This is a genomic window from Brevundimonas diminuta, assembly GCF_022654015.1.
Taxonomy (GTDB): Bacteria; Pseudomonadota; Alphaproteobacteria; order Caulobacterales; family Caulobacteraceae; genus Brevundimonas; species Brevundimonas diminuta_C.
In genome coordinates this window covers 2,744,817-2,859,499 of record NZ_CP073063.1, presented here as the reverse complement: position 1 = coordinate 2,859,499, position 114,683 = coordinate 2,744,817, and the positions used below count along the sequence as shown (strand labels likewise).

The window sequence follows — 114,683 nt, the reverse complement described above, 5'->3', positions numbered from 1 at the left end:
GTCGGATCGACCAGAGTGAAGCGACCGGGCGAACGCGGCGCATCGCCCATGTTCAGCTGACGATAGTTCGCTTGCACCGGCAGGCGATCGAGATGGCGCTGCAGGGCTCGCGCGATTTCACGACCGCTGCGCGACGTCTGGAAATCCACGATCGCATAGGCTTGATCGATGCTTTGCCGATCCGCCCGCACGGACTGAGCCGCAGCGCCGGACGCCTGACCCAGCATAATCAGCGCCACAAACGCCACAGACCGTCGAGAGATCGCCATAGGCCATGACGTTCACGACCGACTGATCTGTCAAGGAGTGCCTCGATATGGGTTTCGGGACCACTTGAAACCGGATCGAGCGCTGAGCGAATTTGCACAGACTTTCTGCGACCAAAAATCCGCTGATCACTGGACAATGCTTCAACCGGTTTTGGATCTGGGTCGGCTGTAGTGCGGCCCGGCGCCAAGAGAGGGAACCCCTCGAAGGCTGCCTCAGTCTGACATGCATTGGCTGAGTTTAGGCGGCTAAGCGAATGCGATCCCCTACGCGCTAATCCACCTCGTCGCCGACAGGCTGGTGGGTGAAGCCCTTTGCCCCGCTCAAAGACTTGGCGTCACGGCTGATTTCGACGTCGCTTTCGGCATAGGCGATCAGCAGGCGCGACAGGTCTTCCAGCGCGCTTTCGTGAATGCGTTCATAGCCGTGGCTGGCGTCGATGCCGAAGGTGACCAGGGCGGTCCGGATGTCGGCGCCGGCTTCCAGAGCCGAAGCCGAGTCCGAGCGATAGTATCGGAAGACGTCCTTCTGGTGCGGGATGTCGTGGTCGCGGGCCAGTTGAACCAATTTGCGTGACAGGTGCCAGTCGAAGGGGCCTGTCTGGTCGGCCATGGCGATGGTGACGCCGAACTCCGACGAGTTCTGGCCGGGTGCGGTCGTGCCGTTGTCGACCGTCACCATGGCGGCGACATCCGGGATCAGCACGGACGAGGCGCCCAGCCCGACCTCCTCGGCGATCGTGAACAGCCACCAGGTATCGACCGTCGGCGTGCGATCTTCGCGGATCATGCATTCCAGCGCGGCCAAAAGGGTGGCGACGCCCGCCTTGTCGTCCAGATGGCGCGAGACGACGAAGCCGGTATCGATGAACTCGGGCTGCGGATCGATGGCGACGATGTCGCCTACATCCACGCCCAGGGCCAGGGTGTCTTCGCGGCCGTGGGTCACGGCGTCGATGCGCAGTTCGACCTGGGCCCAGTTCACCGGCTGGGTGTCGACCTCTTCGTTGAAAGTATGGCCCGACGCCTTCAACGGCAGGATGGTGCCGCGATAGGCGCCGGCCTCGGAGAAGATCGTCGCCCGCGCACCCTCGGCGAAACGCGACGACCAGTGACCGATCGCGACCAACTCCAGCCGGCCGTTCGCCTTCACCTGTTTGACCTGCGCGCCCAGGGTGTCGACGTGGGCGACGATGGCGCGCGCCGGTTTTGGCGTCCGGCCCGGCAAGCGTGCGCGAAGGGCGCCGCGGCGGGTCATCTCATAGTCGAGGCCCAGCCGCTCCAGTTCGCGGCACAAGAGCCAGACCGCCTCGTCCGTATAGCCGGTCGGGCTGGGCGTGTTCAGCAGGTCGGCCAAACGGGCCTTCAGGTAGTCGAGGTCTATCGCGGGGCGGGCCAAGGGGCCTCCTTCAGGCTTCGGGTCGCGAAAATGTCCGCGCAGCGGCCGGTGCGGACAGTGGAAAGAGCAGATCCACGAAACGCTCGGCAGTCGGTTGGGGTTCGTGGTTGGCCAGGCCGGGGCGCTCATTGGCTTCGATGAAGGCGTAGTCGGGTTCGCGCGACGACTTCACCATCAGGTCGATGCCGGTGACCGGAATGTCGATGGCGCGCGCGGCGGCGACGGCGGCGCGGATCAGGGCGGGATGCACCTCATCCGTCACATCATGGATGGTGCCGCCCAGGTGCAGGTTAGCAGCCTTGCGCACCAAAATCTCGGCCCCTTCCGCCGCCACGTCGTCGAGACGATAGCCGGCCTCGGCCAGGGTGCGTTCGGTCTCGGCGTCGATCGGGATGGTGGATTCCCCACCGGTGGCGGCGGCGCGACGACGGCTTTGGTGTTCGACGAGGGCGCGCAAGGTCGAGCGGCCGTCGCCGAAGACGCGCGGCGGACGACGCAGGGCGCAGGCGACGACCTTGTAGTCGATCACCACCAGCCGAAGGTCCTCGCCCTGAACCTGTTCCTCGACCAGAACCTCGGAACAGATGCGGCGCGCCCGGACCAAAGCCGTCTGGACCTCGCTCGTCGTCGTCAGGCCGACCGCGACGCCTTGCCCCTGTTCGCCGCGCGCCGGTTTGACGACCAGGGCGCCGAACTTGCTCAGCGCTGCATCGATGGCCGACGGGCTTTCGGGATCGATCCTCTCGGGAACGCGCACGCCGGCCGCCTCGACGATGCGTCGCGTCATCCGCTTGTCGTCGCAGATGCTGAGCGCGACGGCCGAGGTCAACTCCGACAGACTTTCGCGACACCGGACCGAGCGGCCGCCCCAGTTCAGGCGAAACAGCCCGCCCTCACCGTCGATGATCTCGGTATGGATGCCGCGCCGACGCGCCTCGTCGACGATGATCCGGGCATAGGGGTTCAGGTCGTGGTCGTCGGTCGGGCCGACGAACAGAGCCTCGTTGATCGGGTTCTTACGTTTGACCCCGAAGAAGGAGACGCGACGGAAACCCAGCTTTTCGTACAGGGCGATGGCCTGGTCGTTGTCGTGCATGACCGACAGGTCCATGTGCGCCAGACCTTGGGTCTTGAAGTGTTCGGCCAGACGCCGAACCAGGGCCTCGCCGACGCCCGGCTGGGTCGCCTGCGGATCGACCGCCAGGCACCATAGCGAAGAGCCGCATTCCGGATCTTGAAAGGCGCGGGCATGGTTGACGCCCGTCACGGTGCCGATCACAGCCCCCGTCACGGTGTCCTCGGCGACGAAATAGGTCAGGGTTCGGTCGTCCCGATGCGACCAGAAGAAGTCTGGCGGAACCGGCACCATCTTGCGCTTGGCGTAGATGTCGTTGACCGCCTGCGCATCCGTTTCCGACGTCAGCCGGCGCACGGTGAAGCCTCGGGGCTGGCGTCGGCTGGTGCGATAGGTCGCCAGTTCCAGCCGATAGGTGTGCGACGGATCCAGGAACAACTCCTGCGGCGCCGAGGCCAAAAGGACGTGCGGATTGCGAACATAGAAGGCGATGTCGCGCCGGTCCGGCCCCTCCGCGCGCAGGGCCTCGACCAACGGCTCGGCCGTCTCGAAGGTCTGGGCGAACAGCAGTCGGCCCCAGCCGCAGTCCAGCACGGCATCCAAGGTCGGTCCGTCTCCCGACTGCACCGGGGGCTTCAGGCCCTCGTGCCGCAGACGTTTGAGCCGATGCGCCTTTGATCGCTCGGAGCGGATATCAGACGCCATGCTGCTGCATCCACATTTCCAGGACGGCGACCTGCCAAAGCTCGGAGCCGCGAAGGGGTGTGATGTGCTCGGTCGGATTGGCGAACAGGGTGTCCAGATAGCCCCGGTCGAACAGGCCGCGGTCGCGCGCGGCCTGATTGGTCAGGGCCTCGCGCACCATCTCCAGATATGGACCCTGGATGTATTTCAGCGCGGGTACGGGGAAATACCCCTTCTTGCGATCGATGACCTCGGAGGGGATCACCAGACGCGCGGCCTCTTTCAGCACGCCCTTGCCGCCTTGCGCCAGCTTGTGCTCGGGCGGAATGCGACCCGCCAGTTCGACCAGTTCGTGATCCAGGAAGGGTACGCGCGCCTCCAGGCCCCAGGCCATGGTCATGTTGTCGACCCGCTTCACCGGGTCGTCGACCAGCATCACCTGGCTGTCCAGACGCAGGGCCTGGTCGACCGGAGTCGCTGCGCGGCCTTGCGCAAAATGAGCCTCGACAAGGGCGCGGCTGACGTCGGTGTCGGCCATATAGGCGCCGTTCAGCTGGGTCTTCAGCGTGGCATGGCTGCGGTCGAAGAAGGCCTTGGCGTAGGTTCCGACCGGATCGGTCGCGCCCAGCATCGGCGGATACCAGTGATAACCGGCGAACACCTCGTCGGCGCCCTGTCCCGACTGCACCACCTTGATGTGTTTGGAAACTTCCTGGCTCAGCAGGTAGAAGCCGACATTGTCGTAGGAGACCATCGGTTCCGACATGGCGCCGATGGCGCCCGGCAGGGCCTCCATCAGCCGCTGGTGCGGCACGAAGATCTGGTGATGCTTGGTCCCGTAATGTTTGGCGATCAGGTCGGAATAGACGAACTCGTCGCCCTTCTCGCCATTGGCCTCTTCGAAACCGACCGAGAAGGTCATCAGGTCCTTCTGACCCAGTTCGGCCAGCAGACCGACAATCAGGCTGGAATCCACCCCGCCTGACAACAGCACGCCCACCGGCACGTCGGCGACCATACGGCGCTTCACCGCTTTGCGCAGACCGTCGAGGACCCGGTCGCGCCAATCCTCGGCCGTCAGGGCCGCATCCTCGGGATGGCGGGTCATGTCGGGCTGCCAGTAGAGGCGGTCCTTGGCCCGCCCATCCGCCTCGATCACGCGGATGGTGGCCGGCGGGAACTTCTTGACACCTTTCAGGATGGTGTGCGGCGGCGGCACCACCGCATGGAAGGTCATGTAGTGGTGCAGGCCGACGGGATCGATGGTCTTATCCACGTCGCCCGCCGCCAGCAGGGCCGGCAGGGTCGAGGCGAAGCGCAGACGCTTGCCGTGTTCGGCCAGATACAGCGGCTTGATGCCGAAGCGGTCGCGGGCGATCACGGTGCGGCCGGTGTCGCGCTCATGCAGCACGAAGGCGAACATGCCCTTGAACCGCTCGACGCAGGCTTCGCCCCACGCCTTCCAGGCCTTGATGATGACCTCGGTGTCGCCGTGCGAGAAGAAGCGGAAACCCATCCCCTGCAGCTCTTCGCGCAGTTCGGGATAGTTGTAGATGCAGCCGTTGAACGCCAGGGTCACGCCCAGGTCGGCGTCCACCATCGGCTGCTGCGCCTTCTCCGACAGGTCGATAATCTTCAGGCGTCGGTGACCCAGCCCCACCGGGCCGCGCACAACAATGCCCGAGCCATCCGGTCCACGGGGCGAGAGCGCATCGGTCATACGATGAACGGCGTCGGCATCGGCCGGTCGTCCGTCGAAATTGATCTCGCCGCTAAGACCGCACATGGGTCCTCCTTGAATTGTGGAAGCAGCGGGTACAAATGGTTAGGACACGAAAGAGTTCAACCCGAATGGCCGATATTTCCCATGAGCCAGGCCCTGACGTGGCGGTTGACGCCACCGCATCCCTTGTCCGGTCGGTCCGACGCATCGCCCAGGCGATTGATGTTCGGTCTCGAGAAATCTCACGTCTGACCGGGCTGACGCTGCCGCAACTCCTCGTGCTGCAATCCATCCGCGCATTGGGTGAAGTCAGCACCAGCGCCATATCTCGGGACGTTTCCATGTCGGCGCCGACCGTCGTCGCCGTACTGGACAAGCTCGAAGCCAAGGGCATGGCCGCCCGCTATCGCTCCACCGTCGATCGCCGCGTCGTCCATGTGCGTTTGACCGACGCTGGGCGGCAGGCGTTGAATACGTCCCCGGGCCTGCTCGGCGACGGCTTTCTCGCCGCCTTGGCGGAACTTCCACACAGCGAACGACTGGCGATGGCTCAAGCTGTCGAACGCCTGGCCGTTTTGATGCAGCCGCGCGACACTTCGGCCTCTTCGAAGCCGCACCATGAGGCTGTCAGGTCCTCAGAAGCGGCTCGGGATATCTCCCTGGCGAACAGCCGGAAGCGGTAATCCTGACCTGTCTGGTCCAACACTATCTTCTAACCTCGAGCCAATCAAAGAGGCCAAAACAGCAAGATGAGCGATGGCCCCGTGACCAGAACGAGCGCGCTCAAAGGCGCGCCCAGCCTGGGATAATCAGAAAACTTATAGCCCCCAGGTCCCATGACCAGCGTGTTGCACTGATGACCGATGGGCGTCAGGAAGTCGCACGCGGCGCCGACCGCGACCGCCATCAGGAATGGATCCGGATTGTAGCCAAGCTGCTTGGCCAGCGTCGCTCCGATCGGGGCGACGATCAGAACGGTCGCCGCATTGTTCAGGAAGGGCGTAACCGCCATTGAGGCGAGCATGACGCCGGTGATCGCGACAACGCCCGGCAAGCCTGTGAACACGTGGCGAAGCAGTCCCGCGATCAGATCGGACCCACCCGTGGATTGGATCGCGTCTGAGACGGGAATGAGGGCTGCGATCAGAACCAGCAGAGGTCCATCGAGGGCGGCATAGGCCTCACGCATCTTCAAGCCGCCCAAGGCGACGATGACGACGGCGGCGCCGAAGAAGGCGACGGCGACTGGAACCAGGCCAAGGCCGACGAGCGTCATGGCGCACGCAAGAACAACAGCCGGCATGAACCGCCTGCGCACGCTTCCGAGTTGAACCTGACGCTCCGCCAGGGGCAGTAAATCCAGCGCTCTCAGCGCGACCGGCAGCGCCTGTTCGGCGCCTTGAAGCAGGATGATATCGCCGGGGGCCAGTTTCGCCGTCCGCAGATGCTGGGTCAGTTGAAAGCCGCTTCGCGACACGCCCAGCAGATTAATCCCGTGCTGGCCGTATAGATCCGAGCTTCGAACAGACTGCCCTTGCAGCGGGGAGTTTCGGCCGATCACCGCCTCTACGATCGCAATCTCCTCGGATGCGGTCGCCATGGGAACCGGGCGATCATCACGGATGAGATTCATCTGAGCCCGACTGACGAAGCCCTCCAGCGCCTGCTGCTCGCCCTCGATCAGCAGCGCGTCACCCGCCTTGACGACGACATTGCCTCTGGGATTCAGCCGCCGTTTCCCTGACCGGATCAACGCCATGATCTTGACCTCCCCGTCGCCGAGGGCGCCGAGAGCGGACACGGTCATAGATCCCGGAGCCCAGCCTTCAGGCGCCCTGACTTCCGTGGCATAGGCGTTGGCGGCCAGGGCCGCGCTCATGGACGTCGCGCCCTGTCGATCGCGGGGCAACAGGCGATAGCCGAACGCCAAAAACGCCAGGGCGATCAGGGTGAGCGCCAGGCCCACGGGTGCGTAGTCGAACATGGAGAAGGGTTTGCCGACGATGCTCTGACGCACTTCGGCGACGATGATGTTCGGGGCGGTCCCGACCAGGGTGACCATGCCGCCCGCCATGGCGCCGAAAGCCATCGGCATCAGGAGCCGTGAGGGAGACGACTTCGTCTGGCGCGCCACCTGAAGCGCGACCGGCATCATGATCGCCAGTGCACCGACATTCTTCGTCGCCATGGAAAGCAAGGTCACAGCGCCGGTCAGAACCGGGACCTGGGAGCGCTCAGTCGTTAACAGCGGCATCACACGCCGCATCGCGAGTTCAATGACCCCCGACCGGGCGAAGGCCGCCGAAACGATCAGCGCGCAGGCGATGATGACGGTGACATCGTTCTTGAAACCGTCAAACGCAGCCTCGGCGGGGATGATGCCGATCGCCAATCCTGCAACCAATGCGACGACCGCGACCAGGTCGTAACGAAATCGACCCCAGATGAAGGCGCCGATTGTCAGCCCGACAAGGCCAAAGGCCAGTCCCTGTTGAAACGTCACTCGCCTAGCGCCCTTGCATGATCAGCACGCAGCGTAGGCTGAATGCTAGAAGGCAGCCAGCCCTCTGGATCACTCAACGACAGAAGAGCATCTGCTGTCAGTGCTGATCCTATCCTGGCGGAAGGGCATGACGACCCAGCTACCAAGATGCACGATGACAATTCAGATCAAGCAGTAGATGAGGGCGAAAATGCAGACCTGAGCAGTGCTAAGGATCAGCTTCTCCGGCTCAGCCAATGATCCAGGCTGATCGGTCCGGCGCCGAACCTGATGATGTAGAGCAGCACCGTCGCCCAGAGCAGGTGGGTCGGCCAACCGAGGGGGTAGACGAAAACCTCGATCACTATGGTCATGCCAAGAAGCGCGAGCGCGGCGAAGCGGGCGCCGAGGCCGAGCACCAGCAGGACCGGGAACAAATGTTCCGAATAGGTCGCCAGATGGGCGGCGATATCGCCGGGGATCAGAGGCAGTCGGTATTCCTCGGCGAACAGAGCATAGGTGCTGTCTGTGATGGTCAGCAGGCCCTCCACCTTTGTCCGGCCGGAAAGAAAGAAGACCGCCGCGATCGATACACGCGCGATCAGGCTGAGCACCGGCAGGGGGATCGCAGCCTGGGCCAGGCGTGGGAGGGCCGCCAGGGAGGGGCGCGGCGACGATGCGGCGGTCAGTTCGGTCATTGTGGCGCTCCGGTTTCGATACGGGTGAAGGCGCCGCTCAGAAGCAGATCTCTGAACAGCTCGGACAGATTGGCTGCGGGATCGGCGGCGAGGGCGGCCAGAGCCGCTGCTCCGACGGTGCGGCCGTGCCGGCAGGCGTCGAGGAAGGCGAACTGAGGACGGGTCAACCGATGGGTCTGGACCTGCATTTCCGGACGCACGATCAACAGGCCCTCGGGGGACTGGTCCCACAGCATGTCGTCCGGAGGCGCAGCCACACGATTGGCCAGCCAGATCGAAGGCGCAGTCCAGTCGAACCAGAAGACTTGCGCAGACGGATGCAGGACCGGGCGGCCAGCGTTGAGAGCAGTGTGCGACAGGGCGGCGACCGTCCCAGGGAGCAGGGTCGGTGCGTCAGCGGCGCGGTGCGCGCGGCTCCGTGCGCGATCAAGACGGGCGACAGGCGGCAGAAACTGAAGTTCAAACGCGGGCGGAAACGTCGCCAGCCACTCCGGGAAGCCCTCGCCATAGGCATCGAGAACCGGGGATGAGGGAGGCGCGCTGTCGGCGTAGATCAAAGCGGCGTCGCGAAACCAGTCCGGACCGACCAACCGTTCGACAGTCGGATAGAGACCCGCCAGGGCGTCGGCCCGCCCCTTGGCCACCGTGTTTCGATAAACCGCCAATCCGGGCGCATTTGGATCCGCCAGCCACGGTGTGAGCACGGAGCCCTGCCCCTGCAAGGCCAGGGAGAAGCTCGCATGAAATGACAGCATCTGATCGTCAGGTGGCGCGCTGGACATGGCAGGCCTCCATTATGGCGACGGCTTGATCGCGTTGGCGCGTGCTGCTGTCGGACCTGGCCGCGCACCTGCGGCCCTTTTTCAAACGCCGTCTTTTCAACGGAGAAAGCGACGCGGAGGACCTCGTGCAAGAGACCCTAATCGCCATTCACGCCAAGCGCGCCACATGGGATCGCAACCAGTCGTTCACGGCCTGGGCCTTCACGATCGCCCGCCACAAGCTGATCGACCACCTGCGCCGCCAGGGCCGACGCCTCACCGAGCCGCTGGACGACGCAATCGTGCTGCTGGCCGAGCACACGGTCGAGGACGGGGTCATGCGACGCGATTTGACCCGCGCCTTGTCGATCCTCCCGGCGCGACAGCGCGCCCTGATCCATGATGTGAAAGTCATCGGACTGAGCGTGGCCGAGGCGGCCGAGCGTCACGGCTATTCCGTCGCCGCCGCCAAGGTCAGCATCCATCGCAGCTTCAAGGCTTTGACCGCGCGCTTCGCGGCTGGAGCAGCAGGGTCCAACGATGAAGACTGACGACCTGATCACCAGCCTGGCGCTGGACTTGCCGCCGACGTCCCGAAGCGACATTGACCGTCGTGTGCTGCTGTTCATGCTGCCGGCGGCGGGCGTCGCGCTTGCTGGTGTCGTTTGGTGGCTGGGATTGCGACCGGATCTGATGTCGGCCGTCGCCGGACCGACCTTCTGGGCCAAGGCGGCCTATACGGCCTCCCTGTGCGTCGCCGGCTTCTGGCTCCTGGATCGACTGGGGCGGCCGGGCGCTTCGCCGCGCCGTCCCGCAATCCTGCTAGCCGCCATTTTGGCCGTCGCTGCCGGATGGGCTGTCGTGGAGTTGCTGGGCGCTGCGCCTGACGCGCGGATGGACATGGTCATCGGGCGTTCCGCCAGGGTCTGTCCGACGAATATCCTGTCGCTCGGCGCTCTGGCGGCGCCGTTCATCTTCTTCGCCGCGAGACGATTCGCCCCTGTGAAGCCCGCTTTAGCCGGCGGCGCCGCCGGTCTTCTGACCGCAGGGCTGGCCGCGACCGTCTATGGCCTGCATTGCCCCGAGCACACAGCCGCCTTTGTAGCCGTCTGGTACACCTTGGGCATGGGCCTCGTCGCGGCCCTGGGTGCTGCTATCGGTCGTTTCACCTTCCGCTGGTGAGCGTGCATGCAACACTGCCGTTAAGCGGTCGTGAGCCGCTTCTAAGCGGTTCCGACAGACAGGGTGGTAGGCCCGGAGGGAGAGCCTCTAGGGACCCCTCTGGTGCCGGATTTCCTAGGCTTTAACGGCCTTCAAAAGTGTCGTGTGTCACAGTCTGGGTGTCACAGGCAAGAGGAGGATGCGGACATCCGCTGGGTCACACCGACGCGACGTGCTGGATCAGCGCGCTGAACCCGAACGCCCGAACATAGGGGTCAAGCGACGCCAAAGCGTGTCCTCCAGAAGGAGGACTGCTTCATTTGAAGCATCGCGGTCATAGGCAGCCACCAGGAGATCGATCTCGCACGCCGGAACCCAACTATTGAGTCGGAGCGCAAAGGTTCGGTCAGAGCCGTATCCTAGGTGTTCCTTGATGCGAGAACTCAGGGTCAACGAGCTACCTACATACAACACGCGAGAAGGCTCGACCTTGTTCAAGCGAGGAAAGGCTAGGGAGCCCGATGCGCGGTCTTTGGCCGCTGCAAAACGGTCTTGGAAATTGGCAAGGTGCGTCTGGTCGAGGTTAGCATCACAGACCTGAAGCACGTAGAGACAGCGCCCAGCCCCGCTCCCTCTCCGGATGTCTGAGAGCAGCGCCTGCGCCGCCTCTTCAGATGCTAGATGCTCTGGCGTGATCTTGAAGGTCGTCAGTGCTGGCGCGAGATCACGCACCGCCATGCTGGTGGCGTCCAGCCGCTCAAGCACTCGTTGGGTCAGATCGGTATATGGCACGCACGCTCCCTGTCAGGCGTAGTGGTCAAAGCCAGGTTTCACGACCAGACATGGCGCGGACAGCACGGCCAAGTCCGTCGACCAACCAGTGCGTAGCAGGCTCGCGCCGAGTAAGCTGAACGCCTCGGGCTCGTCGATGGCTGAGCGGTAGGGCCGGTCGCCTCCGAGGAGCGCTTTGGTCTCGCGGGCGGCGATGAAGGCGTCGTCGGCATGGTCGTCGCCCTTCGCCGCCGCTGTGACGAAGGCCTCAAAGAAAAGGATGTCGCCGGGACAAGTCGGCAGGGCGTTGACGTCGGTTGAGGCCGCCGCCTGGCTCAGCCCTCGGCGCAGGCCCGTCAGCGTGTAGGTGACCACCGCCAGCGCGGCCGTGGTGACTGCAGCTCCCGCTCCCGCGCTCCAGGGGCGAGATCCCTCGCCCTTCCGGCCGCTCAGGATCTTGAGGGCCTCGGCGGACGCCGGGATGAACAATGGGGCCTCAAAGCCTATGGCCAGTGGCCAATTCGTGCCCAGCGCTGTCATGGCGTCGATGAAGACGTCCAGGTCCTTGCCGAGGATGGGATCGGCGTTCGGGGTCAGGATCGCCCAGCCCAGCTTCCCGCCCTTCGGCGAGCCGACATCGATCACGCCAATGGCGATGTCGGTCCGACCGTAGCTCATGCAGCCGCCTTGCGTCGCCCTCGGGTCGCCTTGGGGGCGCTGGCGCGTTCGGCGCGGATGCGGTCAAGGAGGACGCTGGCGGGTTCATCGGCGGGGTCTTGGGGAACCAGTTCACCCCAGAAGGCCTTAGCGAGGACTGCTTGGTCGAGGCGGTTCAGAAGGCGACGAGCACTGGAAGCCTCGGCTGCCAGACGGTCAATCTCCGCGAAGGCCCGCTCTACCCGCAAAACAATCGCCGCCTGTTCTTCTAAGTCTGGAAGCCTCACTTTGGTAGACTTGATATCAACAGCACGTAGGTGAGGTTGTGCAGAGCCGCGAGCATTTGAACTGACCCAACCCAAGAAGGCGGGAGACCGTAGAGCCCACATCACATAGTGCGGCAAGACATTGCCCTTGGGGCGTACGATGATCATCGCCGAATTAATACGGACACGTTCAAAGGGAGCACGCTCATCGTATACGGCACAGTTTCCCAACGTCCCTCGGATCGTCAGGACTACGTCACCGCGTTGCAGCGTCCCACCAGACAGTAGTTCGTGCTTATCCTTGCTGATAAATTTTGCTCCAGTCCAATCGAAGCTTCCGTGATGGACGTTTCTGGTGCCGAGAAAAACACAATAGCCATTGTCGTGTTGCTCGTTTTCTCCAGGGTAGTTTTTTCCTCGGTCGCCATTCTCAAGAGACACGATGCTTCCGAGCTCGACGAGCTCGTTCGAACTCTCCGGAGTAAAGCAACTTGCCAGCACCGCCTGCTTGAATCGGGCGGCGAGGGCGGGGATGCGGTCGAGGTCGGCGCGGGCGCGGGCCGTGCGGGCGGTCAGGGCGTCGAGCTTCGCCACGATCCGTCGTTGCTCGGCGAGGGGCGGGACCCGGATCGAGATGTCCCTTAGCGCCCCTATGTTGAGGCTGTCCCGAGTTGTTCCGCCTGTTTCCTCACCCATAGCTTCTTGCATCTGGGGGGTCCGCAGTGCGGCCCAGAGCCAGCGAGACAAATCCAGCGAAGCTGGACGGATACGCGCGATGGTTCGCGAGATGTTAGCCGCAGGCATGTCGTCCGGAACTACCGCAACCCGCCCAACCGTGCCCTGTATCGAGAGCAGCACGTCTCCGCCGCTGATCCGGCTCCTAGAGAACTCTTCATCGAGTTGGTGCGAGATCAACATCAACTGCGACCGTTCGAGAACGTCGCCTCTTATGTCTGTGACCCGCACCATTGGCACGATGGCGTCATCGCGCTCGCCGGGCTTAAGGACGCCGTAGCAGATTGGCGCATGGGCGTCCGTAAGGTCGTTCACCGCGACCTCAGACCATCCCTCCGGAAGCTCGCTCACGCTTCCACCTCCGCCGGCACGGCCTCCTCGCCGGCCAACTCGGTGTCGACCGCCTCGACCTCCGCCAGGGCCGCCCGCAGGTGGCCCAGGATCGCCGCCGCGATGTCCTCGGGGTCGCTGAGGTCGTCCTCGGCGGCGTCGCTGTCGTCGCGCAGCCAGGCGATGTCGAGGTTATCGTTCCGGGCGGCGATGTCGGCGCGGCTGAAGTAGCGGAAGCGACCCTCGGGGCCTTCGTCCTGGCGCGGCGCGCCGCCGTTGGGGTCCTCGCCATAGGCCGCCTCGAAGGCCGCGAAGTCCTCGGGACGCAGGGGGCGGGTCTTGCCGAAGGCGGGCATGTTGGCGCGCAGGTCATAGACCCAGACGCCCGCCGTCGCGCCCCGGTCGGTCTGGCCGCGCTGCAGGAACAGGACGTTGGTCTTCACCCCCTGGGCGTAGAAGATGCCGGTCGGCAGCCGCAGGATGGTGTGGACGTTCGCCAGGTTCATCGCCCAGTCGCGCAGGCGCTTGCCGGTGTTGTCCTCGAACAGCACATTGTCGGGCAGCACCACCGCCGCGCGGCCGCCGGGCTTCAGGGCCCGGACGATGTGCTCGACGAAGGCCAGCTGCTTGTTCGAGGTTTCGGCCGTCACCGAGAAGTCGGCGCGACTGGGCCGTCCGCCGCCCTTCTTGGTGCCGAACGGCGGGTTGGTCAGGATCAGGTCCGCCTTGCCCAGGGCCTCGCCGTCGGGCGTCAGGCTGTCCCCCAGGGTGATAGGACCTTCGACGCCGTGCAGCATCAGGTTCATGAGGGCCAGGCGGTGGGTATCAGGCACCAGCTCGATGCCGACGAAGGCGTTGTTGCGCTGGAAGAAGGCTTCGGACGGCGTCAGGGCATAGAGGTCGTCCGTGTGGTCCTTAATGTAGCGGTCGGCGGCCACCAGGAAGCCGGCAGTGCCTGCTGCCGGGTCCTGGACCACCTCGCCGGCCTGCGGCTTCATGAGGCGCACGATGCAGTCGATCAGCGGCCGGGGCGTGAAATACTGGCCCGCACCGGACTTCTTCTCAGCTGCGTTCTTCTCCAGCAGGCCTTCATAGAGCTCGCCGAGGCCCTCCTCGCGCGCCGAGAACCAGTCCAGGGTGTCGATGGCGGTGGTCAGGGTCTTCAGGTTGGCCGGCTTTCGCAGCTTGGTCTGGGCGTCGGTGAAGATCGACTGCACGACCGGGGCGCCGGACTTGCCCAGATCCAGCAGGGCACGCTTGTAATGGTCGAGTTGGTCGACGCCCTCCCGTCCGGCGATGTCGCTCCAGCGGTAGCCGGCTAGGATGCGATCCTCGCGGTCAGTCTCTTCCATCATCTTGAGGAACAACAGAAAAGTCAGCTCGGTGACGTATTCTTGGTAGCTGACGCCGTCGTCGCGCAGGACGTGGCACAGGTTCCAGAGTTTTTGGACGATGTCCTGTGTCGTGACCCTGCCCTTGGTCAGCTCGCTGTTCGCCATAATGCCTCACTGAGGTCCGAAAGGACCGACTCCAACTTGCCGTCAAAGCGCTTGTTAATGACCCGGAAGCCCCCGTCAGCCTTGAAGGGTTCGTCATCCAGCGACTCGCGGTCGACTACGATGAGCCCGAAGATCTCAGCGAAGGCTTTGCCGCCGACCACCTTGGTGGTGCTGAACTCGCGCTCGGTCTGTTCTCCGAGCGCGCTGCGGTCGACCACAAAGCAGACGCTGCGGAAGCGCTTGGCCGCGATCAATCGGTAAAGCATGGCGATAGCGAGCTTGGTCTTGCCCGTGCCGGTGGCCATACCGACCAGCATATGCAGCCGGTTCTCGGCCAGTCCTTTCTCGACCGCCTCGATGGCCTGTCGCTGATAGGGCCGAAGTTCGAAGCCGAAGTTGAAGCCTTGGGTCTCCAACGCCGCTTCGGCCGCGTCCTGGTCGGCCTCAAGGCGCTCTAGGAGGCCACCTGGCGAGGGCCAGGCCATTAAGGCTGAAGCCGCGTTGGTCGGCCGGCGCAGGTCCCTCCGCCAGATCCCGGACGCCGTCTCCAACTGCTTTAGGTATGGGCGACCGTTAGTCGAGAAGGCGAACGGGGCCTTGAACTCGCCCCACGGGCCTTGGGCGTGCTGATGCGCGGTTCCCGGGGCGATGCTGGCGGCGTAGCGCTCGGCCTGGGGCAGCACGCTCATGACGTTACGGTTTCGCCGCTTGGCTTCGACGACGCCGACGAGGATCAGCCCCGCGAAGAGGGCGTAGTCGGCGGGACCGCGCGCCGTCGGCCACTCCGCGATGGCGAGATTTCGTCCCTTGGTGGGCCGAGTTCCCTTCCCGTAGCGAAGCTCCTGAGTGTCGGCCTCCCAGCCGGCCGCGCTGAGTTGCTGGTCGATGATGGCGCGGGTAGCCGCCTCATCGAGGTTGATGGCGCTGTCGGCCGCCTCTGCCGCCTTTTCGAACTTGGCGAGCTCGGCGGGCGCAGCCTTCTCGGCCTGTGTCTGGGTGGCCTTCAGAGCGGTCCTGACCTGGTCGGCGGCGGCTTCAGCTTCCTCAGCCAGTTTCCGCCAGACGTCGCGCTCCTCGGCTTCCTGGCGCAGACGGTCGGCCGTTTCGAGGTTTTCCTGAGCCAGTGCGTCGGCGCGTGCCTGAGCAGTCTCGGCAGCGCTCTTGTGGCCTTCGGCCTCGACCTTCAGCCGCTCCAGCTCGGCCCGCAGGCTGACCGTGGGGTCAGCCGGCGGAGGTGGCGGCACGAACGGGGTCAGGCTGAGCTTGGGTTCGCTGCAATAGGCTCGGACAAACCACGCACCGAGTTCACGGGCGACTTTCAGGCCTGCCAGAGCTGTGGCGAAATCGTCTTGGCCTTGGTGGACGGCGCTGTTGCCTAACTTCCGCAGGTAGTGGAACAGGTCCAGCGCCTGACGGGAGGCGTAGCCGGCACGGCCGAGCACTCCGAGGATGTCGGCGAAAGACTCGTCGGGCGACCTCAACGATCCCGTCCGCGCCGCGACCTCCTTCGCCAGCAACTCAGCGAACTGACGCAGCTTAATCAGGGAAGTGTTTGGGTCGGTCCGGAAATAATGCTCTGCCTGAGCTGCCAGCCGCACTAATTGCAGTCCGTGCGGTCTCAGGAACTCGAAGTTGGCGCTGACATGCTGCATCATTCCCCCGGAGACTGCAGACGGCTGACCCGTTGTAGCGACATAGCCAGCTCTTTAGCCAGCGCCACACTCTATTGGTGTGCGTGATCAAATCCCAAGGGGGCGACGATCTCGCTGAGATATCCGACCGAGCGCGCCAGGCGATCGATACGAGTCACCACAAACGTGTCGTTCTCCCGCACATACTCCAACGCCCTCCACGGGCGGCCACGGCTCCGAGTGGTGATCTACAAAAAAAGCAGGCTCGCCCGGGCGAAAATCCCGTCGCCCCCGGGACGTGGGTGTCCAGGACTCTGACTGTCCTAACTTATGCTCGTGAGCCGCTGTGTCCTGAGTAGCCCGTCTTGATTCGGTGGTCATCGGCGTCTGGGGGACGGGGTCACTTGCGTCCGCCCGGGGGTACGCCTATGTCCCCTCATGAACCGCCCCGTAGGGGTTCCGCTGGAGGGTCATTTTAGGCCACGTAGGTTCCCGAAAGGAGGCCGCTGTGGCTGACGAACTCGACGAGATTGATACTCCGGTTCTGCCGGAAGGAAAAGAGTCGGGCCCGGCTAACGGGACCATGGCCGACCGCTGGGGTAAGGAGGTTGTGAAGCTCGGCTTCACCTACGTCCCGTCCGTCCTGCTGCGTGGGCAGGAGCGTCTGGGCATCGACGCGATTGAGCTGGTCCTGCTGATTCACCTGCTCGATCACTGGTGGACGAACTCCAGCATGCCGTTCCCCTCCAAGCGGCGGCTGGCGGAGCGCCTGCAGGTCTCGGACAAGACCGTCCAGAGGGCGATGGCCCGGCTGGAGGCTTCCGGGCTGATCCGCCGTGTGGCGCGGCATTACGTGAGCGGCGGACAGGCCAGCAACTTCTATGATCTTTCGCCGCTGATCGAGCAGGTGAAGATCATCGCGAAGTCCATGGCGGAAGCCCGCGAGACCGCGAAGGCGGAAGTTCGCAAGGCCGAGCGGCCGGGGCACCGGTCCCGCAAGCGGGGCCAGCAACCTCCCGCCGGGGGTGCGCAGTGATGGACGGGTCAGCCGAAGGATTGATCGAGCAGGGGCCGCAGCCGCAGCCGCAGCCGCAGCAGGTAGCGGCCGAGCATCTGGCCCCGATGGTGTTCGAGATGGACGTTGAGGGACGCGCCATTCGGATCGGAGTGCGCTTCTCGAACCACTGCTTTACGGAGAAATGGGACGCGGTGGTCCATGCAGGTCAGCCGGTCATTCTCGACGGGGGCAACAGGGCTCGGGTTTTTTGCCCGGTGCGCTTCGAGCTGTCGCAGGGCCTCCCCGATCTAGTCCGTGGGCTGCCCAACGGACACGTCCATCAGACGCCTGAGGCGAACTACGTGAAGGTGACCGCCGCTGACGGGGCGGAGTATCGGATGTTCTTCAATATCAAGCGGGGTGGGCACCAAGGCGACGGCTGCGATGCAAGCCTGTTTGTGGAGAGCGCCTATCCCCCCGACGGCGAGGGTCTCGCCATCGAGAACATGACTAAGGTGCGCTTCCGGGTGCTGGTCTCCAAGACCCTGCGCGGACAGAAGGTGAAGAGGTTCTCGCGCTAACGAAGAAGGGGCACCCTTGCGGATGCCCCTTCAGAAAGTCTCGGTACCCACTTCGGCAGAAGCCTTATCTCGCATCACGCGTGGACCCTTGCGGGCGGGGGAACGCTGTTGGCACCGGAGTGCCTCAACCGATCTGTCGCTCCTAGGGAAGTACTGCCCCAGACCTCCTAAGAAAGTCTATCCCCATGGACGGAGATGACCGGGGGCCGGGGTCGCGCTTGCCCTTCAATATATAACGATCTTGGGAATACCCGGTTCCGGGTCAAGCGGAAGGGTTCATCCGGGCCAGCAGGTTCCTAACGGACGACGCATGCCACGTCCCGTCCCGAGGGGTTCGCACCCCGGCCGCGTTGAGGCCCGCCGCGAGCGAGGCGAGCGAGGTGCAACCCTCCTCCCGCAGCCGAGCGACGATGGGCGCGAGGTCCCGAGCGTGGGCGTCCGCGTTGGCCTTCACCGCTTCTAGCCCCGCCGCATTCCCCCGCGCCGCCCGCCGGAGCGCCTCGGCCCCCTGAGGGTTGCCCAGCCGTGCCACTGGGAGGCCGGTGCGGCGGGAGATGTGCGCCTCACCTGCCACGAGCTTCGCCTTCACGGTCCCGAGGGCCGCCTTCGTCCGCTGTGAGATGGCCTCCCGCTCCGCCTGAGCGATGACCGCGAGGACCCCCACAGTCAGGTCACAGGCGTCCGGCAGGTCCGCCGCCACGAAGCGCACCCCGCTATCCCTGAGGGTCAGCAGGAAGGCAGCGTTGCGGCTGAGGCGGTCGAGCTTGGCAATGACGAGGACGGCTCCGGTCACCTTGGCGTGGTGGAGGGCCTTAGTCAGTTCCGGTCGGTCGTTGCGCCCGCCGCTCTCCACCTCGGTGAAGTCCGCCAGCACTTGCAGGCCCCGTTGACGGGTAAGCTCCGCCACCGCCGCCTTCTGCGCCTCCAGCCCCAGACCGCTGCGCCCCTGCGCCGCCGTCGAGACTCGGAAGTACGCTACCGCCTTGGCCATATCAGCCCCCTTACAAATCCATCTAACGAGCGTTAGGCAGTTTTGTATGGCCGGTCAACGACGGCGGGTGAGGGACCGTCGTGGGAAACTATGTCCCAGACTTCAGGCCTGCTACGGACTGAGCTGCTTTCGCTTCACGCAAGTCCCGCGCCGCCCGCTCTATCTCTGATAGAGCCTTGGAGCGCTCGGTAGGATTGGAACAGATCCCCGCAGCAGAAAGCCGCAGCGAGCCGTTGACTATGGAGCTGAGCGCGACCTGACCTGCTCCTTCGTACATCTGATGCTTGGGTCGGTAATCGCCCAGGCCATCGCCGAGCGCCGCACTGATGTCGCCTGGCGATGGCCACCGGTTGTGTTTGGCGGCGTATCTCTCGAGAACCTCGCTACAGAGACGGATCTGCCCAACCACGGCGTGGGGAGTGCCGCTTCCCGCAATGACTCGCAGGAGGTTGGCTGCCAGTTCGCCCAGGGCTCCTTCGAAGTCGTGTAGGTCCACAACGTTCACGGTTTTCGGATCGCTCATGGGCACCTTCAAGCTGAATGATAAATGATGTTGGGAGGGGCTGCTCGGCTTTGCTGGCGGGCCAACTCAGTAAGGCTGGAAAGTCTCTTTGGTGTCCGATGCTCATCCCCTTCGGTGACCCCCGACGGGGGGAAATAGGAGCTTACGCGGGTACATTCTGCACTTCAGATTTCTGAGCCTGAAACCACCGAGGGGGGGCAATGAAGATCTGGCGACACTCATATGGGTTTCCTCCCCGTCGGATTGAGGAGGGTTTCTCGCAAGGCTGCCCAAGGTTATCCTTAGGCTATCCTCAGGGCTGGGCCTTTCAGGCCCCCTAGACCAAGGGAAAATCCCTGGTTGCGCTTATCTGAACTCAACTATGGGGCGTGACGTCCACTGTACTGTCGGAAAGCCGTAGGATGACCGCTGAGCGGTCCCGGGCACCTGACGAGCATTGGGTGCGACGGATGCGGCTGAGCGTCCTCGCGGCGTTTTTGGAGGTAATGGTGCTGGCGAGCGCCGACGTCGCTCTGCGGACCCTTGCGTCATCTCGAGGCGTCCATGATTTTCGGCAGGGCGAACGGCGCATACGAAATCTTGGCGAGTTCGCGGCTGAGGAGCGCCACGCGGCCCTTGTCTCCGTATCGCGTCGCGACCCCTTGCGTGGTCCAGCCGCCCAGCATGTCAGCGACCTCGCCGGGGATCGAGGCATCCCGGCAGGCGTCGCGGAAGCCATGCCTGAAGCTGTGGAACGGCGTGGCGGGATCTCTGACACCAACATCCTGCCGGAACTCTCCGAACCATTTGGACAGGTAGTGTGACGCCTTCCCGTCCGGCCCAGGTGGCAGCGATGGAAAGGCTACCACCGCATCCTCGGGGAGGGCGGCAACGTAGTCCATCAGCCCTGCGTCCAGAACGGTCCGGTGGATGGGAACGGTGCGCTCGCTCGCTGCCGTCTTAAGTCGGCGGCCTTCGATGCGGCGTCCCGTATCGTCGAACTCGGTGAAACGCATGCACTGGACACCGTCGATCATGACTATGTCCGCCTTTCGCAGAGCGGCTAATTCGCCCGCTCTCGCGCCACTGTAGAGGGCCAGGGCTGGTATCCAGAAGCGCCAAGGCTGGTCGCCGTGCGCGAGAGGGGCAAGGGCAGCGAACAGGCGTTGCAGTTCCTCAGTCGTAAATCCGCGCCGCTTGACGTTCGGGGTGGCCGACAGTGCCATGGCCTGCGCCGGGTTCCGGTCCACAAGTTCCTCTCCTACGGCCCAGTTGAACACGGCGGCGAGATTTTGGAGGTAGGTGTTGACGGTGGTCGGGGCGATGCGTTCGCCGCCGTCTTCGTCGGCTCGGTCGGCTGCCTCCGATAGAGTCAGGCCCGGATAGCGCCGCGTGGCGAACTTCGGAACCCGCTGGAGCAGGGCGCGGACCTTGCGGATATCAGCCCGCGTAATCGAGCGGATAGCCTTGTCAGCCCCCAGGACTTCCTCCAGCGCGGTGAAAATATGGGCGTACTTCCGGTCCGTGGATTCTTCGCCATGTCGCGCTACACGCTCGGCCCTGAAGGCAGCAATCAGTTGCGAGACATTTGGCCCGCTGACGGGCGTTGCGCGGGCTAGGGTCGGACGAGCCACTTCAACGACCTCGCCGCCCAGGCGACGCTTTAGGATACTGACGAGACGGACTCGAGCTTTGAGCATCTCCACGGCGAGCATGCGGCGGCTTGGGTCTCCCGGTGGATACCAAAGGCCCGCCTCGGCGAGGGATTTTTCCACTGCGGGATCGACCGCGCTGATGTTCATCTGTGCGAGGTCGCGACGATACGCAGCCTCGTCTTCAAAGAGCCAGGTCTCCGAGGCAGCATGACCCGCCTCGCCTAAACCGACGCGGATGTCCTCCTCATCGGCCAGGACTGCCTCCAACCAAGTCGCGGCCATTGCCTGAGCGGTGCTGACGTCAAGGGGAGTGGAGGCCTGCCCGGTCAGCTTTGCGCGTGCGGTTGCTATCAATCGATCCGTTTCGACGCCCCTCCTGCGGGCAGCCTGCTTGGCCTGCTCGAAGTCCTTGGTGTGAAGACTTTCGCGCCACGCGGAGCGCCCCAAGGTTTCCAGAACGTCATCGGGGACTCGGCGGCGGAACCAGTAGATCCCTCCCCGACGGTAGAGGTAGTTGCATCCGACCACGGCTTCCATTCCGGCTCGTGTGTCACAGTCGTGTGGCACAGTTCAAGGGCGCGAAAGCCAGTGAGAGCGGGAAATCCAGCGCCGCCGGGGATACCGGAGCAGAGTGGTAGGCCCGGAGGGACTCGAACCCCCAACCAGACCGTTATGAGCGGTCGGCTCTAACCATTGAGCTACAGGCCCCCAAGGCGCGTCTCGGCGGTGACGTTCGCCTAGCAGGCGCGAGCGCGGCTTGCCAAGCGGGGGCGGTCAAGAAGACGGCCTTTCGACGATTTCACGAAGATGAACGGAAACTGCCAGCGGGGTGCGGGCGTTGGTTCAGGCGAAAACGGCCAAGGTCGTTGCAACGGATCGGCGAACGCGCCGGTCCCGGATCGCTTACGGAGAACACCGCATGACACGCACCCTGGCCGCCGCCCCCCTGAAGACCCTGTCGTTGAAGACCGTCGCCCTGGGCGGCGCCGTCGCAGCCGCCGCCTTCCTGGCCGCCGCCACGCCGCGCGCCATGGCTCAGACGGCCGAACCTATGGGAGCCATGCACATGATGCAGCCCGCGCCTTCGCTGAACCTGTCGGCCTACGGTGAGGTCAAGGCCGCGCCGGACATGGCCACCATCACCTTCGGCGTCCAAACCGAGGCCGTCACGGCTCAGCAAGCCATGCGCGACAATGCTGCGCAAATGACGCGCGTCGTCGCCGCCCTGCGCCGCGCGGGCGTCGCCGAACGCGACATCCAGACCTCGGGTCTGAACCTGTCGGCGCAATACGATTACGTCCAGAACGAGCCGCCCAAGCTGCGCGGCTATCAGGCGGTCAACCGCGTGACGGTGGTCATCAATGACCTGAGCAAGGTCGGCACGACGGCCGACGCCGTGGTCGCCGCCGGCGTCAACCAGATCGACGGCATCAGCTTCGGCCTGAAGGATCCGACCGCCGCCGAAAACCAGGCGCGCCAGCTGGCCGTGCGCAACCTGCAGGCCAAGGCCCAGCTGTACGCCCAATCGCTGAACGTCCAACTGTCGGGCATCCGCAATCTGACCGAGGGCGGCGGCTATACGCCTCAGCCGCCGATGCCGATGTTCGCCGCCCGTGCCGTGTCGATGGATCGGGCAGAAAGCACCCCGGTTTCCGCCGGCGAACTGACGGTGCGGATCGATATTACGGGCGTCTACGATATCGCCCGCTGATCGCATCGGCCGGATAAAGAAAGGGCCCGCCGTCGCCGGCGGGCCTTTTTGCATTTCGAGAAGCGACGCGGCCTCAGCCGGCGGTCTTGATCGCGTTGGCGTCGTCCAGCAGGACGACGTTCGGGTTCCACTGGCGCGCTTCTTCCTGGGGAAACTGGCCATAGGTGACCACGATCACCTTGTCGTTCTTCTGCACCAGGCGGGCGGCGGCGCCGTTGACGCCGATGACCTTGGAGCCGCGCGGCGCCTCGATCGCATAGGTGGTGAAGCGCGCGCCGTTCGTGATGTTCAGCACATCGACCTGCTCGTGCGGATAGATGCCGGCGGCGTCCAGCAGGTCCATGTCGATGGCGATCGATCCCTCGTAATCGAGATCGGCTTGGGTCACCGTGGCGCGGTGCAGCTTGGACTTCATCAGGGTGACCAGCATCGTGCGGTCTCCAGCAAGAAAAACGCGGGGCGCAGGCCCTCGCTCACAGGCGGCTCATATAAGGATTTCCGGCCCCGGCATCAATCCGCACGCTGCGCCGCAGCAATCGGGTGCGGATGCGAACGCCAGGTCGACCGACGGATTGCACGCGTGTCATTTGACGACGGCCCGCGTCCCCCTATGCTGGCGACGCCATTTCCGGCCTGCGAGCGCGCGTTTTCCCTCCGATGAAGCAATTCTTTCTGACGGTCCTTGGTGTTTTCACCGGGCTGATCCTGTTCGTCGTCGTCATTCCCGTGGTGCTGCTGACGGTCGCCGTCGCCTCGTCGTCCAAGCCGACGACGCCGGCGACCACCGTGCTGGAGCTGGACCTGCGCGGCGGCGTCAGCGACCAGCCGTCGTCAAATCCGTTCGCGGCCTTCGGCAGTTCCGGCCTGGCCCTGACGGACGTGGTCGATGGCCTGCATCAGGCCCAGAGCGACAGCAGCGTCAAGGCTCTGCTGATCCGTCTGCCGGAAAGCGGCATGACGCCCGCCACCGCCGATGAACTGCGCCAGGCCATCCATCGCTTCCGCAACACAGGCAAGCCGGTCATCGCCCACAGCCAGGGCTTCGCCCCGTCGGGCGCGGTGATGTCCACCTATATGGTCGGGGCCTCGGCGTCGGAGCTGTGGATGCAGAACACCGCCGGCTTCCAGGCCACGGGCTTCTCGGCCGACAGCCTTTTCCTGGGTCGCGCCTTCCAAAAATACGGCGTCAAACCCGAGTTCGAACAACGCTACGAATACAAGAACGCTGTCAATGAATACACCCAGAGCGACTACACCGGCCCGCACCGCGAGGCGATGACGGCCTGGATGACGTCGATCTACGACACCGCCCTGGCTAACGCGGCCAAGGATCGCAAGACGACGGCCCCGGCGCTGAAGACGGTGATCGAGGCCGGCCCCTATTCGGCCGAGCAGGCACTCAGCAACCGGCTGATCGACAAGGTGGGTCAGGTCGAGGAAGCCGAGATCGCCATCAAGACCCGCGCCGGCAAGGGCGCCGAGATCGTCGAGTTCGGAAAATACGCCAGCCAGAAGGGCGAACGCACGGGTTCGGGCAAGAACGCCATCGCCATCGTGGGCGGGGAGGGGGCCATCGTCACCGGGCGCGGCGGCGGCGCCAGCTTCGGCGGCGGCTCGTCCATCCATTCCGACGACACGGCCGAGGCCATCTACGACGCGATCGACGACAAGAGCGTCAAGGCGATCGTCTTCCGCGTCTCTTCGCCGGGCGGTTCGCCCGAAGCGTCCGAACAGATCCTGGCCGCCGTGCGCGCGGCGCGGGCGGCGGGCAAGCCGGTGGTGGTGTCCATGGGCGCCTATGCGGCGTCGGGCGGTTACTGGATCAGTTCCGAGGCCGACTGGATCGTGGCGCAGCCCACGACCCTGACCGGCTCGATCGGCGTGTTCGGCGGCAAGTTCGTTCTGGCCGATGCGCTGGGCCGGTTCGGCGTCGATATGCGTGAGCTGACGGTGGGCGGGGAATACGCCGACGCCTTCTCGCCGACGCAAGAGTTCACCCCCCAGCAGCGCGCGGCCTTCGCCGGCTCGATGAACCGGATCTACGATGACTTCATCGCCCGCGTGGCGAGGGGCCGCAAACTGTCCCCGGACCGGGTGCGCGAAATCGCCAAGGGCCGCGTCTGGACCGGCGCCCAGGCCCTGCCGCTGGGCCTCGTCGACCAGCTGGGCGGCGTGACCGAGGCCATGAACAAGGCCCGCCAACTGGCCAAGATTCCCGACAATGAGCCCGTCCGCTTCAAGCATTTCCCCAAGCAGCAGTCGCCGTTCGAGGCCCTGTCGGAAATGTTCGGCGTCCAGACCGAGGCCACCAAGGCCCTGGTCATGCTGGGCGGCGTCATGGCCGATCCCCAGGCCCAGGCCGTGATGCGCCGGATCGACAGCGACCGGATGCGCAGCCAGGGCGCGGTGGTTCTGGCCGATCAGCCGATCTTCTGACGGAGTGCGGCGCACGCGACCGTGCGTCGCGGTCCATTGACCGCAAGCCCCGATGGACCGACATTGCGTGTCAGGCGTTCCCCGGATCGCCTGAAAGGATGATCCATGTTCCAGCCTGAACGTCTCGCCGCCATCGGCCATGCCGCCCGCCGCCGTCCCAACGGCCTGGTGGCGTCCGTCATGTGGGTCGCCGGCATGATCGCCGCCGTCTGCGCCATGGCGGTCGGCGCCGTCCTCGCGGTCTTCACCGCTGCAGCTGTTGCGGTCATCGCCCTGTTCGCCGGCGTTCTGGTCTTCCTGGTCGGTCTGGTCATGCGCACCCGCCGCAACATCGCGCCGCGTCGCCGCAACAGCGATCCCGACCTGATCGAGGCGCACAAGGTGGACGGCGCCTGGGTCGCCTATGGCTGGGAGCGCAACGGCCGCTGAGCCGACGCCGCCCATGACGTCCTACATCGACGCGCCTTCGCCCAACTTCGACGCGCGCCGTGCGCCGCCGGACATGCTGGTGCTGCACTACACCGGCATGCAGACCAGCGAGGCCGCCCTTGCCCGCCTGCGCGACCCCGAAGCGAAGGTCTCGGCCCATTATCTGGTCGAGGAAGACGGCCGCGTCTTCCAACTGGTGCCCGAGGAACGCCGCGCCTGGCACGCCGGCCGCGGCGTCTGGCAGGGCGAGGACGACTGCAACGCCGCCTCCATCGGCATCGAGATCGTCAATCCTGGCCATGAGTTCGGTTATCGCGCCTTCCCCGAAGCGCAAATCGCGGCCGTCATCGCCCTGATCTCCGACATTCGCAGTCGCTGGACCATCGCCGACAACCGCATCATCGCCCATTCCGACCTGGCGCCGGATCGCAAGGAAGATCCGGGCGAGCTCTTCCCCTGGAAGCGTCTGGCCGAGGCCGGGCACGGCCTGTGGTTCGAACCGGCGGCCGAACGGGTGCAAGCCTTGGGCGGCCTGTTGCAGAAGGGCGATCAGGGCATCGGCCCGATGGTGCTCAGCGCCGGCCTGCATCGGTTGGGCTACGGCCTGAAAGCCAGCGGCGATTACGACGCTGCCGTGGAAACCGCCGTGCGCGCCTTCCAGCGTCATTGGCGCCCGGCCCGCGTCGACGGCGTCGCCGACGGCGAAACCCGCGCCCGCCTGGTCGGCCTGCTCCAGCTGGCCAGCGCCGAGAGCATCACGGGCGTATTAAATTGACGTTTGCGCCGCTAACGCGCATCTAGCGCGCGCCAGACGGCTGGGCGGTCGCGGCGGACTTCGCGTCCGTCGAGGAAAGTCCGGGCTCCACGGTGAAAAGGCGGCGGATAACTTCCGCCCGGGGTGACCCGAGGGATAGCGCCACAGAAAGCAAACCTCCGGCCTTGCGAGGCCGGTAAGGGTGAAAGGGTGGGGTAAGAGCCCACCGCGGACCTGGCAACAGGGACGGCATGGCAAGCCCCGCCTGGAGCAAGACCAAATAGGGACATCGCGCGGGCTCGCTCGCGGGGCTCACCGCCTCAGATGTCCGGGTAGGTCGCGAGAACCGATCAGCAATGGTCGGTCCAGAGGAATGATCGTCGCCGTTCTCAAGAACGGAACAAAACCCGGCTTACAGGCCGTCTGGCAAAATTTTCTTGGGCCTATCGGCCTTCGGCCTACTTGAGGCCCGTAGGGTTGGGCGTTGGCGCCCTCCCTCAGCGCATCGCGTAATCCGAACTCGGATTATCCCCGCATTTCAGCGTTCTGGCGGCGATCCCGCGTGTTGGCGGGCGTTAACCTATTGTCTGGCAATGGAAGGTTAGAACAGCTCACAGCCTGTGAATACTTCGTTTGTTCCGTGTATGTTCCAGCTGTTCGAGCGTGCTTAAGTCGTCACACGTCAAAACATGGTTAAATCTTGGCTTCGATCCCATTGAGGCCCATTTCATCCCATGCTATCCCAGCTTCATGATTTGGGGCTGAGAGGCGGGCGCGGCGGGCGTTCGTCAGGGCATCTAGGGACGGGCCGAAGGGCTCGATTGGACAGGGCGTGTTTCTCTCGACCTATGAGAAGCAGCTGGACGGCAAGCGCCGTCTCCTCATCCCCAACGATTTCCGCACGACCGAAAACGGCGCTGCCGGCGGCGTCTTCATCTTCCCTTCGATCGAGGCCGACTGTCTGGAAGCGGGCGGCGACCGCCTGTTCGCCGTCTATGCCGAGATGATCGAGGCCCTGCCGTTCGGCTCCGAGGAGCGTTCGGCGCTGGAGTGGCAGGTGATGGGCGAGCAGGTGCGCCTGGCCTATGATTCCGGCGGTCGGATCACCTTGCCCGAGGCGCTGTGCGCCGAAGCCGGTCTGGGCGACACCGTCGTCATCGTCGGCCTGAACGACCGTTTCCAGATCTGGTCGCGCGAGAAATGGGCGGCCCGCCGCGCCGAACAGCGCACCCTGGCCAAGGCCGGCATGGCCCAGATCGGCGCCTTGAAGCTGGCGGCCCAGATGAAGCTGGCGGGAGGCGGATCGTGACGGACGCTCCCCCGACTTCTCCCCATGCCCCCGTCCTGCTGGCCGAGGTGATCGAGGCCCTGGCGCCCGCGCTCGGCGATGTCGTGATCGACGCCACCTTCGGCGCCGGCGGCTATACCCGCGCCATCCTGAAGGCCGGCGCCCAGGTCGTCGCTTTGGATCGCGACCCGACGGTCCAGCCGCACGCCGACGCCGTCGCCAGCGACTTTCCTGGCCAGTTCCAGCTGATCCGCACCCCCTTTTCGGGTCTGGCGCAGGCGTTCGCCGACAGCGGCAAGGCGAAGCTGGACGGCGCGGTCTTCGACATCGGCGTCTCGTCGATGCAGCTGGATCAGGCCGAGCGCGGCTTCTCCTTCATGCGCGACGGTCCGCTGGACATGCGCATGTCCGATGAGGGTGCGACTGCCGCCGACATCGTCAACACCTGGGACCACGGTCCCCTGGCGCACATCTTCAAACTTTATGGCGAAGAGCGCCAGTCGGGCCGCGTCGCCACCGCCATCCTGCGTCGCCGCGTCGAACAGCCGTTCACCCGCACCCTGGATCTGGCCGAGGTGGTCGAAAAGACCCTGGGCGGCCGTCGCGGCGCGCCCATCCACCCGGCGACCCGCGTGTTCCAGGCCCTGCGCATCGCGGTCAACGACGAACTGGGCGAGCTGGAACGCGGTCTGGAAGCGGCCGAGGCGACGCTGGCTCCCGGTGGACGCCTCGCCGTCGTCACCTTCCATTCGCTGGAAGACCGCATCGTCAAGGCCTTCCTGACCGAGCGCACGGGCAACAGCCCCGCCGGTTCGCGTCATGCGCCGATGGCCGTCGATCCGCGCAAGCCCAGCTTCACGCTTCAGTTCAAGGGTGCGCGCGAGGCGGGCGACGAAGAGCGTTCCACCAACCCGCGCGCCCGCTCGGCCAAGCTGCGCGCCGCCGTGCGCACCGACGCCCCGGCCTGGGGTCGGATCGACGGGAGAGCGGCGGCATGACCACGGCGCCCTTCTTCACCTATTCCCGCACCGCCCTTCAGCGTCTGTTCGACTGGAAGGTGCGCGGCGTGCGCTGGGTCGAGATCATCGGCGTGGCCCTGGTCGCGATCATGATCGTGTCGGTCTACGCCGCCAAGGCCGCCGCGGCGCGCGAAAGCAGCCGCATCGCCCAGATCGAACAGGACATCCGCGAGAATGGCCAGCGCGTCCGCCTGCTGCGCGCCGAGGTCGCCCGGCTGGAGCAGCCCGCGCGTCTGGAAAGCCTGTCGCGCCAGATCGGCATGGCCCCCGTCGCCGTCGCCCGTCAGGCCAAGGAAGGTCAGCTGACCGCCCTGAAACCCGTCCCCGCTCAACCCGCCGCATCTGCTCCCGCAGCCGCGCCGGCGCCCGCCGCCGTCGCCGATGACGCGCCCGTCCCCACGCCATCGCCGGAGCCGGCGCAATGAGCGTTCAGGATCATCGCTATCACCGCCCGGCGCCGGGCGCCGATTTCCAGGAACGGCTGCAAGGCCGCCTGTCGCCATTCTGGCGCTGGCTGACCGAACTGGTCTGGCGGCTGGAGCATGGCTTCGAGCGCGCCCGCGCCGACGCTCGCCCGGAAGAGGACACCCGCGTCCGCATCTTCCTGATCCTGATCGTCTTTTCCTGCGTCTTCGGCGGCCTGGCCATCGGCGCGTCGTACAAGGCCCTGTTCGCCCCAGCCAACGGTCTGGGACGCGGCGTCAATCCGAACGCCCTGGTGCGCGGCGACCTGACGGACCGCAATGGCGAGCTGCTGGCCACCAACATCGTCCATTACGGCCTCTACATCGACCCGGCCGAGATCTGGGATCGCGACCTGGCCTATCGCCAGATTCGCCGCGCCCTGCCGCGCATCTCGGCCGAGCGTCTGAAGAAGGTGCTGGGCGGCGACCGTCGTCTGATCGCCCTGACCGGCCTGACGCCTCAGGAAAAGGCCGCCGTCCACGACCTGGCGCTGGGCGGCGTCACCTTCGAGCCCGAAGACCGCCGCGCCTATCCGCTGGGAACCTCGGCCGTCCACCTGATCGGCGACGCCGACACGGGCGGGCAGGGCGTCTCGGGCGCCGAGCTGGCCTTCAACGACGAGATCCGCGCGGCCGGTCAGCGCGGCGAGGCCTTCCCCCTGTCCATCGACCTGCGCGTCCAGGGCGTGCTGGAAAACGAACTCGCCGCCGCCGCGATCAAGAACCAGGCCAAGGGCGCCGTCGGCATCGTCACCGACGTCCAGACCGGCGAGGTGCTGGGCATGGCGTCCTGGCCGACCTTCAACTCGGCCGATCGCCGCGCGGCGCCCGACGGCGCCACGCTGAACCGCGCGGTTTCGGGCCACTACGAAATGGGCTCGGTGTTCAAGACCTTCACCGTCGCCGCCGGCCTCGACACCGGCCGGGCCGACATGAACACCCTGTTCGACGCCTCCCAGGCCTTCCAGATCGGCGATCGCAAGATCAAGGACTTCCACGCCCAGAACCGGGTGATGACGCTGGAAGAGGTCTATCTGCACTCCTCCAACATCGGCACGTCGCAATTGGCGGTGCAGATGGGGCCCAACACCATGCGGGACTATTTCCGTCGCCTGGGCCTGCTGGACGCCGCCGAGATCGAGCTGAAGGAATCGGCCAAGCCCGTCGTGCCGCGTCGCTGGGACAACTCGACCCTGGCGTCGCTTTCCTTTGGCTATGGCATCATGATCACTCCGGCCCAGATGGTTCAGGCCATGGGCGCCCTGACCAATGGCGGTCGGATGATCCCGCTGTCGCTCCGCAAGGGCGGCGCCCGCAACGTCCAGCCGCAACAGGTCGTGACCGAAGAGACCTCGCGCGCCATTCTCGACCTGCTGCGTCGCAACGTGGTCAAGGGTTCGGGCGGCTTCGCCGACGCGCCGGGCCTGCGGGTCGGCGGCAAGACCGGCTCGGCCAACAAACTGGTCGGCGGTCGCTATGACCCCAGCCATGCCTTGGGTTCCTTCGCGGCGGTCTTCCCCGTCGACGGCCCGCTGAACGGCAAGCGCTACGCCATCCTGATCGTGATGGACGAGCCGGGGACCTATCCCAAGACCGGCGCCTATGTCGCTGCGCCCGCCGTGCACAATATCGCCGACCGCATCGCCGGCTTCCTGGGCGTCGAACGCCGCGACGACCGCTGGCGCACGGCCTCGGGCGAGAAGATCCCGCAGTATCAGGACGTGGCGGGGGACGGGCTTTGAGCGCGCTTCACCTGTCCGACCTGCTGCGCCGCGACGTGTCCTCGGATCCCGTCATCACCGGCGTCACCGCCGACAGCCGCAAGGTCTCGCCCGGCGCTCTGTTCGTCGCCCTGCCGGGCACGGCCGCCGACGGCCGCGCCTTCATCCCCCAGGCGCTGGCGCAAGGGGCCGCTGCAGTTCTGGCGCCGACCGACACACCGGATGGCGCGGCACCCGTTCTGGTCACCTCGGGCGACGTGCGCCGGGCCTATGCCATCGCCGCGCGGGGCTTTTACGGCGCCCAGCCCAAGACCTGCGTCGCCGTAACCGGCACCAACGGCAAGACCTCGGTCGCCACCTTCTGCCGCCAGATCTGGGCCGGGATCGGCCACAAGTCCGCCAGCATGGGCACGCTGGGCGTCATCGGCCAGAAGGGGGCCAAGACCTACGCCCTGACCGGCCCTGGCCTGACCAGCCCCGACGCCGCCGAGGCCGCGCGCCTGATGGCCGAACTGGCCGCCAAGGACGTGACCCACGTCGCGCTGGAGGCCTCGTCCCACGGCATCGACCAGCGCCGCCTGGACGGGGTCGCCCTGAAAGCCGCCGCCTTCACCAACCTGACCCAGGACCACCTCGATTATCACGGCACCATGGCGGACTACCGGTCCGCCAAGATGCGCCTGTTCGAGACCCTGCTGCCGCGCGGCCGCACCGCCGTGCTGAACGCCGATTCCGACGCCTATTCGGTCTTCGCCTCCGCCTCGATCATGGCGGGCCTGGGCGTCATGGGCGTGGGCGAGCGCGGTCGCGACCTGACCCTGATCGGCCGTCGCGCGACGCCTGAGGGTCAGCGTCTGACGATCGACGTGCGCGGCGACATTCGCGAAATCCTGCTGCCCCTGGCCGGCGCGTTTCAGGCGTCCAACGCCCTCGTAGCGGCCGGGCTGTGCATCGCCGCCGGCGATCCCGCCGACGCCGTCATCGGCGCGCTGGAAGGCCTGACCGGCGCGCAAGGCCGCCTCCAACGCATCGACGGCGGCCAGGAAGGCCAAGACACAAAAGGAAGGGGCGAGGTCTATGTCGACTACGCCCACACGCCCGACGGGCTCGAGACGGTTCTGAACGCGCTGCGTCCCCACGCGACGGGCCGCCTGATCGTCGTCTTCGGCGCCGGCGGCGACCGCGATCGCGGCAAGCGCCCCCTGATGGGCGAGATCGCCGGGCGTCTGGCCGACATCGCTATCGTCACCGACGACAATCCGCGATCCGAAGACGCCGCCGCCATCCGCGCCCAGGTCCGCGCCGGCTGCCCGGACGGGATAGAGATCGGCGACCGCCGCGCCGCCATCGAGGCCGCCGTCGAAATGATGCGTGACGGGGATGTGGTGGTCATCGCCGGAAAAGGGCATGAACAGGGTCAGATCGTCGCGGGCGTGACCCACCCCTTCGACGACGCTACTGTCGCGTCCGAGGCCCTGTCTCTCTATGCCTGAACACTCCGCCCGCCCGCTCTGGTCGGCCGCCGAAGTCGCCGCCGCCACGGGCGGCGTGCTGCAGGGCGACGACCGCCCGATCACGGGCGTCACCTACAACAGCCGCGAGATCGTCCCCGGCGACCTGTTTCTGGCGCTGAAGGGCGAACGTGACGGGCATCAGTTCGCCAGCGGCGCCTTCGCATCGGGCGCTGCGGCCGCCCTGGTCGAACATCCGGTCGAGGGCGGCCCGTGCGTCGTCGTGCCCGACACCTTGGGCGGCCTCGAAGCCCTGGGCGTCGCCGCCCGCGAGCGCGCGCCGCATGTGAAGCGCGGCGCCGTCACCGGCAGCGTCGGCAAGACCAGCGTCACCCAGGCCATCAAGGCGGGCCTTGACCTCGCCGGTCCCGCCCACGGTTCGATCAAGAGCTACAACAACCACATCGGCGTGCCCCTGACCCTGGCCCGGATGCCGGTCGAGACCCAGCGCGCCGTGTTCGAGATCGGCATGAATGCGCCCGGCGAGATCGCGCCCCTGTCGCGCTTCGTCGCCCCCCACGCCGCCTGCGTCACCACCATCGGTCCGGTGCATATCGAGGCCTTCGCGGACGGCGAGGCCGGGGTCGCGCGTGAAAAGGCGACCATCTTCCAAGGTCTGGTTCCCGGCGGCGCGGCGGTGGCGAACGGCGACGTCGCCTTCTCGGCCGTCCTGTGCGACGCGGCCAAGGCGGTCGACGCGCGCCTGCTGACGTTCGGCTCCGACGCCGGCCATGACGCCCGTCTGCTGGACTTCCGGCCGGATGCCGAGGGCGCCGCGGTCGCCGCCGAACTGTTCGGGCGACGCATCGACTATCGCCTGGCCCAGTCCGGCGCCCACTGGGGCCTGAACAGCCTGTGCGTGCTCTTGATGCTCGACGCCCTGGACGTGACGCTGGAGACGGGTCTCGAAGCCCTCGCCGGGTTCCAGCCTTTGGCCGGACGCGGCCAGACGCGCACGGTCACGACGCCGGATGGCGGCTTCACCCTGATCGACGAAAGCTACAACGCCAATCCGCTGTCCATGGCCGCCGGGTTCAAGACGCTGGGCGCGCGCTCGACCTCGGGCCGCCGCGTGGTGGTGCTGACCGACATGCTGGAGCTGGGCGAGCAGAGCCGCGACCTGCATGAAGGTCTCGCCGGCCCCATCGACGCCGCCGGCCTCGACCTGGTCCACGCCGCCGGGCCCGAGATGCGCTGGCTCTACGACGCGCTTCCGGTTTCTAGACGCGGCGTCTGGCGCGCGACGGCGGCGGAACTGGCGGCCGAGGCGGCCCTGCTGGTCGCGCCCGGCGACATCGTCATGGTCAAGGGCTCGAACGGCTCCAAGGCCTCGCTGGTGGCCAAGGCGCTGGCCGATCTTCAAGGCCGCGACACGCCGCCCGCGACGCGATAGGGAAGCCGAATGTTTTACCTGCTCTATCTCTACTACGCCGACGTGGCGCACCAGTATCCGCTGCTGAACCTGGTTCAGTACCAGACGGTGCGCATGGCTCTCGCCATGGCCACCGCCATGATCGTCGCCGTCGCCATGGGCAGCCGCTTCATCAACTGGATCCGCGCCAAACAGGGCCGAGGCCAGCCGATCCGCGACGACGGCCCGGTGTCACACCTGTCCAAGGTCGGCACCCCGACGATGGGCGGTCTGATGATCCTGGCAGGCATCGGCGTGGCGGTGCTGCTCTGGGGCGACCTGACCAATCCCTACATCTGGATCGTCAGCTTCGTGACGGCGGCTTTCGGCGTGCTGGGCTTCATCGACGACTACGCCAAGGTGACCAAACAAACCTCGGCCGGCCTGACCTCCAAGCAGAAGCTCCTGGCCCAGACCGTCGTCGCCGTCGTCGCCGGCGTCCTGACCGTGTTGTGGATGACCGTCTCGCCGACCTCGCCGGGGCTCGAGACGTCGATCGCCTTCCCCTTCTTCAAGGCCGTGCTGCTGAACATCGGCTGGTTCTATGTGGCGTTCGCGGCCTTCACCATCGTCGGCTTCTCCAATGCGGTGAACCTGACGGACGGTCTGGACGGTCTGGCGACCGTGCCGGTGATGATGGCGGCGGGCGCGTTCGGCGTGATCAGCTACCTCGCCGGCAACTTCGTCTTCGCCCAGTATCTTCAGGTCCACCACGTGCCTGGCGCGGGCGAACTGGCCATCTTCTGCGCGGCCATGATCGGCGGCGGCGCGGGCTTCCTGTGGTACAACGCCCCGCCGGCCAAGATCTTCATGGGCGACACCGGTTCGCTGGCCCTGGGCGGCGCCCTGGGCGCCATCGCCGTCACCACCAAGCACGAACTGGTCCTGGGCATCGTCGGCGGACTGTTCGTCATGGAGGCCGCCTCGGTCATGATCCAGGTCGGCTATTACAAGCTGACCAAGAAGCGCATCTTCCTGATGGCGCCGGTCCACCACCATTTCGAGAAGATGGGCTGGCCGGAATCCACCGTCGTCATCCGCTTCTGGATCATCGCCGGCGCCCTGGCCCTGCTGGGCCTGTCCACGCTGAAGCTGCGCTGATCCGATGATCCCCGTTCCCGGCTTTGAGGGCAGGCGGGTCGCGGTCTTCGGCCTGGGACGGTCGGGGATCACGGCCGCGCGCGCCCTTCAGGCCGGGGGCGCGATCCCGGTCCTGTGGGACGACGGCGAGGCCGGCCGGGCGCAGGCGAAAGGCGAGGGCTTTACGGTCGAGGATCTGGCCGCCGCCGACTGGTCCGACTTCGCCGCCCTTGTCTTGTCGCCCGGCGCGCCCCTGACCCATCCCAGGCCGCACTGGACCGTGGACCTGGCCCGCGCGGCCGGCGTGCCCGTCCTCGGCGACATCGAGCTGTTCGCTCGCGCCCTGGCCGCCCGGCCGCAGGATCAGCGGCCGCGCGTCGTCGCGATCACCGGCACCAACGGCAAGTCCACCACCACCGCCCTGATCGGCTGGGTGCTGAAGTCGGCGGGCCTGACGGTTCACGTCGGCGGCAATATCGGCGTCGGCGTCCTGGCCCTGCCCGAACCCACGCCCGACGCCGTCTATGTGATCGAGGTCTCCAGCTACCAACTCGACCTGACCACGACCTTCGCCCCCGATGTCGCCATCCTGACCAACATCAGCCCCGACCACCTGGACCGCCACGGCGGCATGGACGGCTATGTCGCGGCCAAGGCGCGCATCTTCACAGGGCAGGGAGTGGACGGCGTGGGCTTGGTCGGCGTGGACGATACATGGGGGCAGGGGATTGCGTCCCGACTTTCCCAACGTGTGATCGCTATCTCGTCAAATCCTTCTCCCCCGAGGGGAGAAGGCTACGTGGCGCTGCCCGGTGCGATCTGGACTAAAGATCGCGAACTCGTAAACCTCACCGCCGCCCGTTCGCTTCCCGGCCGCCACAACGCCCAGAACGCCGCCTTCGCCTATGCGACCGCCCGGGCGCTCGGCATTGATCACGACGCCGCCGTCGCCGGCCTGCTGTCCTTCCCCGGCCTGGCGCACCGAATGGAGGCGGTCGGCCGCCTCGGCTCCGTGCGCTTCATCAACGATTCCAAGGCCACCAACGCCGACGCCGCGCGTCAGGCCCTGGCCTCCTACCGTTCCGTCTTCTGGATCGCCGGCGGCGCGCCCAAAGCCGGCGGCATCGTGGACCTGGCCGACCTGTTCCCCCGCATCGCCAAGGCCTATCTGATCGGCGACGCGGCCCCGGCCTTCGCCGAAACACTTGCTGAGACGCCTCACGTCATCGCCCGCACCCTCGACGCCGCCGTGGCCGCCGCCGCCGCCGATGCGGCCTCGGCCGGCGGCGACCAGATCGTCCTTCTGTCCCCCGCCTGCGCCAGCTTCGATCAGTTCAAGGACTTCGAGGCGCGCGGCGAGGCCTTCCGCGCCGCCGTCCTGGCCCTCGGCGCCGTCCCGGAAACCGCGTCATGAGCGCTCCCTACACCCCCGCCTTTTCCCGCAACGACCAGAGCCATGTGGCCCAGTGGTTCTGGACCGTGGATCGCGGCCTGCTGGGCGCGGCGCTCGCGCTGATGGCCCTGGGCGTGGCGCTCAGCTTCGCCTCCAGCCCCGCCGCCATCCTGGCCGATGAATCGATCACCGACCCCTTCCATTATTCCTGGCGGATGATGGTCTTTTCGGGCGTGGGGCTCAGCATCATGCTGACAACCTCGCTGATGTCGCCGCGCGGCGTGCGACGCATCGCGGTCCTGGCCCTGTTCGGCGCCATCGTCGTGATGATGGCCTTGCCGTTCATTGGCGACACGGTGAAGGGGGCCGCCCGCTGGGTGAACTTCGGCCCCTTCAGTCTGCAACCGTCCGAGTTCGCCAAGCCCGGCCTGATCGTCTTCGCCGCCTGGATGTTCGCCGAGGCGCAAAAGGGCCAAGGGGTGCCCGGCGTGACCATAGCGTTCGGTTTCTACGCCCTGACCGTCTCCCTACTGCTGATCCAGCCCGACATCGGCCAGACCCTTCTGATCACCACCACCTTCATGGCCGTCTTCTTCATGGCGGGTGTGCCGTTCAAATGGATGGCGGTTCTGGCGAGCCTGGGCATGGCGGGGCTGGTGTCGCTCTATTTCGTCTTCGGACACATGCGCGACCGCCTCAGCCGCTTCTTCTCGCCCGAGACGACCGACACCCATCAGATCGACAGCGCTTCGGAGGCCATCCGCGCCGGCGGCCTGCTGGGACGCGGCATCGGCGAGGGCGTGATGAAGCGTCGCGTGCCCGACCTGCACACCGACTTCATCTATTCCGTCGGCGCCGAGGAGTTCGGCCTGATCCTCAGCCTGATCATGATTAGCCTCTACGCCTTCATCGTCATTCGCGGCATGCGCCGGGCGATGAAGCTGACCGACCCGTTCGAGCAGACGGCGGCCGCGGGCCTGTTCATGCTGATCGGGCTTCAGGCCTGCATCAACGTCGCGGTGAACCTGAACCTGATCCCGACCAAGGGCATGACCCTGCCCTTCATCAGCTACGGCGGCTCCTCCATGCTGGCGATGGGTCTGACTATGGGTTTTGCGCTCGCCCTGACGCGACGCCGCCCCGGCGCCTACGAACCCGGCGCCAGCCTGACCCTGGGCCGGCGGTTGCTGTAGTCCGCCGAAGCGTTCCGTCATCCTAGGCCTTGTGCCTAGTATCCATAAACTCGGCCTTGTCCGCTCGGACCCTCTCGGTCGATACCGGGCGTATGGATCCTCGCCACAAGGGCGAGGATGACGGGGTCGGCAGGCTAGCCAGCATTCTCTGACGACCAGACCCGAGCGATTTCGGCCACTTACCGCTCGCGATCGACCGTCTCCTGCCCACGCCGCAAAACCGTGCGATCCTGTCGCCGCCCCATGCCTCGCCGCCCCGTTCCTGACCGACATTAGACAGATTAGACGAATTAGACGGTGTTTTTGCCTGCCCACCGTCTGAACTTCAGACTATTCAGACCCTCTTTTTCGGAGCCTCGCCCATGACCAAGCTCTGCGTCGTCGCCGCCGGCGGCACCGGCGGCCATATGTTCCCGGCCGAGGCGCTGGCGCGCGAGATGGCGGCGCGCGGCTGGCGGGTGGTGCTGGCGACTGATCACCGGGGCGAACAATATGCCCACGCCTTCCCCGCCGAGGAACGGCTGGCGCTGGACGCCGCCACCGGCTCCGGCCCCCTGGGTCTGATCAAGGCCGGCGTCGCCATCTTCAAGGGCGTGGTCCAGGCACGAACGGCCTTCGACCGGCTGGGCGCCGACGTCGTCGTCGGCTTCGGCGGCTATCCGTCCGCCCCGGCCCTGGTCGCCGCCGTCACGTCCCAGCGACCGACGGTGATCCATGAACAGAATGCGGTCCTGGGCCGCACCAACCGCATCCTGGCCCCCTATGTGGGTCAGGTCGCCTCGTCCTTCCCGACGCTGGAACGCGCGCCGGCCAAGGTCCAGGGCCGATCCCATGTTGTCGGCTCTCCGGTGCGGGCCGAGATCCGCGCCCTGTTCGACCGCCCCTATGCGGCTCCCGACGCCGATGGCCCCATCCATGTGCTGGTCACCGGCGGCAGCCAGGGCGCCCGCATCCTGTCCGAGACCACGCCCCGCGCGCTGGCCGCCCTGCCAGAAGCCCTGCGCCGCCGCCTGAAGGTGCAGCAGCAGTCCCGCCCCGAGACGCTGGAAGCCGCCCGCCAGATCTATCTGGAGGCCGGGATCGAGGCCGAGGTCGCCCCCTTCTTCCGCGACATGGCTGACCGACTGTCCAGGGCCCATCTGGTCGTCGGCCGTTCCGGCGCCTCGACCTGCGCCGAACTGGCGGTCGCGAACCTGCCGTCCGTCCTGATCCCGCTGAAGATCGCCACCGACGACCACCAGCGCCTGAACGCCAAAGCCCTGACCGACGCGGGCGCGGCCGAGGTCATTCTGGAAGACGACCTGACCGTCGATCGCCTGGCTTCGACCCTGACCGGCGTCCTGTCCGATCCGGCGCGCCTGTCGGCCATGTCCGCCGCCGCCCGCAGCGTCGCCATCCCCGACGCCGCTCAACGCCTGGCCGACCTCGTCGAGGCGACGGCTCAACCGCAAAGGCCCTGATGCGTTAAGGAAGCCATGCCTCCCGAGATCATCGCCGTCACCCGCCAGATCCGCGCCCTGTGGCATCGGTTCGACTGGCTGCCCGAATGGGCGGTCATCGGCCTGGTGCTGCTGGTCTTCGTCGGCGGCGGCTGGCTGACGCACAAGATCGCCTTCGCCATCCTGCGTCGCGTCGTTCGCAACAAGGATCTCTTCTGGCGCGGCGTGGTCGAGCGTGCGCGGGTCAAGCTGCGCGTCCTGATCATCATCATCGGCATCGGCATCGGCGTGACCGTCTCGCCGATGGATCCCGGTCCATCCGAGGATATCCGCAGCGCCCTGTTGTTCCTGTTCATCCTGACCCTCGGCTGGATGGCGTCGGGCGTGCTCGACATGTGGTCGGTCATGCACCTCAAGCGGTACAACATCGCCGTCGAGGACAATCTGCTGGCCAGGAAGCACCTGACCCAGACCCGCATCCTGCAGCGGGTGGCCAAGGTCGTGCTGTTCATCGTCACCGTGGGCCTGGCACTGATGACCATCGCCGGCTTCCGTCAGTGGGGCGTCAGCCTGCTGGCCTCGGCCGGCGTCGTCGGCATCATCGCCGGTCTGGCGCTTCAGCCGATCCTGACGAACATGGTCGCCGGCATCCAGATCGCCCTGACCCAGCCCATCCGCCTGGACGACGCGGTCATCGTCGAGAACGAGTGGGGCAATGTCGAGGAGATCACCTCGACCTATGTGGTGGTCAAGCTGTGGGACTGGCGCCGGATGGTGCTGCCCCTGTCCTATTTCATCACCAAGCCCTTCCAGAACTGGACGCGCGAGAACGCCCGCCTGATCGGCGTGGCCTTCTTCTACGTCGACTACGAAGCGCCCATCGACCGGCTGCGCACCGCCTTCGAGGGCATCGTCAAGGCGTCCAAACACTGGGACGGCGACGTGCAGGTGATGCAGGTCACCGACATCACCGAACGCGTGCTTCAGGTGCGCTGCCTGGCCAGCGCCCGCTCGGCCCCGGTCGCCTTCGACCTGCGCTGCGAGATCCGCGAGAAGCTGATGGCCTTCATGCGCGACGAATGCCGCGAGGCCCTGCCGCGCGACCGCATCGAATGGCCGCAAGGGTCGGACAAGCCCGCCGAGGGGGCCGTCAGTCCGCCAGCGCCCTTTGTCCCTGGCTGATGGCCTGCTGCAGCGTCAGCGCCTCGGCCGGACGTTCAGCCCCGCAGGCGATGGCCAGCAGCTCGGCTGCATCCCCGCCCGGCGCGGCGTCATAGGCGGGGGCGGGGTCCGGGGTCGCTGGCCCTTCCGTCCCGTCCGCTTTCAAGGAGGAGAAGTCCAACCGATCCGCCGTCTTCGCCCGACAGTCGAACGCCCACCGCGACCAGCCCCCGACATAGGTCACGTCGCCAACCTTGAACCCGGCCTCGGTCACCTGCAGCTCCCGCATCCGCGCCATATCGCCCTCGCGCTCGATCGAGGCGGCGTCGGCATAGATGGCGAACCGCCCCACGCCGGTCGGGACCAGCTGAGGATCGGCGAGCGCGAGCAGCAGGGCGATCATGCGACCAGGGTCTCCGCCTGTTTCAGGTCCACGCTGACCAGTTGGCTCATGCCGCGCTCGGGCATGGTGACGCCATACAGCCGGTCCATCCGGCTCATGGTGACGGGGTTGTGGGTGATGACGATGAAGCGGGTGTCGGTGCGGCTGCGCATCTCGTGCAGCATCCGGCAGAAGCGGTCCACGTTGGCGTCGTCCAGCGGCGCGTCCACCTCGTCCAGCACGCAGACCGGCGCGGGGTTGGCCAGGAAGACGCCGAAGATCAGGGCCGCCGCCGTCAGGGCCTGTTCGCCGCCGCTCATCAGGCTCATGACCGACAACCGCTTGCCGGGCGGGCAGGCGTAGATCTCCAGCCCCGCCTCCAGCGGGTCGTCGCTCTCGACCAGCTTCAGCTCCGCCTGCCCCCCGCCGAACAGGGCTTCGAACAGGGTCTTGAAGTTGGCGTTGATCACGTCGAACGCCGCCACCAGCCGCTCGCGGCCCTCGGCGTTCAGCTCGTCGATGCCGTCGCGCAGCTTGGCGATGGCCTGGGTCAGGTCGATCCGTTCCGACTTCATGCTGTTCAGCCGCTCGCCGTATTCGACCGCCTCGTCCTCGGCGCGCAAGTTGACGGCCCCCAGGGCCTCGCGCTCGCGCTCCAGCCCGTAGAGCAGGCTCTCGGCCCCGGCGGCGTCGGGCGGGCGGGCGATGGCGTCGTCCGTCAGCTTCTGACCCAGCTCCTTGGGCGACATCTGCGCCGTCTCGCGCAGGGTGGTCTCGGCTTCGGTCAGCTTCTCGGCGGCGGCTTCGGCGCGGGCGGCCAGGCCGGCGCGCGCCTCGCGGGCCTGTGACGCGGCGGTCTCGGCGGCGCGCGATGCGCGGTCGGCCTCGGTCGCCTGGGTCTCGGCGACGGCCATAGCGTCCGACGCCGCCTGTTTCCTCTGTTCGGCGGCGACCAGCGTGTCCAGCAGCTTGCCGCGCTGTTCGGCGAAGCCCTGTGGCGCGACCTCGGCCTGTTTCAGCAGGGCGGCCGTCCGGTCTGCGTCCTTGGCCAGGGCGGCGACGCGGCCGGCGCTGTCCTTGGCCCTGGTCACCCAGCCTTCGCGCGCGCGGGTCAGGCTGCCCAGGCGCTGCTCGCGGCCCTGACGATCGCGGGCCTCGGCGTCGCGGTCCGACCGGGCGGTCTGGGCGGCGGCGCGGGCGGCGTCGGCGGCGGCGCGGGCGGCGGTCAGTTCGTCGCGCAGGCCGGCGATCGTCTCGGACGGGGCGTTGGTGGTCTGAGCGGCGTCAAAGGCGGCTTGCGCCTCGGCTGCGTCGGCCGCCAGTCGGGTCACGGTGTCGTCCAGCGCCTGGGCGCGCGCCTCGCGACGGGCCTGCTCGCGGGCCAGGGTCTCGACGCGGTCGCGGGCGACGGTCACGGCCTTGTCGGCGGCGAAGGGCTTCAGGCGTGCGGCCTTGACCGCCTCTTCGGCGGCGCGGAAGGCTTCCGTCGCTGACTTCTGCGTTGCCTGCGCCTGATCTAGCGCCGGTCTGCCCTTGTCGATCTCGGCCTCCAGTTCGGCCAGGCGCGTGCGCTGGGCCAGCCGCACGGCGGCCGGGCGCGGCGCCTCGGCGCGGCTGACGAACCCGTCCCAGCGATAGAGGTCGCCCTCGACCGTCACCAGGCGCGAGCCGGGAGGCAGAGCCTGAGCCAGTCGAGTAGCGTCTGACTTGGGCGCCACACCGCAAAGAGCGAGGCGCGCGGTCAGCTGTGCCGGCGCCTGAACATGATCCGAAAGCGGCATGATACCGGCAGGCCAGGACGGGGAGGGCGCGTCCGCTCCGCCCCAGTAGGCGGCGGCGCGGGCGTCAAGGGCGGCGTCCAGATCGTCGCCCAGGGCGGCGGCCAGGGCGGCCTCGAACCCCTTGTCGGCGCGCACCTTGTCCAACGCGGGCGGATGGTCGCGCTTGCCGGTGACCAGCAGTTGGGCCAGGCCGCGCGCCTCGGTCTGGAGTCGGCCAAGCCGGTCCTCTGCGGCGCGGGCGGCGGTGCGGGCCTCCTGTTCAGCGCGCGCAAGTTCGCCGCGCAGCGCCTCGGCGGCCTCGACGGCGTCGTGCGCGGCGGCAAGGTCGGCCTGCGCCGCTTCCAGCGCCTGGCGGGCGGTCTCCAGCTCAGGCGTTTCCAGCGGCCCCAGAGCCTCGCGTTCGCGTCGGGCCTGGTCGTGCTGGGCGGCGACGCGGGCCAGTCGGGCCTCGGCGTCGCGCTTGCGGGCCGTTTCGGCGTTGGCGCGGGCCTCGACGGCGGCCAGCATGCCCGCCAGCCGTTCGACCTCGCCGTCGGCAGCCTTGCGGGCGTCCTCGGCGGCGGCCAGAGCCTTGTCCAGTTCGGGGCCGCGTTCGGGAGCGGCGGCGATCTCGGCCTTGAGCCGGGCCAGTTCGTTGTCGAGCCGGTCCAGTTCGCGCTGGGCGTCGGCGGCCATGCCGTCTTCGCGCGCGGCGTCGGCGGCGATGCGGGCGGCCTCGGCCTTGAGGCGATCCACTTCCGCGCGGGCCGCCTGTTCAGCCATGTCCAGCCGGTCGCGCTCCAGGCTGGCGCGGTGCAGCAGGGCGGAGGCCACGGCGTCCTCTTCCCGCGCGGGCTTCAGGGCTTCCTGGGCGGACAGGGCGGCCGTCTGGGCGGCGGCGGCGGCGGTCGTGGTTTCGGCGACGGCGGCGTCGGCCGCGCGCAGTTCGGCGGCGGCGGCCTCTGCGGCCAGACGCGCGTCGTTCCAGCGCACATAGAGCAGGGCGGCCTGAAGGGCGCGGATCTCTGCCGAGATCTTCTTGTACTTCTCGGCCTGGCGAGCTTCGCGCTTCAGCCGGTTCAACGCCGTCTCAAGCTCACGGCCGATGTCGTCCAGCCGGTCCAGATTGGTCTCGGCGGCCTTGAGGCGTAGCTCGGCCTCGTGCCGACGGGTGTGCAGACCGGCGACGCCGCCCGCCTCTTCCAAAATGCGGCGGCGGTTCTGCGGCTTGGCGGCGATCAGTTCCGAGATCTGGCCCTGACGCACCAGGGCGGGCGAGTTGGCGCCGGTCGAGGCGTCGGCGAACAGCAGTTGCACATCGCGGGCGCGCACCTCCTTGCCGTTGATGCGATAGGTCGAGCCCTGACCCCGGTCGATCCGGCGCGACACCTCCAACACCGGTGAGTCGGTGAAGGGCTGGGGCGCGCGACGTTGGGCGTTGTCGATGGTCAGGCTGACTTCGGCGTGGCTGCGCGGGGGGCGGCCGGCGGCCCCGGCGAAGATGACGTCGTCCATGCCCTGGCCGCGCATGGCCTTGGCCGAATTGGCCCCCATCACCCAGCGCAGGCTTTCAAGGACGTTGGACTTGCCGCAGCCGTTGGGGCCGACGACGCCGGTCAGGCCGGATTCGATGTGCACCTCCGCCGGATCGACGAACGACTTGAAGCCGACGAGCCGTAGGCGCTGGAACTGCATCGTCCCGACGGACTACCGAAGCAGCGGATCGACGGCGGTCGACAGGGCCTCCAGCGAATGCTCCATCACCATCGTCCCGTTGACGAAGAAGGTGGGCGTGCCGGTGACGCCGGCGGCGCGCGCGCCTTCGATCTGGGCGTCGAGGGCCGCGCGGATGGTCGGGCCGTTCAGGCAGGCCTCGATCTGCTCGCGGGTCTTGCCGCTGGCGGCGATGCCGGCGGCGAACCAGGGCTGGGCGCCGGTGGTCTGCAGGTTGGCCTGATCGCGCATGAAGACGGCCGCCACGTCGAAATAGCGTTCGGGCGCGGCGCACATGGCGACCGCAGCCGCGGCGGCGGCGACATTGGCGGGCGCGGTCGGCAGGTTGCGGTGAACCAGCCGGACCTTGCCGGTGTCGATGTATTTGGCCTTGAAGGCCGGCAGCACGGTGTTGTGGAAGTCCGCGCAGTGCGAGCAGGTGAAGGACGCGTATTCGATCACCGTCACCGGCGCATTCGCCCGACCCAGGATGTGATCCTGGGCCGTGACGGGCGGGGGCGCATCGGCGGCGAGCGCCGGCGTCGGCAAGCCGCCGGACAGGGCGGCGAGGGCGAAACCGGCGGCGATGAAGGCGCGTCGCATCATCTGATTAGGCCTCGGTTACTTGGCCAGGGCCGCGTCGATTGCGGTGGACAGGTCGGCCAAGCTGGCGCCTTCGCCGCCGGGCGAGATGACCTGCGTCTCGTTGACATAGAAGGCGGGGGTGCCGGTCACGCCCTGGGCGCGGGCGGCCTGAACGCGCTTCTCCATGGCGGCGACGGCGTCCTTGTCGGTGACGCAGTCGTTGAACTGCTGCTCGGACAGGCCGGCGGCCTGGGCGGTGCGCAGCAGCCAGTCGCGCGGCGAGGAGGTCAGCATCTCCTGCTGCGTCGCCATCAGCTGGTGAACCACGTCGAAATACTTGTCCGGACCGGCGCAGCGCGCGACCAGGAAGCCGGCGGTGGCGGCGTCGACCGGCGGGGTCGGCAGTTCGCGGAAGACGTAGCGGACCTTGTTGGTGTCGACGTATTTGGCCTTGAACGCCGGCCAGGTGTTCTTCTGCCACAGGGCGCAGTGGGGGCAGGTGACCGAGGCGTATTCGACCACGGTGACCTTGGCGCCTTCAGGCGCGCCCAGACCCATGTCGCCCTCGGCCGCACCCTTGGCGCCGCCGCCGCAGGCCGCCAGAGCCATGGTCGCCAGTGCGGCGCCGGTGATGGCCGCACGACGGCTCATGCGGGCGAAGCGGGATTCAGTGTCGGCCATGAAGGTTCCTCGGATCGGATCGTTGGCGATGATCGCGCGATTCCCCGGGAATGGCGCGACCCTGAACTAGTCTGGAACAGGTGCGGCGAAGTTTTGTCAACAGCGCCCTATCCGCGCGCCCAGGCCCTATCGATCGCCGGCGCGGGGATGAAACTTTGCGGCCTGTCCTGGCGCGGCGGCGGATCGCTTATGCCTTGCTGGATGAAGCGCATCGCCGACAGCAGTCCGGAACGCGAGAAGGGCTTGGGGATCACGCCATGCGCGCCCAGGAAGTCCTCGGGGATCATCTTGGGGTTGGCGGTCAGGAACACCACGGCGGTGGACGGCCAACGGTCCTTGATCAGGCGACACACGTCCAGACCGCTGGAGTTATCCGCCAGCTGGATGTCGACGAAGGCGACGTCGGGCGGCCCTTGGAGCGACAGCGACTCGACCTCGCTCAGAGACATGGCTTCTCCGACCAACCGGTGGCCTTCGTCCTCAAGCATCGCCTCGAGGTCCATCACGAGCAGGGCCTCGTCCTCGACGACCAGAATGTCGAAGTGGGGCCCGGCGGCGCGCACCTAGCCGCTCACGGGGAAGTCGACGACCGCGCGTGTGCCGGGGTCGGCTGGCAGCCACAGCGTCTTGCCGCCGATCTGCTTTGAAAGACGACCGATCAAAGTCTTGCCCAATCCCTGATGCGCAGCGCCGGGAATGCCGGGGCCGTCGTCCTGAACAACGACCTGGCCACCTTGTTCCGTCTTCCTGGCTAAGACGATCAATCGGCCGCCTCGATCGTCGGGGAAGGCGTGCTTGATCGCATTGGTCAGCAGCTCGTTGATGATCAGGCCGATCGACGAGGCGTGGGTCGACGGGATGAACATCGGCTCCACATCGACGGAGACCTCGATGTCGGTGCGTCCGGTCGATCCGATCACATCGGCGACCAGGGTGTTGGTGAAGGCGCCGACGTCGAACTGGGTGACGTCCTCGGACTGATAGAGTTTGCGGTGAACGGTCGCCAGGGCGTCCACCCGCTCCAGCATGGAGTCCAGGGTTGCGGTCAGGGCTGGATCGGACAGGGAGCGCGATTGCAGCCGCAGCAGCGAGCCGATCATGGTCAGGTTGTTCTTGACCCGGTGATCGACCTCATGAAGCAGCAAGGTCTTGGCGGTCAGGGCTTCCTGGAGATCGGCGGTGCGGGCGGCGACTTCACGCTCGACCAGAGCCTTCTGCTTTTCGACATAGGCCTTGGCCTCCACGCGATCCGTAACGTCCAGCTGGGAAGCGAAGAAATATTCGATATCGCCTTGGGCGTTGCGCACCGGGCTGATGAACAGGGCGTTCCAGAAGGTGCTGCCGTCCTTGCGATAGTTCAGCAGATCGATGTGGATGTCGGTTCCGGCTTCCAGGGCGTCGCGGATCTTGGCCACGGCGTCCCGGTCGGAGTCGGGTCCCTGAAGAAACCGGCAGTTCTGGCCGATGATCTCGTCGCGTTCATAGCCCGTCAGATCCTGGAAGGCCTTGTTGGCGAAAACGATGGGATTGTCGTCACGACGCGGGTCGGTGATGACCATCGGCATGCGCGTGCCGCGTATGGCGGCGGCGAACGGGTCGCCGCGACCGATCTCGTGTTCGACGACATCGGTCAGTCGCCAGTCGTCTTGTTGCTTCATCGGGGCTCGGAATCCAGGCGCGCGACCAGGATATGCCGTGCGGATATTTGTCTTTTTACAGCCCCTTCCTACAGCACGCCGGGGCCACTGCCAACCAAGGCGAGGGGGTCAGTCGGCCTTGATCCCGGGGCGCGACAGGGCGACGCGGCCGAGGCGCGCCAGGGCGGCGCGTAGATCGTCGGGGGCTGCGGCGATGGAGGCGGCGAGGTCGGCCTCGGCCTGGGCGGGCAGGGGCGGCGGCTTGGCGCTGCGTTTGGGACGGGCGGCGGCCTCCTTCAAAGGGGCGACCGGACCCTGGGCGATGCGCAGCCGATCCACCGTCCCGGCGCCCAGGAACAGGTTGACGCGGGCCAAGATGTCCTCGGACTGGTGCTGGATCAACAGGGCGGCGGCGCCGGCGACGCGCAGCTCCAGCACGCCGGGTGAACCGCCCTTGCCCTTGGTCAGTTTCTGCGGGCGTGTGACGCGGGCCAGGCGATCGCCGACGATCTCGCGCCAGCGAGGCTCCAGCGCACCGGCCCCGCGTCCGAACTGCTCGTCCAGCTTCTTGATCAGGGGCGTCAGCGCCTTGCCCGCGCGCGGCGCCGGTCGGGGGACCGGACGGGTGCGGCGGCGAGACAGGATCTCGCGGACCTCGGCGTCTGTGGGCAGCGTGCGGCGCATGGGTCTATATACCCCGACCGATGCCTGACGTCTCTCCCGACATAGACCTGATCCGCTCCCGGCTGCAGGCCTGGTACGACGTCCATGCGCGCAGCCTGCCGTGGCGAGCCGCCGTCGGCGCGCCGCGGACCGAGCCGTACCGTGTCTGGCTGTCGGAGGTCATGCTTCAGCAGACGACCGTGCCGCATGCGACGCCGTATTTTCACGCCTTCACCACGCGCTGGCCGACGGTCTCGGACCTGGCGGCGGCCGAGGATGCGGAGGTGATGGGGGCCTGGGCGGGGCTGGGCTACTATGCGCGTGCCCGCAATCTGCTGGCCTGCGCGCGGGCGGTGGCGGGCGAGCATGGCGGGGTGTTTCCGGATACCGAAGCGGCGCTGCTCGCGCTGCCGGGCGTGGGCGCCTATACGGCCGCAGCCGTCGCCTCCATCGCCTTCGACCGGGCGGCCAATGTCGTGGACGGCAATGTCGAGCGGGTGATGGCGCGTCTGTTCGCGGTCGAGACGCCGGTCCCCGCCGCCCGGCCCGAACTGAGGCGGCTGGCGGGCCTGTTCGTCACCGATGAGCGGCCCGGAGACTGGGCGCAGGCGTTGATGGACCTGGGCGCGACGGTGTGCCGGCCGAAGTCACCGTCGTGCGGGACTTGTCCCGTGGCCAGCGAATGCCTGGGTTTGGCCGCGGGCGAGCCGGCCCGGTTTCCGATGAAGACGAAGAAGGCGGAGCGGCCGCATCGGCGGGGCATCGCCTATGTGCTGGTTGACGACCAGGGGCGGGTCGCGATCGAGACGCGACCCGAGAAGGGGCTGCTGGGCGGAATGCTGGGCCTGCCGACCAGCGATTGGGCGATAGACGAGCCTGCTGCGGCAGCGCCGATGGAGGCCGACTGGCGCGAGGCGGGGGCTGTGGAGCACGTCTTCACCCACTTCAGCCTGACGCTGACGGTGATGACCGCGCGCGTCGATGCGGGCGGTCCCTATCGCTGGATGCCGATCGAGGCGGCGCGGGCCGCCCTGCCGACGGTCTTCGCCAAGGCGCTGGATCGGGCGAACACGCCCGATCTGTTCGGCTGAATCCCTATCGCAACGTGCGGATCGAGACCTTGCCCTGCTTGTGATGCGGGATGACAACCGCGCGACCGTCGGCGTGCTGGATGTTCAGATCCACGACGGCGCCGCCGACTTGCAGGCCGGTGATCTTCAGACGATCCAGACCGGCGGGCAGGACGGGATCGGCCAGATCGACCGTCTCGGTCCAGGCGTCGATGGACAGGCCCAGGGTCGCCTGAAGCATCAGGAAGACCGATCCCGCCGCCCAGGCCTGGGGCAGGCAGGCGACCGGATAGGCGATGGGCGGCTCACCCGGCTCACGCGGGAAGCCGCAGAACAGTTCGGGCAGCCTCAGGTGGAAATGGGCGGCCGCCGCGTAGATCTCGGCCAGGATTTCCGCGACCGCATCGCGCTCGCCGTAGGCGGCCATGCCGGCGGCGGCCATGGCGGTGTCGTGCGGCCAGACCGAGCCGTTGTGATAGCTCATCGGATTGAAGCGGGCCTGTCCGACCTCCAGGGTGCGGATGCCCCACCCGGTGCGGAACTCGGCGGTCAGCAGGCGTTTGGTGACGCGTCGCGCGCGTTCAAGCGACGGCAGCCCGGTGAACAGCAGATGGCCAGCGTTCGAGGCGATGGCGCGACATTGCTGGCCGTCGCCGTCGAGGGCCACGGCGTAGAAGCCCTCGTCCTCCATCCAGAACTTTTCCTCGACCAGGGAGCGGACCTGTTCGGCGCGCATCCGCCATTCGGTCGTGCGGTCGTCGTGCAGGCGCTCGCCCAGATCGCCCAGCGCCTTCCAGGCGGCGAAGGCGTAGCCCTGAACCTCCAGAAGCGCGATCGGACCCTTGGGGAAGCGACCGTCGGCGTGGAAGATGGAATCCTCGGAGTCCTTCCACCCTTGGTTGGATAGGCCGGTGTCCGCGCCGCGCTGATAGTCGATCAGACCGTCATTGTTGCTGTCGCCATAGTCGCGCATCCAGTCGGCGGCCGCGATCAGATTGGGCCAAAGCCTGCGGATCAGATCCAGATCGCCGGTGCGGTTGGCGTAGGCGCCGGCCAGGGCCACGAATAGGCAGGTGGTGTCGACGCCGCCATAGTAGAGACCGAACGGCACCTCATGCAGGGCGCTCATCTCGCCGCCGCGGGTTTCGTGCATGATCTTACCGGGCTGGCTGTCCCGATAGAGCGAGGTCTCAGTCGCCTGGCGCGAGGCCAGATAGGTCAGCACGCCCTTGGCCAGCGACGGGTCCAGCCAGAGCATTTGCCAGGCCGAAATGATGCCGTCGCGGCCGAACGGGGTCGAGAACCACGGCGTGCCTGCATAGGGATAGGGGCCGGTCGGCAGGTCCGTGGTCAGCAGCGCCATGTCGGCGCGCGACTGGTCCAGCCAGTCGTTGAAGCGCGGGCTGCGCGGGCCGCGCACCGAGGCGCCGCGCCGGCGTTTGGCGCGCATGGCCAGGCGGGCCTGGATGGCGTTCTGGCGCCAGCGATCGGCGTCCGGTGTCTCGCAGGCGTCCACGCCGCATTCGATGAACAGATCCAGCGAGCGGCCCTTTGGCAGGCTGAACATGAACTCCGCGCGTTGATGCGTCAGGCGGGCGGGCGGTTCGGAAAAGGCGATGCAGCTGGACCGGTCCACGTCGTCCAGGCCTGTGTAGCGGAAGGTGACGCGACGACCATCGGTGGTCGGCGTGTGGATCGTCCCGCGTTTGGCTCGCGGCGTGCCGCGCACCTGGAAGATATCAAAGAAGTCCGCGCCGAAATCGAAGGCCAGCGGCAGCAGAATGTCCTCCACCCCATGGTTGACCATGCGGATGCGCTCGAACATCCGCCGGTTCCACAGAAACCGCCGGCGCTCGATATGCAGGACGCCGGCCGGGGCCGATCGCCCGCCCATCGGGGGCAGGGGACGGTTGGTGGTGTGGCAGGAGAAGAACACGTTGTCCTGGCTGACGCCGGACGACAGTCGCGACGGCTTCAGCAGACCGACCGTCATGGCCCAGCGCGACAGGACGCGGGTGTCGCCCGCGAACAGGCCGTCGGCGCCGCCCTTCATGTCGCCCCATCCGTCGGCGACCAGGAAGGTGTCGCCTTCCTTCAGCGCCATCAGCTGTTCGAGACCCGTGGCCTCGACCGATTCACCGGCGGTCAGTTGAGTGGAATAGGCGTCGTCCATGCGGTCTCTTCCCCGTCGTTGTGAGGCCTCGGCCGAACGTGTCGCACCCGAATGCGGCGCTGAGGGGCCGCTTGCAGACTTTAATGGGCAAGTCGCCGACGGGTTCAGGCGAACCTGTGCTTTTTCATCGCCAAACGACCCGAGAGACTTACTTGATCAGTCGTACGACGCCGATGGACCGCGCGATGTCGCGGAAGGCGGCTTCCAGAGCGGCGCTGTCTTCGGCCAGGAAGGCATGGTCGGAATCGGTGGCGCAGGTCCTCAGCAGATTGCGTCCGTTCTGCGTGGGCACATTCAGGCCGACGGTGAAAACCTCGATCTTGTTCGACTTGGCATAGGTGCAGATCGAACCGAAATCGGCATCAGTCGCCGCCAGCTCATTGGCTTTGACCGTGGCGACGTGCGCTCCGTCCGACGAGCGGTAACGCAGGGTGTTCACACCGTCGGTCATAAGCACCAGAATCTTGCGCGGCGTGCGGTTCGCGGGATCGTAGACACCGCCCTCCTGGAACGGCGCGGTAGGCGACAGCAGGTTGATGCCCCAGATCAGGCCGGATGGAATATGCGTCTCCGGCTTGTAGCCGCCGACATTGATGACGAGGTTTTTGATTGCGTTCAGGACGCTGGATTTGCTCTTGGACAGGGGGCTGACCGCATTCAGGCAGCTCTGGCCTGTCGTCAGGAAACCCTTGTAGGGCGTCGCCGGCGACTGGTCGTTCAGCCGCGTCGTGCCGACGTTGCGCGAATAGACGCAGCCGAACCACTTGTAGCTGACGTTGCAAGCATAGGGCGGGACGGTGACCGTCTTGACCACCTGATCCTTGTAGCAGGTGCCGGTCTCGCTGACGCCGTCGCGCACGGTGGTGCAAGGATAGGGCGTGCCGCCGCTGTAGGTCGTCTTGGTCGTGCAGGTGCGCTCCTGAACATAGTCGTCGGGCACGGAAATCCACGGGGCCTTGCGATTGGCAATCCCGACATTGACGTAGTCCGCATAGGGCACGACGCCGATCGAGACCTCGTCGCTTTCGGTCGCCATCAACTCGTTGACCAGCAAACTGGCCGAGGTCTTCAGCGCATCGATCCGTTTGATCGAGCGAGTGTCCTTTTCACTCATCGACCAGGTGTTATCGAGCACCAGGACGGTCTCGATCTTTTGCGCCACGCCGCGCGTCGCCTCGGACAGGGCGTTGATGTCGAACTGTTTGACGCCGGCCAGACCCGCAAAGATGGGTTTGACCCCGCCCTTGAAGGTCACCCTGACGATTTTGCCATCGACATATTGGGTGCCGGTCTTCCAGCCGTCGATCAGTTGGCCGGTCTTCAGATTGGCTTCCAGATAGGGACCGCTGACCGCTTCCAGCTCCTTGGCCGTCTGGGCGCGGGACGCCGCAGCGCCCAACGCTGCTGCGTCGAGCGCTTCCTGCACCTGGTTCCTGACTGAGACATAGCGATTGATGTCGATAGCCAGGCCGACCATCAGTGCCAGGCCCATGGCGGACAGGGCGAAGAAGGTCGCGATGTTGCCCGCGGTATTCCAGCGCAGATGCGCCAGCCGCCTCATCGCTGTCCATTGCATAGTGGTCGCCCCGATTTGGGACGACCGTAATGGATAAGCTTAACTTTTGGGTGAACGCCGTTACAAACTCAGGATTGCAATGGCGTCCCGACCGAGTTGGTTTCAGGCGGTGGCGGCGAAGCTGCGCTCTTCACGCGGACGCAGCGGGGTGACCACCTCATCCAGCGCGGTCTCCGCGAACGGGCGACGCGCCAGCAGGTCGCCGTAGACGTCCAAGTAACGACGCGCCATGGCGGTGGCGGAAAACCGCAAATCGAAGCGCGCGCGGATGGCCTCGCGGTCCAGCAGATGCGCGCGCCCGGCGGCGGCGATCGCCTGTTCCATCGTGTCGACCAAGAAGCCGGTGGCGCCGTCCTCGATCACCTCGGGGGTCGAGCCGCAGCGGAAGGCGATCACCGGGGTGCCGCAGGCCATGGCCTCGATCATCACCAGGCCGAAGGGCTCCGGCCAGTCGATGGGGAAGAGCAGAGCTTCGGCGCCGCCGAGGAAGGCGGACTTCTGATGGTCGCCGATCTCGCCGATGAATTCGATCAGCGGATTGCCCTCGACCAACGGGCGGATTTTCTCCTCCCAATAGCGTTTATCGGCGGCGTCCACCTTTGCGGCCATCTTCAGCCGCTTGCCCAGTTTGGTGGCGATCTCGATGGCGCGGTCGGGGCGCTTTTCGGGCGAGATGCGACCCAAGAAGGCCAGATAGCCCTCGGATTTCGGGGAGAAGATGTATTGTTCGCCGGGCATGCCGTGATGGACGGTGGCTTTCCAGTTGGCGAAATGCAGCGGCTTGCGCTGATCGTCTGAGATGGAGACCAGTCCAAACTCGCTCCAGCGCGCATAGACGCCGGGCAGGTCCTTCATGTCCAGGCGGCCGTGTAGCGTCGTCAAAGTCTTGTCCGCATATTTCTGGAACAGCGGGAAGTGAACCATGTCGGTATGGAAGTGGATCACGTCAAACTCGTCGGCGCGGTCCAGAACTTCGCCCAGCATCGACAGGTGGGCGGCGAGATCGGATTTCAACGGCGCCGGATCCAGGCGAATGGCCTGATCGCGCACGGGCACCAGACGGGCCTTGGTCTGGGCGTCGGCGCTGGCGAACAGGGTCACGTCGTGGCCCAGATCAACCAGAGCGTCGGTCAGATGCGCCACCACACGCTCCGTGCCGCCATACAGCTTGGGAGGCACGGCCTCATACAGAGGGGTGATCTGCGCGATTTTCATGGTGATGTGCTCCGACACCGCATCCTGGCGGGCCGTTGACATCAATGGTCTCGCAACTGCGAAGTTCCATCGCAGCTGATGAATTTTCACATAGGTTTCGAGGGGTTACAGCGACGCTGGTCCATATTGAGTGTGCGAAATCGTACCTATTGGCGACGCGTTGCCAGCTAAGTGATTGATGTGGCTTATGCGATGCGCGGTCGCAGCGGCTCACATCGCGGCGCGAACCTCCGAGCGCAGGGCGTCGATGGATTTCAAGCCCTGGTCGGTCTTGAAGCGCCAGTAGGTCCAGCCGTTGCAGGCCGGCGCATTTTCAAGCAGCGCACCCAGCTTGTGGATCGAGCCGCTGAGCGAGCCGTGAACTAGCGAACCGTCCGCACGAACCCGCGCCTCGCGCTCGCCCTTGGGGCAATACAGGCGGTCGCCGGGCTGCAACAGGCCGGCCTCGACCAGGGCGCCGAACGGCACCTTGGGCTCGGCGCGCTTGGAGCCTGTGACCATCAGATCTTCGGGGCGGGCAGGGATGACCGAGTCGATGCGGGTTCTGGCGACCTCGGCATAGGTCTCGTCACGCTCGATGCCGATGTAGTGGCGGCCCAGGCGTTTGGCGGCGGCGCCGGTGGTGCCGGTGCCGAAGAAGGGGTCCAGGATCACGTCGCCAGGCCGGGTCGCCGACAGCAGCACGCGGTGCAGCAGGGCTTCGGGCTTCTGGGTCGGATGAGCCTTCTTGCCGTCGGCGTCCTTGATCCGCTCCTCGCCCGTGCACAGGGCGAAGGTCCAGTCCGAGCGCATCTGGGTGTCTTCGTTGAAAGCCTTCAGCGCGTCATAGTTGAAGGTGTAGCGCTTCTGATCCCGCGATTTGGCGGCCCAGATCAGGGTCTCATGGGCGTTGGTGAATCGGGTGCCCTTGAAGTTCGGCATCGGGTTGGACTTGCGCCAGATGATGTCGTTCAGCACCCAGAAGCCCAGATCCTGGATCGCCGATCCCAGGCGGAAGACGTTATGGTAGCTGCCGATCACCCAGATCGAGCCCTCGGGCTTCAGCACGCGGCGGCATTCCGCCAGCCAGGCGCGGGTGAAGGCGTCATAGTCGGCGAAGCTGGCGAACTTGTCCCAGTCATCATCGACCGCATCGACCTTGGAATTGTCCGGGCGCAGCAGGTCGCCGCCCAGCTGCAGATTATAGGGCGGATCGGCGAAGACCATGTCCACCGAGGCGTCGGGCAGGCTTTTCAGCACTTCGATGCAATCGCCACAGTGAATGACGTCGGTTTTAAGCTCGGACATGGAACGCGGCCCCGCAACAGTGAGACCGCTATGGTGAATCCTTGTGGTTAAGGTGGATTAAACGGCAGGGTCAGCCGGACGCATATTGCAGTCCGACCGCACCATCCACAGCCTTCTCGGGCCAGCGTGTTCCTGATCTGTTCTATTCATGCTCTAACCGTTTGCGGCGGTCGGCGGCGTGATGGAGGATCAGATGAACGACGGAATCCTGGCTCATATGATGGCCGAACTGGATGCGGAGCTGGCGCGGGCGGAGCCGTCCTTGCCCGCCCATCCCGAACATACGCGCCAAACGGAGATCATGCGCGCCCTGGCCCTGGGGCTGGGAAACTTCGAGCGGATGCGGGCGCATGACGTGCATCTGCTCGCCGCCAGCCTGTCGCCGCGATCGGCCTGATCCGGCGTCAGGGTTTGCGCTTGAACGTGTCGCCGATCTCAGCGGCGTCCGGACCGTCCGGTCCTGCGCTCTGGCGCTCGGCCTGACCGACCGCCTTGGTCGCCTTGTCAGAGGTCAGGGCGTCAGGCTTGCCGGCCGGATCGGCGCCGTTCTCTTCACGACCCTTGGTCTGTTCGCGGTCCATGGTGCTCTCCGTTGCTGGGAGAGGTAGCGCGACGCAGAGCGGCGCGTTCCGTCAGACGGCCGTATTCACCTTCGCCACCACCGACATGCCCGGCGCCAGACGTTCGGCGGCGGGTTGGTTCGGGTCGATGCGGATGCGGACCGGGATGCGCTGGGCGACCTTGGTGAAGTTGCCGGTGGCGTTGTCGGGGCGGATGACGCTGAACTCCGACCCGGCGGCGGGGGCGATGCGCTCGACATGGCCGCGCAGGGTCTGGCCGCCCAGGGCGTCGACGATGATTTCGACCGGCTGGCCGACGCGGATGTTCTTCATCTGCGTCTCCTTCATATTGGCCGTGACCCAGACCACGTCGGGGACCAGACCCATCAGCTGGGTGCCCGCAGTCACATACTGGCCCTGGCGCACGCCGATCTCGCCCAGACGACCGGCGCGGGGGGCGACGATGCGGGTGTTGGCCAGATCGATCTGGGCCAGGCGCACGGCGGCCTGGGCGTTCTCGACGGCGGCGGCCAGGCTGTCGCGGCCCACGACCGCGGAGGTGACGCCGGTCTGGGCGATGCCCTCGGCGGCGCGGGCCTGGGCGACCTGGGCCTGGGCGCTGCGTAGCGCGGCCTCGGCGACGTCCACATTGGCCTGGGCGACCCAGCCGCCGGCCTTCAGGGTGCGGGCGCGGTTGGCGTCAGCCTGAGCCCGTGTCAGCGTGGCTTCGGCTGCGGCGATGGAGGCGCGCTGCTGGGCGACCGATCCGCGCGCCGACGCTTGGGTCTGGGCCGAGTTGGACAGGACCGCCTGGGCCGAGTGCAGGCTGGCCTCGGCCTGCTCCAACCGCTGGCGATAGATGCGATCGTCCACTTGGGCCAGCAGCTGCCCCTGTTGGACGGTCTGGAAGTCCTGGACCGGCACGGCCGTGACATAGCCGTTCACCTGCGGGCTGATGATCGTCACCTGGCCGCGCACATAGGCGTTGTCCGTGCGCTGGATCGCGCCTCGGAAGGGCGGCAGCTGCCAAGCGTACAGCACCATCAGAACGCCCAGCAGGGCGACCCCGGCGGCGATGACGGTCCACATAACGTTCTTCTTCGGCGCGGGCGGAGCGGCGGCGGGCGCCTGCGGGGCGGCGGGGGCGGTCTGGGCGGCGTCGGTCATTGTGGGTCTCGGTTCAGTCGGCGGCGGCGACGGCGGCGGTCTGGACCGCAGCGTCTGCAGTGTTGTTTTTGGCGTCGCGGCGCGCCTTCCAGCGCGGCCGCAGATGGGTGACGGTCACCCAGGCGGAGCCCAGGGCCGCGATCACGGCGATGACCAGAAAGACGTCATTGTAGGCCAGCACATTGGCCTGCTGCGTCACCTGGCGACCCAGCAGGACCGCGCCCTCGGCGTTCGCCAGAGCGGGGTCCGTTATCGTCGAGGCGTAGGCGCCCGACAGCTGACGCAGCCGCAAGGCGACCTGCGGGTCCAGCGCCGAAATCCCGGCCGCCAGTTGGTTGGAATGGTATTTCTCGCGGATGATCTGCAGCGTCCCGGTCAGGGCCGATCCCGCCAGACCGCCGACGTTCTGAAGCACGCTGAACATGACGATGAAGCTGATCAGGTTCTGCTTGCCCTGCGTCAGCACCTTGACGATGCCGATCATCAGCGCCGGGCCGATGAACATGGCCGAGGCGAAGGCGATCAGGGCCTGGCTGAAATACAGCTGTGCCGGGCGCGTCAGGACCGTCGAATGGCTGTCGATCCAGGCGCCGACGGCGATCAGCGCCAAGGCGATGGCGATCGGCTTGTTCAGCTTTTCCATGTTCAGGGTGAAGGCGCTGACCAGGGTGCCGGCGATCATCGACAGCAGGATGACGACGAACAGGCCGTGAAGCTGATCCGGTCCCAGGCCGACGACGGTCAGGAAACCCACCGCGCCGGAGGTCTGTTCCGACAGCACGATGCGGATCAGCAGGATCGCCCCGAACAGGCGCAGCAGGTCTGGCCCGGTCAGCCAGCGGGTGTTGATCAGCGGGTTCTTGCGATTGTGCTCGACTAGGAATGCGGCGGTCAGCAGGATGACGGAGCCGATCAGGGCCCAGCCGATCCAGGCGGCCTGCGTCCACCAGACGATGCGGCCCAGACCCAGGGCCGCACAAAGCAGGGCTACGCCTGGCGCAAACAGGGCGAAGGTCAAAAAGTCCAGCCGGTCGAACACCCGCAGCCGCTCGGACGGCGGCAGCTTGACCACCTGCACCGCGCCCCAGGCGACAAGGCACAGGCCCAGCTCAAACAGATAAAAGGCGCGCCAGTCGCCCAGCTGGAGCAGGCCGGGCATGACCAGGCGCGAAATCGGCACGGCGAAACTGGCCAGGCCGATGCCGATGATCAGCCCCTTCAGCCGGTGTGCGGCCGGGAAGGCCTGGATGATGTAGAGGAAGCCCAGGCTGGAGAGGCCCGCGCCCGCCATGCCGGCGATGGCCCGCACCAGCAGGGTCGATTGATAGTTGTCGACGAACAGGTGGGCGGCGCAGACCAGCACGAAGGCGCCCAAGAAAATCTGCGTGAACAGGCGCAGGCCGTACTGCATCCGGAATTTGACCAGGATCAGGTTCATGCAGGCGTTGGTCATGACGAAGACGACCGGCAGCCAGGCGGCCTCGGTGATCGTGATCCCCAGCGAACCTTGCAGATTCTGGATGTTGGCGGTGACCGCGGCGTTGCCCAGCGATCCGACCATGGCGACCAGCAGGCCGGTCAGGGCGTACTGGATTCGCATCGGCCAGGAGTGATCGGGCGTGGCAGGCGAGCCGGGCATCATCGGCCGCTCGTGCGGCTTCAGCGTCTCGACATACTGTTCCCAGGGCAGGTGCCAGTTGTTGCGAGCCATCAGCGCGGCTCCCCGCGCGGTCTCAGGCCGTCAAGAACAAGCGCGCGGGTGCGCAGCGACACGGCCTGACGCTCCGCTTCATCCGCGCCCTGAAAACCGGCGCCCAGCAGGGTGGCGATCAGACGGATGTCCATCGGCCGCAGATCCTCCCTCACCAGGCCGGCGGCCTGGGCCCGCTTCAGCGGTGCGGCGCCCGCCTCCATCAAGCTCTGCCGCAAGGGTGTAAGCGCATCTGGCGACCGCACGTTCCGCACGACGCCGGCCAGTCCCGCATTGCGCACCATGTCCTCGGCCAGCCGGTCCAGAAACCAAAAGAAGGCCTGCGGATCATCGCCCTGTTCGGCGGTGCGCCGACCCAGGTCCGCGACGTCGGCCTCCAGCACCGCCAGAGCCAGTTCCGTACGGTCTGAGAAGTGCCGATACAGGGTGCCGCGCCCCACCCCAGCCCGCTCAGCGATCAGATCCAGGGGCGCATCCAGCCCTTGGTCGGCGAAGACCGCGCGCGCGGCCTCCAGCACCGCCGCCCGGTTCAGAGCGGCATCCTTGCGGACAGGTTTTTCGGCATGGCGCGTCATGGTGAGGCGCGTAAATGGACACGACTGTCCGTTTTGCAAGGGGCGGCTAGAGCGCTTTTTCCAGCACCACGAAATCCAGCTCGGGCCGCGGCGGATCGACGGGGAAGGGGCGGGTTTCGCCGGTCGGGGCGTAACCGCGTCGTTCGTACCAGGCGATCAGTTCGGCCCGTCGGTGGATGACCGTCATCTCCATGCGGCGCGCGCCGAAACGCGCGACCGCTTCGCTTTCGGCGGCCGCGAGCAGACGACGGCCGAGGCCGGACGCCTGCAAGGTCGGCTCGACCGTCAGCATGCCGAGATAGGCCAGGTCGTCGCCGACGTGGGCGACCTGGACGCAGCCGATCAGCGCGCAGTCGCGATGGGCCAGCAGGATGACCCGGTCGGGATCGGCGATCAGGGACGCCAGCTCCGCTGCGCTGGTGCGATCATCGAACAGCAGGTCGGCCTCATGCGTCCAGCCGGCCTTGGCGGTGTCGCCGCGATAGGCGCGCTCGATCAGCGGATGCAGCGCGGCGACGTCGTCGGACGTCGCCGCGCGGATGGCGATCTGCGTCACCGGCTGACGCCCAGCTCCGTCAGTAGATGATCCATCCCATAAACATCGCGCAGGGCCACGGTGACGGCCTGGGTGGTGACGATCACGCTGCGGTTGGTGTTGCGGTCGTAGCCATAGGCGTTGCGCTGGGTCAGGACGGTGGAATCGAAGTTGGCCCCGATGATCTCGCCCCGTGCGTTGACCGCGGGCGAGCCGGACGAACCGCCGATGGTGTCGGTCGAGACGGCCATGTCCATCACCGCGTTCGGATCGATCCGGTCCTTGGCGGCCATCAGTTTGGGCGCGACCTTGAACGGCTCGGCGCCGGTGGCGCGGTCCCACAGGCCGGCGAAGGTGGTGAAGGCGCCGAAGCGCTGGCCCGGCACGTCGGAGCCTTCGACCTTGCCATAGGTCAGGCGCAGGGTGCCGGTGGCGTCGGGATAGACGGCGTCGCCATAGGCGGCGAAACGGGCGGCCGCCAGCTGTTCCGACGCGCGGTCGGTCGGCGCCTTGACCTTATTCTCCCATTCGGTGCGGACGGCGCGGGCGTCGGCGTCGATCAACAGCACATACTGGATCATCGGATCGTCCGACGCCTGAACCGCCGCCAGGCCGCCGGTCCACAGGGCGCGACGCACGGCCGGATCAGCCAGCTTGGTGCCCGAGACGACGCGGGCCGACAGTTCTTCGGGGCTTTCCTTACCCAGCAGGGTGCGCACATAGGGGCTGTCCACCGTCAGCCATTCGCGCGTCTTGGACAGCCACCATTCCAGCCGGATCTGCTCCAGCTCGGGATAGGTCGGCCGCTCGGCGAACAGGCCGGATTCCACGCCCGGCAGGCGGCTGTCGGCGAACTCAGCCAGACGCTGGTCGGACGGCTTGGCCCGTTCCTGCGCGCCGCGTACGATGGCCTTGGCCCATTGGAACAGCTGCGATCCGCCGGCGACCGAGGTGGTGCCCAGGCCCGTGCCGCCTTCCAGAAGGGCGGTCGGCGCATACAGTTCGCGCGCGATGGGCTGGACCGCTTCCAGCGCACCCCAAGGATCGGGACCATTGCCGTTGGCGGCGGCGTAGCGCTGCATGAAGTCAACCTCGGCCGCCGCCTTGGCCTGGATGAACTGGGCGTCGGTCAGGGCGCGCATACGGCCTAGGCCGCGCTTGTAGGTGTTCTCCACGCCCACGATCGGGTCCATGGCGATGAAGGCCTGGTCCTCGCCCTCTTCGGAATAGCGGATCAGACGACCGCGCAGCTCAGAGGCAATCAGCTGATCCAGCGGCAGGACCACGTCGCGGATTGTCGCCAGCTGGTCCATCGTCAGCAGCCGCTGGGTTGCGCCGGGATTGCCGGTGATGAAGACGGCCTCGCCCTCGGTGGGCTTGTCGGCGTTCCAGGCGAAGTGGATCGGCGTCTCGACCGGCTTGCCGTCCTCGTAAAGGCGGATGAAGGCGGCATCGATGGCGAAGCGTGGGAAGGAGAAGTTGTCCAGATCGCCGCCGAAGGTCGCGGCGCGATCTTCCGGCGCCCAGGCCAGGCGCACATCGCTGTATTTGCGGTATTTGTAGAGTTTGAACTGGCCGCCCCGGTACAGGCTGACGACCTGGCAGCGGATCTTGGGATCGTTTCCGCAGGCTTCGGTCTCGATCCGGCCGGCCTCGGCCTCGCGTGCCTGGGTGAAGGCCTGGCCCTCAAGCCCTTCGCCGGCCTTGTGCATCCGCTCGGTGACGTCGGAGATGTCGGTCAGGATCTCGGCCGTGGCGCCGGGGCATTTGCGCTCTTCCTCGCGCGTCCTGGGCGTAAAGCCCGTCTCGCCATACTGCTGTTGCGGCGTGGACAGGTTGGCCACGCAAGTGGCGACGCAGTGGTTGTTGGTCATGGCCAAGCCTTGGCCCGACACCACGCCCGCCGAACAGCCGCCGAACTTCACCGACGACAGCCGCACCCGATCCAGGAAGGCCTGATCGATATTGGTCCCCAGCGTCTGGTTGGCGCGGGCGATCGGGAAGTTGTCGTAGGTCCACATGCCTTCCTCGGCGCTTGCCGAGCTGGCGGCGGCGAACGCGAGAACGGCGGCGGAGGCGAGGAGAAGAGGGCGCATGGAAAACTCCTGATCCTTCTCCCCTTGGGGGAGAAGGTGAGCCCAAAGGGCTCGGATGAGTGGGCTCTGTCCGCATTCAAAATGGAAAAAGGGGGCCTGGGTCAACCAGCCCCCTCATCCGTCTCGCTTGCGCGAGCCACCTTCTCCCCCGAGGGGAGAAGGACTTTCAGCTTAGCGACGCACGCCCAGTTCGCGCAGCAGGCGCGGCTGGTTGTAGACGTTGCGCAGGGCCTCGGTGATGGCGGCGGTCGAGACCGTCACCGTGCGGTTCAGCTCGGGGTCGTAGCCGAAGCTGCCGCCCAGCGAGTGGATGTTGCCGTCGAAGGCGGCGCCGATGACTTCGCCCTTGGCGTTGATCACCGGCGAGCCCGAGTTGCCGCCGATGATGTCGTTGGTCGAGACGAAATCATAGACGGTCGACTTGTTGACCTTGCCCTCGGCCGCCAGCCAGTCCTCGGCCGCGTTGAAGGGCTCGGCGCCGGTGTTGCGCTCGTACAGGCCGCCGATCTGGGTGAAGGGTTCGACCGTCACGCCACGATAGGTCCAGCCCTTCACCTGGCCGTAGGACAGGCGCAAGGAGAAGGTCGCATCGGGGTACAGGTTGGTGCCGTAAACCGCGAACCGGGCCTGGGCGATCTTTTCGCCGGCGCGGCTGGTCGGGCCGGACACGGCCGATTCCCACTGGGTGCGCACGGCCTGGGCCGCATCGTCATTGGCCAGGACGAACTGGATCAGCGGATCGCCCGAGGCGGCCAGTTGCTCCGGCGTCATGGCCAGGGCCTGGGCGCGGAAGGCGGGATCGGCCAGGCGCGTGCCGTCGACCAGACGCTCCGTGATCTGCTCGGGGCTTTCCTTGCCCAGCAGCGCCTTCACGTTCGCATTGTCGACCGTTAGATATTCGCGGGTCTTGGACAGCCAGAAGTCGAGATAGATCTTCTCCAGATCGTTCGAGATCGGCGTCTCGGTCGCGAGGCGACGACCCAGCGAGGCGATGTCGGCGTCCGAATAGCCGGCGCGGCGTTCAGCGACGGGCTTGGCGCGTTCCTTGGAGGCGCGGACGATGGCCTTGGCGTAGCTGTACAGCGACGAGCGCTGACCGGCCGCCGATTCCAGCTGGCGATAGGGCAGATAGAGGTCGCGCTGGGCGGTCGAGGCGCGTTCCAGATCGGCCCACGGATCGCCTATGCGTTGGGCCAGGGCCGGGTCGGCGGCGACGCGCTGGCGCAGCTCCTGCTCCTCGCGGCGCTTGGTGGCCATGAAGGCCGGGTCGGTCAGGGCGCCCTGCTGGCCGTAGTTGACCTTGAAACCGTTCTCCAGGCCGAAGATCGGATCGACGGAGACGCGCTTGGCCTCTTCGCCGGTGGTCGAATACTCCAGCAGGCGACCGCGCAGTTCCGAGGTCTGGATCAGGCTGATCGGCAGTTGCTGGTCGCGCAGGGTTTCCAGCTGGGCCACGGTCAGCAGGCGTTGGGTCGAGCCGGGGTTGCCGGCGACGAAGGTGACGTCGCCTTCCTTGGGCGCATTGGCGTTCCAGGTCAGGTGGTTCGGCGTGGCGACCGGCTTGCCGTCCTCGTAGATGCGCAGGAAGCCGGCATCCAGGGCGTAGCGCGGGAAGTTGAAGTTGTCCGGGTCGCCGCCGAAGAAGGCCGCCTGGAACTCGGGCGCGAAGACCAGGCGCACGTCGTCATACTTGCGGAACTTGTAGAGCTTGTACTGGCCGCCGCGGTAGAAGCTGATGACCTGGCACGTCAGCTTCTGGTCGTCGCCGCAGGTTTCCTTCTGGATTTTGTCGATCTCGGCGGCGCGGGCCTGGACGAAGGCGGCGCCCTCAAGACCGGCGCCGGCGCCGGTCACGCGGTCGGTCACGTCGACGATGTCGGTCAGGATCTCGGCCGTCTGGCCGGGGCACTTCTTCTCTTCCTCGCGGGTGGCGGGCATCCAGCCGTTCTTGACGTAGTCGTTCTGAGCGGTGGACAGGTCCTGAACGCACGACACGACGCAGTGGTGGTTGGTCAGCACCAGGCCTTCGTTCGACACCAGCGAGGCCGAGCAGCCCTGCAGGCGGACGGCGGCGTTGCGCACGCGGTCAAGCCACGCCTGGTCGATGTTGGTGCCATACTTCTCGTTCACCGTGGCGATGGGGAAGTTGTCGAAGGTCCACATGCCCTCGTCGGCGCGCGCGGAGGTCGCGGGCGCGGACAGGACGGCGGTGGCGGCGCCGAGCGCGGCCAGCGAGGCGGTGAGACGAAGCAAGGGCAAGGACATGAAGGCGTGTTTCCCAGAGCGTGGGACGGCCTGTCCCATCTGTTATGTTGTAACTAGCGCCGACGAAGGGTGGGCGCCAAGAGGCTGTAAGGCCCTTAGTCCCCTGATTTCGAACCCGCAATGACAAGGGTTCACAAGCCTTACCCCGATTTAACTTGGCGGTGAGGGGGCGCACGGTCAGATAGGCGCAAGTACCGGGGGTTTATCGACGACAATGTCGCTTGCGCTATCAACACTGCTGTTCGAGTGGCGTCGCTATATGGCGGCGGTCATGGCTCTGGCCCTGTCGGGCCTTCTGGTCCTGGCGATGACCGGCGTCTTCATCGGCATCGGCAAGGGGTTCACCGCCACCATCGAGCGGTCGAACGCCGACATCTTCATCATGCAGCCCGGCGCCAAGAGCCTGATGGGCGGGCCATCGGGCGTGCCCCGCCGGTTCATTCCCTTGGCCTACAACCACCCTGAGGTGGTCGAGGTCATGCCGCTGGACGGCGCCGGGGGCACGTTCCAGAACATCAAGAACGTCGATCCGACCAAGAGCCAGGCGGACAATGCGTCGCAGGGCGCCCCGCGACAGAAGTTCGTCCAGGCCAGCATCATCGACACCCGCCCCGGCTCGGTGACGATCCCGACCGACTATTCCCAGGAACTGGTCGACGCCCTGCGCCAACCCTACACCGTCGCGGTGGACGAGACGGCCCTGACGACCTTGGGCGTGAAGCTGGGCGACAAGGCCTTGTACAACGGCCAGACCGTCACCGTCGTCGGCGTGACGCGCGGCTATCCCAATATGATGCAGCCCGGCGTGGTCATGTCGCGCGACACCCTGCGGATGCTGGGCCAGGCCGACACGGGTCCGCGCGTCGGTCCTTTGATGGTCAAGCTGCGTGATCCGGCCCGCGCGCCCGTCGTGGTGGCCCAACTGAACGCCATGGGCGCCGGTCAGTGGAAGGCGTGGACCAAGCAGCAATTGGCCGACGCCAACGCCGGCGCCATGTTCGAGGAAGGCATCCTGGTCATTATCATCGGCGGCTGCGTCGTCTTGGGGATCATCATCGGCGTGGCCATCACCTGGCAGACCCTGCGCGGCGCCATCATGGCCAATATCAAGGAGTTCGCCTCCCTCCGGGCCCTGGGCGTCAGCATGGGCTCGTTGCGTCGGATCGTGGTCGAGCTCAGCTTCTGGGTCGGCGTTGTCGGCGTCATCGCGGCCATCGTCCTGACCTGGCTGGTGTCGCTGCTGGCGATGATGGGGGCGGTGATCATCGCCCTGCCGCTGTCGCTGCTGATCATCGTCGGCATCGGCCTGATCGCCATCGCCATGGTGTCCGGCCTGCTGTCGCTGGGCATCCTCAAAAACAGCCAACCGGCGGACCTGCTGCGATGAACGTTCATACAAAGGTTCACGGCAAGCACGGCGACTTCGCCATCGAGGCCAAAAGCCTGGTCAAGCGGTTCAAGTCCGGCAAGGCCTGGATGGATGTGTTGAAGGGCGTCGATTTCGATGCACGGCATGGCGACCTGACCATGGTCATGGGGCCGTCCGGCTCGGGCAAGTCCACCCTGATCGCAGCCCTGTCGGGCCTGCTGAAGCCCGAAGAGGGCCGGGTGGACGTGCTGGACGTCGACGATCTGTGGAAGCTGTCCTCGGGCCGCATCGACAAGTTCCGCCTGGATAATTGCGGCTTCATCTTCCAGGGCTTCAACCTGTTCCCCGCGCTGACGGCGCTTCAGCAGGTCGAGACGGTGCTGAAGTTCCAGGGGCTGACCGCGGGCCAGGCCAAGAAGCGCGCCACCATCGCCCTTGAAGAGGTCGGCCTGGGCCACCGTCTGCACCAGAGGCCGGCGGCCCTGTCGGGTGGTGAAAAGCAGCGCGTCGCCATCGCCCGCGCCCTGGCCAAGGATCCCAAGATCCTGTTCGCCGACGAACCGACCTCGGCGCTCGACGGCGAGAACGGCCAGGTGGTTATCAAGCTGCTGCGCCGCGCCGCCACCGAACACGGCGCCGCCGTCATCTGCGTGACCCACGATCCGCGCCTGGAGGCCTGGGCCGACCGGGTCATCCATATCGAGGACGGCAAGATCCTGGACGACCAGCGCCGCATCCCCGATCCGAACGCCATCCTGGCGTCCCACTAACCGACACGACGATTTCCTTAGGACGACACGCCAATGCCCGGCTTTCTGAAGAAAAAACGCACCTGGATCGGCCTGCTGCTGGTGATCGTGCTGGCGGTCGGCTTCATGCTGTTCCAGTCCGCCGCCAAGACCAAGAAAGCCGAGCAGGAGAAGGCGGCGGCGACCAAGGTCGACAGCCCCTATGCAGCTATCGCCAACGGCAAGGTCGACGTCGAGGGCGGCATCATCCAGATCGCGGCTCGTCGCGGCGGCATCGTCCGTGACGTCCTTGTTCAGGAAGGCGATCGCGTCGTTGCCGGTCAGATTTTGGCCCGTCAGGAAGACGACGAAGCGCGTCTGGCGGTGCAGGCTGCGGCCGCCGCCGTCAGTCAGGCCGAAAGCCAACTGGCCCAGATCCGCGTGGACATCCGCACCGCCCAGCGCGAGCAGGAGCGTCTGCAACGCCTGGTCGCCACCAACTTCGTCGCCGCCCAGCGTATGGACCAGGCCCAGGACGCCATCGCCACCGCCCAGGCCCGTCTGGGGTCGCAGGTCGCCGCCGTCCAGACCGCGCGCGCTCAGTTGGATCAGGCCCGCTACAATCAGGAACTGACGGTCATCCGCGCCCCGACGAACGGCCGGATCGTGCGCCGTTACGCCAACCCCGGCGCCGGCGCCTCGACCCTGAACGTCTCCAACATGTTCGATCTGGAGCCGGACGCGCCGCGCATCGTCCGCGCCGAGGTGGTCGAGAGCGATCTGCCGAACCTGACCGACGGCCAGGCCGTCGAGATCAGCCCCGAGGGCGACGCCAGCAAGGTCTATATCGGCGCCGTCATGCGTCGGGCCGCCGTGTTCGGCGCGCGTAAACTGGCCTCGGACGATCCCTCGCAACGTAGCGACGAGCGGGTGGTTGAAGTGGTCGCCTCGGCCGGCGATGCGCCCCTGCTGATCGGACAGCGGGTGCTGGTCAAGTTCATGAAGCCGGGCGAGACCGCCGGGGCCAAACGCGCGGTCGCCGCCGGCGTCGGGCCCAGCGAGGCCATGAAGACGAAATAGAACGTCGGATCAGCGGCCGGTGAAATTGCCCGGCCGCTTTTCCAGCACGGCGGCGACGCCTTCCTGATGGTCCTCGGTCAGGTGGGCCAGAGCCTGCATCGCCGCCGACATCTCCAGCATTTGGTCGAAGGTCGTGTCTCGGCCCTGACGCAGCAGGGTCTTGGCCATACGCAGGGCCTGGGGCGGCTGGGCCGCGACCTGGGCGGCGACAGCCACGGCCTCGGTCATCAGGTCGTCGTGCGCGACCACGCGGTTGACCAGCCCCCATTCGGCGGCCGTCGCGGCATCGATGGAGCGGGCGGTGAACAGCAGTTCGGCGGCGCGGGCATAGCCGATGTTGCGCGGCAGCAGCCAGGACCCGCCGTCGCCCGGGATGATGCCCAGCTTCAGGAAAGGCACGCCGAAGCTGGCGCGCTCAGACGCGATGCGGATGTCCCCGAGCCCCGCGATATCGCAGCCCAGCCCCATCGCCGGCCCGTTGACGGCGGCGATCAGCGGAACCTCAAGCCCATACAGCGACCGCACGATCCGATGGACGACGCGGCGATAGCGTTCGCGGATGGCGGCGCCTGAACCCTCGAACAGGTCGCGCCTGTCTCGCATCGCCGTCAGGTCGCCGCCGGCCGAGAACGCCCGTCCGGCGCCGGTCAGGACCACGCAGCGGATCGACGGATCGGCATTGACCCGCTCGCACGCCGCCGCGACCTCGTCGCCGTCGCCCAGATCGGGCAGGGCGTTCAGCCGCGCCTCGCGATCCAGCGTCCAGATCAGGATCGCGCCCCGCTTCTCTTCGGTGATCAGGCCCATGCATCGTCTCCGTCTTCACGCCCGTCATCGACCGCGAACGCCGCGTCAGGCAAGTCAGGAGTTGCAAAAGCCCCGGCGAGACCGGGGCTTCTTCAGGCTGAGGGCCGGGAGGGCCGTCAGCGTTTCTTGATCGTATAGGGTACGAAGTTGGACGGATGGCTGACCACCCGGCCCGAGTTCGACGGCATATGCCGACTGTTGACCAGCATCCCGCCCCAAAGGGCGAAGGACATCATGGCGTGTTGGAGGTTACGCTCCTTATCGTTCATCTTGGCGTCTCCTTTCGCAGAACGATGAAAAGAGACGCGTCGTACCAATGGGATTCCACCGTCAGTCGTTTCGCGTCATCAGCCGATATAAGACAGTTTCGTGAATTTGCAACTTTATTCGTCAGGAGTCGGAGTGATTTTCGCCGCTGTGTCACAATGAGTGCGACGACCCCGAGCCGGCCCGGACCGCCCAAGGCCATCGCCACGCCCTGCGTCATGGTGTGCGCAGTCGATGGCGAGAGCGGCCTGTGCCTCGGCTGTTTTCGCACGCTGAAGGAAATCTCCGGATGGCGGTCGCTGAGCGACGCCGAGCGCGCGGCGGTCATGGCTAAACTGCCGTCGCGCCGTAGTCAGGTCGATCCGGCCAAGCTGGGCTAGCGCGGTTCGCGGCTTAAGCTTTCGTCAGCCACGTCGTTTCACCCCATCCAAACGCCGCGCCTCTAAGACAGAGGCATGGTTCGCATCGATACCCAGTCTGTCGTCGTCCTCGGCTTCGCTCTCATGGCGTCGTTCGGCACGGCTCTGACGATCCGCCATCTGGAAGGCGACGGCATGGCCCAGGCGGCGACGCCCGTGGCCGAGGCGGCGGTCGGCGCCTCCGGCACGGACGCCCAGGTGGTGAAGGGCGCAGACGGCCACTATTGGGCCGAGGCCAATATCGACGGCAAGGCGGTGCGGGTGCTGGTGGATACGGGCGCCAGCGTGGTCGCCCTGACGCGCGCCGACGCCCTGAGGCTGGGCGTCGAACCCGAACCCGAAGCCTTCACCGGCAAGGTCCAGACCGCATCGGGGGTCGTGCGTGCCGCGCCGGTCCAGCTGAAGACGATCTCGGTCGCGGGCGCGCGTGTGGACCGGGTCGAGGCCCTGGTGGTGGAGCAGGGGCTGGAATACTCCCTGCTGGGCATGAGCTATCTCGGCCGGCTTTCCGCCTTTTCCGCCACGCCGGCCGGGCTGACGCTACGGCCCTAAAGGTCGCGCATCTGGCGACGGGCTTCGCTGAAATACTGCCAGCCGGTCCACAGGGTGATGATGGCGGCGAACCAGATCAGGAAGATGGCGAAGGATTCGAACGCCGGCTGCCAGGCCAGCGGCGATCCGTCGTCGTTCTGCAGGCCCAGGGCGCCCCACAGCAGGGTCAGCTGAAGCGCGGCGAGCGCCACCATCTGCACCGTGGTCTTCCACTTGGCGGCCAGGGTGACCGGCAGTTCGATGCGGCCGGCCATCGTCTCGCGCAGGGCGGAGACGGCGAATTCGCGGAACAGGATCAGGCCGCAGGGCAGGGCGATGCCGGGCAGTGAACCCGAGGCCAGGACGCCCAGGATGGCCCCGGTCACCAGCACCTTGTCGGCGATGGGATCGAGAATGGCGCCCCAGCGCGTGGTCGCGTTCCAGCGCCGAGCGAGATAGCCGTCGACCCAGTCGGTCGAGGCGGCGATGACGAAGATCCAGAAGGCCCAGACGCTGAACCGCCCCTGGGTTTCCGGCGACAGCCAGGCCTCAAGCGCGCCCGGCGCCGCTCCGGCCATCATGGCGAACATCACCACCCCGGCCGCCAGGCGCAGCCCGGTCAGGATGTTGGGAATGGGGTTGGCGCGGTGAGCGGAGGTCATCGTCATGTCCGTTGCAACGCGCCGGGTGTGGCACGGTTCGCCGCTCAATCCAACGGTTCGAACCGGGGCTTGTCGGTCAGGGCCGTCAGCGCGCCCTCGGCGATGCCGAAATGCAGGCCGCTGAGCTGAAGCTCGCCCTTGGCTTCGCGCTCGGCGATCCAGGGGAAGGTGCGCAGGTTCCGGATCGACAGCCGCACGATGGCCTCTTCGGCGGCGCGTTCCAACTGGTCGGGGTCGACGGTTTCGGCGACGTGCTGGACGACGGGCGTCCCTTGCGCGATCCAGGGGCCGACGAAGTCGGCGACGATTTCAGGGGCGCCGTTGATCATGGCGTTGACCCCGCCGCAGTGGGCGTGGCCCATGACCACGATCCGCTTGACGCCCAGCACCTTGACCCCGAACTCCAGCGCCGCCGACACGCCGTGCAGCTTGCCGTCCGGCTCATAGGGCGGGACCAGATTGGCGACGTTGCGCACCACGAACAGCTCGCCCGGCTTGGCGTCGAAGATCAGAGCCGGATCGGCGCGGCTGTCGGAACAGGCCACGATCAGGGTGTGCGGCTTCTGGCCCTTGGTCGCCAGGGTTTCGTACTCGGCGCGGGCCGTCGGCCAGTGCTCGGCGCGGAAGCGGCGATAGCCGGTGGTCAGTTCGTCTTCGATGTCGCTCATGGTCGGTGTCTTAGCTCCGGCTCAGCTTTTACGGAAGAAGGCGTGGATGCGTTCGGCGAGAGGTTGGTTGATGCCGTCGACCTTGACCAGGTCGGCCAACGAGGCGCGGCTGACGCCCTTGGCCGAGCCGAAGGCGTGCAGCAGGGCCTTCTTGCGGCCGGGGCCGACGCCTTCGATCTCGTCCAGCGGATTCTTCTTGATGTCCATCGAGCGGCGCTTGGCGTGGGCGCCGTTGGCGAAGCGGTGGGCCTCGTCGCGGAGCCGCTGCAGGTAGTAGAGGGCCGGCGACTTCAGCGGCAGCATGAAGGGCGGTTTGCCGGGCATGAAGAACTTCTCCATCCCCGCGTCGCGGTCCGGCCCCTTGGCCACGCCGACCACGGCGATGTCGTCCAGACCCAGGTCGGCCAGGACGGCCAGCACCTCGGCCAACTGCCCCGCGCCGCCGTCGATCAGAAGCAGGTCGGGGCGGACGGCGTCCTCGCCCTCTTCCTCGTCCTTGACCAGGCGGGCGAAGCGGCGACGCATGACCTCGCGCATCATGCCGTAGTCGTCGCCGGGCGTCAGATCCTCGCCCCGGATGTTGAACTTGCGATACTGCGACTTCTGGAAGCCCTCGGGGCCGGCGACGACCATGCCGCCCACCGCGTTCGTCCCTTGAATATGGGCGTTGTCGTAGATTTCGATCCGTTCGGGGCGGCTCTCCAGTCCGAAGGCCTCGCACACCTCGTCCAGAATCTTGCCCTGCGCCGAGCTTTCGGCCAGGCGGCGGCCCAGGGCCTCGCGCGCATTGGTCAGGGCGTGGTCGACCAGCGCCAGCTTCTCGCCGCGCATCGGGCGGACGATCTCGACCTTGCGGTCGGCCTTCATCGAAAAGGCCTCTTCCAGCAGTTCCAGCTCGTGCGGGCGCACGTTGGACAGGATCAGGCGCGGGATCGGTTTGTCCTCGTAGAACTGACCCAGAAAGGCGGCCAGGATCTCGGGATCGGTGTCGGTCTTGTCCACGCGCGGGAAATAGGCGCGGCCGCCCCAGTTCTGGCCGGCGCGATAGAAGAAGACCTGGACGCAGGCTTGGCCGCCGTCGGAATGCAGGGCGAAGACGTCGCCTTCGGCGACGCTGTCGGCGCTGACGGAGTTCTCCATGGCGATGGCCGACAGGGCGCGGATGCGGTCGCGCACGCGGGCGGCCTGTTCGAAGTCCATCTCGTCCGACGCCGCCTGCATCTCCTTGGATAGGCGGCCGATGACGGCGCGGGACTTGCCGCGCAGGAACTGCTCGGCCTCGGTGACCAGTTCGCCGTAGTCCTCGAGGCTGATCAGGCCGGTGCACGGCGCAGAGCAGCGCTTGATCTGATGCAACATGCAGGGACGGGTGCGGGTCTCATAGACGCTGTCGGAACAGGACCGCAGCAGGAAGGCCTTCTGCAGGGTGTTCAGCGTGCGGTTGACCGCCCAGGTCGAGGCGAACGGGCCGAAATAGTCGCCGGGCGTCGTGTGGGCGCCGCGATGCTTCCTGACCTGGGGCGCGCGGTGGTCGCGGCGGATCATCAGTTCGGCGAAGGACTTGTCGTCGCGCAGCACCACGTTGAAGCGGGGCTTCAGCTTCTTGATGAAGTTGGATTCCAGCAGCAGGGCTTCGGTCTCGGTGGCGGTGACCACCAGCTCCATCGACCGGGTCTGCGACACCATCAGGCCGATGCGCTGGGTGTGAAAACGCCCTTGCGCATACTGAATGATGCGCTTCTTCAGCGACTTGGCCTTGCCGACATACAGGCAGGACCCGTCCTCGCCATACATGCGATAGACGCCCGGCTTGTCCGGCGCCCGGCGCGCCTCGTCGGCGATCAGGGCGGCGGCTTTCAGTTGGGAATCAGGCGTCTCCTCGGTCATCGCGCCCGATATAGGGTCAAGAGCGCCGGACCAGAAGGACGCCAGCCAGAACAAGCCCCACGCCGGCGATGCGGCCGATGTTCAACGGCTGGCGCGGCACGCCCAACGCCCCGAAATGATCCAGCGCCAGGCTGAGCAGCAACTGGCCGCCGACCATCAAGGTGATGGTCATGGCCACCCCCAGGCGCGGCACGCCCCAGGCGGCCGCGACTACGAAACAGGCGCCGTAGGCCCCGCCCAGCCAGGCGTACCACGGCAGGGCCCGCGTCGCGGCCATGTCCGGCCGGGTGTGCAGGATGGCCGCCAATATCCCGAGCACCGTCGTCCCGACCGCGAATGAGATGAAGGCGGCGTTGACCGGCGAGGCCACCGCGGTCGCCAGCCTGGCGTTGGTCGGGGCCTGAAGCGCGGTGGCGCCGCCGGCCAGAATGACGACGAGGATGGCGAGCAGGGACGGGTTCATGGCCCTTGGCTAGCATGGCGCTCGCCGATTGTTACCCCCGGATGAAGCGGGCGGCGCGTTCTCCTTCTGGATCGCCGGCGACGCCGAAGTCGCGCTTGATGGTCATATGGCTGTCGTCCGGCGCGGCGACGACCTCTGCGCGGCCGCCGACCCGGATCAGGGCCTCAGCCAGGCCGCGGCTCTGCGCTGTTGAATCCTGCCGGCGGGCGACGTGGAAGATGAGGAAGGGCGGATAGGTCACGCCGGGGCGGATAAGCAGAGTAGGCGACAAGGCGGCGGCCTGATCCCCGAAGGCCTGATCATAGGTTCGGCCTAGCCACTGATCGACCGGGCCGGTCCCGCGCGCGGCTGTGGCGTCATAGCCGGCCCCGTCCAACAGGATTACACCCGCCAGATCCGAGGGTTTCTCCCCAACTGCGCCGAGGTATTCGGGATCGATTCCGACCAGCGCGGCCAGATGGGCCCCGGCCGAATGGCCCAGCAGATAGATCGGCCGTCCGGGCAGGCGGCGCTTCAGATCGGCGACAGCGGCGGCGACATCCAGGGCCGACTCGCGCGCGCTGACGGCGGGCGCCAGCCGATAGCTGGTTGAGGCCAGGGTAAAGCCGTGCCGCTGAGCATAGTCCGGCAAGGCGGCTACATTGGTCCGTTCGCCCCGCGACCAGCCGCCGCCGTGGACGAACATCAGGATCGGTCCCGTCCCTCTCTCCGCATAGAGGTCGTAGGCCTGAAGCGGGTCCGGACCGAAGGTGAAGGTGTGGGCGGGCGCGACGACCGGGCCGGAGGGCGCCATGCGACGCGATCGACGATCGCTGCGGGTCTGGGCGAGGGCTTGGGCGGGGAGGGTGGCGCTGACGGCCAGGCCGATAAGGGCTAGGCGACGCGAGAGAGGCATGGTGCGATCCTTTAGCAGGCTTGACCATTCTGAAACGCAGCGAGGGGTGGTTTCCGTCTCACCAGTCCGGATCGACCGGGGCGCCGTCGAAGAGTTCGGCCAGACGCGCGCGACAGCCCCGGTTCACGTCGTCTGGCAGGGCGGAAGGCGAGAACCAGCCGATCTCGGCGATTTCGCCGTGGCTGGTGCGCTGGCTCAGATCGAAGGCGTCGATGCGGAAGACGGCGACGTGATCGCCGGGAAAGAATCGTTCGTTGGAATGGATCGAGATCAGGCGCGGCGCCCCGCGCGCGACCAGCCCTGCCTCTTCGCGCAGTTCGCGCACCACGGCGGCGTGGGTCGTCTCGCCCCGGTCCACCCCGCCGCCCGGCAGCCACCAGCCCTTGAGATAGGTGTGCCGCACCATCAGCACCCGCCCCTGCGCATCCACCGCCACCGTCCGCACGCCCAGCGTCTTGCCCCGCGTCAGACGCGACCAGGCGAAGAAGAGCGGACGGGTGAAGGGTTCGACGTGGATGCGCCAGGTCATGGATGCGAAAGGTCTCTGAGTTGCATGTCATGCGCGGCTTGCGGACAGCTAGGTCTTGCGCGCCAAGGGAAGATGCATGATCTTGATCCTATGGCGAAGTCACCTGCGCAAAATCCGAAGACTGCTCGTAACGCCTCCACGGGACGTTATGTGAGCGTCGGACGGACGTCGGACGGTGTCACAGTGTTGAAGTCGTCCAAGCCGTCCAACCATTTCACCGTGCGTGAAGCCAGGGGCGCCATTGCGGCGCGTCTCGAAGCGACGTCTCAAAAATAGTGGCGTCTTTCGCTCGGGACGTCTTCATCAACTGCCCGTTCGATTCTGCTTATCAGACAATGTTCCGGGCGATGGTGTTCGCCATCACGCGGTCCGGTTTTCGCGCCCGATGTGCACTGGAGGTCGATGACGCCAGCCAGAATCGATGGGCCTCAATTTCCGATATCGTAGATCAGTGTCGATACGGGGTTCATGACATCTCGCGCACGGACTCTGACGGCGACCCGCCCCTTCCGCGATTCAACATGCCGTTGGAACTAGGCCTGTTCCTGGGAGCGAAACGGTTCGGCGACGAGTTGCAGAAGCGCAAGCGCTGCCTAGTGATGGATACCGAGCGTTACAGGTATCAGCGGTTCATCTCAGATTTAGCTGGTCAGGACATCCACGCTCACGGCGATGACCCTGCCGCCTGCATAGAAGCGGTCGCCAGCTGGCTGAGGGATCAGAGCCGTTCTAAGACCGTTCCAGGCGGACGGGCCATGGCCCGCGATTTCGAACAGTTTGAGGCGCAGTTGCCGGCTCTCTGCCAAGGACTTCAGTTGGAGGTGGACGAGATGACGTTTGGAGATCTGACGACCCTGATGTCGGAATATATCGCCGCAGCGCTGTAGTCGCCAAAGAACCTTGCTTGAACCCCGCCCCGTCCCGCTCTAAGCGAGGACCGACAACAGGAGCATTCCATGCTGGCTCTCGGCATCATCTTCGGCTTCATCGCCGTTCTGGCGGCGTTCAACGTGTTCGAGTTCGGTCGGGTTGACTGAGGCGGCTGCTCGCTCTGAGCGGGGCGTCGCCCTGGTCACGGGCGGGGCGCGGCGGATCGGGCGGGCCATCTGTCTGAAGCTGGCCCAGGCCGGGTTCGACGTGGCGATCCATCATCATGCGTCGGGCGACGACGCCCGGACCCTGGCCGACGAGATCGCGGGCCTGGGGCGGCGCGCATGCCTGTTGCAGGCGGACCTGACGGACGAGGCCAGGGTGCGGGCGCTGATCCCCGCGGCGGTCGAGGCGCTGGGGCCGGTCAGCGTGCTGGTCAACAACGCCTCGGTGTTCGAGGACGACCGGATCGGCGAGCTGACGCGCGACAGCTGGGACCTGCATCTCGACACCAATCTGAGGGCGCCGATCGTGCTGGCCGAGGCGTTCGCGGCGCAAGCCGTCGAGGGGGCCATCGTCAACCTGCTGGACCAGAAGGTGCTGAAGCCGGATCCGCGCTTCTTCTCCTACAGCCTGTCGCGCAACGGCCTGTGGTGGGCGACGCAGACCCTGGCCCAGGCGCTGGCGCCCGGCATTCGGGTCAATGGGGTGGGGCCGGGGCCGACCCTGCCGTCCATCCACCAGACGCCCGAAGAGTTCGCCGCCGAGGCGCGCGCCACCCTGCTGGAAACGCCCGGCAGCCCCGAGGCGGTGGCCGAGGCGGTGCTGTGGCTGATTGACGCCCGGATGGTGACGGGCCAGATGATCGCCGTCGACGGGGGCCAGCATCTGGCCTGGCGCACCCCCGACATCCAGGAGTAGCGCGTGGTTTCCTCTCCTCTGGCGACGCCGGCTCCGGCGGACGATCGGCTGCGTTTCGAGCGGCTGAGCGTGTTCGTGCGCGGGCTGGAGGTTGAGGCCGGGATTGGGGTGTATGACCACGAGCAGGGGCGGCTGCAACGGCTGGTGATCGATGTGACGCTGGAGCTGGAGCCGCGTCCGATCGAACGGCTGGGCGATACCATCAACTATGAGACCGTGGCGGACGCCGCGCGCGCCATCGCCGCCGAGGGGCATGTGGGGCTGGTCGAGACCTTCGCCGAACGGCTGGCGCGGGCGTGCCTGGAGGACGGCCGCGTGCAGCGGGCCACGGTGCGGATCGAAAAGCCCGGCGCCCTGGCGGCGGTCGCGGCGCCGGGCTGCGAGATCGTGCTGGGGCGGTAAGGGCGGTTGCTTCGCGCCGCGCCGACCGCCATTGTCGTCGCCAGATTCCAGCCGGGCGTCCGGCGTGACAGAAGCGTTGTCCATGGCCGAACCCGGCGATCCGAAAGATCCAGCAGCGCCCCGCGATCACGACCACGATCATGACGCCGAGGTCGGCTTCGTCTCGCCCGCGTCGCTGGCGGGCCGTGCGCGTGAGCGTCAGCCGGAGCCGTTTCCCATAGGCGAGCGCGAACCGGACCTGTTCGATCCACCCGAGCCGGGGCCTTTCGACCGGTCTGGCCCGACGACCCGGCCGACGGCGCCGTTTCCGCCCCGGTCCGAGGCGACGCCCGCCGAGGCCGAGCCGGCGCCGGCCGCGCGCGCGGTGCGCCAGCGTCTGACGGCCGAGGCGGCGCCCAAACTTCAGGATTCAGGCCGTGAAGGACCGGTCGTGCCGATGCGGCTGTACGCCGTTTATGTGCTGATCCTGCTGGCCGTGCCGACGCTGGGCTTGTCGTGCCTGGTGGCGCTGCTGGCGGTGATGCGGCGCGACGGGGCGACGGATCCGCTGGAGCACAGCCATGCCGTCTATCAGCAGCGCACCATTCTGGGCGCCGTCGGGGCGGCGGTCGTCGGGGCCCTTTTGATCGTGGTCAACATCGGCGTGCTGGTGCTGTTCGCCCTGGCGATCTGGGTCCTGGCGCGCGGCGCGTTCGGGGTGCTGAAACTGAAGAGCGGACAGGCCGTTCCTCACCCCCGCAGCCTGTTGTTCTGAAGGACCGACGATGACGAACGAACCCAACTTCATCGCCGGGCAGCCGTCTGAGGGCAAGGTCGGGGCGCTGATCGCCTGGGCCCTGTTCATCCTGTCGATCCCCAGCGCCAATGTGCTGGTTCTGATCGGGCTGGTGGTGTCCTATGTCACGCGCGGGACGGCGACGGGCGTGGCGCGCCAGCATATCGACGCGCAGATCCGGCTGTTCTGGTCGGTCTTCTGGTGGACCATCGCGGCCTGGACCGGGATCCTTATCAGCGCCGTGGCGTCGGTCGTGCTGATCGGCATTCCGTTTCTGCTGCTGTTCCTGCTGGTCTGGTTCCTGCTGAGCGTCTGGTTCACGATCAAGAGCGTGATCGGCCTGCTGAACCTGCTGAACGACAAGCCGATTTGAGGGCTGATCTGACGCTGACGGAACGTCCCGAGGCCTCCGGTGGTTGATCCGTCAAAGGAGAATTCGATGGGACAGTTCAAGGACGCCGAAGGCGACAACCGGTTCGAACAGGCCTTCGACGACGACAAGGGCGCGGGCCTGGTCTGGGCCGACTATGCCGTAAAGGGCGATGCCCGCATCATCCTGCACGTCGAGGCTGAGCCGTCGCTGCGCGGATCGGGCGCGGCCGGGCGGTTCATGCAGTCGCTGGCCGATCATGCGCGCCAGACGGGACTGAAGCTGTTTCCCCGTTGCAGCTACGCCGTCGCCTGGCACAAGCGGCATCCGGATTACGACGACGTATTAGCCTGAGAAAACGCCGCCGCCCTGTGACCGCAGGGCGGCGGTTTACGTTCAACCGCCGGCGTAGCCGCCGATGATCGGCAGGATCTCGCCGGTGATGAAGCTGGACATCTGGGGCGAGGCCAGAAAGACGTAGGCGGGCGCGATCTCTTCGGGTTGGGCCGGGCGTTTCATCACCGTGTCGGCGCCGAACTTCGAGGTCGCTTCAGCATCCTTGTCGGCGGGGTTCAACGGGGTCCAGACCGGGCCGGGCGCGACGACGTTCACGCGGATGCCGCGCGGCGCCAGATGCGTACCCAGCGAACGGGCATAGGCGTGGATGCCGCCCTTGGTCAGCGAATAGTCGAGCAGATCCTTATTGCCCATCAGACCGGTGACCGAGCCGGTCATGACGATGGCGCCGCCGGCCTTCATGTGCGGGACCGCCGCCTTGGTCATGTTGAAATAGCCGTAGAGGTTGGTCTTCAGCGTGCGGTCGAAATGCTCGTAGGTCAGGTCCTCGAAGGCGGGGACGTGTTCCTGGAAGGCGGCGTTGGGCACCAGGACGTCCAGGCGGCCGAAGGCGTCGAGCGTGGCCTTGACCGCCCTCTCGGCGAAGGCGGGATCGGAGACGTCGCCCTTTAGCACCACGGCGCGGCGACCCTCGGCCTCGACGGCGGCCTTGGTGGTTTCGGCGTCGGCGTCCTCGTCCAGATGGCAGATGACGACATCGCAGCCCTCGCGCGCGAACAGGACGGCGACCGAGCGGCCGATGCCGGAATCCGCGCCGGTGATCAGGGCGGCGAGCCCGTCCAGCTTGCCCGACCCCTTCCAGAAGGGCGCATCAAAGAGGGGCGCGGGATCCAGCGCGGCCTCGTCGCCCGGCTTGGTCTGGTGTTGTTTCGGGAAGGGCGGTGCGGGATAGGGGCGGGCGCCGGCCTGCATCGCGCCGGACGGTTTGTCGTCGCCGGACGCCTTGTCCCTGGCGTCGATGTCGCGCTGGATGGCGCGTTCCTGATCGGCGATGTCTTCGGCGCGCGCGTGGGTCCGGTCGTCCATGGGTGTCGTCTCCTGAAGATGGGGTCTTCAGGAAAGCGGACGGGCGGGCGGGTCGTTCCGAACGCTCAGCTTCGGTTTTCAGCCGACGCGGTGGACGATGGTCTTGATCGTTTCGGCCTTGGTCGGCAGATCGGCGGCGAGGCGCGAGGCGATCTCGCGCGCGCCGACCGGATAGGCGTCGCCCCCGTCCGCGATGGCCTTGGCCTTGGCGGCGGCTTCCAGCAACAGCTTCTCCAGACCTTCGATCTCTTCCAGCGCCAGGGCGTGGGCTTCCAACTGCAGGCGTTTGACGCGGTCGGCGGTGGTTTCAGGCGCTTTCATCAGGTCGTAGATCTCGGCCTCGGCCGCGACGAGCCGCAGGTCAGGCTTGGCGTCGGAACCGGTGGATTTGGCCATGGAATCACGTCTCCCGCAAACGACAGGAGCCTAGGGTGAGGCCGATCGAGATTGACGTCGAGCGTTGCTGTAACGGTTGTGGCGACACTGTGGCCGCCACGCATCGGTCGATTAGCGCTCGGGCGCGCGGGCCGGGACCATCGCAGGCGCAGCGACAGGGGCCAGGACGCCGCCGGCGACCGCACGCAGCGGCGAGCGCGGCGTGTGCAGGACGGCCGGCGAGACGCTGACGCCGTCCTGAGCCGGGGTGACCAGATAGCCCGTGGCCGCCAGCTTGTCGCCCGAGCGAACGCGCGAGGTCCAGACGGTGATAGGAGCCGCCAGCAGCAGCGGCAGGACGATCGGGGCGAACCAGGTGGCCAGGTCGGGACGGACGGCGAGCGGGACCAGGAAGCCCACGCCGGCGATCATCTGCCAGCGCATGGCGCGTAAGGCGTCCGACCAGGCCAGGCCGTCGGCCTCGCGCTGCTGCGTCGACCAGCCGGTGTCGTGGCCCGAGACGATCTGGATGAAGGCCTTGGTGTTGGCGACCATCAGGATGGGGGCCAGGATGGCCGACAGGGCGATCTCGGCCGCCATGCCCTTGGCGATGGCGCGACGGCCGCCGAAGGCGCGCAGCTCGGCCGGACGGCTGAGGACCAGGGCGGCGCCCATGAACTTGGGCCCGATCAGCAGTACGCCGGACAGGAAGGACGCCAGCATGAAGGGCGTGAACTGGGGGTTCAGGATGTAGAAGAAGCTGGTCCAGTCGACCGGATAGAACATCTGGATGAACAGGCCGACCATCAGCGACGCCAGCCACAGGGGCGACGACAGATAGGCCATGCAGCCCATCAGCAGCTGAAGGCGGCTCATCGGCGACAGGCCCTTGGCCGTGATCAGGCCCAGGTGCTGCAGGTTGCCCTGGAACCAGCGGTGGTCGCGACGGATGAAATCGGTGATCGACGGCGGGGTCTCTTCCCACGATCCGTCCAGCGAGGCGGTGACGTGGACGGCCCAGCCGGCGCGGCGCATCAGGGCGGCCTCGACGACGTCATGGCTCATGATGTGACCGCCGAAGGGCTTCCTGCCCTTCAGGTGCGGCAGGCCGCAGCAGGCGGCGAAGGCGCGCGTGCGGATGATGGCGTTGTGGCCCCAGTAGCTAGATTCCGAACCGGTCCAGTAAGCGAGACCCGCTGCGGCGACGCGGCCGTACAGGCGCACCGAATACTGCGACACGCGCGCGAAGATGGTGCGGGCCTTGATGATGACCGGGGCGGTCTGGATCAGGCCGACGCCGGGATTGCGTTCCATGGCATCGACCATGCGCAGCAGGGTCTCGCCGGCCATGGTGCTGTCGGCGTCCAGGACGATCATGTTCTCATAGGCGCCGCCGAAACGACGGACCCATTCGGCCAGGTTGCCGGCCTTGCGCTCGGCGTTGTCGGTGCGGCGACGATAGAAGGCCTTGGAGTTGGCGGCCATGCGGAACGCCTGGAACACCGAACGCTCTGCGGCGGCGGCGTCTTCCTTGGTCGAGTCGCTCAGCACGAAGATGTCGAAGGCCGACGAGGCGCCCAGACGCGCCAGGCAGGAATCGATCTGGGACAGGCGCGCGAAGGACGAACGGGCGTCCTCGTTGTACAGCGGCATCAGCAGGGCGGTGCGGGTGCGCGGCATCGGCGGATGCGGCGAGAAGGCGAGGTCCGCCTGATCCTTGCCGCGCAGCATGACGAACAGCCCCATCAGGCCGCTGACGAACCAGCAGGAGATGGCGGTGATCAGGACCATGAACAGGCCGAAGGCCAGGATCTCGGTGCCGTCCCAACCCTTGCGGGCATAGAGGTAGAAGGGGGTGATGGCCGACAGGCCGGTCAGGACGATGGTGCCGGCCAGCAGGGCCAGGCGACGCGTCGCGACGGTGCGCGGCGAGGTCGCGGGCGTCACGTCGGCGACGGCGTCGGGCGCGGACAGGGACTGGACCGGCATGGCCAGCGGCGCCTCGTCGGGCAGCCACGACCAGCTGGGCGTTTGCGCGCCGTGGATCGTCGTCTCGATTTCAGCCTGTTCGACAGGCCGGATCGCCAGCTTGTTCATGCCGCTCTGGACGCCCCCGAGTGAACCGGATGTCGTCCCGAGGGCTGGGGACGACGCGGAGTGCTGCACTGCAACACGATCTGCATAATCGATCACATTCGCGCGATTTTCAATCACGCAATGTTGATGAAGCCAAAAAATGTGGGGGTGAAGTCAGGCCGGAACGTCGAACGGGGCGGCAGCCGGGCGACCGTGCGGCGACTCCGTGGCGACCGACAGCAGTTTACGGTCCAGGACCCAGGCTGCAACCCCCACCCAGCAGACCAGGACGATGGCGTAGAGACGCTCCCACCAGCCGACGTTGGCGTCATTGACCGTGCCGGGGAAGACGAGGTGCTTGGTGAGGACCGTCAGGATCGCCATGACGACGAAGGTGACGACGAGAAAGAGCTTCAGGCGCGGCACGTCGCGGCGTTTGGCCAGGCCCCACAGCAGCAACATCGGCGCCAGCTGGATGCCCAGGGCCAGGTTGATGATCATGTGGCGCGGATCGGGCCAGGGCCACAGGGTCGAGGCCGACATGCCGCCGCCGGCCAGGATGAAGACAATGGCGATGACCCAGGCCGCGACGCGCGCGCCGGTCAGGGCGTAGATGGCCAGGCCGAATCCGATCCCCGCCAGCCCGGCCATGACGCCGGCGACGAAGACCCCGCCGTTGAAGATGATCGGCGCCTTGGCCGTCGCCCCGCCCAGTTCGCTGAGATACTGGGTCGCATTGTTGAACCCGGGGTAGGCGAGGATGGCCACGGCGACCACCGTCAGGGCCAGAAGCGGGGCTGCGACGCCCACGCCCAGCAGTCGCCGACGGCGGTGATAGCGAATCTGCGGCTTCAGCAGGGCCTGAAGGTCCAGCGGCCAGGGCCGGCCGTCCAGCGGCTTCAGCCCCCACAAGGGGCGAATGGCCGGGATGCGCCGTACGACCTCATAGATCGCCAGGCTGCCGACGAAGGTGACGGCGATCAGGGACAGCAGTTCGACCGGCGCCGGCAGGTTCGCCGGTCGGATGATCCAGACGGCCGCGACCAGCACCGTCTGGTGCGCCAGATAGAGGGGGAAGGTGGCCTGGGTCAGATAGTTGAGCGCAGGGCCGCCCCGGTCGCGCAGATGGCGATAGCCGAAGCCCAGGATGGCGACGATCACCGCCCATTGGTCGATGCCGTAAACGGCGGCCTTGGGCACGCCCCAGAAGGCCCGCGCGCCGGGATGCCAGACCTGGACCATCATGATCGGCAGGGCGACGGCCGCCAGGGCCAGGGCGATCCAGCGATACCGCTCCATCGTGCGCCACAGGCTCTCACGCCCCACGATGCTGAAGCCGAACAGGAAGGCGACCAGCGACAGGGCGTGATTGTACCAGTCGTTGTGCAGAGTGTTGGTCAGGCCGAACCAGGGAAAGAGCAGCCACCGGATGGCGAACAGATAGAGGATCGGCAGGACCAGCAGGCGTGGGCCGGTCAGCGCCTTTTCCAACCCGTTCCCCAGTCGGTCGATCAGGCCGGGCTGGCACCACAGGACCACGGCGATCAGGCTGTAGACGGCGATATAGACGATGAACCACAGATGGTTGACCGGCACGCCGTCGGCGAGGCCACTCCAGCCGAACTCATGGCTTAGCCAAGCGACGAAGCCGGCGACGCCGCCGGGCCAGCCGCCCTTGTCCATCGACTCGATCCACGACTGGATCGGCACCAGAACCAGGGCGCCGAAGATCAGGGGCGGGACCAGCCGCTCGAACCGGGCGCGGGCGACCTGGCGCGGGGTGCGCCGGAAGGTCATGAACCGCAGGGCGGCGCCCGACACCAGAAACAGCAGAGTCAGCCGCCAGGGATTGGTGACCAGGATCGCCTCGCGCATCCACTCGAAGGTGTGGGCGCTGTGGATGTGCCAGTCATAGACCCCGTAGACCAGGCCCACATGATACAGGATCAGCAGGCCGAAGGCGCCGACCCGGATCCAGTCGAGATCGTAACGGCGCTGGGTCGGGGAAGCGGACGGGTTCACGGCCGCGTCTATGATCCGGGGACGCGCATCAGGCAAGACGCCGGATGGACGCGGGGCGCCGCCAGCCCCGCATCCGGTTGAACAGACTAGACCGTTTCCGTCAGGCCCAAGGCCTTGAGCGTCGCTGTGATCGAGGCCTCCTGTTCGGCGCGGTACAGGGCCATCTCGTCCTGGACCGGGCGGCCCAGCGCCTGTTCGAAATCGGCCTTTGCGGGATCGACGGCGTAGGCCGTTTCGCGGGCCTCCGACCCCAGGTTGGACTGGAAGATGCCGGCGGCGCTGACCGGCAGGAAGTCTTCATAGGTGATGGGTTCGGCGACGACGTGGCCCGAGGAGATCAGGGCTTCCAGGTCGGCGGTCTCGGCGCGGGCGGCCAAGCCCTCAGGCGTCGGGCGATAACGGAACCAGGCGAGGTCTGCGCGGCGCAGCGCGTCCCAGTCGTCGGGCAGGGCGGAGAAGTCCTTCTTCGCCAGGGCCGCGTCATACAGGGCGCGACCGGCCGGGGTCAGGGCGCAGCCGCGCTGTTCGATCTCGCCGAAGCGGGCGGTGTGGGCGCCGGCCGTGGGGCCGTCGGCGCCGGGGAAGGTGATCGCCTCCTGCAATGCCTTGAAGCTGGTCTGGCGCAGCAGGATCGGACAGGTACGGGCGGGCGGACCCTCGATGGTTTCCTTCGGGCTGATGCCGCGCGCGGGCATGGCGGCCTGGGCCGCATCGATGTCCAGCGTGCGCGGCGTCAGGTGGTTGATGTGCGGCCCCTTGAAACTGACTACATCGGCGATCAGTCGGTGGGCGGCGACCAGCCGCTCATAGGTCTCTACGCTGACGGTCGCCTGGGCGTGCCAGCGGAAAGTTTCCAACAGTTCGGACACGAAACGGTCGGCCTGGTCCTCGTCCAGACCGCCCACAGTCTCCGCCGTCTCGATCAACTCACGCGCGCCGGGGGTGAAGATGTCGCGGCGGGCCAAGGTCTCGGCCGCCTCTGCACGCAAGGCTTCGTCCTCGATCAACTCCAGCCGCAGCAGCGAGGTGAAGACCCGGAACGGATTGCGCGCCAGCGCCGCCGGATCGACGGGGCGGAAGGCGGTCGAATGGACCGGCACCCCGGCGGGAGCGAGGTTGTAGTAGCTGACCGGCTCCATCCCCATGACCGCAAAGGCGCGCGCGATCGTGGCCAGTTCATCGGCCGTGCCGACGCGGATGGCGCCGTGGCGCTCCTCCGACAGACGCGCCAGTTCGCCGGACGCCGCCAGCCGGTCGACTCCGCCGGCATCCGCCTTCAACGCCTGCGCATTGATGTCCGCCACCAGCGTCAGCAGGTCGCCGTATTGCGGCACCTCGGCCCGGTACATGGCGGACAGGGCGGCCGAAAACCGGCTGCGGATTTCGTCAGGATGGACGAAGGCGGACATGAGCGCTCCCATTTTTCGCCGATCCATAGGCCGACTGGCCGCCGGTTGAAACCCGGCGGCCGTCGCAAGGGTCAGGCGTCGACGCCGACCCCGATCGGGCAGACCACGCCGGTCCCGCCGATGCCGCAGTATCCGGCCGGGTTCTTGGCCAGATAGCCCTGGTGATAACCCTCGGCGTAGAAATAGTCGCCCGCCGGCTCGATCTCGGTGGTGATCGTCCCGCGCCCGGCCTGGGTCAGAGCGGCCTGATAGGCGTCGCGCGAGGCTTCCGCCTCCGCCTGCTGCTCGGCGTTCAGCGTGTAGATGGCCGAGCGATAGGTGGTGCCGATGTCGTTGCCCTGGCGCATGCCTTGGGTCGGGTCGTGGTTCTCCCAGAAGGTCTTCAGCAGTTCGGCGTAGGTGATGACGCTCGGGTCGAACACGACCTTGACCACCTCGGTATGACCCGTCCGGCCGGTGCAGGTTTCCTCATAGGTCGGGTTGGGCGTGATGCCGCCGGAATAGCCGGCCGAGGTCACCCACACGCCCGGCAACTGCCAGAAGATGCGCTCGACACCCCAGAAACAACCCATGCCGAAGATGGCGGTCTGGAACCCGTCGGGATAGGGCCCTTTCAGCGGATGACCGCTGACATAGTGGTTGACGTCGGTGTCCAACGGCGCGGCGCGGCCGGGCAGGGCGGTCTCGGGCGTAGGCATTTCGGCAGTCTTCTTGAACAGCATTTGCGGCTCTCTCATCGGAAAATGGCGTTGAAGTCCATATGGGGATGCGAGAGGCGCTTGCCGAGGGGGCGAGGGTGTTCTATCAGGCCCGCCTCCCGCCGGATCGACCTCCGGCGGCGCGCAAGACGCAGCGTGAAACGGACAGGTGGCGGAGTGGTCGATCGCGCACGCTTGGAAAGCGTGTGTAGGTGAAAGCCTACCGAGGGTTCGAATCCCTCTCTGTCCGCCACCCCGCAAATTTTATCGTATACTTTCATAATCTTATCCTCCGGACTGTCTAACCGCAGGTGACGGGTTAGACAGATTTTGTTCTGTTTGCGTACTTTGCCCGATGCGCTTCATGGCGCTGTCCGCCAAGTCGCGGCGCCCCGCCTCTCGCGTGTACCGTTCGACTTCTTTGAGAGTTTGGTGGCCGGTGATGGCCATAATCTCGTGCGCCGAGCAGCCGGCCTCTGCGAGTCGCCGTGCTGCAGCTTTACGCAGACCGTGCGCCGAACAGTGGGGTAACTCTGCCCGCTCTGCCGCCTTGCTGATCCAGTTGCCGAAGCCTTTTGCGGTGAAGGGTTTGCCTTGTTCGGTCGTCAGTAGAACCAAGTGTACCAAGTCCACCACGCAACGGAATCGAACGTCTTGCGCGTCTGACATTCAGGCAGACCCTTCTTACGAAACCGCCAACGCATATTGCCGTGGCGATCGTAGTAATATCGGATAGAGCGAAGGCCGCTCTGAGCCGGGAGAGCGTTGACTTCCCAGAGGCTCAGGCCGCAGCGCAGCAAGCCCCGCCGACGACGATGCGCCCGGAGGACCTAAACGCCAGCCGGGCTAGCAGCCCCGGCGTCCTCGTGACAGGCATCATCGCGCCCGGTACTCAGGCCCGCATCGACAACGACAGGGCTTCGGACTATTCCGCGCAGGGTCGACACGGCAGCAGCGCGCAATCCAAACCGCAAGCACTCGGTATCGCCTCCGCAGGCCTGGCCGCCGCCATCTGAGAAACGCGCTTTAAGGGGCCTCGCCGTCCCTGACGAGCAAATCAACCCAGCCGAAACCTATCTGCCCCCCCGGCGCACAATTTTCCGGTCTTCCCGGCTATTTCAGGGAAGCTGGCGAGGGCGGCAGAGCGAAGCCCGGCACCCGATAGCGTGCCATGCCCTCGATCAGCGGCGCTAGGGATTATTCCAGACAGGCATATTGATCGACCACGCCCCCGGTTCAGGGGCCATAATTTCGTTGGACGTCTCGGTTTAGACGCTCCCCGCACGAGCGTAGTGCTTGAAGCTATGGAGGAACGATTGGAACACCACCCGATCATCAACGACGCCGCAAACCTTGCGGAGCTAACGGCTGAACCATTGGACCGATTGCCCATAAGCTCACCCTCAGCCGTTGCCTTGATCTGATAGAAGATGCGAGCGTGGCGGTTTGCCTTTCTGATCAGGACCAATGCGCTACGAAGGCGGCTGCCTGACGGGCGACCTGTTTGGCTGACTGTCCCGGCTTGAAGACCGCAGAGCCGATACCGAAGCCGGAGGCGCCGGCGGAGCGCCAGGCGGGCATGCTGTCGGGATCGACGCCGCCGACGGGGTAGATGCGGGCTTCGGCAGGCAGGACGGCGCGGACGGCTTTCAGGCCCTTGGGCCCGGCGATCTCGGCAGGGAAGAGCTTCAGGGCGTCGGCGCCGGCGTCCAGGGCGGCGAACGCTTCGGAAGGGGTGAAGAAGCCGGGCAAGGATAACAGGCCCAGGGTCTTGGTCTCGGCGATCACTTCGACATTGGTGTTGGGCGAGATGATCAGTTGGCCGCCGGCCTGTGCGACCTCTCGCGCCGCTGCGACGTTCAGCACCGTGCCGGCGCCGACCAGGGCGCGGCCGTCCAGCGCCTGACGTAGACGGCGGATGCTATCCAGCGGCTCGGGTGAGTTCAGCGGCACTTCCAGGCAGCGGAAACCGGCGGCGACGATGGCCTCGCCGACCTCGACCGCCTCGTCCGGTTTCAGCCCGCGCAGGATGGCGATCAGCGGCAGGGCGTCCAGGCTTTCGATGGAAACAGGCATCATTGGTGTGCGGCCTCGTGAATGCGCCACAGACCTCTGGCCGTGGCAGCGGCGCCGTCCGCAATCTGGACGTCTCGGAAACCGCCCTGCGCCAGGGCGGCGGCATAGCGGCGGCTTAGGGCCTCGGCGCCGATCAGGACGACAGGGCGATGGTTGGCGTCGGCCTGTGCTGCGACCTCGGCGCCGATCAGCAGACCCGACAGATAGTCGGCCGAGGACGCCGCTGAAAGACGTCCGGCCAAGTCCTCGACCCGCACCGAGAACAGGGCGGCGGTGACGGCGGGATCGCGCAGGGAACGCTCCACCCCGGCCGCGAATGCGTCGTTGTCCACGCCGGGATCGCCCATCTCGGCGCCCAGGATCGTGCCCTTGCGGATGGCGGCGAACAGTTCGCCGGTCATGAAGGTTCGGAAATCCGTGATGCGACCGCCAGCGGTGCGGATCCATTTGCTGTGGGTGCCGGGACCGACGATGACGGCGTCGTCAGGCGCGTCCAGGCCGAAGACCTGGGTCTCCTCGCCGCGGATCACGTCCTGAAGGCGGCCGTCCTCGAACACGGCGACACCGGGCACGATGGAGACGTGGGGCGCGTCGTCAGGCCTGGCTACGGCGGTCGCCAGTTCGGCGACGCCGGCCGGGCAGGGCAGATAGGCCATTTCACGCCACCGGCCCCGCGCCCCGGTCATGCCGCTGACCAGCACCGGCAAGCCGTCGTTCAGCCAGTCGCCGGCGACCGCGTTCAGCACGTCGCGAAACTGGCCGGGCGCAAGGCCGCCGGCGCCGCGCGGGTCGGAGCGGCCGTCCAGCACCGCGCCGCCCTCGGCGATCCGCATGACGCGCAGATTGCTGGTGCCCCAATCGACCCCGATCAGTCCGGTCGCTGAACTCACCTCACCACCAGATCGTATAGACCAGGATCAGGAAGGCGATCACGCCGGCCCCGGCCAGGTTGAAGCCGAGCGAGGTCTTGTAGCTGATCTTATCCAGCTTGATCTTCATGGCGTCGGGTTTGGCCGGGACCAGCAGGGACACGATCACCGCTGCGATCAGCGAGACGACGAAGACGACGCCGACCCGGTTCATGAAGGGGAAGATGAACTGTCCGGTTTCCTGCAGCCACCAGAAGATGGCCGACAGCACGACCGAGCCGATGGCGGCGGTCAGGGCGCCGGCTTCGGACGCCCGCTTCCAGAACAGGCCCAGCATGAAGATGACGACGATGCCGGGCGTGAAGAAGCCGGTAAACTCCTGAATGAACTGGAACGCCTGATCGAAGCCGCCCAGCAGCGGACGGGCGGTCAGGATGCCGATGATCACGGCGGCGACGGCGGCGATGCGGCCGACCGTGACCAGCTGATGCTCGGGCGTGTCCTTCTTGATCTTCGCGTAGAGGTCCAGGGTGAAGATGGTCGAGATCGAGTTCACCTTCGACGCCAGCGAGGCGATGATGGCGGCGATCAGGGCGGCGAAAACCAGTCCCTTCAGGCCCACCGGCAGCAGGTTCATCATGGTCGGATAGGCCTGGTCCGGCGCGGACAGGTTCGGGGCCAGGATCAGGGCGGCCATGCCCGGCAGCACCACGATCACCGGCATCAGCAGTTTCAGATAGGCGGCGAAGGCGATGCCCTTCTGCGCTTCCGGCAGCGACTTGGCGGCCAGGGCGCGCTGGATGATGTACTGGTTGAAGCCCCAGTAGCTGATGTTCATGACCCACAGCCCGCCCAGCAGCACGGCGATGCCCGGCAGCTCCTGATAGTGGGGGTTGTCCTTGGACAGGATCATGTCGAACTTGTCCGGGAACTGGGTCAGCAGGGTGTGGAAACCGGCGACCGCGCCGCCCGACCCACCGATAGTCGACAGGGCGATGAAGCCGATGATCAGTCCGCCGCAGACCAAGAGCGCCACCTGAACGATGTCGGTCAGGGCCACGGCCTTCAGCCCGCCCCACAGCTGGTAGGCCAGGGCGAAGACGCCGATGGCGACGATGGCGTAGTCCTGGTTGAAGCCGGTGACGGTGTGCACCGCGATGGCGCCCAGCCACAGGATCGAGGTCACGTTCACGAAGACGTAGAGCAGCAGCCAGAAGACGGCCATCACGTTGCGGATCGTCGGCCCGTACCGCTGCTGCAGGAACTGCGGCATGGTCACGATCTCGTTGCGCAGGAAGATCGGCAGAAAGAACTTGCCCACGATCAGCAGGGTCAGCGCCGCCATCCATTCATAGGAGGCGATGCCCAGGCCGATCACATAGCCCGATCCGCTCATGCCGATGATCTGTTCGGCCGAGATGTTGGCCGCGATCAGCGACGCGCCAATCGCCCACCACGGCAGGCTCCTGGACGCCATGAAATAGTCGGTGGAGGTCTTCTGCTCGCCCGCCTTGCTGCGCGAGACCCACTGGGCCAGGCCGAAGATGAAGATGGCGTAGATCGCCAGAATCGCCAGATCGATACCCGCGAGCGACATGATGCATTCCCCCGATGCGCCCGTGTTCGGGCTTAGGTCGAAGCCTAAGTTAGCCCCCGGCCAGCCGCAACGGATTTTTATATACGCTTGCTTATTTTACCTGCAATAATGCGTCGATCGCCCTCGGCGCCCGCCCCCCGTGGTGGCTGCGGGGCAACGACGGGCTCAAGCGACAGGAACGCCATGACAGACCAAGACGCCGCCGACGATCGCAAATATCGCGCGCCCGCCTTGGAGAAGGGCCTCGACGTTCTTGAACTGCTGTCGGCACAAGGCGAGCCGATGACGCCGTCGCAGATGTCCGTCACATTGGGACGGTCGGTCAGCGAACTGTTCCGCATGATCCAGGTGCTGGAGTTTCGCGGCTATATCGAACAATCCTCGGACGGCTATCGTCTGACCAACCGCCTGTTCACGCTGGGCATGACACAGGCGCCGATCAAGTCGCTGGTCGATGTCGCCATGCCGGCCATGCGTGATCTGGCGTCGGCGACGATGCAGTCGTGCCACCTTGTTGTGCCGTCCGGCGATCAGATCGTGGTCATCGCCCGGATCGAGAGCCCCGGCGACCTCGGCTATTCGGTGCGGATCGGGTACCGGCGCAGCATCCTGCACGCCACCTCGGGCTTGATGTTCTATTCGCGGGCCAATGAACGGGCACGGGCGCATCTCAATGAGACATTGGTCGGCCTGTTCGGAGCCAAGGCGGTCAACGAGTTCGCCGCCCGCTCAGAAGCAATGACCCAAGGCCCCTATGTGGAGCGGGCCAGCGACTTCGTGAAAGGCGTCACCGATCTGGTAGCGCCCATCATGGGGGCGGACGGCGTGATCGCCACCTTGATTACGCCTTTCATAGAACAGGCCCCGATGATCTGCACCAAGGACGAGGCGGCGGCGCTGCTGGTGCGGGCCGCAGAGGTGATTTCGGATCAGATGGGCGCCGTTTCCCAAGCTTGATGCTACCGCTATCTATTTTTGTTGACGGCAACAAGTTTCATTTGTGAAAAGGTCTTGGGCCGCACAGAAGGTCCTCCGCCCTGGGGAGGGCTGCATTCATGGCCGCCATCTACTCCGACCTGAAGGGCAAGACCGTCGTCGTCACCGGCGGCGCCGGCGGCATCGGCGAGAGCATCGTTCGCGCCTTCCACGCCCAGGGCGCACGGGTTGGCTTTCTGGATATCGACGCCGAACGCGGGGCCAAGCTACAGGCCGACCTGGGGCAGGACGCGTTGTTCGTCCCCTGCGACCTTACCGATATCCCGACGCTGAAGGCCGTCATCGGGACGGTGCGTGACGCCTTCGGCCCCATCGATATTCTGGTCAACAACGCGGCCCACGACGAACGCCACGCGACGCTGGAGGTGACAGAGGACTATTGGGACGGCCGCATGGCGGTGAACCTGAAGCACCAATTCTTCGCCGCCCAGGCCGTGCTGCCGGACATGCAGGCGACGGGCAAGGGCGCCATCGTCAATCTGGGGTCGACCTCCTGGGTCATCGGCCAGGGGGGCATGGCCGCCTATACGGCGTGCAAGTCGGCGGTGATCGGCCTGACCCGTTCGCTGGCCCGCGACTTCGGCCAGTTCGGCGTTCGGGTGAACGCCGTCGCGCCAGGCTGGATCATGACCGAGCGGCAACTCGAGCTCTGGGTCACGCCGGAAACCGAAAAAGACATCTACGCCAACCAGTGCCTCAAGCGCCGGCTCGTGCCGGACGACATCGCCCGCGTCGTCGTCTTCATGTGTTCGGACGAGGCGGGGGCGATCACCAATCAACACTATGTCGTCGATGGCGGCTGGACCTGAAATGACCGACAATTCCAAGACCGCAAAGCCGCTCCGCAGCCGCGCCTGGTTCGACAATCCCGAGAACCCGGACATGACGGCGCTCTATCTGGAGCGCTATCTGAATTACGGCCTGACGCGAAAAGAGCTTCAGTCGAACAAGCCGATCATCGGCATCGCCCAGACTGGCTCAGACCTGTCGCCGTGCAACCGCCACCATCTGGTCCTGGCCGAGCGCGTCCGCGAAGGCATCCGCGAGGCCGGTGGCATCGCCATGGAGTTCCCCGTCCATCCGATCCAGGAAACCGGCAAGCGGCCGACGGCGGGCCTGGACCGCAACCTGGCCTATCTGGGTCTGGTTGAGAGCCTCTACGGCTATCCGCTGGACGGCGTCGTCCTGACGGTCGGCTGCGACAAGACCACGCCCGCCTGTCTGATGGCCGCCGCCACCGTGGACATTCCCGCCATCGCCCTGTCGGTCGGCCCGATGCTGAACGGCTGGCACAAGGGCGAGCGCACCGGGTCTGGCACCATCATCTGGAAGGCGCGTCAGATGATGGCGGCCGGCGAGATCGACTACGACGGCTTCATCGAACTGGTAGCCTCGTCGGCCCCGTCGGTCGGCTATTGCAACACCATGGGCACGGCGACGACGATGAACTCGCTGGCCGAGGCGCTGGGCATGTCGCTGCCCGGCTCGGCCGCCATCCCGGCGCCGTACCGCGAGCGCGCCCAGGTCGCCTACGAGACGGGCCTTCGCATCGTCGAGATGGTGCGCGAGGACCTGAAGCCGTCGGATATCCTGACCAAGGAAGCCTTCCACAACGCCATCGTCGTCAACTCGGCTATCGGCGGTTCGACCAACGCCCCGATCCACCTGACGGCGCTGGCCCGCCACGCCCATGTCGATGTGCCGCTGCAGGACTGGCAGACCAAAGGCCTGCACGTGCCGCTGCTAGTCAACCTCCAGCCCGCCGGCGAATACCTGGGCGAGGACTATTTCCATGCCGGCGGCGTCCCCGCCGTCGTCTCCGAACTGATGAAACAGGGGCTGATCAACGAGGACGCCCTGACGGTCACCGGCAAGTCCATCGGCGAGAACTGCAAGAGCGCCGAGATCCAACTGCCCGATGTCATCAAGAGCTTCGACGCCCCGATGAAGACCGACGCTGGCTTCGTGGTCTTCACCGGCAATCTGTTCAACTCGGCCATCATGAAGCTCAGCGTGATCTCGGACGAGTTCCGCGAACGCTATCTGTCCAACCCCGACGATCTGAATGCCTTTGAAGGCCCGGCCGTCGTGTTCGACGGGCCCGAGGATTATCACCACCGCATCGACGACGAGAGCCTGGGCATCACCGAACAGACCCTGCTGTTCATGCGCGGCGCCGGCCCCATCGGCTATCCGGGCGCGGCCGAGGTCGTGAATATGCGCCCGCCGGCATACCTCATAAAAAGGGGCGTCAGCGCCTTGGCCTGCATCGGCGACGGGCGCCAGTCCGGCACCTCCGGCTCGCCCTCGATCCTGAACGCCTCTCCGGAAGCGGCGGCGGGTGGAAACATCGCTCTGCTGAAGACGGGCGACCGGGTTCGCATCGACCTGAACACCGGCCGCGCCGACATCCTGATCTCTGACGAGGAACTGTCCGAGCGTCGCCAGGCGTTCGAGGCGGCAGGCGGCTACAAATACCCCGCCTCCCAGACCCCGTGGCAGGAAATGCAGCGCGACGTGGTCGGCCAGCTGGAAACCGGCGCCGTGCTGGAGCCCGCCGTCAAATACCACCGCATCGTCGACACCATCGGCCTGCCGCGCGACAACCACTGACGGCCCTAAAGCGTGATCGGTCGAGGAGGGATCGCTTCGCGATTCCGCTGACGCCGCGCATCAGGCTCCGGGATTTCGTTCTAGGCGTCGCCGCCTCACTGCAGCGGCGGCGCCTTGCAGTTGGCGGCGATGAAGGCCTCGTGGGTCGGCATCCGCGCGACGCCCTGCTGGATCATCGTCTTCATCTTCTGCAACCATTGCTGGACCTGCTCCAGAGGAATGGTCTCCGTGATCGGATCATGCCGCTCGGGAATGACGCCCTGGCCGAGCAGAACGGCGATCCAGCTCGTCTCCTGAAACAGCTCGTCCTCGTAGCGGAAGATGCGGCCCCGGCTGCGGAACTGATCCATCTTCTGCTTCAGCGTCTCGGGGATCGGCATGGCTCGCACGTGGCGCCACAGAGGCGAGTCGTCGCGCGCCGTGGCGTGATAGTGCAAGATGATGAAGTCGCGGATGCGCTCGGTCTCCAGCCGCATCATGCGGTTGTAGTTGTCGATATCGGCCTGGGCGAAGCCGGTGTCGGGGAAGTGCAGCAGCAGTTTGGATATGCCCGATTGCACCAGGTGGATGCTGGTCGACTCCAGCGGCTCCAGGAAGCCCGACGCCAGGCCCAGAGCCAGACAGTTCTTGTTCCAGGTCTTCTTTCGGCGACCGGTGGTGAAGCGCAGGAAGTTGGGTTCCGCCATCGCCTCGCCGTCCAGCGAGGCGCGCAGCCTAGCCTGGGCCTCATCGTCGGAAATGTACGGGCTGCAATAGACATAGCCGTTGCCGGTGCGGTGCTGCAGCGGAATACGCCAGCGCCACCCCGCTTCAAGGGCCGTCGATTGGGTATAGGGCGTGGGATCGCCGACCCGGGTGCAGGGCATGGCCACCGCACGATCCGCTGGCAGCCAGTGGGTCCAATCCTCGTAGCCCGTCTTCAGCGCCCCTTCGATCAGCAGGCCGCGGAAGCCCGAACAGTCGATGAAGAAGTCCGCCTCAATTTCGCGGCCGTCATCCAGTCGCACCGACTGGATAAAGCCGTCGCCGTCGCGCAGGCGCACGTCGGCGATCTTGCCCTCATGACGCACGACGCCTTGCGACTCGGCGCGCCGGCGCAGGAAGCGCGCGTACAGGCCGGCGTCGAAATGGAAGGCATAGGTCATCTGCGAGCCGGCGCCGCGCGGGTCGGTGTCAGGCCGGGTGAACCGGCCCATGCGCGCCGCCATCGTCGTGACGGAATAGGCGTCCAGGTCGTCGTCCAAGCCCGCCTTGTTCAGCCTCAGCCAATATTGGTGGAAGGAGGCGGCGTCGATGCGCGTGCCATAGGTTCCGAACGGGTGGAAATAGCTCCGGCCCTTCTGGAACCAGTCGTTGAACTGAATACCCAGCTTGTAGGTGGCCTGGGTGGCGCGGACGAATTCGTTCTCGTCGATGCCCAGCAACTGGTTGAAGAGCAGGATCGGCGGAATGGTGGCCTCGCCGACGCCGACCGTGCCGATAACCTCGGACTCGACCAACTCGACCTTCACCGTGCCGCGCGTGACGTGCGCTAGTGCGGCGGCGGCCATCCAGCCGGCCGTGCCGCCGCCGACGATCAGAATACGCTTCAGTGGGGCAGGGATCATCGTGCGTAACCGGTGAAGGTGGTGGAATGGTCGGGCAGGGCGGCCGCCGCCCGTGCGATCAGTTGCGCGAACTGCCGCGCCTGTCGATCCACGGTTTCCAGATCGTCGAGACAGGCCAGCGGCGACGGCTGTTTGGGCCACGTGCCCAGGCCGGTGAACACCGCAGCCCAACTGTCTTCGCGGAAGGATTCGTCCTCCAGCAGGCCGACCTCGCCACGCGCGCGGAACAGCTCGATCTTTTCCATCAGCGTATCGGGCGGCGCCGTTTCGCGGCATCTGTCCCACATCGCGCCGGAGCGACCGGCCAGATGATAGTGCAGGATGATGAAGTCGCGGATGCGCTCGAACTCCTGGGCCGAGCGTCGATTGTATTCGCGGATCAGGGCCGGATCGAAACGGCGGTCGGGGAACATCTCCAGCAACCGCCCGATGCCGGTCTGGATCAGGTTGATGCTGGTGGACTCCAGCGGTTCGACGAAGCCGGACGCCAGGCCCAGCGACACCACATTGCCCTTCCAGGCCTCGCGTCGCCGCCCGGTGACGAACCTCAACCGATTGGGCTCAGCCAACGGTTCCGATTCGATCTGACCCAGCAGGTCGTCCAGCGCCGCCTGGTCGTCGATATAATCGCTGGAATAAACATAGCCGTTGCCGACCCGGTGCTGCAGCGGAATACGCCATTGCCAGCCGGCCTCTCGCGCACGCGCGGTGGTGATCGGCTCGGGGGCCAGAGCGGAACTGCACGGCACAGCGACGGCGCGGTCGCACGGCAGCCAATGCGTCCACTCCTCGTATCCCGCCTGCATCGTCTGTTCGATCAGCAGGCCTCGGAAACCCGAGCAGTCGATGAACAGATCCGCCTCGACCTCGCCACCGTCTTCCAGCGCCACGGCCCGCACCAGGCCGGTCTCGCCGTTACGATCCACACCCGTGATCCGCCCTTCGCGCCGGACGACGCCAAGCGTCTCCGCCAGCGTTCTCAGCCGCCGTGCAAACAGGCCGGCGTCGAACTGATAGGCGTATGAATAGTGGGACAGAACCGAACGGCTGTCCTCGACCGGCGGGGCGAACTTGCCGGCGCGGGCCATGGCGGTCGGCATGGACCAGGGATCCAGGGTGTCGATCCGCCCGGCGGCCTTCAGGCGAAACAGATATTGCCGCCAAGCCTGTCCAGCGACGATGGGGCCATAATCGCCGAAGCCGTGGAAATACTCCGAGCCCGGCGCAGTCCAGTCCTTGAAGGCGATGCCCAGTTTGGCGGTCGCGGCCGTCGAGCGGATGAAGTCCTCTTCCGACAGGCCGAGCATCTGCACGAACTGTCGGATGGGCGGAATCGTGGCCTCGCCCACGCCCACCGTGCCGATGGACTCCGATTCGATCAGGGTAACCTTCAAAGCCAGGCCGTGGGCGCGCGTGAAGGCTCGCCCCAGCGCGGCAGCGGCCATCCAGCCGGCCGTGCCGCCGCCCACGATGGCGATGTGGCGCACCGGTTCTGGCTGGTCGCTCATGCTTCTTCCCCGTCGCCCGCTTGGCGCGGATCCTGTGTCGGCATCTAATAGCCGAGGATCGTCGCGGCGCTATTGTGGTAGCGCTAACAGAAAATGCTTTTCAGCTCATGAAAACTTGTGCATCCTTGAAAGGTGATCATGCCATCGAAGGGTGGGTGAGTTCACGTCGGGAGGGATGTCGCCCTACGTCGTCAATAAGCGACGGGCGCGACCAGCAGGAAGGTTCTGAGACCGATGTCTCGTCAAAATCACGTTCGTCGCGTCGCTCTGCTTTGCGGAGCATCCTTGCTTACGGTCGCGGCGACGCTGCCGACCGCCGTGTTGGCCCAACAGGCCCCGGCCCAGTCGGATGATGCGACGACGGTCGATGAGGTTGTGGTCACCGGCATCCGCGCCCAGCTCCGCTCGGCCCAGGCCATCAAGAAGAACTCAGAAGTCATCGTCGATTCGGTGACCGCGGTGGATATCGGCGCCCTGCCGGACCGCTCGGTGTCGGAGGCCTTGCAGCGCATTCCCGGCGTCACCCTTCAGCGCACGAACGCCGCACGCGACCCGGCCCGTCTGGCGGCAGAGGGCGGCGGCGTCTTCATCCGCGGCCTGTCGTGGGTGCGTTCCGAAACCAACGGCCGCGACATCTTCTCGGCCTCGAACGGTCGCGGGCTCAGCTTCGAGGACGTGTCGGCGGACCTGCTCGCCGGGGTGGACGTCTATAAGAATGTCGCCGCCAACATGATCGAGGGCGGCATCGCCGGCACGACCAATCTGCGGACCCGCGTTCCCTTCGACAACAGCGACCCGCTGTTGGCGATCAACGCCGACTACAACTACGGCGACCTGTCCGAAAAAGGCTTTTGGTCGGGCAGCATCCTGGCGACCGATCGTTGGCAGACCGGCATCGGCGAGATTGGCCTGCTGGCCAACGTCAGCGTGTCCAATGTCGGCAACCGCACCGATTCGATTTCGGTCGACCGCTATGATCCCGTGACCCTCAACGCCGGCAACGCCAGCACCGACGGTTCGGGAACGGCCGGCGAGACTGTGTTCGTGCCCAAATATCTGGGCTGGCGTACGATCGACTGGGAGCAGAAGCGCACCGCTGTCGCCTTGGCCGCCCAATGGCGCCCGAACGATCAGTGGCTGTTCACCCTGCAGGGTCTGGCTTCGCAGGCAGACGCCTACAACGTCGAATACGCGCTGGGCACCGACAGCATCGTCTCACCCAACTCCAGCTATCGCTATGACGACCAGAACGTCTTCCTGAGCGGTAATATCCCGGCCGCGACCTGGAACACCGACACCCGCGTCGGCGACGACACCAAGAAGACCAGCGATGTTGCGCTGAACTTCCAGTACACGCCCGGCGGCGCCTGGTCGTTCTCAGGCGATCTGCAATATGTGAAGTCCTCGGCCGAAATCTATTCGATGACGGCCTTCACCCAGCTTCAGAACCGTCCGGACCTGTCGATCACCATCGACGGCGATCTGCCGACCGTGACCTCCACCGGCGGCACGCCTGAAGACAAATCCGCCTACTGGTGGGCGGCGGCGATGGATCACATCGAGGACAACGAAGCCGACGAACTGGCGGGTCGGCTGGACGCCCGTTACGACTTCGACGAGAACTCGTCCTTCTTCAAGTCCGTCGCCTTCGGCGTTCGCGGCACCGAGAAGAACTACACCAACCGCCAGACCGGCTATAACTGGGGCCTGTTGTCCAATCAGTATTGGGGCAACGGCGGCGGCGCGGTCGTCTATCTGGACGACACGGGCTATCCGGGCGGCACGCAGGATCCGCGCCTGCCCAACTCGTCGACCCTCTATCGCTTCGACAACTTCTTCCGGGGCGACGCGCCGGTGCCCGGCGTAGCGTGGTTCCCTTCCGAAGGCCTGCTGAACCAGGGCACGGCCTACGCCTACGATATCTTGCGCAACACCGAGAGTTCCGGCTGGGGCTGGACGCCGCTCAGCGACGACTACGAAAGCTACCGTCTTGGCGGCGGCAACGGCGGCATCACGGAGCTGACCGAGAAGACGCAGGCCGCCTACGTCTACGCCCGCTTCGGCAATGATACCGGCTTCTTCGGCCGCGCCTTCGACGGCAACATCGGCCTGCGCGCGGTGGACACCAAGACCACCTCCAACACGGTGACCACCCTGCCGTCCATCCAGGGCGCCTGTCCGCCGGCCAACGCGCCGGGCGCCAACTGCGCGGCCTTCAATCAGGCGGTTCAGTTTGTGAACGGCGGATCGCTGGACGGACAGCCGGTCGAAAGCAGCTATACCAACTGGCTGCCCAGCCTAAACCTGCGCGGGTTCCTCAGCGACACCCTGCAGGCTCGCTTTGCGATCTCGCGGGCCATGGTGCGGCCCGAGATGTATCAGCTCCAGCCGTTCACCAACCTGTCGATCAACTTCCAGCCCGACGGCTACACGCTGAACCCGACCACGCCCTTCACCGGCGTGGGCGGCAATCCGGCGCTGCGTCCGATCACGGCGACCAACTACGACGCCAGCCTGGAATGGTATTTCGCGCCCACCGGAAGCCTGACGTTCGCGGCCTTCCACAAGGACATCAAGGACTACATCTTCACCGGCACGGAAATGCAGTCGATCACCAACGGCGGCGTCACCTACGACTTCCTGATCACGCGCTACACCAACGGCGCCGAGGGCACGGTAGACGGGTTCGAGCTGGCCTATTCGCAGTTCTTCGACTTCCTGCCGGGCGCCTTCAGCGGCCTCGGCTTCCAGGGCAACTTCACCTACATCAGCTCGGACGGCGGCAAGAACACCAGCCAGAACATCCTGGACACGACCCAGAACGGCGCCGCCTCGGACAGCACCCTGCCGCTCGAAGGCATGTCCCGCACCAGCTACAACGCCGCCATCCTCTATGAGAAATACGGCATCTCCGCGCGCCTGGCCTACAACTGGCGCGAGGAATATCTGCTGACGACCTCGGCTGCGAACGTGAATGCGCCGGTATGGGCCAGCGATTACGGCCAGTTGGATGGTTCGATCTTCTATAACCTGACCAAGGACATCAAGATCGGCGTCCAGTCGACGAATATCCTGAACGAGCGGACGGTCCTGAAGGTGGGCAGCGAGACCCGCAAACCGCCTTATAACTGGGTCGATACCGATCGCCGGATCGCGGTGGTGCTGCGCGCCGCCTTCTGATCGGGCTTGGGCAACGGGGCGCCGGCGGTCGTCGGCGCCTCGATCTTTTTCTTGTCGACGTTGGGAGGCGGCGATGGGCTATTTCACACGCGGACTCGCCGTAGCCTTTTCGGCCGCGACCCTGGTCGCTGCAGCGTCCTCGCCAGTTCTGGCCCAGTCGCCCATTCCGCAACTGGTGGAACAGAACGGCCGTCACGCCCTGATGGTGGACGGCGCGCCCTTTACCGTTTTGGGCGGACAGGTCAACAACTCGTCCAACTATCCGGCGCCCCTGGCCCAGGCTTGGCCGGCGCTCCGTTACATCGGCGCAAATACGGTCCAGATCCCGCTGGGCTGGGAGCAGATCGAGCCGGAGGAGGGGCGTTTCGACTTTTCCTTCGTCGATCACGCCATCCAACAGGCCCGCGCCAACGACATGCGCGTGGTCTTTCTGTGGTTCGCCACCTGGAAGAACACGGCCCCCGCCTATGCCCCCGCCTGGGTCAAGCTGAACCCCGAGCGGTTCCCGCACCTGATCGAGAAGAGCGGCAAGGAAAGCTATGCCCTGTCGCCGTACGGCGCCGAGACCCTGGCCGCCGACGCCCGCGCCTTCGCCGCCCTGATGCGCCACATCCGCCAAGTGGATGAGCGCGAACGCACCGTCATCATGGTCCAGCCCGAAAACGAGGTCGGCACCTACGGCCCCGTGCGCGACTATTCCCCCGCCGCCCGCGTCGCCTTCGACGGTCCCGTGCCCCAGGCCTTGCTGGACCGCACCGGCAAGGCCCCCGGAACCTGGGCCGCCGTCTTCGGCAAGGACGCGGACGAGTTCTTCCACGCCTGGTCCATCGGTCGCTACGTCGGTCAAGTCGCCGCCGCCGGCAAGGCGGAATATCCGCTGCCGATGTACGTCAACGCCGCCCTGCGCGATCCGACGAACCATCAGGATCCCGCCACCTATGCGTCCGGCGGTCCGACATGGAACGTGATCGAGATCTGGAAGGCGGCGGCCCCGTCCATCGATTTCCTGTCGCCCGACATCTACACGCGCAAGTCGGGCGAATACGATGCCCATCTGGATCGCTATGCCCGGCCCGACAACGCCCTGTTCGTCGCCGAGACCGGCAGCGACACCCAGTACGCCCGCTATCTGATGGAGACGCTGGGTCGGGGCGGCATCGGCTTTTCGCCCTTCGGCATCGATTACACCGGCTATTCCAACTATCCGCTGGGCGCCAAGGAGATCACCGAGAAGACGCTGGAGCCGTTCCGCGACCTTTATCGCCTGATCGGACCGTGGCAGCGCACCTGGGCGCGTCTGGCCTTCGAGGGCAAGGTCTGGGGCGCAGCCGAACCCGACGACCGCAAGCCCGAGGTCATCGACCTGGGCGACTGGACCGCCACAACCGGCTATCAGCGCTGGCAGTTCGGACCGAGCAGCCAGCCTATCGATCCCAATGACGTGCCCGCCGCCTCAGCCCAGCCGAACGGGGCCATCGCCATCGCCGAGATCGAGCCGGGTCAATTCATCCTGGCCGGTCACCGCATCCGCATCGACTTCGCCGCCAAGCCTTCGACCGACGGCAAGCGCCGCATGGTCCTGCGCGTCGAGGAAGGCCATTTCGACGACGCTGGCAAATGGGTGTTCGAACGCATCTGGAACGGCGACCAGGTCGATTACGGCCTGAACTTCTCCACCGATCGACCGCAGCTGCTGCGCGTCGTCACGGCCACCTACTGAACCCTGCAAGAGTAACGCGAGCGCCCGCCATGATCCCGACCCTCGCCCGCCGCCTGTTCCTGGCCGCCCTGATGACCGCCCCTTTGGCCGCCTGCGCAGGGCAGGGGCTGATGAACGGCGCCTCCGCCGGGGCCATCCAGCAGGCCGCGTTCGAACGCACGGCCAGCGGCATCGTCGTAACCCCGGCCGAGGGCGCCGCCCGCCGCGTCCGGCTTGAGGTCTATGGTCCCGAGACCATCCGCGTCACCGCGACCGAGAATGCGGACCTCGAACTGCCAGCCAGCCTGATGGTCACGGCCCAGCCCTCGACCACGACGCCGTTCCAGGTCGAGACCCGCGGCGACCTGGTCGTGCTGAAGACCGCCGAAGCTACTGCGGAAGTCTCGCGCGAGACCGGCGCCGTCCGCTTCCTCGACGAAAACGGCCAGGAAGTGCTTAAGGAGCGTCCCGGCAGCCGCGAACTCAGCCCCGTCACGGTCGAGGACCAGAAGGGCGATCACCGCTTCCTGGCCACGCGTCAGGTCTGGGAAAGCCCGGCCGATGAAGCCTTCTACGGCCTGGGCCAGCACCAGCAGGGCGTGATGAACTACAAGGGCCACGACGTTCAGCTGGCCCAGCACAACATCGACGTCGGTATTCCTTTGGTCGTGTCCAGCCGCAACTACGGCGTCCTGTGGGACAACAACTCGATCACCCGCTTCGGCGACCCGCGCCCCTACGGCATGATCGCGGACCAGCTCATCGTGCGCGACGCCACTGGTCGGTTTGGCGGCCTGACCGCCAGCTACTATCAGAACGACCAGCTCAAGGTTCAGCGCCAGGAAACCGAGGTGAACTACGAGTTCATCCGCGAATGGTCGCGCTGGCCCGAGGGCTTCAAGTCGCAACCGGGCCAGCCGGTCCAGACCGGCGACATGGGCAAGCCCGGCCAGGCGGGCGTCAAGGTCGTCTGGGAAGGCACGCTGGAAACCGCGACCGCCGGCCTGCACAAGTTCCGCCTCTACTCCTCGGGCTATGCCAAGGTCTGGATCGACGGGCGGATGGTCGAGGACAACTGGCGCCAGAACTGGAACCCGTTCGATCACGACTTCCAGGTTCAGATGGCCGCCAATACGCGCGTGCCGATCAAGATCGAATGGATCCCCGAAGACGGCTATATCTCGCTGCGTCACCAAGATCCGCTGCCCGCCGCCGATCAGGGCGCGCTCAGCCTGGCGTCAGAGGTCGGGACCGCCATCGACTACTACTACATCGGCGGCGCTGATCTGGACGGGGTGATCTCGAACTATCGCGGTCTGACCGGCAAGTCGGTGATGCTGCCCCGCTGGGCCTATGGCTTCTGGCAGAGCCGCCAGCGCTACAACACCCAGGACGAGGTGGTGGACACGGTGCGTCGATACCGCGAGCTGGGCCTGCCGATCGACAACATCGTTCAGGACTGGTTCTACTGGCCTGAAAACGCCTGGGGCTCGCATCAGTTCGACCCCGCGCGCTTCCCCAACCCCACCCAGATGGTCAAGGACGTTCACGACATGAACGCCAACATCATCATTTCGGTCTGGCCGAAGTTCTATCCGACGACCGAGCACTACAAGCAGTTGGACGCGATCGGCGGCATGTATACCCGCAACGTCGATGTCGGCGCGCGCGACTGGGTGGGACCCGGCTACGCCAACAGCTTCTACGACCCCTATCTGCCCGCCGCCCGCGACCTTTACTGGAAGCAGATGTCCGACAGCTTCAAGGGCATGAACTTCGACGGCTGGTGGCTGGATTCGGTCGAGCCGGACATGCACTCCAACTTGGACATTCCCGAGCGCACCCTGCGGATGGGACCGACCGCCATCGGTCCGGGCGCCTATGTCTTCAACTCGTATCCGCTGGTGAACGCCGAGAACGTCTACAACAACTTCCGCCGTGAAAAGGGCGACGAGCGGACCTACATCCTGACCCGCTCCGCCTGGGGCGGCCTGCAACGCACCGGCTCGACCCTGTGGTCGGGCGACGTGGTGGCGCGCTGGGACAATCTGAAGGACCAGATCTCGGCGGGCGTGAACACCGGCCTGTCGGGCCTGGCCAACTGGACCCATGACATCGGCGGCTTCTCGGTCGAGGCGCGCTACTCCAATCCCGCCGGCATGAAGCCTGAGGACAAGGCCGAGTGGGACGAGCTTCAGCTCCGCTGGTTCCAGTTCGGCGCCTGGTCGCCGATCTTCCGTTCGCACGGAGAGTTCCCGCTGCGTGAGGTCTATAACCTGGCCCAGCCCGGCACGCCGCTTTACGACGCCTACGCCGCCCAGCTGCGGACCCGCTACCGGCTGATGCCCTACATCTACAGCCTGGCCGGCGACGTCTATCAGCGTGACGCCACCATCATGCGCGGCCTGGTCATGGACTTCCCGTCCGACCTCAAGGCGCGCGACATCAACGACCAGTATCTGTTCGGCCACGCCCTGCTGATCGCGCCGGTGACGGAATACAAGGCGCGCAGCCGCTCGGTCTATTTCCCCCAAGGGGCCGACTGGTACGACATGCTGACGGGCCAGAAATACACCGGCGGCCGGTCGGCGACGGTCCAGGCGCCCGAGGACAAGATCCCGGTCTTCGTGCGCGCCGGCTCCATCCTGCCCACCGGTCCGGCGATCCAGTACACGGCCGAGGAACTGGACGGCCCGCTGACGCTGATCGTCTACACCGGCGCCAACGGCTCCTTCTCCCTGTATGAGGATCAGGGCACGACCTACGCCTATGAGAGGGGCGAGTTCTCCAACATCCCCATGACCTGGAACGACGCGACCGGTGTCCTGACCATCGGTGCGCGGACGGGTTCGTATCCGACCATGCCGACCAATCGCACCATCAATGTGCGCTTCGTCAGCGGGCCGGGCGCCGATGTCGGAAACTTCGAGGCGGCTCCGGCCAGGACGATCCAATACAATGGCCAGGCTGTGGAGGTTCGGCGCTAGATCGAGACAGAGCATCGACATCGGACACGATGTCGATGCTCAACCTGTTGTCTTGACGAGACTTTGAAGAAAGATCGGGGCGCTTCCCATACAGGGTGTCCAGCGGCCTTATGATAGGGACCTGATCTTTGACATCCTCGGCCCCCGATCCCGACGGCGGCGAAGAATTCACTCGGCCTTCCGGCTGATGGTCGGACGGGCGGAAATTGCACTGTCTTGCACTTTGCACGCCATTTCGGGGTGCAGTGCAATTTCGAACCTTCCGCTGCGGCGGACAGACAGGAGGCGCAGATGCGCTCGTTGTTGCTTGCCGCCGCGGCTGTCGCCGCGCTCACAGGGGCTTCGCCCGTCCAGGCGCAGGTCCAGCCCCAGACGGTCGTCACGCCCGCTCTTTTCGACGCCATGTTCCAGGACCACGCCGTCCTGCAACGCGGCCGTCCCATCAAGGTGTGGGGCAGGGCCGCGCCCGGCGCCGCCGTCTCGGTCAGCCTGGGTCAAGCGCAGATCCAGGCGACGGCCGGCGCCGACGGCGTCTGGCGTGCGACCCTTCCGACCCTGACCGCCGGCGGCCCCTATGTCCTGACGGCTCAGTCGGCCGGCGCGAGCCAGAGCGTCTCCGACATCATGATCGGGGATGTCTGGCTGTGTTCAGGCCAGTCGAACATGGAGTTCGCCGTCCGTCAGGCCACGAATGCAGAGAGCGAGATCGGCGCCGCGAACGACGCCAAGATCCGCCTCTTCTTGGTCGGGCGTTCCAGCCTGGCGGCGCCGTCCGCCGCTCCGCGCGCCGTCGGCCAGTGGCGCGTCACCAGCCCGCAAAGTGTGCGCGACTTCTCGGCCGCCTGCTATTTCATGGGCCGCGACCTGCGTCGTGCCGAAGACGTGCCGGTCGGCCTGATCGCCGCCTCTTGGGGCGGGTCGATCATCGAGGACTGGCTGAGCCGCGACGCCGTCGAAAAGCTGGGCGGGCATCAGGAGGCGTTGAAGGCGTTGGACGCCTACGCCCGTGATCCGAGCCAGGGCGACGCGATCTGGCGTCGTGTGACCCAGGACTGGTGGCGGACCTACGATCCCGGCACGAAACAGGGCTGGCATCTGGCGCGCACGAACGACGCCGACTGGGCGCCGATCCCGGCCGAGGGTTTTTGGGAGTCCACCGTGCCGGGGCTGGCCACCTTCGACGGCATCGTCTGGCTGCGCAAGGAGATCGAACTCACCGCCGCCCAGGCGCGCCAGGCCGCGACACTGGAGCTGGGTCCCGTGGACGACGCCGACGTCACCTGGATCAACGGCCAATATATCGGCGGCCAGCAGGGCTGGGATACGCCGCGCACCTACGCCGTACCTGCCGGCACGCTGAAGGCCGGCCGTAACCTGATCGCGGTCGGCGTGCTGGACACGAACGGCGGAGGCGGCGCCTGGGGACCGGCGGCGAACAAGCGCCTGGTGCTCGCCGACGGCACGACCGTCAGCCTGTCGTCGGGCTGGCGTCACCGCGTCGCCGCGCTGCTGGGCGACCTGCCCAATCCCCCGCGCACGCCCTGGATCGGCGGCAGCGGCACGACCACCTTGTACAACGGCATGATCGAACCCCTGGGCGCCTATGGCCTTAAGGGCATGGCCTGGTACCAGGGCGAGTCGAACATTGGCGACTATGTCGGCTATCGCCGTCTGCTGCCCGCCCTGTTCGCCGACTGGCGCGCCCGGTTCGAAAACCCCGAGATGCGGATGCTGGTCGTGCAACTTGCGAACTTCGGCCCGATGGCCGGTCAGCCCACCAACTCCTATTGGGCGGCTCTGCGCGAAAGCCAGCGCACGGTCGTCAACGCCGATCCTCTGGCGGGCCTCGCCGTCGCTATCGACATCGGCGACCGCTACGACATCCATCCCACCAACAAACTGGAAGTGGGGCGACGTCTGGCGCTGGAGGCCCGTCGTCTGGACGGCGAGACGCAGCCCGTCTCGCCGCAGCCGGTGTCTGTGACCCGCGCCGCCGATGGCGTCCACGTCCGCTACCCCGCCTCGGCTCAGCTGATCGCCTATGGCTCCAACCGCCCCGTCGGGTTCGAGCTGTGCGGGGCCGACAACGCCTGTCGCTTCGTCGATGCGGCCCTGGCGGGGGACGAGGTGGTGCTGGCCGCCGCCGCCGCCACCGACCTCAAGGTCCGCTTCTGCTGGGCTGACAGTCCAGTCTGCAACCTCTACGGCCCCGCCGGTCTCCCGGCGGTTCCGTTCGAGGCGGAAATCCGTTGATCAGGGATTTTGCGGCAACCGCGCCCGATCGTAGTCGGGCCCGAAGTCGAACAGCAGGGCCGGACCCAGCTCCAGCGTCTGCACGGCCTGGCCCATCTGCAGGATGATACTGCTTTCGCCTGGTGCGACGTCCTTCGGGGCCACGCCCGAGGCGTAGAGCATCGTCCAGCCCTGTCCAACGGCGACGTTCGACGCCTGGGCCAGCGTGACCTTCGGCTCACCCTGCGCCTCCAGCAAAACAACGGGCATGCGGGCCTCGCTCTGGCCTTCGGGCAGTTGGGTCGCCCGCACCCAGACGCCCAGCAGCAGCACGTCTCCGGCCTTGATCGCGCCTGAGTTCGTCATCACCGCCCCGACCAACCAGGGGTCGCCCGCCCGTTTGACATCGATGGTCAGGGCCTTGCCGCCCGTGACGCCCTGAACATCGTGCGGCGTCGGACTGGGCGTTAGGCCCCAGGTGTTCCAGTTCTGCACGAAGGGCGAGTTGATCAGCTTGTCGGCCATCTTGGATCGTTGCGCCTGTGGGGGCGCCGGTGCGGCTGCGGGCTCCGTCTGGGCCATGGCCGGGGCGCCCAGCAGCAGGGCCGCCGCCATCCCGGCCTGGGCGGCCTTCTTCAGCGTCTTCATGGCGTTTCTCCTCCCGTCGTCGCCGTTTTGAAGTTCAGATCAGTCCCGCGCCCCGCAGGCGCACCGCCGGCGCCGTGACCACGGAGCGTTGCGAAGGCAGGTCGATCGTCAGGCCTTGATCCGTCTGGCTGAACGACAGAGGCCCGCCGCCCAGCAGTTCGACCGCCTCGATGCGTCCGGCCCGTAGAGGAAGCGCCTGGATCGCCATCCGCCGATCCTCGGGCCAGTCCAGCGCGAAGGCGTAGAGCGTCTGGCCCTTGGTGGTGAAGCGGATGTCCTGACCCGTCCACGGCCGCGCCGCGCCCTCGCCATGCATTCCGGCGACCACGGCCGTCGGTCCCTCGCCATAGATGCGCCAGGGCCGAGTCTCGAAGATCGCCTCGCCGTTGACCTTCATCCAGGCGGCGATGTCCGTCAGGATCTGGCGCTCGTCGCTGTCGATCGACCCGTCCCCGCGCTGGGGGATATTCAGCATCAGGTTGCCGTTCTTCGACACCACATCCACCAGCCGCTGCACGATGCTGCTGGCCGGTACGTAATAATGGCCCGTGAAGCGGGCGCGGTTGTAGTGCCAGTCGCCAATACAGGTGTCGGTCTGCCACGGCTCCGGCTTCAGGCTGTCGGAAAAGCCGCGCTCGACCGTCTCGGTGATCGCCTTGCGCTGGCGGTCGTCCAGCCGCTTGCCGTTCACGACCGGCAGTTCGCCCCGCCAAGCCAGCGAAGCGTTATAGAACTCGGCCGTCGCCTTCAGCCCGTACCGCCCCAGCGGCAGGCCGTAGTTGTCGAAATAGACCATGTCCGGCTTGTATTTGGTGATCAGGTCGCGCTGCCGCGCCACCCAGGACCGCACGAAGGCCGGGTTGTTGGCGGGCGGCGTCTCAATCCACTGGCCATCGCGCGCATCGTGCCAGGCGTTCATATCGGCGATCGAGCCGATGCCGTCGGGCGGGGCGAAGGTCGGGCCGGTATAGAGCTCCTGTGGGTCTAGCCCATCCCACCATTTGCCGGCGCCGTCCGCCCTGGTCAGGCTCGCCGCGTCGTATCGCACGCCTTTCAGCGGCCCCTCGGCGTCATAGCCGTACGCTGTCTGCCACCAGTGCCAGGCGTGCGCCGCGTGGTTCGACACGGCGAACCGGAGGCCCCGCGCCCTGACGGCCTTCTCCCATGTGCCGACGATGTCGCGCTTGGGCCCCACCCGCATCGTGTTCCAGGCATGATGGCTGCTGTCGAACAGGTCCAGGTTGTCGTGATGGTTGGCCATCGACATGATGTAGCGGGCGCCCGCCGCCTGATAGAGGTCCAGCAGGCCCTCGGGATCCCACTGGTCGCCCTTGAACTGGTCGATCAGCTCCATGAAACCGAACCGGCTGGGGTGGCCGTAGGTCGCGACGTGGTGGTTGTAGAAGGAGTTGCCTTGGATATACATCTGGCGACCGTACCAGTCGCCGAACTCCGGCACGCACTGCGGCCCCCAATGTGACCAGATGCCGAACTTGGCGTCCCGGAACCAGTCGGGCGTCCGATAGCCCGCCGCCAAACTGTCCCAGGTCGGCTTGAACGGACCGGCCGTCGCGGCGCTCGGCGTCGTCGCGCAGGCCCCCAGCATCGAAGCCGACGCCCCCGCGCCCAGCAGTCCACGTCGCGAAAGGGTCATGCGGGTTCTCCATAGACGACGCCGCGTCCGTCGGTGGCGACATAGACCCGGCCGAAGACGCGCGGATCGCCGGCCACAGCCCTGAAGCGGCGCCCATATTCATGGCGGTCGTCGTTGACGCGCATCCACGTCCGTCCCTTGTCGTCGGAACGGAATACGCCCCGCACCGGACCCTGCGTGCCGATGGCGAACAGGGCAGGGTAGGTCGAACCGGCGGGCGGCTTGCCGAAGTCCATCATCTCGACGCTCAGCCCCCCATCAATCCGGTCGAACCGCTGACCGCCGTCGCGGCTGTAATAAAGGCCGCTGCGCGATACGAACCACAGATCGCCCTCATGATCGGGCGTCGCCTTCAGCGGGAAGGCGGTCTCGCGCCAGGTCGGGCGATCATCGGCGGTGTTCGCGGGCAGGCCGCGCGACGGCACGGCGGCGAAGCTCTCGGCGCCATCCACGCTGACGAACCAGGCGCCGGTGCGGAAATCCAGGGTGTAGAACAGCATCGGGTCGTTGCGGTCGGCCACCGGCCGCAGCAAAGGCGGCAGGCCCGCCGTGGGCTTCCACGTCCGTCCCCGATCCCGCGACCAGACGACCTGGGGCGTCGCCAGCACGAACGTCGAACCGTCCGCCGACACCGTGATCGGCGCGTCACGATACAGGTCCATGCGCGGATTGTCGGCGACGACCGGCGTCTCGCCCGAAGCCGGCCGGGGTCGGCCCAGCGGCTTCCAGGTCAGCCCGGCATCGTCGGACCAGGCCAGGGTCGAGCCGTCGTGCCCCTCCGAGGCGACGCCCTCGTGCGGCGTGCCGCTGCGCACCACGATGTCGGGCGCGGCGCCCGCATAGTCGATCTGATTGGTGTTGGCGAAGACGGGGGTGGTGAACTGGCGCTGGGGCGAGCGGTTCAGGTCGTCATGGGCGAAGCCGGATATGTCGCCGAAGCCGGTCAGCAGTTGCGGTCCCTTCGGCGGACTGACCAGGGTGATGACGGCCGTCTGTTCGATTCCCTCGACCCATGGAGTCCAGTCTGTCGGCTGTTCGCGGTCGGCGGCAGACAGGTTGCGCGTCTCATAAACGGTGGCCCCTGTCGCATAGACCAGCCGGTCCCCGTCGAACGGATCCAGCGCCAAGGCCGCGATCCACCAGCCGAAGTCCGGCCGGTCGTTGCCCCAATTCAGATAGGGTGTCGCGCTGACGTCGTGGCGGGCCGCCTCTCGCAGACTGATCCAGCTTCGGCCATCGTCGGTGCTGCGCCAGATGGTGTCGCCCGGCCGCCAACGGTTGAGCGTCGAGACCATGACCACGCCCGGCCGCTTGCGGTCCAGCGCGATCCCCATGAAGCCGCCGGACGACCGGGGCGGGCTGATGTCGGTCCAGGCGCCGGTGTTGGTATCCAGCCGCCAGACTGCGCCGTCCGTTACGCCGTTTGGCCCGATGCCCAGGGTGCAGGTGACATAGAGGACGCCGCGATCGTCCAACTCCGCCTTGGCCGCCGACATTTCGGCGCGCGGCCCGCCCGCCACGGCCTGCCAGGTCCGCCCGGCGTCGTCGGAGCGATAGAGGGCGTGTTCGTGCGGATCGGCGACGCCGACGAACAGCGTCTTGGAACCCTGACTGCGCCGACCGCTGCGCGGATCGAAGACGACGAAGCTCAGCCCGCCGTGGGTGGCGCGGTCGCTGGGCATTCCTAGGCCCTCGAGCGGAAACCCGTCCACCTTGCGCCAACTCGCGCCGCCGTCGGTGGAACGCTGCAGGCCATCGTGGCGCGATCCGAAATAGAGGATGCGGTTGTCGTTGGGATCGATCGCCAGCCGTTCGCCCAGACCGCGGCCGTCTTCATTGCCCCCCATTCGGAAGGGCACGTCGGTTCGCCTCCATGTCTCGCCACGATCGGTCGAGCGCAGCATCGCGCCGGGGTCGCCCCTGTGAACGCCCACTGCTGCATGGACGATTTTGGGATCAACCGGGTCGGCGGCGATGCTCTCGATCCCGAAATCGCCGGACCGGGGACTGGAGTCCATCAGCGGCGACCAGCGACCGTCGGCCGCATCGAACCGATAGGCTCCGCCCATGTCCGACCGCGCATAGGCCAGGCCTTGTTCGATCGGACTGAATACGATGCCGGGAATGAAGCCGCCTGCGCCGACGACGACGTTTCGCCATAGATACGGACCACGTTCGCTCGCCTGCACACGACCGGCGGTCGCCATGGCCCCGGCGGTAAACGCCATTAAGCCGGCTGTGCGTCGTGTCACGCCTGTCGTCATGCCGCCGTTCCTCCCTCACCGGCGACGTTACTCATCGCTCAATGTTAGCGCTAACTTCGACAGTTGACATCATTGTCATAGGTGCATCAAGTTGCGTCTGTAAAAATCAAGGCGTCGATCAACGACGTGTCGGGAGCGAACCTCGGGTTCAAACGGATTTCGCCGCTCTCGGCGCGGGGGGCGACGCCTGGATTTTTTCACACCCTGAGCGAACTTCCGGTGCGGCCTGAATGGTCGCGCCGGGTTTTTCGCCACATAGTTTCGCCGACAGCCCGACGGACCCGACATGACCCTCCGTATCCCGAACGCGCGCCGCAGCGCTGTTTCCGCCCTCGCACTGGGCGTCGCGCTCGCAACCGCCGCCTGCGCGGCAACGGGAGCGACCCGGACGTCGCCGGTTCAGGCCGTGACGCCCCAGGCCTCCATTGTGACCGACGCGACGCGCGCCCATCCGGCGCTTTGGCCCCGCGCAGCCTCGCCGGCTGCGATGACGGATGCGGCGACGGAAGCCTTCGTCACCGAACTGATGAGCAGGATGACGCTGGAGGAGAAGGTCGGCCAGACGATCCAGGCGGACATCGCCTCCATCAAGCCTGGAGACCTGCTGAACTATCCGCTGGGGTCGATCCTGGCGGGCGGCAACTCCTCGCCCGGCGGCGACGAGCGCGCTTCAGCCCAGAAATGGGTCGAGCTGGCCCAGGCCTTCCGTGCGGCGGCGGCCCAGCGCCCGGGCGCCAAGGTGCCGCTGATCTACGGTATCGACGCCGTCCACGGTCACAACAACATCGTCGGCGCGACCATCTTCCCGCACAACATCGGCCTAGGCGCCGCACGGGATCCGGACCTGATCCGCCGTATCGGCGAGGCGACGGCGCTGGAAGTCGCCGTCACGGGCGCCGACTGGACCTTTGGCCCGACCCTAGCCGTGCCGCAGGACGACCGCTGGGGTCGCGCCTTCGAGGGCTATGCCGAAAACCCCGAAGTGGCCCAGAGCTACGCCGGCCCGATGACTTTGGGCCTGCAGGGCGCGCTGTCGGCCGACCATCCGCTGACGCCCGGTCACATCGCCGGTTCGGCCAAACACTTCCTGGCTGACGGCGGCACCACCGGCGGCAAGGACCAGGGCGACTTCGCCGGAACCGAGCAGGAGCTGATCCGCACCCACCTGTCCGGCTATCCCCAGGCCATCGACGCCGGCATCCTGTCGATCATGGCCAGCTTCTCCAGCTGGAACGGCGTCAAACATTCCGGCAATGAGACCTTGTTGACCGATGTGCTACGTGGGCCACTGGGCTTCGATGGCTTCGTCGTGTCCGACTGGAACGCCCAAGGCCAGTTGCCGGGCTGCTCCAATGAAAGCTGCGCCCTGGCCTTCAACGCTGGCATCGACATGTTCATGGCGCCCGACAGCTGGAAGCCCCTGTATGAAAGCACTCTCGCCCAGGCCAAGTCGGGCGAGATCCCGATGGCGCGCCTGGATGAGGCGGTGCGTCGTATCCTGCGCGCCAAGGTCAAGACCGGACTGTTCAACGAGGCCCGCCCGGTCGAGGGCCACTACAATGAGCTGGGATCACCCGCCCATCGCGCCCTTGCCCGCGAAGCGGTCCGCAAGTCGCTAGTTCTGCTGAAGAACGACGGCGTCCTGCCGATCCGCGCCGGCGCACGCGTGCTGGTCGCCGGCCACGCCGACGATATCGGCCAGGCCTCGGGCGGCTGGACCCTGACATGGCAGGGCACGGGCAACTCGAACGCCGACTTCCCCAACGGCCAGTCGATCTGGGGCGGCATCCGCGAGGCGGTCGCCGCCGGCGGCGGTCAGGCGACGCTCAGCGCCGACGGCTCCTTCACCCAAAAACCCGACGTGGCCATCGTCGTCTTCGGCGAAACACCCTATGCCGAATTCCAGGGCGATGTGGACACGCTGGACTTCCTGCCGACCGAACCGTTGGAGACGCTGAAGCGCCTGAAGGCGGCGGGCATTCCGACCGTGTCGGTCTTCCTGTCGGGCCGCCCGATGTGGACCAACCCTGAGATCAACGCGTCTGACGCCTTCGTCGCCGCCTGGCTGCCGGGCACGGAGGGCGGTGGGATCGCCGATGTGCTGGTCGGCGATGCGGCGGGCAAGCCGCGCAACGACTTTAGCGGAACCCTGTCCTTCAGCTGGCCCAAGACCGCCAAGGGTGAGCCGCTGAACGTGGGCCAGCCAGGTTATGACCCGCAGTTCGCCTATGGCTACGGCCTGACCTACGCACGCAACGCCCGCGTCGGCGCCCTGTCCGAAGACAGCGGCGTGGTCGGGTCCGGCAGCAATCTGGATCGCTATTTCGTCGATGGCCGCTTCGTGGCTCCCTGGTCGCTGATGCTGCGCGACGCGGGCGGCGAGTTCCGTCTGGGTGCTGAAAAGAGCGGCGCCAGTCCGCGCGGCGGCGTTTCGGTGCGCTCCACCGACGGCGCCGGCCAGGAATCGGCGCGCGCCCTGACCTTCTCGCAGAACGGGGGGCAGGCCATCATCGCTGCCCAGCCGGTCGATCTGACGCGCCAGTCGAACGGCGAGATGGCCATCGCCTTCCGCTATCGCGTGGACACGCGCCCCAAGGGGGCCGTCTTCCTGACGCTCGGCGCCGGTTCGGTCGATATCTCCAGCCTGATCAACGCAGTCCCCGTCGGGGAATGGCGTACGCTGAAGGTGCGGCTCTCGTGCCTGCGCGATCGCGGCGCCGACATCGCCGCCGTCGATCAACCCTGGGGCCTGCGCGCCAACGCCGACTTCGCCGTCACGGTCGAGGATATCCGCCTGGCGTCAAACGAGGGCGACGCCGTCTGTCCGACGCAGTAGGCTGGCGCTCGCCAAGGGGGGAACCGGCCGCATGACCAATGCTGAACTGAGCGTGGCCTTCTTCCTGCAGATGGCGATCATCATCGCCGCCTGCCGCATCGTGGGCTGGCTGGCCAAACGCTACCTCGGCCAGCCGCAAGTGGTGGGCGAGATGATCGCCGGGGTGATCCTTGGCCCGTCGCTGTTCGGCCTCTTGGCACCGGACCTTCAGGCGGCCCTGTTCCCCAGGGAGTCGCGGTCGATCCTGTTCGTCGGCGCCCAGCTGGGCGTCGGCCTCTACATGTTCCTGGTCGGGCTGGGCTTCCGTCGTGACCACTTCCGGGCCAATGCGAAGAGCGCGGCCGCCGTGTCGCTCGCCGGCATGGCCGCGCCCTTCCTGGTCGCCGTCGCCATCGCACCCTGGCTGATCAGTCAAGGCTTGTTTGGTTCGGGCCTCCAGACCTGGCAGGCCATGCTGTTCATGGGCGCGGCCATCTCGATCACGGCCTTTCCCATGCTGGCGCGCATCATCCATGAGCGGGGGCTCAGCGGCACGCGGTTGGGATCGTTGTCTCTCGCGGCCGGCGCCATCGACGACGCCGGCGCCTGGTGCGTCCTGGCCATCGTCTTGGCCAGCTTCGGCGCGGGACCGATGGTGGCGGTGACCGCCATCGCGGGGGGCGGGGCCTTCGCCCTGTTCATGCTGACGGTCGGACCGAAACTGCTGGCGCCGTTGGGGCACATCGTTGAGCGGGAAGGGCGATTGAGCCCCACCGTTCTCGGCATCGTGCTGATCCTGTTCATGCT

At 66.6% G+C, this 114,683-nt stretch carries 100 protein-coding genes, 2 tRNA genes and 1 other RNA gene (2 of these 103 cut by a window edge); 44 read left to right on the top strand and 59 right to left on the bottom strand.

Going from position 1 to position 114,683, the window contains the following annotated elements; all coding sequences use genetic code 11:
• The 4 genes from KAK88_RS14170 to KAK88_RS14155 form a co-directional block, all read right to left on the bottom strand.
• Positions 1-239, bottom strand: the 5' end (the start) of a protein-coding gene (locus KAK88_RS14170; protein ID WP_242077120.1) for a hypothetical protein. 409 nt of this gene lie to the left of the window's left edge; the window shows 239 of its 648 coding nt (coding positions 1-239); its start codon is at positions 237-239; its stop codon lies off the left edge, out of view.
• A 301-nt stretch (positions 240-540) separates the two neighbouring features.
• On the bottom strand, positions 541-1,665 hold the full coding sequence (locus tag KAK88_RS14165) for an osmoprotectant NAGGN system M42 family peptidase (protein WP_242077119.1): 1,125 nt from the start codon (positions 1,663-1,665) through the stop codon (positions 541-543).
• Positions 1,666-1,675: 10 nt separating this feature from the next.
• Entirely contained in the window at positions 1,676-3,445 is a 1,770-nt protein-coding gene (gene ngg / locus KAK88_RS14160) for an N-acetylglutaminylglutamine synthetase (protein ID WP_242077118.1), read from the bottom strand.
• Complete coding sequence (locus tag KAK88_RS14155; protein ID WP_242077117.1) at positions 3,435-5,210, bottom strand: N-acetylglutaminylglutamine amidotransferase; 1,776 nt, start codon at positions 5,208-5,210, stop codon at positions 3,435-3,437. The genes ngg and KAK88_RS14155 overlap by 11 nt, the downstream gene beginning before the upstream one ends.
• 65 nt (positions 5,211-5,275) lie before the next feature.
• On the opposite strand from KAK88_RS14155, the gene KAK88_RS14150 reads away from it, so the two are divergent.
• Entirely contained in the window at positions 5,276-5,830 is a 555-nt protein-coding gene (locus tag KAK88_RS14150) for a MarR family winged helix-turn-helix transcriptional regulator (protein WP_242077116.1), read from the top strand.
• A 44-nt stretch (positions 5,831-5,874) separates the two neighbouring features.
• On the opposite strand, the gene KAK88_RS14145 is transcribed toward KAK88_RS14150, so the two are convergent.
• The 3 genes from KAK88_RS14145 to KAK88_RS14135 all read right to left on the bottom strand — a co-directional run bounded on the left by KAK88_RS14145 (position 5,875) and on the right by KAK88_RS14135 (position 9,109).
• Positions 5,875-7,539 carry an SLC13 family permease gene (locus KAK88_RS14145; RefSeq protein ID WP_242077115.1) on the bottom strand — a complete coding sequence of 555 codons (1,665 nt, stop codon included), beginning with the start codon at positions 7,537-7,539 and terminating at the stop codon, positions 5,875-5,877.
• A gap of 326 nt (positions 7,540-7,865) precedes the next feature.
• On the bottom strand, positions 7,866-8,327 hold the full coding sequence (locus tag KAK88_RS14140) for a DoxX family protein (RefSeq protein ID WP_242077114.1): 462 nt from the start codon (positions 8,325-8,327) through the stop codon (positions 7,866-7,868).
• Positions 8,324-9,109: an HvfC/BufC N-terminal domain-containing protein gene (locus KAK88_RS14135; RefSeq protein WP_242077113.1), complete on the bottom strand. Its 786-nt coding sequence runs from the start codon at positions 9,107-9,109 to the stop codon at positions 8,324-8,326. Before KAK88_RS14135 ends, KAK88_RS14140 begins: the two co-directional genes overlap by 4 nt.
• Before the next feature lie 41 nt (positions 9,110-9,150).
• Between KAK88_RS14135 and KAK88_RS14130 the strand changes: the two genes are divergently transcribed.
• Together KAK88_RS14130 and KAK88_RS14125 are read left to right on the top strand one after the other, a co-directional pair.
• A complete protein-coding gene (locus KAK88_RS14130; protein ID WP_242077112.1) occupies positions 9,151-9,639 on the top strand; it encodes a sigma-70 family RNA polymerase sigma factor in 489 nt (162 codons plus the stop codon).
• Complete coding sequence (locus KAK88_RS14125; protein ID WP_242077111.1) at positions 9,629-10,270, top strand: NrsF family protein; 642 nt, start codon at positions 9,629-9,631, stop codon at positions 10,268-10,270. The genes KAK88_RS14130 and KAK88_RS14125 overlap by 11 nt, the downstream gene beginning before the upstream one ends.
• A 219-nt stretch (positions 10,271-10,489) precedes the next feature.
• On the opposite strand, the gene KAK88_RS14120 is transcribed toward KAK88_RS14125, so the two are convergent.
• The 6 genes from KAK88_RS14120 to KAK88_RS16120 form a co-directional block, all read right to left on the bottom strand.
• Positions 10,490-11,014, bottom strand: a complete 525-nt coding sequence (locus KAK88_RS14120; RefSeq protein WP_242077110.1) for a hypothetical protein — start codon at positions 11,012-11,014, stop codon at positions 10,490-10,492.
• Positions 11,015-11,053: 39 nt separating this feature from the next.
• Positions 11,054-11,698, bottom strand: coding sequence for a hypothetical protein (locus KAK88_RS14115; protein ID WP_242077109.1), 645 nt, complete (start codon positions 11,696-11,698; stop codon positions 11,054-11,056).
• Positions 11,695-13,029, bottom strand: a complete 1,335-nt coding sequence (locus KAK88_RS14110) for a restriction endonuclease subunit S (protein WP_242077108.1) — start codon at positions 13,027-13,029, stop codon at positions 11,695-11,697. Before KAK88_RS14110 ends, KAK88_RS14115 begins: the two co-directional genes overlap by 4 nt.
• Positions 13,026-14,507 carry an N-6 DNA methylase gene (locus KAK88_RS14105; protein ID WP_242077107.1) on the bottom strand — a complete coding sequence of 494 codons (1,482 nt, stop codon included), beginning with the start codon at positions 14,505-14,507 and terminating at the stop codon, positions 13,026-13,028. The genes KAK88_RS14110 and KAK88_RS14105 overlap by 4 nt, the downstream gene beginning before the upstream one ends.
• Positions 14,489-16,162, bottom strand: coding sequence for a DEAD/DEAH box helicase family protein (locus tag KAK88_RS14100; protein WP_242077106.1), 1,674 nt, complete (start codon positions 16,160-16,162; stop codon positions 14,489-14,491). The genes KAK88_RS14105 and KAK88_RS14100 overlap by 19 nt, the downstream gene beginning before the upstream one ends.
• A 68-nt stretch (positions 16,163-16,230) precedes the next feature.
• Positions 16,231-16,317: a hypothetical protein gene (locus KAK88_RS16120; protein WP_347265481.1), complete on the bottom strand. Its 87-nt coding sequence runs from the start codon at positions 16,315-16,317 to the stop codon at positions 16,231-16,233.
• 329 nt (positions 16,318-16,646) lie between these two features.
• Here KAK88_RS16120 and KAK88_RS14095 point away from each other — a divergent pair, with 329 nt between their 5' ends.
• Together KAK88_RS14095 and KAK88_RS14090 are read left to right on the top strand one after the other, a co-directional pair.
• Positions 16,647-17,174: a helix-turn-helix domain-containing protein gene (locus KAK88_RS14095; RefSeq protein ID WP_242077105.1), complete on the top strand. Its 528-nt coding sequence runs from the start codon at positions 16,647-16,649 to the stop codon at positions 17,172-17,174.
• Entirely contained in the window at positions 17,174-17,716 is a 543-nt protein-coding gene (locus KAK88_RS14090; protein ID WP_242077104.1) for a hypothetical protein, read from the top strand. Before KAK88_RS14095 ends, KAK88_RS14090 begins: the two co-directional genes overlap by 1 nt.
• Before the next feature lie 262 nt (positions 17,717-17,978).
• Here KAK88_RS14090 and KAK88_RS14085 read toward each other — a convergent pair whose 3' ends face one another.
• The 4 genes from KAK88_RS14085 to KAK88_RS14070 all read right to left on the bottom strand — a co-directional run bounded on the left by KAK88_RS14085 (position 17,979) and on the right by KAK88_RS14070 (position 21,572).
• Complete coding sequence (locus tag KAK88_RS14085; protein ID WP_242077103.1) at positions 17,979-18,707, bottom strand: recombinase family protein; 729 nt, start codon at positions 18,705-18,707, stop codon at positions 17,979-17,981.
• Positions 18,708-18,795: 88 nt separating this feature from the next.
• The gene (locus KAK88_RS14080; protein ID WP_242077102.1) at positions 18,796-19,230 is read right to left on the bottom strand and encodes a hypothetical protein; all 435 of its coding nucleotides are present in this window, start codon (positions 19,228-19,230) and stop codon (positions 18,796-18,798) included.
• Between the two features lie 527 nt (positions 19,231-19,757).
• Positions 19,758-21,401, bottom strand: coding sequence for a site-specific integrase (locus tag KAK88_RS14075; protein WP_242077101.1), 1,644 nt, complete (start codon positions 21,399-21,401; stop codon positions 19,758-19,760).
• 95 nt (positions 21,402-21,496) lie between these two features.
• Positions 21,497-21,572: transfer RNA gene (locus KAK88_RS14070), tRNA-Ile, on the bottom strand.
• A 211-nt stretch (positions 21,573-21,783) separates the two neighbouring features.
• Here KAK88_RS14070 and KAK88_RS14065 point away from each other — a divergent pair.
• Entirely contained in the window at positions 21,784-22,575 is a 792-nt protein-coding gene (locus KAK88_RS14065; RefSeq protein WP_242077100.1) for an SIMPL domain-containing protein, read from the top strand.
• Between the two features lie 73 nt (positions 22,576-22,648).
• Here the strand turns inward: KAK88_RS14065 and panD are convergent, their stop codons facing one another.
• Entirely contained in the window at positions 22,649-23,005 is a 357-nt protein-coding gene (panD, locus tag KAK88_RS14060) for an aspartate 1-decarboxylase (protein WP_242077099.1), read from the bottom strand.
• A gap of 227 nt (positions 23,006-23,232) precedes the next feature.
• Here panD and sppA point away from each other — a divergent pair, with 227 nt between their 5' ends.
• The 15 genes from sppA (at position 23,233) to KAK88_RS13985 (ending at position 39,895) form a co-directional block, all read left to right on the top strand.
• Positions 23,233-25,011, top strand: a complete 1,779-nt coding sequence (gene sppA / locus KAK88_RS14055) for a signal peptide peptidase SppA (RefSeq protein WP_242077098.1) — start codon at positions 23,233-23,235, stop codon at positions 25,009-25,011.
• A gap of 105 nt (positions 25,012-25,116) precedes the next feature.
• Positions 25,117-25,440 (top strand): hypothetical protein, encoded by a 324-nt coding sequence (locus KAK88_RS14050; protein WP_017504540.1) that lies wholly within the window; start codon positions 25,117-25,119, stop codon positions 25,438-25,440.
• A 13-nt stretch (positions 25,441-25,453) separates the two neighbouring features.
• Positions 25,454-26,215 carry an N-acetylmuramoyl-L-alanine amidase gene (locus KAK88_RS14045; RefSeq protein WP_242077097.1) on the top strand — a complete coding sequence of 254 codons (762 nt, stop codon included), beginning with the start codon at positions 25,454-25,456 and terminating at the stop codon, positions 26,213-26,215.
• 32 nt (positions 26,216-26,247) lie between these two features.
• Positions 26,248-26,625: RNase P RNA component class A (rnpB, locus tag KAK88_RS14040), an RNA gene on the top strand.
• A 401-nt stretch (positions 26,626-27,026) separates the two neighbouring features.
• Positions 27,027-27,503 (top strand): division/cell wall cluster transcriptional repressor MraZ, encoded by a 477-nt coding sequence (locus tag KAK88_RS14035; RefSeq protein ID WP_242077096.1) that lies wholly within the window; start codon positions 27,027-27,029, stop codon positions 27,501-27,503.
• Positions 27,500-28,480 (top strand): 16S rRNA (cytosine(1402)-N(4))-methyltransferase RsmH, encoded by a 981-nt coding sequence (gene rsmH, locus KAK88_RS14030; RefSeq protein ID WP_242077095.1) that lies wholly within the window; start codon positions 27,500-27,502, stop codon positions 28,478-28,480. Before KAK88_RS14035 ends, rsmH begins: the two co-directional genes overlap by 4 nt.
• Positions 28,477-28,926 (top strand): cell division protein FtsL, encoded by a 450-nt coding sequence (gene ftsL, locus KAK88_RS14025; RefSeq protein WP_017504536.1) that lies wholly within the window; start codon positions 28,477-28,479, stop codon positions 28,924-28,926. The genes rsmH and ftsL overlap by 4 nt, the downstream gene beginning before the upstream one ends.
• On the top strand, positions 28,923-30,707 hold the full coding sequence (locus KAK88_RS14020; protein ID WP_242077094.1) for a peptidoglycan D,D-transpeptidase FtsI family protein: 1,785 nt from the start codon (positions 28,923-28,925) through the stop codon (positions 30,705-30,707). The genes ftsL and KAK88_RS14020 overlap by 4 nt, the downstream gene beginning before the upstream one ends.
• On the top strand, positions 30,704-32,179 hold the full coding sequence (locus KAK88_RS14015; protein WP_242077093.1) for a UDP-N-acetylmuramoyl-L-alanyl-D-glutamate--2,6-diaminopimelate ligase: 1,476 nt from the start codon (positions 30,704-30,706) through the stop codon (positions 32,177-32,179). Before KAK88_RS14020 ends, KAK88_RS14015 begins: the two co-directional genes overlap by 4 nt.
• Positions 32,172-33,590: a UDP-N-acetylmuramoyl-tripeptide--D-alanyl-D-alanine ligase gene (locus KAK88_RS14010; protein ID WP_242077092.1), complete on the top strand. Its 1,419-nt coding sequence runs from the start codon at positions 32,172-32,174 to the stop codon at positions 33,588-33,590. The genes KAK88_RS14015 and KAK88_RS14010 overlap by 8 nt, the downstream gene beginning before the upstream one ends.
• Before the next feature lie 9 nt (positions 33,591-33,599).
• Positions 33,600-34,709 carry a phospho-N-acetylmuramoyl-pentapeptide-transferase gene (gene mraY, locus KAK88_RS14005; protein ID WP_242077091.1) on the top strand — a complete coding sequence of 370 codons (1,110 nt, stop codon included), beginning with the start codon at positions 33,600-33,602 and terminating at the stop codon, positions 34,707-34,709.
• 4 nt (positions 34,710-34,713) lie between these two features.
• Positions 34,714-36,102, top strand: a complete 1,389-nt coding sequence (murD, locus tag KAK88_RS14000) for a UDP-N-acetylmuramoyl-L-alanine--D-glutamate ligase (RefSeq protein WP_242077090.1) — start codon at positions 34,714-34,716, stop codon at positions 36,100-36,102.
• A complete protein-coding gene (locus tag KAK88_RS13995) occupies positions 36,099-37,274 on the top strand; it encodes a peptidoglycan glycosyltransferase FtsW (protein ID WP_039246861.1) in 1,176 nt (391 codons plus the stop codon). Before murD ends, KAK88_RS13995 begins: the two co-directional genes overlap by 4 nt.
• A gap of 362 nt (positions 37,275-37,636) precedes the next feature.
• Positions 37,637-38,734 carry an undecaprenyldiphospho-muramoylpentapeptide beta-N-acetylglucosaminyltransferase gene (gene murG, locus KAK88_RS13990; RefSeq protein ID WP_242077089.1) on the top strand — a complete coding sequence of 366 codons (1,098 nt, stop codon included), beginning with the start codon at positions 37,637-37,639 and terminating at the stop codon, positions 38,732-38,734.
• Positions 38,735-38,749: 15 nt separating this feature from the next.
• A complete protein-coding gene (locus KAK88_RS13985; protein WP_242077088.1) occupies positions 38,750-39,895 on the top strand; it encodes a mechanosensitive ion channel family protein in 1,146 nt (381 codons plus the stop codon).
• On the opposite strand, the gene KAK88_RS13980 is transcribed toward KAK88_RS13985, so the two are convergent.
• The 7 genes from KAK88_RS13980 to KAK88_RS13950 all read right to left on the bottom strand — a co-directional run bounded on the left by KAK88_RS13980 (position 39,864) and on the right by KAK88_RS13950 (position 47,316).
• Positions 39,864-40,277: a surface-adhesin E family protein gene (locus KAK88_RS13980; RefSeq protein ID WP_242077087.1), complete on the bottom strand. Its 414-nt coding sequence runs from the start codon at positions 40,275-40,277 to the stop codon at positions 39,864-39,866. The two genes, KAK88_RS13985 and KAK88_RS13980, sit on opposite strands and share 32 nt — an antisense overlap.
• Positions 40,274-43,711 carry a chromosome segregation protein SMC gene (smc, locus tag KAK88_RS13975; protein WP_242077086.1) on the bottom strand — a complete coding sequence of 1,146 codons (3,438 nt, stop codon included), beginning with the start codon at positions 43,709-43,711 and terminating at the stop codon, positions 40,274-40,276. Before smc ends, KAK88_RS13980 begins: the two co-directional genes overlap by 4 nt.
• 12 nt (positions 43,712-43,723) lie before the next feature.
• A complete protein-coding gene (locus KAK88_RS13970) occupies positions 43,724-44,332 on the bottom strand; it encodes a thioredoxin domain-containing protein (protein WP_242077085.1) in 609 nt (202 codons plus the stop codon).
• An 18-nt stretch (positions 44,333-44,350) separates the two neighbouring features.
• Complete coding sequence (locus tag KAK88_RS13965) at positions 44,351-44,995, bottom strand: DsbA family protein (protein WP_039246870.1); 645 nt, start codon at positions 44,993-44,995, stop codon at positions 44,351-44,353.
• Positions 44,996-45,102: 107 nt separating this feature from the next.
• Positions 45,103-45,558: a response regulator gene (locus tag KAK88_RS13960; RefSeq protein ID WP_242077084.1), complete on the bottom strand. Its 456-nt coding sequence runs from the start codon at positions 45,556-45,558 to the stop codon at positions 45,103-45,105.
• Entirely contained in the window at positions 45,559-46,653 is a 1,095-nt protein-coding gene (locus KAK88_RS13955) for a PAS domain-containing protein (RefSeq protein ID WP_242077083.1), read from the bottom strand.
• A gap of 108 nt (positions 46,654-46,761) precedes the next feature.
• Complete coding sequence (locus KAK88_RS13950; protein WP_242077082.1) at positions 46,762-47,316, bottom strand: DUF721 domain-containing protein; 555 nt, start codon at positions 47,314-47,316, stop codon at positions 46,762-46,764.
• A gap of 20 nt (positions 47,317-47,336) precedes the next feature.
• Between KAK88_RS13950 and mutY the strand changes: the two genes are divergently transcribed.
• On the top strand, positions 47,337-48,386 hold the full coding sequence (gene mutY / locus KAK88_RS13945; protein WP_242077081.1) for an A/G-specific adenine glycosylase: 1,050 nt from the start codon (positions 47,337-47,339) through the stop codon (positions 48,384-48,386).
• 4 nt (positions 48,387-48,390) lie between these two features.
• Here mutY and KAK88_RS13940 read toward each other — a convergent pair whose 3' ends face one another.
• The 4 genes from KAK88_RS13940 to KAK88_RS13925 form a co-directional block, all read right to left on the bottom strand.
• Positions 48,391-50,538, bottom strand: coding sequence for an amylo-alpha-1,6-glucosidase (locus KAK88_RS13940; RefSeq protein ID WP_242077080.1), 2,148 nt, complete (start codon positions 50,536-50,538; stop codon positions 48,391-48,393).
• A 148-nt stretch (positions 50,539-50,686) separates the two neighbouring features.
• Complete coding sequence (locus KAK88_RS13935) at positions 50,687-52,114, bottom strand: VWA domain-containing protein (protein WP_242077079.1); 1,428 nt, start codon at positions 52,112-52,114, stop codon at positions 50,687-50,689.
• Positions 52,115-52,216: 102 nt separating this feature from the next.
• Positions 52,217-53,329, bottom strand: a complete 1,113-nt coding sequence (locus KAK88_RS13930; protein ID WP_242078608.1) for a glycosyltransferase family 4 protein — start codon at positions 53,327-53,329, stop codon at positions 52,217-52,219.
• 210 nt (positions 53,330-53,539) lie between these two features.
• Complete coding sequence (locus tag KAK88_RS13925) at positions 53,540-54,616, bottom strand: site-specific DNA-methyltransferase (protein ID WP_242077078.1); 1,077 nt, start codon at positions 54,614-54,616, stop codon at positions 53,540-53,542.
• 193 nt (positions 54,617-54,809) lie between these two features.
• Between KAK88_RS13925 and KAK88_RS13920 the strand changes: the two genes are divergently transcribed.
• A complete protein-coding gene (locus tag KAK88_RS13920) occupies positions 54,810-55,013 on the top strand; it encodes a hypothetical protein (RefSeq protein ID WP_228763748.1) in 204 nt (67 codons plus the stop codon).
• 7 nt (positions 55,014-55,020) lie between these two features.
• Here the strand turns inward: KAK88_RS13920 and KAK88_RS13915 are convergent, their stop codons facing one another.
• The 7 genes from KAK88_RS13915 to KAK88_RS13885 form a co-directional block, all read right to left on the bottom strand.
• On the bottom strand, positions 55,021-55,197 hold the full coding sequence (locus KAK88_RS13915; protein WP_017505124.1) for a hypothetical protein: 177 nt from the start codon (positions 55,195-55,197) through the stop codon (positions 55,021-55,023).
• A 51-nt stretch (positions 55,198-55,248) separates the two neighbouring features.
• Positions 55,249-56,343: an HlyD family secretion protein gene (locus KAK88_RS13910; protein ID WP_242077077.1), complete on the bottom strand. Its 1,095-nt coding sequence runs from the start codon at positions 56,341-56,343 to the stop codon at positions 55,249-55,251.
• A 13-nt stretch (positions 56,344-56,356) separates the two neighbouring features.
• Positions 56,357-58,054 (bottom strand): MFS transporter, encoded by a 1,698-nt coding sequence (locus KAK88_RS13905; RefSeq protein WP_242077076.1) that lies wholly within the window; start codon positions 58,052-58,054, stop codon positions 56,357-56,359.
• Entirely contained in the window at positions 58,054-58,629 is a 576-nt protein-coding gene (locus KAK88_RS13900; RefSeq protein WP_242077075.1) for a TetR/AcrR family transcriptional regulator, read from the bottom strand. Before KAK88_RS13900 ends, KAK88_RS13905 begins: the two co-directional genes overlap by 1 nt.
• A gap of 46 nt (positions 58,630-58,675) precedes the next feature.
• Positions 58,676-59,185 (bottom strand): GNAT family N-acetyltransferase, encoded by a 510-nt coding sequence (locus tag KAK88_RS13895; RefSeq protein ID WP_242077074.1) that lies wholly within the window; start codon positions 59,183-59,185, stop codon positions 58,676-58,678.
• Entirely contained in the window at positions 59,182-61,260 is a 2,079-nt protein-coding gene (locus KAK88_RS13890; RefSeq protein WP_242077073.1) for a S46 family peptidase, read from the bottom strand. The genes KAK88_RS13895 and KAK88_RS13890 overlap by 4 nt, the downstream gene beginning before the upstream one ends.
• A gap of 171 nt (positions 61,261-61,431) precedes the next feature.
• Positions 61,432-63,525: a S46 family peptidase gene (locus tag KAK88_RS13885; protein WP_242077072.1), complete on the bottom strand. Its 2,094-nt coding sequence runs from the start codon at positions 63,523-63,525 to the stop codon at positions 61,432-61,434.
• A 214-nt stretch (positions 63,526-63,739) separates the two neighbouring features.
• On the opposite strand from KAK88_RS13885, the gene KAK88_RS13880 reads away from it, so the two are divergent.
• Genes KAK88_RS13880 through KAK88_RS13870 form a run of 3 tightly spaced genes read left to right on the top strand, consistent with a single transcriptional unit; the run spans position 63,740 to position 66,702 of the window.
• Positions 63,740-64,912, top strand: a complete 1,173-nt coding sequence (locus KAK88_RS13880) for an ABC transporter permease (protein WP_242077071.1) — start codon at positions 63,740-63,742, stop codon at positions 64,910-64,912.
• Complete coding sequence (locus tag KAK88_RS13875) at positions 64,909-65,664, top strand: ABC transporter ATP-binding protein (protein ID WP_242077070.1); 756 nt, start codon at positions 64,909-64,911, stop codon at positions 65,662-65,664. The genes KAK88_RS13880 and KAK88_RS13875 overlap by 4 nt, the downstream gene beginning before the upstream one ends.
• 33 nt (positions 65,665-65,697) lie before the next feature.
• Complete coding sequence (locus KAK88_RS13870; RefSeq protein ID WP_039248126.1) at positions 65,698-66,702, top strand: HlyD family secretion protein; 1,005 nt, start codon at positions 65,698-65,700, stop codon at positions 66,700-66,702.
• 9 nt (positions 66,703-66,711) lie between these two features.
• On the opposite strand, the gene KAK88_RS13865 is transcribed toward KAK88_RS13870, so the two are convergent.
• Together KAK88_RS13865 and KAK88_RS13860 are read right to left on the bottom strand one after the other, a co-directional pair.
• The gene (locus KAK88_RS13865; protein ID WP_242077069.1) at positions 66,712-67,509 is read right to left on the bottom strand and encodes a crotonase/enoyl-CoA hydratase family protein; all 798 of its coding nucleotides are present in this window, start codon (positions 67,507-67,509) and stop codon (positions 66,712-66,714) included.
• Positions 67,510-67,625: 116 nt separating this feature from the next.
• Positions 67,626-67,778, bottom strand: a complete 153-nt coding sequence (locus tag KAK88_RS13860; protein ID WP_017505113.1) for a hypothetical protein — start codon at positions 67,776-67,778, stop codon at positions 67,626-67,628.
• 156 nt (positions 67,779-67,934) lie between these two features.
• Between KAK88_RS13860 and KAK88_RS13855 the strand changes: the two genes are divergently transcribed.
• Both KAK88_RS13855 and KAK88_RS13850 read left to right on the top strand, forming a co-directional pair.
• Entirely contained in the window at positions 67,935-68,156 is a 222-nt protein-coding gene (locus KAK88_RS13855) for a DUF1289 domain-containing protein (RefSeq protein WP_242077068.1), read from the top strand.
• A gap of 75 nt (positions 68,157-68,231) precedes the next feature.
• Entirely contained in the window at positions 68,232-68,747 is a 516-nt protein-coding gene (locus KAK88_RS13850; protein ID WP_242077067.1) for a retropepsin-like aspartic protease family protein, read from the top strand.
• On the opposite strand, the gene pgsA is transcribed toward KAK88_RS13850, so the two are convergent.
• From pgsA to KAK88_RS13820, 6 genes are read right to left on the bottom strand one after another with little or no spacing between them, the layout of a single operon-like run.
• A complete protein-coding gene (gene pgsA, locus KAK88_RS13845; RefSeq protein ID WP_026108402.1) occupies positions 68,744-69,388 on the bottom strand; it encodes a CDP-diacylglycerol--glycerol-3-phosphate 3-phosphatidyltransferase in 645 nt (214 codons plus the stop codon). The two genes, KAK88_RS13850 and pgsA, sit on opposite strands and share 4 nt — an antisense overlap.
• Positions 69,389-69,432: 44 nt before the next feature.
• On the bottom strand, positions 69,433-70,056 hold the full coding sequence (locus tag KAK88_RS13840; RefSeq protein WP_242077066.1) for a carbonic anhydrase: 624 nt from the start codon (positions 70,054-70,056) through the stop codon (positions 69,433-69,435).
• 21 nt (positions 70,057-70,077) lie between these two features.
• Entirely contained in the window at positions 70,078-71,943 is a 1,866-nt protein-coding gene (gene uvrC, locus KAK88_RS13835) for an excinuclease ABC subunit UvrC (protein WP_242077065.1), read from the bottom strand.
• A gap of 16 nt (positions 71,944-71,959) precedes the next feature.
• A complete protein-coding gene (locus KAK88_RS13830) occupies positions 71,960-72,406 on the bottom strand; it encodes a DMT family transporter (RefSeq protein WP_242077064.1) in 447 nt (148 codons plus the stop codon).
• Between the two features lie 31 nt (positions 72,407-72,437).
• Positions 72,438-73,301: an alpha/beta hydrolase gene (locus KAK88_RS13825; protein ID WP_242077063.1), complete on the bottom strand. Its 864-nt coding sequence runs from the start codon at positions 73,299-73,301 to the stop codon at positions 72,438-72,440.
• A gap of 58 nt (positions 73,302-73,359) precedes the next feature.
• Positions 73,360-73,830: an NUDIX domain-containing protein gene (locus KAK88_RS13820; protein WP_242077062.1), complete on the bottom strand. Its 471-nt coding sequence runs from the start codon at positions 73,828-73,830 to the stop codon at positions 73,360-73,362.
• 275 nt (positions 73,831-74,105) lie between these two features.
• On the opposite strand from KAK88_RS13820, the gene KAK88_RS13815 reads away from it, so the two are divergent.
• The 6 genes from KAK88_RS13815 to KAK88_RS13790 all read left to right on the top strand — a co-directional run bounded on the left by KAK88_RS13815 (position 74,106) and on the right by KAK88_RS13790 (position 77,522).
• Positions 74,106-74,717: a nucleotide-binding protein gene (locus KAK88_RS13815; protein WP_242077061.1), complete on the top strand. Its 612-nt coding sequence runs from the start codon at positions 74,106-74,108 to the stop codon at positions 74,715-74,717.
• 142 nt (positions 74,718-74,859) lie between these two features.
• Positions 74,860-75,621, top strand: a complete 762-nt coding sequence (locus KAK88_RS13810) for an SDR family oxidoreductase (protein ID WP_066550388.1) — start codon at positions 74,860-74,862, stop codon at positions 75,619-75,621.
• Between the two features lie 3 nt (positions 75,622-75,624).
• On the top strand, positions 75,625-76,023 hold the full coding sequence (gene folB, locus KAK88_RS13805; RefSeq protein ID WP_242077060.1) for a dihydroneopterin aldolase: 399 nt from the start codon (positions 75,625-75,627) through the stop codon (positions 76,021-76,023).
• Positions 76,024-76,105: 82 nt separating this feature from the next.
• A complete protein-coding gene (locus tag KAK88_RS13800) occupies positions 76,106-76,777 on the top strand; it encodes a hypothetical protein (RefSeq protein ID WP_242077059.1) in 672 nt (223 codons plus the stop codon).
• Between the two features lie 10 nt (positions 76,778-76,787).
• Positions 76,788-77,171 carry a hypothetical protein gene (locus KAK88_RS13795; protein WP_242077058.1) on the top strand — a complete coding sequence of 128 codons (384 nt, stop codon included), beginning with the start codon at positions 76,788-76,790 and terminating at the stop codon, positions 77,169-77,171.
• A 66-nt stretch (positions 77,172-77,237) separates the two neighbouring features.
• Positions 77,238-77,522: a GNAT family N-acetyltransferase gene (locus tag KAK88_RS13790; protein WP_242077057.1), complete on the top strand. Its 285-nt coding sequence runs from the start codon at positions 77,238-77,240 to the stop codon at positions 77,520-77,522.
• Between the two features lie 42 nt (positions 77,523-77,564).
• Here the strand turns inward: KAK88_RS13790 and KAK88_RS13785 are convergent, their stop codons facing one another.
• The 6 genes from KAK88_RS13785 to msrA form a co-directional block, all read right to left on the bottom strand.
• Positions 77,565-78,551: an SDR family oxidoreductase gene (locus KAK88_RS13785; RefSeq protein WP_242077056.1), complete on the bottom strand. Its 987-nt coding sequence runs from the start codon at positions 78,549-78,551 to the stop codon at positions 77,565-77,567.
• Positions 78,552-78,629: 78 nt separating this feature from the next.
• Entirely contained in the window at positions 78,630-78,947 is a 318-nt protein-coding gene (locus tag KAK88_RS13780) for a hypothetical protein (RefSeq protein WP_039248149.1), read from the bottom strand.
• Between the two features lie 111 nt (positions 78,948-79,058).
• Entirely contained in the window at positions 79,059-81,023 is a 1,965-nt protein-coding gene (mdoH, locus tag KAK88_RS13775; protein ID WP_242077055.1) for a glucans biosynthesis glucosyltransferase MdoH, read from the bottom strand.
• Positions 81,024-81,176: 153 nt separating this feature from the next.
• Positions 81,177-83,024: an acyltransferase family protein gene (locus KAK88_RS13770; RefSeq protein WP_242077054.1), complete on the bottom strand. Its 1,848-nt coding sequence runs from the start codon at positions 83,022-83,024 to the stop codon at positions 81,177-81,179.
• 86 nt (positions 83,025-83,110) lie between these two features.
• On the bottom strand, positions 83,111-84,433 hold the full coding sequence (hglS, locus tag KAK88_RS13765; RefSeq protein WP_242077053.1) for a 2-oxoadipate dioxygenase/decarboxylase HglS: 1,323 nt from the start codon (positions 84,431-84,433) through the stop codon (positions 83,111-83,113).
• A gap of 71 nt (positions 84,434-84,504) precedes the next feature.
• Positions 84,505-85,155: a peptide-methionine (S)-S-oxide reductase MsrA gene (gene msrA, locus KAK88_RS13760; RefSeq protein WP_242077052.1), complete on the bottom strand. Its 651-nt coding sequence runs from the start codon at positions 85,153-85,155 to the stop codon at positions 84,505-84,507.
• A gap of 139 nt (positions 85,156-85,294) precedes the next feature.
• Between msrA and KAK88_RS13755 the strand changes: the two genes are divergently transcribed.
• Positions 85,295-85,384: transfer RNA gene (locus KAK88_RS13755), tRNA-Ser, on the top strand.
• A gap of 32 nt (positions 85,385-85,416) precedes the next feature.
• Here the strand turns inward: KAK88_RS13755 and KAK88_RS13750 are convergent.
• From KAK88_RS13750 to KAK88_RS13735, 4 genes are all read right to left on the bottom strand, one after another.
• Positions 85,417-85,800, bottom strand: coding sequence for a tyrosine-type recombinase/integrase (locus KAK88_RS13750; RefSeq protein WP_242077051.1), 384 nt, complete (start codon positions 85,798-85,800; stop codon positions 85,417-85,419).
• Positions 85,801-86,589: 789 nt separating this feature from the next.
• Complete coding sequence (locus KAK88_RS13745) at positions 86,590-87,210, bottom strand: 2-dehydro-3-deoxy-6-phosphogalactonate aldolase (RefSeq protein ID WP_431307193.1); 621 nt, start codon at positions 87,208-87,210, stop codon at positions 86,590-86,592.
• Positions 87,207-88,097, bottom strand: a complete 891-nt coding sequence (locus tag KAK88_RS13740; protein WP_242077050.1) for a 2-dehydro-3-deoxygalactonokinase — start codon at positions 88,095-88,097, stop codon at positions 87,207-87,209. The genes KAK88_RS13745 and KAK88_RS13740 overlap by 4 nt, the downstream gene beginning before the upstream one ends.
• A gap of 1 nt (position 88,098) precedes the next feature.
• Positions 88,099-89,673: a sodium/sugar symporter gene (locus KAK88_RS13735; protein ID WP_242077049.1), complete on the bottom strand. Its 1,575-nt coding sequence runs from the start codon at positions 89,671-89,673 to the stop codon at positions 88,099-88,101.
• Positions 89,674-89,856: 183 nt separating this feature from the next.
• On the opposite strand from KAK88_RS13735, the gene KAK88_RS13730 reads away from it, so the two are divergent.
• The 3 genes from KAK88_RS13730 to KAK88_RS13720 all read left to right on the top strand — a co-directional run bounded on the left by KAK88_RS13730 (position 89,857) and on the right by KAK88_RS13720 (position 93,282).
• A complete protein-coding gene (locus tag KAK88_RS13730; protein WP_242077048.1) occupies positions 89,857-90,630 on the top strand; it encodes an IclR family transcriptional regulator in 774 nt (257 codons plus the stop codon).
• 98 nt (positions 90,631-90,728) lie between these two features.
• Complete coding sequence (locus tag KAK88_RS13725) at positions 90,729-91,478, top strand: SDR family NAD(P)-dependent oxidoreductase (RefSeq protein ID WP_242077047.1); 750 nt, start codon at positions 90,729-90,731, stop codon at positions 91,476-91,478.
• A gap of 1 nt (position 91,479) precedes the next feature.
• Entirely contained in the window at positions 91,480-93,282 is a 1,803-nt protein-coding gene (locus tag KAK88_RS13720; protein WP_242077046.1) for an IlvD/Edd family dehydratase, read from the top strand.
• Between the two features lie 95 nt (positions 93,283-93,377).
• Here the strand turns inward: KAK88_RS13720 and KAK88_RS13715 are convergent, their stop codons facing one another.
• Positions 93,378-94,889 (bottom strand): tryptophan halogenase family protein, encoded by a 1,512-nt coding sequence (locus KAK88_RS13715; RefSeq protein ID WP_242077045.1) that lies wholly within the window; start codon positions 94,887-94,889, stop codon positions 93,378-93,380.
• Complete coding sequence (locus tag KAK88_RS13710) at positions 94,886-96,397, bottom strand: tryptophan halogenase family protein (RefSeq protein WP_242077044.1); 1,512 nt, start codon at positions 96,395-96,397, stop codon at positions 94,886-94,888. Before KAK88_RS13710 ends, KAK88_RS13715 begins: the two co-directional genes overlap by 4 nt.
• A gap of 285 nt (positions 96,398-96,682) precedes the next feature.
• Between KAK88_RS13710 and KAK88_RS13705 the strand changes: the two genes are divergently transcribed.
• From KAK88_RS13705 to KAK88_RS13690, 4 genes are all read left to right on the top strand, one after another.
• Entirely contained in the window at positions 96,683-99,577 is a 2,895-nt protein-coding gene (locus KAK88_RS13705; RefSeq protein WP_242077043.1) for a TonB-dependent receptor, read from the top strand.
• A gap of 73 nt (positions 99,578-99,650) precedes the next feature.
• Complete coding sequence (locus KAK88_RS13700) at positions 99,651-101,297, top strand: DUF5597 domain-containing protein (protein ID WP_242077042.1); 1,647 nt, start codon at positions 99,651-99,653, stop codon at positions 101,295-101,297.
• Between the two features lie 29 nt (positions 101,298-101,326).
• A complete protein-coding gene (locus KAK88_RS13695; protein ID WP_242077041.1) occupies positions 101,327-104,263 on the top strand; it encodes a TIM-barrel domain-containing protein in 2,937 nt (978 codons plus the stop codon).
• 291 nt (positions 104,264-104,554) lie between these two features.
• Positions 104,555-106,516: a sialate O-acetylesterase gene (locus tag KAK88_RS13690; protein ID WP_242077040.1), complete on the top strand. Its 1,962-nt coding sequence runs from the start codon at positions 104,555-104,557 to the stop codon at positions 106,514-106,516.
• Here KAK88_RS13690 and KAK88_RS13685 read toward each other — a convergent pair whose 3' ends face one another.
• The 3 genes from KAK88_RS13685 to KAK88_RS13675 are packed head-to-tail and all read right to left on the bottom strand — an operon-like array spanning position 106,517 to position 111,049.
• On the bottom strand, positions 106,517-107,143 hold the full coding sequence (locus KAK88_RS13685; RefSeq protein ID WP_242077039.1) for a hypothetical protein: 627 nt from the start codon (positions 107,141-107,143) through the stop codon (positions 106,517-106,519). It abuts the gene before it with no gap.
• Between the two features lie 34 nt (positions 107,144-107,177).
• Positions 107,178-108,797: an alpha-L-fucosidase gene (locus KAK88_RS13680; RefSeq protein ID WP_242077038.1), complete on the bottom strand. Its 1,620-nt coding sequence runs from the start codon at positions 108,795-108,797 to the stop codon at positions 107,178-107,180.
• Positions 108,794-111,049, bottom strand: coding sequence for a WD40/YVTN/BNR-like repeat-containing protein (locus KAK88_RS13675; RefSeq protein ID WP_242077037.1), 2,256 nt, complete (start codon positions 111,047-111,049; stop codon positions 108,794-108,796). The genes KAK88_RS13680 and KAK88_RS13675 overlap by 4 nt, the downstream gene beginning before the upstream one ends.
• Before the next feature lie 298 nt (positions 111,050-111,347).
• On the opposite strand from KAK88_RS13675, the gene KAK88_RS13670 reads away from it, so the two are divergent.
• Together KAK88_RS13670 and KAK88_RS13665 are read left to right on the top strand one after the other, a co-directional pair.
• Positions 111,348-113,897 (top strand): glycoside hydrolase family 3 protein, encoded by a 2,550-nt coding sequence (locus tag KAK88_RS13670; RefSeq protein ID WP_242077036.1) that lies wholly within the window; start codon positions 111,348-111,350, stop codon positions 113,895-113,897.
• Positions 113,898-113,928: 31 nt separating this feature from the next.
• On the top strand, positions 113,929-114,683 hold the 5' portion of the coding sequence (locus KAK88_RS13665; protein WP_242077035.1) for a cation:proton antiporter. It continues 535 nt past the right edge of the window; 755 of the gene's 1,290 nt are visible here — the first part of the coding sequence; its start codon is at positions 113,929-113,931; its stop codon lies off the right edge, out of view.

Coding starts and splice junctions, on each gene's coding strand:
- KAK88_RS14100 (WP_242077106.1), bottom strand. CDS start 16,162: ATGATGCAGCATGTCAGCGCCAACTTCGAGTTCCTGAGACCGCACGGA.
- KAK88_RS13695 (WP_242077041.1), top strand. CDS start 101,327: ATGATCCCGACCCTCGCCCGCCGCCTGTTCCTGGCCGCCCTGATGACC.
- ftsL (WP_017504536.1), top strand. CDS start 28,477: ATGACCACGGCGCCCTTCTTCACCTATTCCCGCACCGCCCTTCAGCGT.
- KAK88_RS13880 (WP_242077071.1), top strand. CDS start 63,740: ATGTCGCTTGCGCTATCAACACTGCTGTTCGAGTGGCGTCGCTATATG.
- ngg (WP_242077118.1), bottom strand. CDS start 3,445: ATGGCGTCTGATATCCGCTCCGAGCGATCAAAGGCGCATCGGCTCAAA.
- KAK88_RS13885 (WP_242077072.1), bottom strand. CDS start 63,525: ATGTCCTTGCCCTTGCTTCGTCTCACCGCCTCGCTGGCCGCGCTCGGC.
- KAK88_RS14045 (WP_242077097.1), top strand. CDS start 25,454: ATGACGTCCTACATCGACGCGCCTTCGCCCAACTTCGACGCGCGCCGT.
- KAK88_RS13985 (WP_242077088.1), top strand. CDS start 38,750: ATGCCTCCCGAGATCATCGCCGTCACCCGCCAGATCCGCGCCCTGTGG.
- KAK88_RS14115 (WP_242077109.1), bottom strand. CDS start 11,698: ATGAGCTACGGTCGGACCGACATCGCCATTGGCGTGATCGATGTCGGC.
- hglS (WP_242077053.1), bottom strand. CDS start 84,433: ATGTCCGCCTTCGTCCATCCTGACGAAATCCGCAGCCGGTTTTCGGCC.
- KAK88_RS13925 (WP_242077078.1), bottom strand. CDS start 54,616: ATGTCCGAGCTTAAAACCGACGTCATTCACTGTGGCGATTGCATCGAA.
- KAK88_RS14140 (WP_242077114.1), bottom strand. CDS start 8,327: ATGACCGAACTGACCGCCGCATCGTCGCCGCGCCCCTCCCTGGCGGCC.
- KAK88_RS13790 (WP_242077057.1), top strand. CDS start 77,238: ATGGGACAGTTCAAGGACGCCGAAGGCGACAACCGGTTCGAACAGGCC.
- KAK88_RS13915 (WP_017505124.1), bottom strand. CDS start 55,197: ATGGACCGCGAACAGACCAAGGGTCGTGAAGAGAACGGCGCCGATCCG.
- KAK88_RS13780 (WP_039248149.1), bottom strand. CDS start 78,947: ATGGCCAAATCCACCGGTTCCGACGCCAAGCCTGACCTGCGGCTCGTC.
- murG (WP_242077089.1), top strand. CDS start 37,637: ATGACCAAGCTCTGCGTCGTCGCCGCCGGCGGCACCGGCGGCCATATG.
- KAK88_RS13680 (WP_242077038.1), bottom strand. CDS start 108,797: ATGACCCTTTCGCGACGTGGACTGCTGGGCGCGGGGGCGTCGGCTTCG.
- mdoH (WP_242077055.1), bottom strand. CDS start 81,023: ATGAACAAGCTGGCGATCCGGCCTGTCGAACAGGCTGAAATCGAGACG.
- KAK88_RS13715 (WP_242077045.1), bottom strand. CDS start 94,889: ATGATCCCTGCCCCACTGAAGCGTATTCTGATCGTCGGCGGCGGCACG.
- KAK88_RS13900 (WP_242077075.1), bottom strand. CDS start 58,629: ATGACGCGCCATGCCGAAAAACCTGTCCGCAAGGATGCCGCTCTGAAC.
- KAK88_RS14090 (WP_242077104.1), top strand. CDS start 17,174: ATGGACGGGTCAGCCGAAGGATTGATCGAGCAGGGGCCGCAGCCGCAG.
- KAK88_RS13935 (WP_242077079.1), bottom strand. CDS start 52,114: ATGCAATGGACAGCGATGAGGCGGCTGGCGCATCTGCGCTGGAATACC.
- KAK88_RS14065 (WP_242077100.1), top strand. CDS start 21,784: ATGACACGCACCCTGGCCGCCGCCCCCCTGAAGACCCTGTCGTTGAAG.
- KAK88_RS13910 (WP_242077077.1), bottom strand. CDS start 56,343: ATGACCGACGCCGCCCAGACCGCCCCCGCCGCCCCGCAGGCGCCCGCC.
- KAK88_RS13870 (WP_039248126.1), top strand. CDS start 65,698: ATGCCCGGCTTTCTGAAGAAAAAACGCACCTGGATCGGCCTGCTGCTG.
- KAK88_RS13865 (WP_242077069.1), bottom strand. CDS start 67,509: ATGGGCCTGATCACCGAAGAGAAGCGGGGCGCGATCCTGATCTGGACG.
- KAK88_RS13995 (WP_039246861.1), top strand. CDS start 36,099: ATGAGCGCTCCCTACACCCCCGCCTTTTCCCGCAACGACCAGAGCCAT.
- KAK88_RS13685 (WP_242077039.1), bottom strand. CDS start 107,143: ATGAAGACGCTGAAGAAGGCCGCCCAGGCCGGGATGGCGGCGGCCCTG.
- KAK88_RS13820 (WP_242077062.1), bottom strand. CDS start 73,830: ATGACCTGGCGCATCCACGTCGAACCCTTCACCCGTCCGCTCTTCTTC.
- KAK88_RS13875 (WP_242077070.1), top strand. CDS start 64,909: ATGAACGTTCATACAAAGGTTCACGGCAAGCACGGCGACTTCGCCATC.
- KAK88_RS13905 (WP_242077076.1), bottom strand. CDS start 58,054: ATGGCTCGCAACAACTGGCACCTGCCCTGGGAACAGTATGTCGAGACG.
- KAK88_RS13860 (WP_017505113.1), bottom strand. CDS start 67,778: ATGAACGATAAGGAGCGTAACCTCCAACACGCCATGATGTCCTTCGCC.
- KAK88_RS14075 (WP_242077101.1), bottom strand. CDS start 21,401: ATGGAAGCCGTGGTCGGATGCAACTACCTCTACCGTCGGGGAGGGATC.
- KAK88_RS13920 (WP_228763748.1), top strand. CDS start 54,810: ATGAACGACGGAATCCTGGCTCATATGATGGCCGAACTGGATGCGGAG.
- pgsA (WP_026108402.1), bottom strand. CDS start 69,388: ATGACCTCCGCTCACCGCGCCAACCCCATTCCCAACATCCTGACCGGG.
- KAK88_RS13955 (WP_242077083.1), bottom strand. CDS start 46,653: ATGAAGCAACAAGACGACTGGCGACTGACCGATGTCGTCGAACACGAG.
- KAK88_RS13950 (WP_242077082.1), bottom strand. CDS start 47,316: ATGCGCCGCACGCTGCCCACAGACGCCGAGGTCCGCGAGATCCTGTCT.
- murD (WP_242077090.1), top strand. CDS start 34,714: ATGATCCCCGTTCCCGGCTTTGAGGGCAGGCGGGTCGCGGTCTTCGGC.
- KAK88_RS13690 (WP_242077040.1), top strand. CDS start 104,555: ATGCGCTCGTTGTTGCTTGCCGCCGCGGCTGTCGCCGCGCTCACAGGG.
- KAK88_RS14080 (WP_242077102.1), bottom strand. CDS start 19,230: ATGAGCGATCCGAAAACCGTGAACGTTGTGGACCTACACGACTTCGAA.
- KAK88_RS13825 (WP_242077063.1), bottom strand. CDS start 73,301: ATGCCTCTCTCGCGTCGCCTAGCCCTTATCGGCCTGGCCGTCAGCGCC.
- KAK88_RS14135 (WP_242077113.1), bottom strand. CDS start 9,109: ATGTCCAGCGCGCCACCTGACGATCAGATGCTGTCATTTCATGCGAGC.
- KAK88_RS13930 (WP_242078608.1), bottom strand. CDS start 53,329: ATGAAAATCGCGCAGATCACCCCTCTGTATGAGGCCGTGCCTCCCAAG.
- KAK88_RS13745 (WP_431307193.1), bottom strand. CDS start 87,210: ATGATGCCTGTTTCCATCGAAAGCCTGGACGCCCTGCCGCTGATCGCC.
- msrA (WP_242077052.1), bottom strand. CDS start 85,155: ATGCTGTTCAAGAAGACTGCCGAAATGCCTACGCCCGAGACCGCCCTG.
- KAK88_RS13965 (WP_039246870.1), bottom strand. CDS start 44,995: ATGGCCGACACTGAATCCCGCTTCGCCCGCATGAGCCGTCGTGCGGCC.
- KAK88_RS13890 (WP_242077073.1), bottom strand. CDS start 61,260: ATGCGCCCTCTTCTCCTCGCCTCCGCCGCCGTTCTCGCGTTCGCCGCC.
- KAK88_RS13795 (WP_242077058.1), top strand. CDS start 76,788: ATGACGAACGAACCCAACTTCATCGCCGGGCAGCCGTCTGAGGGCAAG.
- KAK88_RS13730 (WP_242077048.1), top strand. CDS start 89,857: ATGACAGACCAAGACGCCGCCGACGATCGCAAATATCGCGCGCCCGCC.
- mutY (WP_242077081.1), top strand. CDS start 47,337: ATGCCTGACGTCTCTCCCGACATAGACCTGATCCGCTCCCGGCTGCAG.
- KAK88_RS13700 (WP_242077042.1), top strand. CDS start 99,651: ATGGGCTATTTCACACGCGGACTCGCCGTAGCCTTTTCGGCCGCGACC.
- KAK88_RS13980 (WP_242077087.1), bottom strand. CDS start 40,277: ATGATCGCCCTGCTGCTCGCGCTCGCCGATCCTCAGCTGGTCCCGACC.
- panD (WP_242077099.1), bottom strand. CDS start 23,005: ATGCTGGTCACCCTGATGAAGTCCAAGCTGCACCGCGCCACGGTGACC.
- KAK88_RS13830 (WP_242077064.1), bottom strand. CDS start 72,406: ATGAACCCGTCCCTGCTCGCCATCCTCGTCGTCATTCTGGCCGGCGGC.
- KAK88_RS14010 (WP_242077092.1), top strand. CDS start 32,172: ATGCCTGAACACTCCGCCCGCCCGCTCTGGTCGGCCGCCGAAGTCGCC.
- smc (WP_242077086.1), bottom strand. CDS start 43,711: ATGCAGTTCCAGCGCCTACGGCTCGTCGGCTTCAAGTCGTTCGTCGAT.
- KAK88_RS14105 (WP_242077107.1), bottom strand. CDS start 14,507: ATGGCGAACAGCGAGCTGACCAAGGGCAGGGTCACGACACAGGACATC.
- KAK88_RS13840 (WP_242077066.1), bottom strand. CDS start 70,056: ATGAGCGACATCGAAGACGAACTGACCACCGGCTATCGCCGCTTCCGC.
- KAK88_RS14125 (WP_242077111.1), top strand. CDS start 9,629: ATGAAGACTGACGACCTGATCACCAGCCTGGCGCTGGACTTGCCGCCG.
- KAK88_RS14150 (WP_242077116.1), top strand. CDS start 5,276: ATGGCCGATATTTCCCATGAGCCAGGCCCTGACGTGGCGGTTGACGCC.
- KAK88_RS13855 (WP_242077068.1), top strand. CDS start 67,935: ATGAGTGCGACGACCCCGAGCCGGCCCGGACCGCCCAAGGCCATCGCC.
- KAK88_RS13710 (WP_242077044.1), bottom strand. CDS start 96,397: ATGAGCGACCAGCCAGAACCGGTGCGCCACATCGCCATCGTGGGCGGC.
- KAK88_RS14085 (WP_242077103.1), bottom strand. CDS start 18,707: ATGGCCAAGGCGGTAGCGTACTTCCGAGTCTCGACGGCGGCGCAGGGG.
- KAK88_RS13750 (WP_242077051.1), bottom strand. CDS start 85,800: ATGTCAGACGCGCAAGACGTTCGATTCCGTTGCGTGGTGGACTTGGTA.
- KAK88_RS13725 (WP_242077047.1), top strand. CDS start 90,729: ATGGCCGCCATCTACTCCGACCTGAAGGGCAAGACCGTCGTCGTCACC.
- sppA (WP_242077098.1), top strand. CDS start 23,233: ATGAAGCAATTCTTTCTGACGGTCCTTGGTGTTTTCACCGGGCTGATC.
- KAK88_RS13850 (WP_242077067.1), top strand. CDS start 68,232: ATGGTTCGCATCGATACCCAGTCTGTCGTCGTCCTCGGCTTCGCTCTC.
- KAK88_RS14050 (WP_017504540.1), top strand. CDS start 25,117: ATGTTCCAGCCTGAACGTCTCGCCGCCATCGGCCATGCCGCCCGCCGC.
- KAK88_RS14155 (WP_242077117.1), bottom strand. CDS start 5,210: ATGTGCGGTCTTAGCGGCGAGATCAATTTCGACGGACGACCGGCCGAT.
- KAK88_RS13785 (WP_242077056.1), bottom strand. CDS start 78,551: ATGGACGACCGGACCCACGCGCGCGCCGAAGACATCGCCGATCAGGAA.
- KAK88_RS13940 (WP_242077080.1), bottom strand. CDS start 50,538: ATGGACGACGCCTATTCCACTCAACTGACCGCCGGTGAATCGGTCGAG.
- KAK88_RS13720 (WP_242077046.1), top strand. CDS start 91,480: ATGACCGACAATTCCAAGACCGCAAAGCCGCTCCGCAGCCGCGCCTGG.
- KAK88_RS14020 (WP_242077094.1), top strand. CDS start 28,923: ATGAGCGTTCAGGATCATCGCTATCACCGCCCGGCGCCGGGCGCCGAT.
- KAK88_RS13670 (WP_242077036.1), top strand. CDS start 111,348: ATGACCCTCCGTATCCCGAACGCGCGCCGCAGCGCTGTTTCCGCCCTC.
- KAK88_RS13970 (WP_242077085.1), bottom strand. CDS start 44,332: ATGCGACGCGCCTTCATCGCCGCCGGTTTCGCCCTCGCCGCCCTGTCC.
- mraY (WP_242077091.1), top strand. CDS start 33,600: ATGTTTTACCTGCTCTATCTCTACTACGCCGACGTGGCGCACCAGTAT.
- KAK88_RS13800 (WP_242077059.1), top strand. CDS start 76,106: ATGGCCGAACCCGGCGATCCGAAAGATCCAGCAGCGCCCCGCGATCAC.
- uvrC (WP_242077065.1), bottom strand. CDS start 71,943: ATGACCGAGGAGACGCCTGATTCCCAACTGAAAGCCGCCGCCCTGATC.
- KAK88_RS13735 (WP_242077049.1), bottom strand. CDS start 89,673: ATGTCGCTCGCGGGTATCGATCTGGCGATTCTGGCGATCTACGCCATC.